We start from the raw sequence: 92,375 nt of genomic DNA on the forward strand, positions 1-92,375 counted from the left end.
AGGTGCGCCGGGGTGGTGTTGGCCAGCCGCATCCCGTGCAGCGCACCGGTCGCGTCGGGCCGGTTGGGGGTCCGCTCGCCCTCGAGGTAGGGGACCAGCACGAGACCGTCAGCCCCCGCTGGCGCTGACAGGGCCAGGTCGCTGAGCCCCGCGTGGTCGACGCCGAGCATGCGGGCCGCGGCGTCGAGCACCCGGGAGGCGTTGAGGGTGCAGGCCAGGGGCAGGAACGCCCCGGTGGCGTCGGCGAATCCGGTGACCAGGCCGGACGGGTCGGCCGTGGGAGCGGCGGCGATCGCCGAGACCACGCCCGAGGTCCCGATCGAGACCGCGACGTCCCCGGGCCGCATGCCCAGCCCGAGAGCGGCGGCGGCGTTGTCGCCCGCGCCCGGCCCCAGCAGCAGGGGGTTGCCCTCACGGGTGAGGGTGTGGGCGACGTCGGCCGGTCCGAGCACCCGGGGGAGCACGGCGTCGTGCCCCAGGGCGAGGGTCAGCAGGTCGCGTCGGTAGTCACCGGTGAACGGCGACCAGTAGCCGGTGCCCGAGGCGTCGGACCGGTCGGTGGTGAGCTGGTCGAGGCTGTCGGTACCCGGGCCGTGACCGGCCAGTCGCCAGGTCAGCCAGTCGTGGGGCAGGGCGACAGCGGCGACCCGTGCGGCGTTCTGCGGCTCGGCGTCGCGCAGCCATCGGAGCTTGGTGACGGTCAGCGAGGCGACCGGGACGGAGCCGATGGCCTGGGCCCAGACCGTGGGTCCGTCGTGCTGGTCGGGGGTGTCCTCCGCGCTGGATCCGCCCAGCTCGGCGATCAGGTCGGTGGCCGCCTGGGCCGAGCGGGTGTCGTTCCACAGCAGTGCGGGGCGGATGACGGCCCCGTCGGCGTCCAGCGCGACCATGCCGTGCTGCTGGCCCCCGACGGCGACGGCGGCGACGTCGTCGAGCCCACCGGCCTGGGCGATGGCCTGCTGCAGGGCGTCCCACCAGTGGGCGGGGTCGATCTCGGTGCCCTCGGGGTGCGGTGCGCGACCGCTGCGGACCAGGGCGCCGGTGTCGGCGTCGCGGATCACGACCTTGCAGGACTGCGTGGACGAGTCCACGCCGGCGACGAGCGCCATGGTGACTTCCTCTCGTGCGCCGTCACCGACCGACGGCCACGGTGGGTCGTCGGTCGGTGACGGGCGGTGCGTCGGTGCGGTGGGTCAGCGGGCGCCGATGGCGTGCTCGAGGGCCAGCTGGTTGAGCCGGACGAAGTGGAAGCCGCGCGCGGCGACCTCGTCGATGTCGAGCTCCTCGTAGGAGGTCGGGTCGTCGAGCAGGTCCTGGAGGGTCTCGCCCTCGGCCAGTGTCGGCTGGGCGAGCTCGAAGACCTTGCTGGCCTCGAGGGCCTCGGTGACCTCGGGGTCGGCGCGGAAGGCCAGCGCCCGCTCCTTGAGCAGCAGGTAGGTGCTCATGTTGGCCGCGGCCGAGTCCCAGACCCCGGTCATGTCCTCGGTGCGCGAGGGCTTGTAGTCGAAGTGGCGGGGGCCGTCGTAGCGCGGGCCGCCGCTCGGGAAGCCGTTCTCGACGAGGTCGACGGTCGCGAAGGCCGAGAACAGGTCGCCGTGGCCGAAGACCAGGTCCTGGTCGTACTTGATGGACCGCTGGCCGTTGAGGTCGATGTGGAAGAGCTTGTCCGACCACAGCGCCTGGGCGATGCCGCTGGTGTAGTTGAGTCCGGCCATCTGCTCGTGGCCGGTCTCGGGGTTGAGCCCGACGATGTCGCCGTGCTCGAGCTGGGCGATGAAGCCGAGCGCGTGCCCGACGGTGGGCAGCAGGATGTCACCGCGCGGCTCGTTGGGCTTGGGCTCGATCGCGATGCGCAGGGAGTAGCCCTTGTCCTTGATGTAGGCGGCGACGGTGTCGATGCCCTCGGCGTAGCGGTCGTGCGCGGCCTTGAGGTCCTTCGCGGAGTCGTACTCGGCGCCTTCGCGGCCGCCCCACATGACGAAGGTGTCGGCGCCGAGCTCGGCGGCGAGGTCGACGTTGCGGACGACCTTGCGCAGCCCGTAGCGGCGGACCTGGCGGTCGTTGGAGGTGAAAGCCCCGTCCTTGAAGATCGGGTGGCTGAAGGTGTTGGTGGTGACCATCTCGACGGTGATGCCGGTCTCGGCCAGGGCGCCCTTGAACCGGGCCAGGATGCGGTCGCGGTCGGCGGCGTTCGAGCCGAACGGGACGACGTCGTCGTCGTGGAAGGTGACGTGCGCGGCGCCGAGCTCGGCGAGCCGGTGCACCGACTCGACCGGGTCGAGCCAGGGCCGGCTCGCGTCACCGAACTGGTCGCGGGCCTCCCATCCGACGGTCCACAGACCGAAGGAGAACTTGTCGGCAGGGGTGGGCTTCGGGGACATGGCGATCTCTCCTCGTCGAGATTTGTTGTTCGAATGAACTTATGCGCTCCCGCGGGTAGGGTCAAGCCATGGAGCAGCGCCACCGCGCGGGGGACCGGCCCGCGAGCCCCACGGGAGCACTCTCCCGCGGGCCGGCCGGCTCTGCACGGGGGACCGGCGGTGGCAGGCGTGTCGACAGCGCCGCGCGGCAGCAGAGCCTGCGCCAGCACAACCTGGGCCTGGTGCTGCGGGAGGTCCTCGACGCACCGACCCCCGTCTCGCGTGCGGACATCGCGACCACCACGGGCCTGACCCGCGCGACGGTCTCGGCCCTGGTCGACCGGCTGCTCGCCGCGGGCATGGTCTCCGAGCTCGAGCCGGTGGCCTCGCAGAAGGCCGGACGCCCCGCGGTCCCGCTCGCTCCCGCGCGCGGGACGATCGCCGCGGTCGGCATGGAGGTCAACGTCGACTACCTGGGTGTGCGGGCGGTGGACCTCGCGGGCAGGGTGATCAGCGAGCGGGTCGAGCTCGGCGACTTCCGGGGCAGCGACCCGGCCGTCGTGCTGGACCGGCTCTCGACCCTCGCCGGCGGCGTGGTCGCACTGCTCTCCGCCGACGGCGTCACCCTGGTCGGGACGGCCCTGGCGCTGCCGGGGCTGGTCGACCGTGTCACGGGACCGCTGCGGGTGGCTCCCAACCTGGGCTGGCGCGACCTGGACGTCGTCGGCCTGATCACCCGCCACCCGGTGCTCGCGGGCGTGCCGCCGCGACTGGCCAACGAGGCGAACCTCGCGGCACGCGCCGAGGCGCACGTGCGGCGACGGTCGGGGCCGAGCAGCTTCGTGTACGTCTCGGGCGAGGTCGGGATCGGCGGCGCGATCGTGCTGGACGGCCGGATCTTCGGTGGCCGCCACGGCTGGAGCGGCGAGATCGGACACACGGTCCTGGGCACCGCCGGTGCGTTCGACGAGGGCGGGACGCTCGAGCGCTACGCAGGCCAGGACGCGCTGCTCGACGGGGCCGGCCTGGACCGGGCGACCCCGGTGTCCCGGCTGGCCGAGGTCGCGGAGACAGGCGACGCCGCGGCCCTCGCGGCGCTGCGGCACGGGGGATCGGCCCTGGGGGCGGCCCTGGCCAACGTGGTCAACATCGTCGACGTCGAGCACGTCGTGCTCGGTGGGATCTACGCCCAGCTCGCGCCGTACCTGCGGGACGCAGTGCTCGAGCAGCTGGACCGCCGGGTGATCTCCTCGCCCTGGTCGAGCGTCGAGCTGAGCGTGGCGGAGGCGGGCCAGTACCCGGCGATGACCGGCGGCGCCCTGGCCGTGCTGCAGGCCGTGGTCGACGACCCTGGTGTCCTGGTCGAGGGCGAGCACCGCGTCGTCGGCTGACGTCCGGACGTGGTGCGTGGCCGTGCGAAGGTCGACTGCTTTCCGGGATCACCGCGGGACCTCTCGAAGATCCACGGCCTCGTGGGTCCCGGCGCAGGTAAATATGGTCACTGGATCAACAAATTGCCGGGCCGCCCGGGCCCGTCGATGACATCACCACGCGGCGCGCCGGGACCCGCTGACGGCTGCCGGGTCCGGCTGACGCTGCGGCGGACGCCGGCGCTCGGTAACGTGCCCGCTCATGGTCATCGGAGTCTGGATCGGCACCTACCCACCGGCCGGCGCCGGCACCCCGCCGGGGCAGGGCGAGGGGGTCTGGCGCGGGGAGCTCGACCTGACGGCCGGCACGCTCACGGTGGCGCAGGTGGCGCAGGTGCCCGCGGCCTCGTTCCTGGCGGTGCACCCCGGCGGCCGGGTGCTCTACGCGGTCGGCGAGACGACGTCGGGCACCGTGAGCGTGCTGGACGTGACGCCCGACGGCGGGGTGCGGCCGCGCGACCGGGTCGGCTCGGGCGGTGCGGACCCGTGCCACCTGCTGCTGGCCCCGGACGCGCGCACCCTGTACGTCGCGAACTACTCGAGCGGGACGGTGGGCGTCCTCCCGCTCGAGCCCGACGGCGGCTTCACGGCCGAGGTCCGGGCTGCCGGGGCGCCGACGCAGGTGCTCGCCCACGAGGGCTCGGGCCCCGACCGGGAGCGCCAGGAGGGGCCGCACGCGCACTCCACGCTGATCACCCCCGACGGGGCGCACCTGCTGGTGGTGGACCTCGGCACCGACACGCTGTGGCGGTACCGGCGGGCCGGCGACGGCTCGCTGGTCGCCGACGGGACGGCCGCCGTGCTGCCGGCGGGGACCGGACCGCGTCACGCGACCTTCGCCGCGGACGGCGGCCACCTCTACCTGACCGGTGAGCTGTCCGCGACCGTCCACGTGCTGGCCTGGGACGCGACGCAGGCCTCGGGCCGGGTCGTCCAGTCGCTGTCGGTGGGGCGCTCGGGCCCTCCCGACGCCCGACCTCCGGACGGGCAGCGGGACTACCCCGCGCACCTCGCGCTCACCGGCGACCGGCTCGTGGTCTCGGTGCGGGGGTCCGACCGGGTGCACCACCTCGACGTCGTCGACGGGCTGCTGCGGCCCGCCGGGGACGTCGCGGCCGGCCGGTGGCCGCGGCATCTCGCGGTCCTGGAGAGCGCCGGCACGGTGCTCGTGGCGGCCGAACGGGGGCACGAGCTCGTGCCGGTGGGCACCGCGGGGACGCCCCACGCCGTCCCGCTGCCCTCGCCGGCGTGCGTCGTGGCCGCCGTCCCGATCATGACCGGGTGAGCTCGGTGCGCCGGGAGGCGCACCGTGCGGGAGAATGGGCCCTTCGACCCGTCCCACACCCCCGGCGATCTCAGGAGGAGCCCGTGACCCACGAGCACCCCCGTATCGCGATGCTCTCGGTGCACACCTCGCCGCTGGACCAGCCGGGAACCGGGGACGCCGGCGGCATGAACGTCTACGTGGTCGAGCTCGCCACCGCGCTCGCCGCGCACGGTGCGCAGGTCGAGATCTTCACCCGGTCCACCAGCTCGACGCAGCCCGACACCGTCCCCCTGACCGACGGAGTGCTCGTGCGGCACGTCCCCGCCGGTCCGTTCGAGGGCCTGGACAAGAACGACCTGCCCGGACAGCTCTGCGCCTTCACCGCCGGTGTCCTGCGGACCGAGGCCGGACGCGCCCCGGGGTGGTACGACGTCGTCCACTCCCACTACTGGCTCTCGGGGCAGGTCGGCTGGCTCGCGGCGGACCGCTGGGACGTCCCGCTGGTGCACACGATGCACACCCTGGCCAAGGTCAAGAACGCCGCCCTGGCCCCCGGCGACAGCCCCGAGCCGGAGGGCCGGGTGATCGGCGAGGAGCAGGTCGTCGGCGCGTCGGACGCCCTGGTGGCGAGCACCGCGGAGGAGGCGGCCGACCTCGTCGAGCTCTACGACGCCGACCCCGACGCCGTGCACGTCGTGGCACCGGGTGTCGACCTGGAGCGGTTCGGCCCGGCCGACGGCCGCTCGGCCGCCCGCGCCGGCCTGGGACTGCCGCAGGACGAGCAGATCGTGCTCTTCGCGGGTCGGGTGCAGCCGCTCAAGGCTCCTGACGTGCTGGTGCATGCCCTGGGGGAGATCGCCGCGAGCGGCGGACCCGTTCCTCTGCTGGTCGTCCTGGGCGGGCCGAGCGGCCGGCCCGGTGCCGTGACCGAGCTCGCCGACCTGGCCGTGCGGCTGGGTGTCGCCGACCATGTCCGGCTGCTCCCCCCGGTCGACCGCGACGAGCTCGCCCGCTGGTACCGGGCCGCCGACGTCGTGGCCGTCCCCTCGCGCAGCGAGTCCTACGGGCTGGTCGCCGCGGAGGCGCAGGCCTGCGGGACGCCGGTGCTGGCCGCGGCGGTCGGCGGCCTGCGCAGCGTGGTGCAGGACGGTGTCTCGGGCGAGCTGGTGCGTGGCCACGACCCGCGCAGCTGGGCCCGGGCGATCTCGGGGCTGCTGGCCGACCCGGCCCGCCGCGGCCGGCTCTCGGCCGGGGCGCTGCGCAACGCCGAGCACCTCGGGTGGGAGGCGGCGGCCGAGGCGGTGGTCAAGGTCTACCAGCTCGCGCAGGACCGCCGCGGCACCCGGGAGTCCTCGCCGACCCGCGCCGTCGGCGGGTCGAGCCCGTGGCCCGCCTGGCCGCTCGCGCGGACCTGACCGAGTCCCCGCGGCCGTCGGCGGGGCGTCGTCTCGCGGCCCGGAGGTCCTGGGGACGGTCGGGGAGCGATGCGGCAGGATGGGTGCCATGACCTACACCCTTGTGCTGCTCCGCCACGGCGAGAGCGAGTGGAACGCGAAGAACCTGTTCACCGGCTGGGTGGACGTCCCGCTCTCGGAGAAGGGCATCGAGGAGGCGAAGCGCGGCGGCACCCTGCTGACCGACGCCGGCGTCCTCCCGGACGTCGTGCACACCTCGCTGCTGCGCCGCGCCATCACCACGGCCAACCTGTCCCTCGACGCCGCCGACCGGCACTGGATCCCGGTCAAGCGCAGCTGGCGGCTCAACGAGCGTCACTACGGTGCGCTCCAGGGCAAGGACAAGAAGCAGACCCTCGCGGAGTTCGGCGAGGACCAGTTCATGCTGTGGCGCCGCTCCTACGACACCCCGCCGCCGCAGATCGAGCTCGGCGCGGAGTACTCCCAGGACGCCGACCCGCGGTACGCCGGCGAGCCGGTCGTGCGGACCGAGTGCCTCAAGGACGTGCTGGAGCGCACGCTGCCCTACTGGGAGAGCGACGTCGTCCCCGACCTCCAGGCCGGCAAGACGGTGCTCGTCGCCGCGCACGGGAACTCCATCCGCGCGATCGTCAAGTACCTCGACGACATCGACGACGAGACCATCGCGGGGATCAACATCCCCACGGGCATCCCGCTGCTCTACGAGCTGGACGAGGAGACCCTGAAGCCCGTCACCAAGGGCGGGCAGTACCTCGACCCCGAGGCCGCCGCCGAGGCGATCAAGGCGGTCGCGAACCAGGGTCGCTGACCCTCGCACGACGCACCGACGGCCCGTCACCCCAGGGGTGGCGGGCCGTCGTCGTGCTGTCGGGCAGCTACCCGGGCCGTCAGATGTCGAGGCCGCGCTCGTCCGCGAAGTCACCGGTGACCAGGTAGACCACCCGGCGGGCGACCGAGACGCCGTGGTCGCCGAAACGCTCGTAGTAGCGGCCCAGGAGGGTGACGTCCACGATCTGCTGCGCGCTGAGGTCCAGCGAGCCCCCCAGCGTGGCCGAGAAGGTGTCGGCGTGCAGCCGGTCGAGCAGGTCGTCGTCGTGCTCGATCTTCTCGGCCAGGTTCAGGTCCCTCGAGCCGAGCACCGTGGTGACCCGCTCGGAGACCCGGACCGCACCCTCGTGCATCTGACGGAAGGTCCCCTCGAGCCCCTCGGGCACGGCCGAGGCCGGGTAGCGCAGGCGTGCGACGGCGGCGACGTGGCGGGCCAGGTCGCCCATCCGCTCGAGGGAGGAGCTCATCCGCAGCGCTGAGACGACGATGCGCAGGTCACGCGCGACGGGCTGCTGCTGGGCCAGCAGGGCCACGCACCGTTCGTCGAGGTCGCGCTCGATCGCGTCGATGGTGTGGTCGTCGGCGATGACGTTCTCGGCGAGCCCCAGGTCGGAGGTGAGCAGGGCCGTGCCCGCGGAGGCGATCGCCGACTCGACCAGTCGGCTCATCGCAGCCAGGTCCTCCCCGAGCGCGGTGAGCTCGGCGGTGAAGATGTCTCGCATCAGTTCCCTCTCGTCGTCGGCCGACCCACGCTCGCAGTGCGAGGTGAACGGTTCACCACCCCCGGGTGAACAATCTCCGGCCTCCACCCGGCACTTCGCGCGGTGGAGACCTGGGCGTGCTGAGTCGAACGTACCCTGACCTCGTGATGGTCGACGGAACCACGGTGCTCGTGGTCGGTGCGCTGTGCCTGCTGGTCGGCGTCGCCCTCGGGCTGCTGGTGCGACGCGGGCGGCGACCGGTGCTGCCACCCCCGACCGAGCCCGCGCCCGACCTGGACCCCGGGACCGCGGCGGTGCTGGAGGTGCTGCGATCGGCCGTGGTGGTGGTCGACACCGAGGGCAGGGTGGTCCGGGCGAGCGGTGCAGCCCACGCCTTCGGCCTGGTCCGCGACGACCGTGTGGTGCACGGCCCGGTGCGCCGGCTGCTGGCCGAGGTGAGCGCCGACGGAGAGATCCGCGACACCGAGATCGAGCTGCCGCGCGGTCCGGTGGGCACCGGGACGGTCACGCTGCAGGTCCGGGTCGCACCGCTGGGCACGAGCCACCAGCTGCTGCTCGCGGACGACCGCACCGAGGCGCGTCGGGTCGAGGCGATCCGGCGGGACTTCGTGGTGAACGTCTCGCACGAGCTCAAGACCCCAGTGGGGGCGCTCTCGTTGCTCGCCGAGACCGTCGAGGAGGCGGCCGACGACCCCGAGGCGGTCCGCCGGTTCGCGCGGCGCATCCAGACCGAGGCGACGCGCCTGTCGGCGCTGGTCCACGAGATCCTCGAGCTGTCCCGCCTCCAGGTCAGCGACGCCCTGGGGGCCGCAGCGCCGGTCGACGTGGGCGCGGTGCTGGCCGAGGCGGTCGACCGTGCCCGCACCCCGGCGGTGAGCCGCCACATCGAGATCGACGTCGGCCCGGTCCCCGACGCCGCGGTCTTCGGGGACCACGACCTGCTGGTCACCGCGGTCCGCAACCTGCTGGACAACGCGGTCGCGTACTCCGACGAAGGCACCCGGGTGGCCGTGGCGACCACGCTGCGCCCCGCGGCCGGGCTGCTCGAGATCGCGGTGGTCGACCAGGGCATCGGCATCCCGCTCGAGGAGCAGCCCCGGCTGTTCGAGCGCTTCTACCGGGTGGACCCGGCCCGTTCCCGCGACACCGGCGGCACCGGGCTGGGACTGAGCATCGTCAAGCACGTCGCGGCCGACCACGGCGGGGACGTGGGGGTGTGGTCGCAGCCCGGGCGTGGCTCGACCTTCACCATCCGGCTCCCGCTGGCCGGACGTCACCGCACCGCCCCCGTACCCGTGGAGGCCACCGAGCCCGCCGAGGCCGCCGAGCCCGCGGAGACCACCGCCCCCACGGCGACCAGCGTCTCCGCTGTAGCCTCCACACCGCACCGACCTGCCGCACCTGCTGAAGGAGCCGACCGATGACCCGCATCCTCCTTGTCGAGGACGAGGAGTCCTACCGCGACCCGTTGTCCTACCTGCTGCGCAAGGAGGGCTACGACGTGGCGGTCGCGGCGACCGGGCCCGAGGCCGTCGCACGGTACGACCAGGGTGGTGCCGACCTGGTGCTGCTCGACCTCATGCTGCCGGGGCTCAGCGGGACCGAGGTCTGCCGTGAGCTGCGACGGCGCGGCAACGTCCCGGTGATCATGCTCACCGCCAAGGACGGCGAGATCGACAAGGTGGTGGGTCTGGAGCTGGGGGCCGACGACTACGTGACCAAGCCGTACTCCTCGCGTGAGCTGATCGCCCGGATCCGGGCGGTGCTGCGCCGCCGGGGTGAGAGCGTCGAGCTGACCCCCGAGGACGGCCTGCTCGAGGTCGGGGGTCTGCGCCTCGACGTCGACCGGCACACCGTCGAGGTCGACGGCGTCGCCACGGCCTTCCCGCTCAAGGAGTTCGAGCTGCTCGAGCTGCTGCTGCGCAACCCGGGCCGGGTGCTGACCCGGGGCCAGCTGATCGACCGGGTGTGGGGCTCGGACTACGTCGGCGACACCAAGACCCTGGACGTCCACGTCAAGCGGATCCGCGCCAAGATCGAGGCCGACCCGGCGGTGCCGGTGCGTCTGCTGACCATCCGGGGGCTGGGCTACAAGCTCGCCGACATCGAGGAGTGAGGCGGGTACCGGTGCGGGCACCCGGTTCGTCCCCTCAGATCGACGCCTGCCGAACCCCTGGGCGCAAGGCCGTGTTCACCTTCCCTTTGCTTTGACCGTCTTGTCTTGGTCTGCCGGTGACCCCACCGGCGCGCGGAGCCCTGTTCCGCGAACTTGACCGAAAGGACTGCGACGTGTCTGTGCGTCCCACAACTCTTGCCCGTGCCTCGGTGCTCGCCATCGCGGCACTGGCGCTGGCTGCCTGCGGCGGCGGCGAGACCGCCGACTCCCCCAACGACGCCGCGACCGGGGCCGACACTGCCGCTGACGAGGGCAACGACGGGCTCTCCGGCCAGATCGCCATCGACGGCTCCTCGACCGTGACCCCCCTGGTCGAGCCCGCGGCCGAGCTGTTCATGAACGAGAACTCCGGCGTGCGCGTCTCGGTGGCGACCTCGGGCACCGGCGGTGGCTTCGAGAAGTTCTGCAACGGCGAGATCGACATCGCGATGGCCTCGCGCCCGATCAAGGACGAGGAGATCGAGGCGTGCGCCGACGCCGGGATCGAGTACGACGAGGTCAACGTCGCGAACGACGGTCTCGCGGTCGTGGTGAACCCCGAGAACGACTGGGCCACCTGCCTCTCGGTCGACGAGCTCTCGGCCGCGTGGACCCGCGACTCCGCGGTCTCGACGTGGTCCGAGATCAACGCCGAGTTCCCCGACGAGGAGCTCGAGTTCTACGGCCCGGGCAGCGACTCGGGCACCTTCGACTTCTTCACCGAGGAGGTCAACGGTGAGGGCGGCGTCATCCGGACCGACTACAACAACATCGGTGAGGACGACAACGCCGCGATCATCGGCGTCTCGGGCACCCTCGGGGCGATGGCCTTCATCCCGCTCTCCTACGTCGTCGAGGCCGGCGACCAGGTCAAGACGGTCGAGATCGAGAACGAGGCCGGCGAGTGCGTCGCGCCGACCGAGGAGACCGTCATGGCCGGTGACTACAACCCGCTGGGCCGCCAGCTCTACGTCTACCCGTCGGCCGAGGCGCTCACCCGTCCCGAGACGGTCGCGTTCCTCGAGTTCTTCATCGACAACGGTGACGAGATCGCCGAGGCCGCGACGATGATCCCGCTGACGCAGGAGCAGAAGGACGAGTCCCTCGCCAAGGTCGCCGAGCTCGCGGGTCGCTGACCCGACCTGAGCTGACCGCACGACCACCGTACGAGGACCGAGAGGGCTCATGAGCGCCACACTGATGACCGACCGCCCCACCGAGTCGGAACGGATCGACCTGAGCGCGAGCAGTCCGCGCCGGGGTGAGAAGGTCATCATCGGGTGGCTGTTCCTGTGCGCAGCCTTCTCGGTCCTCGTGACGGTGGGGATCGTCTTCGCCCTGGCCGGGCCGACCATCGAGTTCTTCCGTCAGGTCTCGCCCGGCCAGTTCTTCTCGACCGACGACTGGGCGCCCAGCTTCACCCCGCCCGAGTTCGGGGTGCTGCGGATCGTCAGCGGCACCCTGAACGTGACCTTCTACGCCCTGCTGATCGCCCTGCCCTGCGGACTGGGCGCGGCGATCTACCTCAGCGAGTACGCCGGGCCCCGGGCACGGAAGATCCTCAAGCCGATCCTCGAGGTGCTCGAGGGGGTGCCGACGGTCGCCTACGGCTTCTTCGCGCTGACCTTCATCACCCCGCTGCTGCGCGAGTACTGGCCGACCTTCCTCCCCGGCAGCCTCGGTGACCCCCCCGGGGTGTTCTCGGCGGCCTCGGCCGGCCTCGTCATGGGCATCATGATCATCCCGACGGTCGCCTCGGTCTCGCAGGACGCCATGAGTGCGGTCCCCCGAGGGTTGCGCGAGGCGGCCTACGGCATCGGCAGCACCCGCATGCAGGTCGCGACCCGGGTGGTGGTCCCGGCGGCCCTCTCGGGCATCGTGGCCTCCTTCATCCTCGGGATCTCCCGAGCCGTCGGCGAGACGATGATCGTCCTGATCGCCGCGGGCGCGACGCCCAACCTGACCCTGCTGCCCAACGAGTCCGTCCAGACGATGACGGCCTTCATCGGTCAGGCCTCGACCGGCGACATCGCCGTCGGCACGATCACCTACTACACGGTCTTCGCCGTCGGCTCGCTGCTCTTCGTCAGCACCCTGATCCTCAACACCATCAGCATCGCCCTGGTGCGGCGCTACCGGGAGACCTACGAATGAGAACCGCCCGACGCAACACGGTGGCCGTCGACGCGGCCCGCCAGGTCACCCTCAGCCAGCTCGACGGCAGCGGGCGTGGGGGCAAGTGGAAGGGGAAGGTGTTCAGCGCCGTCCTGGTCGCGTGCATCGTCATCGCCGTGGCCACCCTGGCCGCCGTGCTGCTGCACTCCTTCGTCAAGGGTTTCCCGCGCATCGACCTGAACCTGATCCGCAACATGCCCTCCTCCCTCGACCGCACGACGTCGGGCATGCAGTCCGCGATCTTCGGGACCATCTACGTCATGGTCGGCGTGGCCGTGACCGTGGTCCCGCTCGGCGTGAGCGCGGCGATCTACCTCGAGGAGTTCGCCGACAAGAACCGCTGGTACGTGCGGTTCATCGAGCTGAACATCCAGAACCTCGCGGCGGTCCCCTCGATCGTCTTCGGCATCCTCGGGCTGGCGTTCATCGCGCGCGGGCCGCTGAGCCTGGGCTTCGTCGCCTACGCGGGCTCGCTGACCCTGTCCCTGCTGGTGCTCCCCACCATCATCCTCACCACGCGTGAGGCGATCCGAGCCGTGCCGAGCTCGATCCGCCAGGCCTCGATGGCCCTCGGCGCGACCCAGTGGCGCACCATCTGGAAGCAGGTGCTGCCGTCCTCGGTGCCCGGCATCGCGACCGGCACGATCCTGTCGCTCTCGAGGGCGATCGGCGAGACCGCCCCGCTGCTGCTGGTCGGCGCGACCGTCTTCGTGACGTACAACCCCGACGGCTTCTTCTCGGGGGCCTTCACGACCCTGCCCACCCAGATCTTCAGCTGGGCCACCCGGCCCCAGGACGAGTTCCGCATCCTTGCGGCCGCCGGGATCATCGTCCTGATGGCCGTGCTGCTCGCGATGAACTCCTTCGCGATCTGGATCCGCAACAAGTTCACGACGGAGTGGTGACCACCATGACCCGCCCAGACCTCACCACCCCGACATCCCCTGGAGCGCACGTGACGACGACACCGCACCCGAAGGCCACGCCGCACCCCCAGGCCGCCCGGCGATCCGTCGCTCCTCCCACCGGGGTGTCCGTCATGGAGACCGTCGGCCTGAACGTCTACTACGGCGGTTTCCACGCCGTGCACGACGTCGACCTGGGGTTCGAGCGGAACGAGATCACCGCGCTGATCGGTCCGTCCGGCTGTGGCAAGAGCACGGTGCTGCGCTGCCTGAACCGGATGAACGACCTCATCCCGGCCGCCCGCGTGAAGGGGCAGGTCAAGTACCACGGCCAGGACGTCTACGCCGCGAGCGTCGACCCGATCGAGGTCCGTCGGCGCATCGGCATGGTCTTCCAGAAGCCCAACCCGTTCCCCAAGTCGATCTACGACAACGTGGCCTACGGCCCCCGCGTGATCGGCATGAAGGTGCCGGACATGGACGACCACGTCGAGCAGTGCCTGCGACGCGCGGCCCTGTGGGACGAGGTCAAGGACAAGCTCAAGGAGTCGGGCTACAGCCTCTCCGGTGGTCAGCAGCAGCGCCTGTGCATCGCCCGAGCGATCGCGACGCAGCCTGACGTGATCCTCATGGACGAGCCCTGCTCGGCCCTCGACCCGATCGCGACAGGGGCGATCGAGGACCTCATGATCCAGCTCCGTGAGGAGTACACGATCATCATCGTGACCCACAACATGCAGCAGGCCGCCCGGGTCTCGGACCGGACCGCCTTCTTCACCGCGCGGCCCGACGAGACGACCGGAAACCGGACCGGGCTGCTCGTGGAGTACGGGCTGACCTCGCAGATCTTCGAGAACCCCAGCGACCAGCGCACCGAGGACTACATCTCGGGCCGCTTCGGCTGACCAGCACACCGACCGTCGCCGTCCGCCCACCAGGGAGCCGCCGCCCAGCAACCGCACGCACCACCGTGGAGCAGCCGCCGCGCCAGATGGCCGTCGGCTGTTCACCGTGCGTTCACCTTCCGCTCAGGTAGCGTCCGTATCATCGCCGCGGCGCTGATCCGGTCCGCAGGCAACGAGTCTGCTCAGACGCGCCAGGACGGACGACAGTGACACCCCACCGACGCCTGCGGACGGCCGCCATCCTGGTCGCTGCGATCGCCCTCTCCGGCTGCGGATCCGACGACCCGCTCGGTCACCCGTGGCGACCTGGTGGTCCCGGTGAGCCGGTCGAGAACCTCTACGACGGTCCCGTCCTGCGCGGCCAGCTCGAGGGAGCGGGGTCGAGCGCCCAGGAGTCGGCGATGCAGGCCTGGATCGCAGGCTTCCAGAACATCCACGCCGCCGCCTCGGTGGCTTACGACCCGGTCGGGTCGGGCGGTGGCCGCACCCAGTTCCTCGAGGGCGGCATCCAGTTCGGCGGGAGCGACGCCGCCCTGAACCACGACGAGCTCGACCGTGCGGCGCAGCAGTGCGGGGAGGCCGGTCTCGCCGAGCTCCCGCTCTACATCTCGCCGATCGCGGTGATCTTCAACCTCGACGGGATCAGCGAGCTCCAGCTCACCCCGGCGACCGTCGCGCGGATCTTCGACCGCCAGGTCACCCGCTGGGACGACCCGGAGATCGCCGCCGACAACCCCGGCGTCGACCTTCCCGACCTGCTCATCACCCCGGTGGCGCGGTCGGACGAGTCCGGCACCACGGAGAACTTCTCCGAGTACCTGGCCGATGCGGCAGGCGAGGCATGGCCCTACCCGGCCAGCGGCGACTGGCCGGTCACGGGCGGGCAGTCGGCGCAGGGCAACTCGGGTGTCGTGCAGACCGTCACCGACGGGCGGGGGACCGTCGGCTACGCGGACGCCTCCAAGGCCGGGGCGCTGGGCACCGTCAAGGTCAAGGTCGGCGACGACTTCGTCGGCTACTCCCCGGAGGCCGCTGCGGCGATCGTGGCGATCTCGCCTCGGGAGGAGGGCCGGCCCGAGGGGAGCCTGGTCGTCGAGCTCGACCGCGAGACCACCGAGGCGGGCACCTACCCGATCGTGCTGATCTCCTACACGCTCGCCTGCCGGCAGTACGCCGACCCCGACGAGGCCGCCCTCGTGCGGGCCTTCCTGAGCTATGTTGCCGGGGAGGAAGGCCAGCAGGTCTCGGCCCTCACCGCCGGCTCGGCCCCGATCTCGGACGCCCTGCGCGCCGAGGTCCAAGCCGTGATCGACGGCATCGCCTGACCCGACCTGGCGCCGCGGCCCGAGCCGGTCGCCGCCAGGTACTGCCGGACCCGTCCCCACCATCCCGGAGCACACGTGAGCATCGCCCGTCAGGCCGGAGCACCGGCGTCGCCGCCTCCTGCCCCCGGTCCGTCGCGCCCAGTCCGTCGCGTCCGGCACGGTCTGGGCGGCCGGGTCTTCGCCGGCCTGGCGACCAGCGCCGGGGCGACCATCCTGGTGATCCTGGCCGCGGTCGCGGTGTTCCTGGTGATCCGCGCCTGGCCGGCTCTGACCTCCTCACCCGAGGAGCTCGCGGACGGGGTCAGCTGGTTCCCCGAGGGCACGACCCTCGCGGGGTTCGTCGGCCCGCTGATCTTCGGCACGTTGCTCGCGGCGCTCCTGGCACTGCTCCTGGCCGTGCCCGTGGCGATCGGGATCGCCCTGTTCATCTCGCACTACGCACCACGACGGCTCGCCTCGCCGCTGGGCTACGTGATCGACCTCCTGGCGGCGATCCCCAGCGTCGTCTACGGCCTGTGGGGTGCGACCTGGCTCGCCCCGCGGCTCTTCCCGCTGTGGGACTGGCTGGGTCGGAACCTGGGCTTCGTCCCGTTCTTCGAGGGTCCAGCCTCGAGCCCGCCGCGCGTGGTGATGACCGTGGGCGTGGTCCTGGCGGTGATGATCCTGCCGATCATCACCGCGGTGACCCGCGAGGTCTTCCTGCAGACCCCCCGGCTGCACGAGGAGGCCGCGCTCGCCCTGGGGGCCACCCGCTGGGAGATGGTCCGGATGGCCGTGCTGCCCTTCGGGCGCTCGGGTGTGATCAGCGCCTCGATGCTCGGCCTGGGCCGGGCGCTCGGCGAGACGATGGCGGTGCTGATGATCCTGGGGCCCGGGTTCACCTACTCCCTGGCGCTGCTGCAGGTCGGCCGGCACCAGACGATCGCCGCGAACATCGCCAACCAGTTCCCCGAGGCGAACCCGCTGGGTGTGAGCACGCTGATCGCGACCGGCCTGGTGCTCTTCGTGATCACCCTGGCGGTCAACATGGGTGCCCGCTGGGTCATCTCCCGCCGTGCCGAGTTCTCCGGAGCCAACTGACATGACCCTCCTGGACAGGAAGGGCCCGCCGACCACCGGCCGCCCCCCCTCGACCCGTGACCTGCTGACCCGTGGCGACATCCGGCGTACGGTGACCGACCGCGTCATGACCGGGGTGATCACCGGGGCGTTCCTGGTGGCCCTGGTGCCCCTCGTCTCGGTGTCCTGGACGGTGCTCAGCAACGGCATCGGCCGGTTGAGCCCGTACTTCTTCTCGGTGTCGATGCGCGGGGTCTTCGGTGGCATGGACGCCGGGGGCATCTACCACGCGATCCTCGGCACGGTGCTGATCACCGCGGTCGCGACGCTCATCTCGGTCCCGGTGGGACTGATGGCGGCGATCTACCTGGTCGAGTACGGGCGCGGACCGTTGGCGCGAGCGGTGACGTTCTTCGTCGACGTGATGACCGGGATCCCCTCGATCGTGGCGGGGCTGTTCGCCTACGCGCTGTTCGCGGCGATCTTCGGGCCGGGGGTGCGCTTCGGCGTCGTCGGCTCGGTGGCCCTGTCGGTCCTGATGATCCCGGTCGTGGTGCGGTCCTCGGAGGAGATGCTGCGCCTGGTGCCCAACGAGCTGCGCGAGGCCGCGTACGCGCTGGGCGTGCCCAAGTGGCTGACCATCGTCAAGGTCGTGCTGCGCACGGCGGTCGCGGGGATCGGCACCGGCATCATGCTCGCGGTCGCCCGGGTGATCGGTGAGACCGCCCCGCTGCTGATCACGGTCGGTGTGATCGACTCGATCAACCGGAACGTCTTCGAGGGCCGCATGATGACGCTGCCCGTGTACGTCTTCCGCCAGTACTCGCAGGGGCTGGTGCCGTGCGCCCCCGACGCGGTGGACTGCATCGCGACGGTCAACTTCGACCGGGCCTGGGCGGCGGCCCTCACGCTGATCCTCATCGTGATGCTGCTCAACCTGCTCGCCCGCCTCATCTCCCGCTACTTCGCCCCCAAGGCAGGCCGCTGACGGCCCGGCCGTCGCCCTGCCCCGCCCCCCTGACACGCCCCCACACACCGAAGGACGACCGTGGCCCAGCGCATCGACGTCACCGACCTGAACATCTACTACGGCGCCTTCCACGCCGTCGCCGACGTGACGATGGCCATCGAGCCGCGTTCGGTCACCGCGTTCATCGGCCCCTCGGGCTGCGGCAAGTCGACCTACCTGCGCACCCTCAACCGGATGCACGAGGTGATCCCCGGGGCGCGGGTCGAGGGCAAGGTCACGATGGACGCCGTCGACCTGTACGCCCCCGAGATCGACCCGGTCGCGGTCCGACGGCAGGTCGGGATGGTCTTCCAGCGCCCCAACCCCTTCCCGACCATGTCCATCTCGGAGAACGTGCTGGCCGGGGTACGGCTGAACAACCGGCGGATCTCGCGCAGCGACGCGCACGACCTGGTCGAGTCCTCGCTGCGGGGCGCCAACCTGTGGAACGAGGTCAAGGACCGCCTCGACCGTCCGGGGTCCTCGCTGTCGGGCGGGCAGCAGCAGCGCCTGTGCATCGCCCGCGCCATCGCGGTCAAGCCCCAGGTGCTGCTCATGGACGAGCCGTGCTCGGCCCTCGACCCGATCTCGACCCTCGCGATCGAGGACCTCATCGCCGAGCTCAAGGACAGCTACACGATCGTCATCGTGACCCACAACATGCAGCAGGCCGCGCGGGTCAGCGACCGGACCGCGTTCTTCAACATCGCCGGCACGGGCAAGCCCGGGCGGCTGATCGAGATGGACGACACCCGGACGATGTTCTCGACCCCGACCGACCGCGCGACCGAGGACTACATCTCGGGTCGCTTCGGCTGATCAGGCGGTGCCTGCGGGCTGGCTCGCGCGCAGGGACGGCGAGGTGGGCGTCGGACTCTGCAGGCGCGGGTGTCCTATCGTCGGCTGGAGGCGGGCCCAGGCCGGTCCGCGTGGCACTCCCGACGAGAGGACCTGCACCATGACCGACCACCTCCCCGACGTCTACCTCGGGTTTCGTGCCCGGTTCCCGGCGGTCGCCGCCGCTCATGACGGGCTCGCCCGGGAGGTGGACCAGACGGGGCCGCTCGACGAGCGCACCACCCGGCTGGTCAAGCTCGGGATGGCGGTCGCGAGCCAGTCCCAGGGGGCGGTGCGGTCCAACGTGCGCAAGGCCCTGGACGCCGGTGCCAGCCCGGAGGAGATCGAGCACGTGGTGCTGCTCGCGCTCACCTCGAGCGGGTTCCCGACGGTGGTCGCCGCCTGGCAGTGGGTGCAGGAGGTCCTGACGGCACGGTGAGCCGGGTGGGGTGGGCCGCGGGCCTCAGGGGACGAGGTCGGTGTACTCCGGCAGGGTCCCGTCCAGCACCGGCACCCGCAGGGTGGTCGAGCCGCTGCGGTCGGAGATCACGGCGAGCTCGACCAGGGCACCCGGGGCGGCCGGCACGGCGTCGATGTCGATGGCCTCGTCGTCGGGGCCCAGCCGCTGGCTGAGGCCCGCAGGGACCGTGAAGGCCTGCGACGAGGTCCCGTCGGGCAGGCCGATCGAGACCTCGACGTCCTGGCCGCCACGGTTGACCACCGCGCCGAGCACCGTCCCCGGCTCGCCCTCGGCTGCGGTCAGCACGAAGAGGTTCTCCACGACCACCATGTCGCTCAGCTCGACCCGGACGCCGTCCGACGCGGCATAGCTCCACGACGTCGTCATCGGGTTGGTGACTGAGCACCCGGCCAGCCCGAGGCCGGCGACGAGGGCGACAAGGACGGCGGACGTGCGGCGGGCGCGGGCCACGGGATGCTCCTGGTGGGTGCTCGTCACGGGTGTGCAGGTGGTGCCCAGCCTAGTGCGTGCAGCCGCGGCGTCATGGCGGGCGGTGACACCTGGGGCGCTGACCTGCGCAAACGGTGGTCGGGGTGACCCGGGGGGTCGGTGGGGGCGTGATAAGATGAGCGTCCGCGAAAGGGGACGCCTCCACATGACCTTCACAGTAGGCGAGACCGTTGTCTACCCGCACCACGGGGCAGCGTTGATCGAAGAGATCAAGACCAGGACCATCCGTGGCGAGGACAAGATCTACCTCAAGCTCAAGGTGGCACAGGGAGACCTGACGATCGAGGTGCCTGCGGAGAACGTCGACCTCGTCGGCGTCCGTGACGTCGTCGGTCAGGAGGGGCTCGAGAAGGTCTTCGACGTCCTGCGTGCGCCGTACACCGAGGAGCCGACCAACTGGTCGCGCCGCTACAAGGCCAACCTCGAGAAGCTCGCCTCGGGTGACGTCATCAAGGTCGCCGAGGTCGTGCGTGACCTCTCGCGTCGTGACGCCGACCGTGGCCTCTCGGCCGGGGAGAAGCGGATGCTCGCCAAGGCACGCCAGATCCTGGTCTCGGAGCTCGCACTCGCCGAGCACACCGAGGAGGAGAAGGCCGAGGCCATCCTCGACGAGGTCCTGGCCTCCTGAGAGGTGCGTGTCGCCGCGATCCTCACCGCCGCGGGTAGCGGCACCCGTCTCGGCCATGACCTTCCCAAGGCACTGGTGCCGCTGGGCGGGGTGCCTCTGGTCCTGCACGCCGCGCGCGGGCTGGCCGACTCCGGGGTCGTCGACCTCGTGGTCGTCACGGTCCCGCGCGGCAGCGACGGGGCCTTCGCGACCGCGATGACCCAGGACGCCGGTCGGCTCGGTGGCATGACCCTCACCCTCGCCGTCGGAGGCACCAGCAGGCAGGCCTCGGTGGCCGCCGGGCTGGCCGAGGTCCCCGCCGACGTCGACCTGGTGCTGGTCCACGACGCCGCCCGCCCGCTGACCCCGGCGCGGCTCGTGGCCGAGGTGGTGGCCGCCGTGCGCGCCGGGCACCGAGCGGTCATCCCGGTCGTGCCGGTCACCGACTCCGTGGTCGACGTCGCTGACGGCGACGTCCGCCCCGTCGACCGCTCGACGCTGCGGGGCGTGCAGACCCCTCAAGGGTTCGACCGTGCCCTCCTGGACCGCGCGCACGCCGCCGCGGCGCACCGCGCGACCGACGAGCACTCCGCGGCGACGGACGACGCCTCGCTGTGCGCGCTGCTGGGGGCCGTGGTCCACGCGATCCCCGGGGCCGACGACGCCTTCAAGATCACCACTCCTCGCGACCTCGCGCTGGCCGAGATGCTGCTGAGCGAGGTTCCGGCGTGAGCGCCGCCGCGACCCCCACCGGGTCCCGTGAGCCCGGGGCCGGTCCACAGGTCCCCCGGACCGGGATCGGGGTGGACGTGCACGCCTTCGCCGACCCCTCCTCGGGGCGCCCGATGTGGCTGGCCGGCCTGCACTGGCCGGGGGAGACAGGCCTCGAAGGTCACTCCGACGCCGACGTCGCGGCCCACGCCGCCGCCGACGCGCTGCTCTCGGCCGCGGGTCTGGGCGACCTCGGGTCGACGTTCGGCACCTCCGACCCGCAGTGGGCGGGCGCCTCCGGCGTGACCCTGCTGGCCGAGGCGGCCCGGCAGGTACGTGCCGCGGGCTTCGTGATCGGCAACGTCGCCGTCCAGGTGATCGGCAACCGGCCCAAGGTCGGTCCGCGTCGCGACGAGGCGCAGGACGCCCTCTCGCAGGCCTGTGGGGCACCCGTCTCGGTGTCAGCCACGACCACCGACGGGCTCGGGCTGACCGGACGCGGCGAGGGTGTCGCGGCCGTGGCCACCGCCCTCGTCCTGCGCTGACCGAACCCTGCGTCCCTGGCCGGCAGGGCCGGACCGCCCGGGTGTGCTGCCGAGCAGCACACCACCCACGACCATCGCGCCGAGCGCCAGCTCGAGCACCGGCGTCCGCTCTCCCAGCACCAGCCAGGAGCTCGCCAGACCCACCACGGGCACCAGCATCGAGAAGGGCGCGACGGTGCTCGAGGGATGGCGGGCGAGCAGTGCGGTCCACAACCCCGTGCCGACCAGCGTCGCGACCAGCACCGTGTAGGCCAGCCCGGCGAGTGCGAGCAGCGCGCGGGTGCTGGTCAGCGAGGACAAGGACGCCCCGATCGCCGTCGGCCCGTCCACCACCAGCGCCAGGACCATCATCGGCAGCGGCGGCACCACCGACATCCACAGCATGAGGCGGAACGGTCGTTCGGGCCGTGCCTGCCGTGAGCTGAGGTTCCCCAGGGCCCAGCCCAGGCCTGCGCACAGCGTGAGCAGGACCGGGAGGAGGGTCGACACCCCGTCGAGGCCCGCCCGGTGCACCGCGATGCCCCCGAGGCCGACCACCGCGACACCGATGCCCAGCCCCTGTCGTCCGGTGAGCCGCTCACGCAGCAAGGCGGCGGCCAGCAGGACCGTGAACGGGGCCGAGGACTGGAGCACGAGGGAGGCGAGCCCGGGAGGCATGCCCGACTCCATCGCGAGGTACAGGAAGGCGAACTGGAGCACACCGAAGCCCATCCCGTACCCGAGCAGCCACCGGGTGCGCACGGCGGGACGGGGGACCAGCAGCACGGTCGGGACAGCGATCACCGCGAAGCGCAGCGCCGCCAGGAAGAACGGGGGGAAGTGCTCGAGGGAGAGATGGATCGCCGGGAAGTTCAGTCCCCAGCACACCGCCACGAGCGCGGCGAGGGCGCGATCGCGTGGTGGCATGCACGCAGTCTGGGGCGAGGCCTAAGTTCAGGACAAGCGAAAGATCCTGCATCAACACGGTAGCGTCGCTACATGGATCTTCGCCGGCTCGAGGTGCTCCGGGCGGTCGCTGAGCGCGGCGGCGTCGCAGCGGCGGCGCGGGCCCTGCACTGCACCCCGTCGGCGGTCTCCCAGCAGCTCAAGGTGCTGCAGCGAGAGGCGGGCGCCGCGCTGACCGAACGGGACGGCCGAGGCATCCGACTGACCCCGGCGGGCGCGGAGCTGGCGCGTCGGGCCGTGGACGTCGCGGTCGCCCTGCGCCGGGCCGAGGCGGCCTGCGCCGAGCACCAGAGCCTGCCCACCGGGACCGTGACGGTCGCGGCCTTCCAGAGTGCCGCCCAGATGCTCCTGCCGGGCCTGCTGACGCGACTGCGGTCCGAGCCGGGCATCACCGTCGTCCTGAGCGACGACGACGTCGCTCAGGACCAGTTCGCGGGCCTGACCTCGGACGCGGACATCGTCATCGCGCATCGACCGGACCGCACGGTCGCCTGGGGTGAGGCGGTGCGGTGCGTCCCCCTGCTGCGTGAACCGCTCGACGTCGCCGTCCCCCCGGGCCACCGGCTCGCCGGCCGGGCCGGCATCGAGCCCCGGGACCTGCGCGGCGAACGCTGGATCGCCGTGCGTGAGGGGTTCCCGGTGGCGGCCGTCCTGGCGGCTGTGGGGCGCAGCGCCGGCGAGGTGCCGGTCGTCGCCCACCGGATCAACGACTTCCACGTGGCCGAGGCGCTCGTGGCTGCCGGTCACGGGATCTCCCTGCTGCCCCGCTTCACGGCTGACGACCGTGACGGGCAGCGGTTCGGCATGGTCCCCCTCGAGGGGGTCCGGGCCGGCCGGGAGATCGACGCCCTGCTGCGCCCCGACCGGGCCGAGCGCGTCGTGGTCAGGCGGGTGCTGGACGCCCTCGTCGCCGAGGCGAACGACCTGGTGGGCTGACCCGGTCAGCTCATGCCGGCCGAGGGGAGCAGGACGATCTTGCCCTGCACCCGGCCCTGCATCCCGGCCCGGTGGGCCCTCGCGACGTCGTCCAGGGCGTACGTCGCACCGACCTGGACGGTGATCTTCCCGGCACCCGCGAGCTCAGCGAGCCGGGTGCGTGCGTCGTGCCGCACCTGGGTACCGGGGTCGGCGCCCTTGCCGCCGCCGAGCAGCTGCACCCCGAGCTCGGCGCCGCGCGCGAACCCCGCGAGCGTCGCGATGCGCCGGCGGTCGGTGACCAGGGCCACCGAGACGTCCAGGGCCTCGTCGGTCCCGGCCGTGTCGATCACGGCGTGCACGCCGCCGGGAGCAGCGGCCCGGATCCGGTCCTCGAGGCCGGGCCCGTACGCCACGGGGGAGGCGCCGAGGTCGAGCAGCACCTCGTGGTTCTCGGGGCTCGCCGTCCCCACGACCCGCGCCCCCCGTAGGTGGGCGAGCTGGACGGCGAGCGTGCCGACCGCACCGCTCGCCCCGTGCACCAGCACGGTGTCGCCCGCGCCCACGCGGGTCGCGGTGATCGCGTGGACGGCCGCGGCACCCGCGAGCATCAGCGAGCCCGCCTCGGGCCAGTCCAGGGTCGCCGGCTTGTGCACGACCGCCGAGGCCGGCACGAGCAGCCGGTCGGCGTAGGCGCCACGCACCGGGTACGCGATGACCTCGTCACCGCGGTGGATACCCTCGACCTCGGGTCCCACCGCGAGCACCACGCCCGCGGCCTCGAAGCCGAGCCGCAGCGGGAGGTTGTCGGGGTCGTTCCCCCACACCCCGGTGTACGACTTCCAGTCGGCGGGGTTGACCCCCGCGGCGCGGACCTCGATGAGCACCTGCTCGGGTCCCGGGTCGCCCGGGTCGTCCTCGACGAGGGTGAGGACGTCAGGTCCTCCGTACGCGATGGCCACCACGGCGTGAGTCATGTCTCGATGATGTCTTGCATCGCGCGACGGGTCCACCGGCAGCCGGGGCTGAGCGGGACCGGTGCACGCCGGTACCCTTGCGCGGTGAGCCTGCACCTGTACGACACCGCGACGCGCACCACCCGCGCGTTCACCCCGCTGCGCCCCGGCCAGGTAGGGATCTACGTGTGCGGTGCGACGGTGCAGGGCTCGCCGCACATCGGGCACCTGCGGATGGCCGTGGCCTTCGACGTCCTGGTGCGCTGGCTGGGCCGCAGCGGCTACCAGGTCACCCTGGTGCGCAACGTGACCGACATCGACGACAAGATCCTCGCCCGCTCTGCCGAGGCGGGGACGCCCTGGTGGGCGTGGGCGCAGCGCTTCGAGCGCGAGTTCACCGCGGCGTACGACGCGGTCGGCGTGCTCCCGCCCACCTACGAGCCGCGCGCCACGGGCCACGCGACCGAGATGGTCGAGCTCATGGAGCGCCTGGTCGCCCTCGGGCACGCCTACGTCACGGGGGAGGGCGACGTCTGGTTCGACGTGCGCTCGTTCGCCGAGTACGGCGCGCTCACCAACCAGCGGCCCGACGACCTCCCCCCTGCCGAGGACGCCCCGGACGGCACCTCGGTCAAGAAGGACCCGCGCGACTTCGCGCTCTGGAAGGCCGCCAAGCCCACCGACCCTGCGACCGCGTCGTGGCCGACACCCTTCGGTCGCGGCCGACCGGGGTGGCACCTGGAGTGCTCGGCGATGGCGCAGCGATACCTCGGCGACACCTTCGACATCCACGGCGGCGGACTGGACCTGCGCTTCCCGCACCACGAGAACGAGCAGGCGCAGTCCAGGGCCGCCGGCCACGGGTTCGCCCAGACGTGGATGCACAGTGCCTGGGTGACCCAGGGCGGCGCCAAGATGAGCAAGTCGCTCGGCAACTCGCTGCTGGTCTCGAGCATCCTCGAGCACACCCGACCGGTGGTCCTGCGGTTCGCCCTGACCACGGTCCAGTACCGGTCGATGCTCGAGTACGCGCCCGAGACGCTGCACGAGGCCGAGGCCACCTGGAACCGCCTGGCCGGCTTCGTGCACCGCACCACCGAGCTGCTCGGTGAGTCCGGTCAGGGTCCCGCAGCCGACCTCGCGGAGGTCGAGCTGCCTGCGGCGTTCACCGCCGCGATGGACGACGACCTCAACGTCCCGGCTGCCCTGGCCGTGGTGCACGAGCACGTCCGGCACGGGAACACGGCCCTGGCCGACGGCGACCGCGACGAGGCCGCGACCACGAGCACCGTCGTGCGTGCCATGCTCGACGTGCTGGGGCTCGACCCGCTGCAGTGGGACGCGCACGACCAGGACGCCCAGGCCGGGCCCGCCCGGCATGCTCTCGACACCCTCGTCCGGGCCCAGCTGGACGAGCGCGCCCGCGCCCGTGCGGCCAAGGACTGGGCGACCGCCGACGCCGTGCGCGACCGCCTCAGCGCGGCCGGCATCGTCGTGGAGGACTCACCGACCGGCGCACGCTGGTCGCTCGCGCACGGCTCGGACCAGGAGGACTGATGGCAGGCAACTCACAGCGGCGGGGTGCCACCCGCACAGCGGGCAGCAAGAAGGGCGCGACGATCGGCACCGGCGGCAAGGGACGCCGCGCCCTGGAGGGCCGCGGCCCCACCCCCAAGGCCGAGGACCGGCCCTACCACGTCAAGGCCAAGCGCAAGGCTGCCGCCGAGCGCGAGGAGAAGGCCACTCGCGGAGGGCGGGCCCGGCCGACGTCGGCCGGCGCCACCGCCCGTCCGGCCCGTCCCGCCCGTCCGGCCGGTGGCCGTGGTCCCAAGGCGTCGACCGGCGGCGCCGAGATCGTCGCCGGTCGCAACTCGGTGGTCGAGGCCCTGCGTGCCGGGGTCCCCTGCTCGGGGGTGTGGGTCAGCCACCGGGTCGACGCCGACGAGCGCGTCCGAGAGATCCTCAAGCTGACCTCGGACCGGCGGCTGCCGCTGCTCGAGGTCACCAAGCCCGAGCTCGACCGCCTCACCGACGGCATGGTGCACCAGGGCGTCGCGATCCAGGTCCCGGCCTACGAGTACGTGACCCCGGGCGACCTGGTGCAGCGGGCCGAGCACGCGGGCACGCCCGCGCTGATCGTGGCCCTGGACGGCATCACCGACCCGCGCAACCTCGGCGCCGTGCTGCGCTCGGCCGGTGCGTTCGGTGCCCACGGCGTCCTGGTGCCCGAGCGTCGAGCGGCCGGCGTCACGGCGTCGGCGTGGAAGGTCTCTGCCGGGGCCGCCGCTCGCGTCCCCGTGGCCCGGGCGACCAACCTGGTGCGCGCCCTGGGTGAGCTCCGTCAGGCTGGCTGCTTCATCGTCGGGCTCGACGGCGGCGGGACCACGCAGGTCGCCGACCTCGAGCTCGCCACCGAGCCCGTCGTGCTCGTGATCGGCTCCGAGGGCAAGGGACTGGGACGGCTGGTCCGGGAGACCTGCGACGTGGTCGCCTCGATCCCGATCAGCAGCTCGGTCGAGTCCCTCAACGCCGGCGTCGCCGCAGGCATCACGCTCTACGAGGTGGCACGCCTGCGCAGCAGGTGATGCACGCCTCGGGTCACCGGCTCGGCCGCGTCGCGGCTCACTCGGTGACCCGGGGCAGCACCGCGGTGTCGACGCCCAGCACGGACTTCTCGTCCGGCCGGTGCGTGAGGACCCCCTGGATGTAGCTCTCGATCGCCTCGGACATCGGCACGTCCCGGTTCTGCTCGCTCGAGATGAACCAGCGGTGGTCGAGCATCTCGTGGAAGACCTGGGCCGGCTCGAGCTTGCCGCGCAGCTCCCGCGGGATCGCGCGGACGGCCGGCTCGAACACGGTGGTCAGCCAGTCGTGCGCGGCGAACTCCTCGTCCTCGCCCTGGCGGTCGGCGGCGGCCCGGTAGGCGTCGAGGTCGTTCAGCAGGCGTCGCGCCTGGTTCTCCTGGACGTCCAGGCCGGTCAGGCGCATGAGACGTCGGGAGTGGTGACCGGCGTCGACGACCTTGGGCTGGATCCGCACCGTGGTGCCGCCGATGTCGGTCGTGATGTCGAGCTCGCCGACGTCGAAGCCCAGGGCGTTGAGGCGCTCGATCCGCGCCGCGACCCGCCACCGCTCCCCGGTGTCGAAGGACTCGGCGTCGGTGAGCCCGGTCCAGAGCTCCTCGTACCGCTCGACCAGCCGCCCACCGATCGCGATGGTGTCGATCCCGGTCTCGAGCAGGTTGCCGGCCTCGAGGTCCATCAGCTCGCCGATGATGTTGACCCGCGCCACCTCGAGGTCGTAGGCCCGCTGCCCGTCGCTGAGCCGGTCGTGGAGGTCACCGGTCTCGGCGTCGACCAGGTAGGCGGCGAAGGTCTCGGCGTCGCGGCGGAAGAGCGTGTTCGACAGCGAGACGTCGCCCCAGTAGAACCCGGTCAGGTGCAGGCGGACGAGCAGGACGGCGAGCGCGTCGATCAGCCGGGTGGTGGTCTGCGGCTGCAGGGCCTGGCTGAACAGGGCCCGGTACGGCAGCGAGAACTGCAGGTGCTTGGTCACGAGCACCGCCTCGAGCCGCTCGCCGTCGACGTCGCTGCGACCCGTGATCACCCCGACGGGGACCACGCTGGGGACCCCGAGCCGCTGCAGCGCGCGCAGCAGCTCGTACTCGCGGTAGGCGACGGTCTCACCGATCTCCTTGACCGCGATCACCCGCCCCGAGAGCTTGACGAAGCGGACCACGTGCCGCGAGATGCCTCGGGGGAGGGCGGCGAGGGTCTCCTCGGGCCAGTCCTCGAGGGGGAGGTGCCACGGCAGGTCCAGCAGGGCCGGGTCGGGCGAGGCCGCGGTGATCTGCAGCGACTGCGACATCCACTGGCTCCTTGGGCTGGGTGGCGGGCTGCCGGGTGGTGCTCAGGGCAAAACTACAGGGGCGGGGCGGCAGATGCCGTCCCGCCCCTGCAGGGTGCGACTACAACGGGTGCTACGACGACGGTTCGAGAACCGTCAGATGGGGATCCGCAGGCCGGTGCTCGCCGAGAACACGTGACGGTCGCCCGGGCGGATGGTGACCCAGACGGTGTCACCCTTCATCGGGACGTTGCGGGGGTCGACGCGCACGATCAGCTGGGCGTCGCCGGCACCCGAGTGGATGTCCTTGGCAGCCTGGCCGGCGCCCACGAGCTCGCCGTAGATGAAGGCGTCCGAGCCGAGCTCCTCGACCAGGACGACCTTGATCGCGAAGGCACCCTCGGTCGCCTGGGTGACCATCTCGAGCGACTCGGGCCGGAACCCGACCGTGATGTGGCTCTTGTCCTCCGGGGTCAGCGTGGCCAGGACCGACCGCTCGAGCGGGATGCGGGTCTGGCCGAGCTGCGCGGCGCCGTCCATCACCTGGAAGGAGCCGATGTTCATCGCGGGCGAGCCGATGAAGCCGGCGACGAAGACGTTCGCCGGGGTGTCGTACATGTCGCGGGGCGTGCCGACCTGCTGCAGGAGGCCGTCCTTGAGGACCGCGATGCGGTCACCCATCGTCAGGGCCTCGGTCTGGTCGTGGGTGACGTAGACCGTGGTGACGCCCAGACGGCGCTGGAGCGAGGCGATCTGCGTGCGGGTCTGCACGCGGAGCTTGGCGTCGAGGTTCGACAGCGGCTCGTCCATGAGGAAGACCTGCGGCTGGCGGACGATCGCTCGACCCATGGCCACACGCTGACGCTGACCACCGGAGAGGGCCTTGGGCTTGCGGTCCAGGTACTCCGAGAGGTCCAGGATCTTGGCGGCGTCCTCGACACGCTTGCGGATGTCGGCCTTGGGGTTCCCGGCGATCTTGAGCGCGAAGCCCATGTTGTCCGCGACGGACATGTGCGGGTACAGCGCGTAGTTCTGGAACACCATCGCGATGTCGCGGTCCTTGGGCTGCACGTCGGTGACGTCGCGGTCACCGATCAGGATGCGGCCGGCGTTGACGTCCTCGAGGCCTGCGAGCATCCGCAGCGAGGTGGACTTGCCGCAGCCCGAGGGGCCGACGAGGACGAGGAACTCGCCGTCCTCGATGTGCAGGTCCAGCGCGTCGACCGCGGGGCGTTCGGTCCCCGGGTAGACCCGGGTTGCCTTGTCGAAAGTGACAGTAGCCATCTCGGTAAATCCCTTCACCGGCAGGTACGTGCCGGACGATCCGTCGTGAATGGGAGTGTCGCGTGTCATCGATGACACCGACACGGTGGGCCTCTGCTGTGAGGAGCGTCACCGTGCGACGGGCTCATCCTGCCACATCCCCGGCCGGGCAGGACAGGGACCGCCGGGCCGGGGCTCAGGGGCCGGTGCGGGCCTGGGTCAGCAGAGCGACCAGTCCGTCGAGCCGTTCGGCGAGGGCGTGCGGGTCGGCGACCCGGAAGCGTGCGGCGGTCGCGCCCTCCCCGACCTTGATCGTCACGTCCTGGTCACCGAGGGTCGCGAAGGCGCGCTCGTCGGTCACGTCGTCCCCCGCGTAGAGCAGGGCGTCGACCGCGAGCTCCTCGCGCAGGGTCGCGAGCGCGTCGCCCTTGGTCACGTGCAGCACGGCGAGCTCGACGACGTCCTTGCCCCGCATGGCGTCGACACCCTGCGCCTCGCCGAGCTCCAGGGCTAGCGCCGTGAGCCGCTCGGCGTCCGTGGGATCCACCGACCGGGTGTGCAGGACCACCGAGGCCGGCTTGTGCTCGACCCGGGCGGTGGTGCCCGTCACGGCGGCGTCGAGCGCGGTGCCGAGGCCGTCCAGGCGGTCGGCAGCCGCCGGCTCGAGGGTGAGGTCCACCCGCTCGAGCCGTCCGTGCTGCCAGCGTCCCCGCTCGGCGCCGTGGCTGCCCACCAGGTGGGTCCCCTCGGGCACCTCGGCCTTGTCGGCCAGGTCCTCGACGCCGCGCCCCGAGACCATCGCCAGCACCACGCCCGGGACGGCGCCCAGGCGGGCGAGGGCATCGACCGAGACCGGCAGGGCGCGGCTGGCCGCGGGGTCGTCCTGCAGCGGGGCGAGCACGCCGTCGAAGTCGAACGCGAGCAGCACCTGGCCCCCGCGGGCGACGTCGCGCGCCAGACCGGCGAGGGCGACGGTGAGGTCGTCGAGGTCATCGGTGCTCGTCATGGCGTGGGGTCGACCTTTCGGGCGGGGACGGCGGTCAGGGTCGCGAGGAACGTCTGGGACCACTTGGTGACGTCGTCGTCCAGCACCCGGCGGCGCAGGCGGCGCATCCGGGTCCGCATCTCGCGGGGCTCCATCTGGGCGGCACGGGCGATCGTGTCCTTCATCCCGTCGATGTCGTGCGGGTTGACCAGCAGCGCCCCGGACAGCTCGTCGGCCGCGCCGGTGAACTCGCTCAGCACCAGGACCCCGCGCTCGTCGGTGCACGCGGCGACGAACTCCTTGGCGACCAGGTTCATCCCGTCGCGCAGGGAGGTCACGAGCATCACGTCGGCCGCGAGGTACAGCGCGGCCATCTCCTCGGGCGGGTAGGAGTGGTGCATGTAGTAGATGGCCGCCGCGCCGATCTGCCCGTGCTCACCGTTGATCCGGCCCACCAGCGCCTCGACGTCGTCACGCAGCTGCTGGTACGCCTCGACGTTCTCCCGGCTCGGGCTGGCCACCTGGACCAGCGCGGCGTCCGGGATCTTCAGGCGGCCGTCGTCGAGCAGCTCGCCGTAGGCCTTGATCCGGTGCCGGATCCCCTTGGTGTAGTCGAGGCGGTCGACCCCGAGCAGCAGGATCGACGGGTCGCCCAGGTCGTGGCGGATCTCCCTGGCCCGCGCACGCACCTCGTCGGTGCGCGCCATCGCGTCGAACCGGGCCGAGTCGATCGAGATCGGGAAGGCCGCCGCGCGGACGTGGCGCTCGCCGTGGCCGTGCGGCGGCGGCTCCTCGCCGGGCGCTGTCGGTGGGGCGTTCCGCGGCACCGTGACGACCTGACCACGGGTCGTGAGGTCGGTCAGCCGACGCACCACGCGGATGAAGTTCGACGCGTCACCACCGCGCTGGAAGCCCACCAGGTCCGCGCCCAGCAGTCCCTCGACGACCTGACGCCGCCACGGGAGCTGCGCGAAGATCTCCAGCGGTGGGAACGGGATGTGGTGGAAGTAGCCGATGCGCAGGTCGGGCCGCATCTCGCGGAGCAGCGCCGGGACCAGCTGCATCTGGTAGTCGTGGACCCACACCACGGCGCCCTGCGCGGCCTGCCCGGCGGCAGCCTCGGCGAAGCGCTTGTTGACCCGGCGGTAGGCGTCCCACCAGTGCCGGTGGAACTCGGGCGGGCTGATGACGTCGTGGCTCAGCGGCCAGAGCGTGTCGTTGGAGAAGCCCTCGTAGTAGTCGGCGATCTCCTCGCCGCTCAGCCGCACCGGGACCAGCCGCATCCCCTGGGCGTCGAAGGGCTCGGCCTCGACGTCGGGGGCGCCCGACCAGCCGACCCAGGCGCCGTCGGCGGCCCGCATGACCGGTTCGAGGGCACTCACCAGACCTCCGGGTGAACGCCGCCACGAGGTCGTGCCGTCCTCCTCGACGGTCTGGTCGACGGGGAGGCGGTTGGCGACGACGACCAGCTTGTAGCCCTGGGATCCCACGGTGCGTATCAGCTCCTTGACTCGACGACGAGGCTATCTGCCCGGGCGGCGCGCCGCCCGGCGGGTCCGTCCCGGCCGGTTACCGTGACGTCATGGAGCGCATCGGCGTGGTCCCGGGCACCGAGATCGGTGGCTACCGCGTGCTGACCCCGCTCGGTCAGGGCGGGATGGGCGCGGTCTACCGCGCGGTCGACGGTGGTGGGACGGTCGTCGCGCTCAAGCTGCTGCACGCGCACCTGGACGCCGACCCCGACGCCCGCGAGCGGCTGAGGCGCGAGGTCGCGAACCTGCAGCGGCTGCGCCACCCCGGCGTGGCCCGGGTGCTCGACGCCGAGATCGACTCCTCCGAGGCCTTCGTGGTCACCGAGCTGCTCGAGGGTGAGGACCTCGCCGCGCACGTGCGCCGCCAGGGTCCGCTGCCGCCGACCGACCTGGTGGCCCTTGCCGGCGCGTTGCGCGAGGCGCTCGCGGCCGTCCACGAGGCCGGGGTGCTGCACCGCGACCTGACCCCGGGCAACGTGCTCGTGACCCCGACGGGGCCGGTGCTCATCGACTTCGGCATCGCGCAGGCGGTCGAGGACGCCCGCGTCACCTCGACCGGCCTGGTGGTGGGCACACCCGGGTACCTCTCGCCCGAGCTGCTCGAGGGCGGTGAGCCCTCGACCGCGGGGGACTGGTGGGGGTGGGCCGCGCTGGTGGCCTTCGCCGCGACGGGTCGTCCACCGTTCGGCACCCGCCCGCTGCAGGCCGTGCTCGCCCGGGCACGGTCCGGCGAGGCGGACCTCGAAGGGCTTGACCCGCGGACGGCTGCGGCCCTGCGCTCCGCGCTCGCGGTGGACCCGGCGCGGCGCCTGCCTCCCGAGGACCTGGTCTCCGAGCTGACGCGTGCCGCTGCAGGGGACGGCGGCGCGACGTCGGTCCTGGAGGTCCCCGGCCAGGACACCGCCGGGACGCAGGTCCTGCGGTCCACGGGTGCCACGGCCGCGCTCGGCGCGGGGGCGGACGGGTCGGCAGGTGCGGCGGGTGTGACCCGCGTGCTGACCACCGACGGTGTCCACGAGGACCACAGGGACGACGACCACCTCGACGACACGAGCGACGACGACTACGGCGACGACGAGGACCTCGACGGCTACGACGACGACGACCGGGGGCCCGGCCCCGAGGGGTACGTCGACCCGTACAGCACCGACGCGGCCGAGGGGTGGCCGCCGCGACCCGAGCCGCGGCGCAGGATCGGCACGGTGCTCGCCCTCGCGGCGGTGCTGGTGGTGCTCGGGTCGACCTCTCCGGGCGTGGCGCTGCTGGTCGCCGCGGTGCTCGCGCTGCTGGTCCGCGCGGTCGGTCTCGCCGTCGCGGGGGTGCTGGGACGCCGCGAGCGTCGCGGGGTCCGCCGCGGAGACGTGACACGGGCCGTGGTCGGTACGCCCTGGTACCTGCTCCGGGGGCTGCTCGGGCTGCTCCCGGGGGTCCTGGTCGCGGTGAGTGCGGTCGTGCTCGTGGGGGGCGTCGGCTGGTGGCTGCTCGGCAGCGGTCGCTTCGTGCTGGCTGAGTCGGCCGACGGGGAGCCCGCCGGGAACCTGGGCCAGAACGCGGCGTGGGTCGAGCCCGCCCTGCTCGCGTTCGTGGTGCTGATCGGGCTGCTGCTGATCTGGTTCGGGCCGACGGCGCGCACGACGCGCGTGGGTGCACGCTGGTCGCTCGCGGCGCTGGCTCCCGGACGGGCGGGTGCGGCGGTGGTGGTGCTGCTCGCCCTGGCTGCGTGCGCGGTGCTCGTGGCGGCCACCCTCCAGGGTGAGACCGCGACCGTGTGGTGGCCGCTTCCCGGTCCGCCCGGGCTGCGCTGACCGCCACCGGCGTACGGCGGATGGTCCCTGGGGGATGAGCTCGGGTCCGCGTATCGTGACGGCATGCCCCCAGGACGAGCACGCTCCGTGCGCCGCCCCGGTCCGCTGGCTGCGCTGGCGGTCCTCGTGGCGGTGCTCGGTGCGGGCACGCTGCTGGTCCAGCAGGGTGCGGTCCTGGTGCACCAGTGCGTGGTCGGTGACGGACTCGCGGGCCGGCTCGGCCTGAGCCTGGCTCTGCTGCGCGCGGGTGGGGAGTGCCCGGCAGGCACCCTCGCGATCGGCGGTGAGGGCACCCGGGTGATGGGTGTCGTCGTCGTCGTGGCCCTGCCCGTCCTGCTGGCCCACCTGGTCGCCGCTGGCCTGGGTGTCGGCCTCGGCTCCCGGCTGCGGGCTGTGGCCGCGGCGGCCGTGTCCGTGCTCGGGTCGATCGCGCCGCGGCTCCCGGTGCGCGTCGAGGTCCACCTGCGGGCGGCCCACCCGGTCCTCTGGGCCCGTTCGACCCGAAGGGGCGCGTCGAGCGTCCTGGTCTCGCCCTGGCGGCGCGGTCCTCCGGTGCTCCTGCCGGCCTGACCCCGTCCGTCACCTCCGTGCCGGGCGCCCCGACCTGAGGAGACGTAGTGGCACCGACCCTGGGCGGCACCTCCGCCCCGCACGACCCCCGCCCGAACGACATGACCGCGCGCGACGCGCTGGCGTCGCCGGACGCCGACCACGCCCTTCCCGACGGCGGCGAGCCCACGACCACGACGCCCGCCGCCGACGCGTGGCGGCGGTGGCAGCCGTGGTTCTCGACCGTGCTCAGGCTCGGCCTGGCAGGCGTGGCCCTGGCCGCCGGGCTGCTCAAGATCGGCGACCTGCCCGGCAGCGTCCGGGCGACCCGCGCGTACGAGCTGCTGCCCGAGGTCCTGGTGGCCCCGGTCGGCATGGCCCTGCCGATGATCGAGATCATCATCGGGTTGCTGCTGCTGCTCGGGCTGTTCACGCGGCTCTCGGCCCTGGCCTTCGGCGCGCTGATGGTCGCGTTCACCATCGCGATCGCGTCGGCGTGGGCACGGGGCCTTGCCATCGACTGCGGTTGCTTCGGCGGCGGCGGACCGATCGACCCGAGCGAGACGGTGTACCTGCAGGAGATCCTGCGGGACCTCGCGTTCGTGGCCGGCGCGGCGCTGCTCATGGCGTGGCCGCGCTCACGCCTCTCCCTGGACCGCCCGCTCGGCCTCGAGCCGACGGCCCGCTGACCCTCGAGGGGTGCCGACCCCTCCGCACGCACTCCCACACACCACTGGAAGGACGCCCATGTCCACCGCACCACGCACCACGAAGGCTGACCGACGCGAGGAGGCCCGGGTCGCAGCCCTGCGCCTGCGCGAGGAGCAGCAGCGCGCCGCACGGCGCCAGCGCACCATCGTCATCGGGGCGCTCGTCGCCGGCCTGGCCGGCCTGGCCGTCCTGGTCACCATCATCCTGGGTCAGGCGAACGCCTCGCCGATCGAGGACGTCGCCCGGCCGGCCGGGTCGACGTTGTCCGGGGCCATCCCCGTCGGTCAGGAGGGCATCGCCGGGCGGACCGACGGCACCGATCCTGACGCCGTGGTCGTGAGCGTCTACTCCGATTTCCTCTGCCCCTACTGCGCGCTCTTCGAGGAGCTCGGCGGGCCGGTCCTCGACGAGTACCGCGAGGCGGGCGACATCGTCGTGGAGTACCACCCGGTCTCGATCCTGGACCGTGAGTCGGCGGGCTCGGTCTACTCGACCCGCGCGGCGGTCACGGTGGCGTTCGTGGCAGACCAGGCCCCCGAGGCCTTCGTCGAGCTCAACCAGCTGCTCATGGCGAACCAGCCCGCCGAGGGGGTCGTCGGGCTCACCGACGAGCAGATGGCCGACCTCGCCCGGCAGGCCGGGGTGCCCGAGGAGGTCGCCGCGCAGATCGCCGCGGGCGAGCACCTGGGGGACGGGACCGCGGGCGACGCACCGGCCTTCACGCCGTGGGTGAGGGCTGCGACCGAGCAGGCCTCCAAGGACCTGGGCCGCCTGCAGACCCCGACGATCCTGATCGACGGCGAGCCCCTGGACGAGTCCGTCGACTGGCGTGAGGAGGGTCGGCTCGCCGAGGCGATCGACGCTGCCCGCGGCTGATCCCCGGTCGGCACCGCACGGTCGCGGGCCCGGGCGCGGCGAGCTGCCGTCCCCGGGCCCGGGCCGCGTGACCCCGCCCTGCCGTGCGCGACCGCTCTGGCAGACTGGTCGCGCGCAGCCCTCGCAGCGGGGCCCGCAGGCCGCCTTAGCTCAGTGGTAGAGCTCCCGCCTTGTAAGCGGACGGTCGTCGGTTCGAATCCGACAGGCGGCTCGCACACGACCACGGCGCGGCCCCCGAGATCACCGGGGACCGCGCCGTCGTCGTCCTCCCGGCCCGCGAGGTCGGACTCAGGCCACCGGTGCCGGGGTGCGGGCGGCGAGCCAACCGGCGAGACGGTCGGGTCGGTCGGTGATGATCGCGTCGACGCCGAAGGCCATCGCCGCGGCCCAGTGCTCGGGCTCGTCGAGGGTCCACACCATGACCTGCAGGCCGGCGGCGTGCAGCCGGTCCACCAGGTCCGGGTGCTGCACCAGGAGCAGGCCGTGCGGGTTGCACGTCACGACCCCGAGGTCCTGGCAACGGTCGACGAGGTCGTGCGGTGCCTCGAGGACCAGGAGCCCGCGACGCAGCCCGGGGGCCGCCTCGCGCAGCGCGGCGACCGTCTCGGGCCAGAAGCTCTGCACGACCACCCGGTCGGCCAGTCCCGCGTCGGTCACGGGGTCGGTCACCCGACGCGCCTGCTCGACGGTCCACGCGCCCTTGACCTCCAGCAGGAGGTCCATGCCTGGGCGGGTGAGCAGGAGGTCGAGCACCTCGGTGAGCGTCGGGACCCGCTGGCCGACGAACGCCGGGGCGAACCACCCGCCGGCGTCCAGGGACCGCACCCGGTCCAGGTCGGTGCTCGCGACGGCGCCGAAGCCGTCGGTGGTGGCGTCCAGGGTCTCGTCGTGGATGACCACCACCTGGCCGTCCGCGGTGAGCTGCACGTCGATCTCGATCGCCCCCGCGCCGGCCCGCCACGCCGCCTCGAACGCCGCCAGGGTGTTCTGCGGCGCGACGGACGAGTTGCCGCGGTGGGCGACGACCAGCGTCACAGGTAGGGCTCCACGTTCTCGCGGTAGGCGGTCTCGATGCGCGGGGTGATGGAGCTCCACGCCTGCTCCGGGTCGGTGCCGCGCAGCACGATCTGCTCGATGCCCTCGCTGAGCAGCTGGTCCGCCCCGGGGACGAAGACGCGGATCCAGTCCTGGGAGCGGGCCTTGTCGTTGAGCTGGTCCACGGCCGTGCGGAACTGCGGCGCCTCGGCGTAGACGGCCTGCATCTCGGGTGACTCGATCGCCGAGGTACGGACCGGCATGTACCCGGTGTTCTGGGAGAAGTGCGCGGTCTGGTCGGTCTCGGTGAGGAACGCCAGGAAGATCGCCGCGGCGAGCTGCTGCTCGGGCGTGCGGGAGGACGGGATCGCCAGGCCGGTGCCGCCGGTGGGGGTGCCGCCACCGGCGGGACCGTCGGGCAGGTACGCCGTGCCGACCTCGAACTCCGCGGCGTCGAGGATCCCCTTGAGCGACCCGGTCGAGCCGATGGTGGCCGCGACGAGGCCTGAGGCGAAGTCGACGGCCGAGTCCTCCGAGACGGTCGCGAGACCGCTGTCGTGGAACATGTCCCGCAGGAACTCCCCGGCCTCGAGGGCCTCCGGGGTGTCCAGGGTGGTCTCCCACTCGTCGGAGTACTGGCCGCCGTGGCCCCACAGGATGTTCTTGAACCACCACGCGGACCAGGACGGCCCGACGGACAGACCCAGCGGGGCCGAGTCCGCGGGGACCTGCTCGGTCAGGGCGTCCTGCCACCCGGCGAGCTCGGCCCAGGTCTCGGGGCCACGGTCGGGCAGGCCGGCGGCCTGCCACATGTCGGCGTTGTAGTAGAAGAGCGGTGTGGACCGGGCGTACGGCGCGGCCCAGTGCAGGCCGTCGTACTCGTAGTCGCCGTAGAAGGCCGGGACGTAGTCGTCGACGTCGACCTCGAGGTGCTCGAACACGTCGTCGAGCGGCATGATCTGGTCGTTCAGGTGGTAGCGGAACCACCAGACGTCGGAGGAGATCACCAGGTCGGGGAGCTGGTCGGTCTGCGACGCGGCCTGGAAGCGCTGGGCGATCTCGTCGTAGTTCGCCCCGGCGGTGACGAGGTTGACGGAGATCTCCGGGTGGGCCTCCTCGAAGCGCTCGACGAGCTCCTTCTCGACCTCTTGCGAACCACCGGGGTGGTTGCTCCACCAGGTGATCTCGGAGGCGGGCTCGACCTGTGACCAGTCCACCTCGGTGGCCTGCTCACGGGACTCGGACGAGACGTCCGAGGCGACGCTCGGACCGGTGCAGGCGGTCAACGTCAGCGCGCCGACGGCGGTCAGGGCGCCGAGCGCGAGGGCCGACGGCCGTCGTGAGCTCGGTCGGTCCACCAGGGGGCGGCGGGTGGGCTCGCGGCGGGTCAGCACGGGGCGGGTGGACACAGGTGTCTCCTCGGGAGTGCGGGTGGGTGCTCCCGCTCGGTGCGGGGGCGGGCCGGGCCGGTCGGCCCGGTGGTCTGGGAGGGTCCGGGGCACCGTCGTCGGCCCCGATGCAGGGGTCAGCCGGTGACGGCCCCCGTGGTGAGGCCGGCGACGAGCCGGCGTTGCAGGACGAGGAAGACCAGCAGGATCGGCAGGGTGACCAGGACCGTGGCGGCCAGCAGCATCCCCCAGTCGTTCATGCCGTCGATGTTCTGCAGCAGCGTGAGTCCCACGGGCAGGGTCATCTTCTGCGGGTCGTCCACGACGAGGAACGGCCACAGGTAGTCGTTCCACTCGTTGACCACCGCCACCAGGCCGACGGCGGCGACGGTCGGCAGGGACATCGGCACGACGAACCGCCACAGCCGCCGCCAGTGCCCCGCGCCGTCGAGCTCGGCCGCCTCCAGGACGGAGGCGGGCAGCGTGAGGAAGTGCTGGCGGAACAGGAAGGTGCCGAAGGCGCTCGCGAGCCCGGGGACGAGGATCCCCTGGTAGGTGTTCAGCCAGCCCAGGCTCGCCACGAAGGAGTAGTTGGGGATGATCGTGATCTGGGGCGGGATCATCAGGGCCGCGATGACCACGAGGAACACGGTGCGCCGGAACGGCACGTCCAGGAACACCAGCGCGTACGCGCAGCACAGTCCGAGGATGACCTTGAGTCCCGCGCCGACCACCGTGAGCCCCACGCTGTTGAGGAACAGCTGGCCGATCGGGATGGTCTGGGCCGCGTTCTGGTAGCTCGTGAGGTCAACTGCCTCGGGGAGCCACTGCAGGGGCAGGCGGTACAGCTCTGCGGGGCGCTTGAGGCTCGCGAGCACCATCCACAGCAGCGGGGCGCCGAGCACGACCGTCGCCGCCGTCATCGTGACCCAGCCGCCGGCGTCCAGCAGGAGGGTGCGGGGGTCCCGACGGCGGCGCCCGGTGCCAGGACGAGGGGGAGCCGCCGTGGGCGGGGTCGGGGTGGTGGCTGGTGCCGTGGTCGCGGCCGGGCGAGGGGAGGTCTGCAGGCTCATGCGTAGTGGACCTTCTTCTCGACGTAGCGCAGCTGCAGCGCGGTGACCGTGAGTAGCACGAGGAAGAGCACGGTGGCGCCCGCGGACGCGTAGCCCGCACGGCCGTTGACGAAGCCCTCCTGGTATATCTGGTACATCAGCGTGGTGGTGCTGCCGAGGGGGCCGCCCGAGGTCATCGAGCGGATGATGTCGAAGGACTGGAGCGAGGCGAGCATCATCGTGACCGTGAGGAAGAACGTCGTCGGGGTGAGCAGCGGCAGCACGATCGACCGCAGCGTGCGGGTCGGGCCGGCGCCGTCCAGCGATGCCGCGTCGCGCAGGTCCTGCGGTACGGACTGGAGCCCGGCCAGGTAGATCAGGGCGACGTACCCGAGGTTCTTCCACAGGTACACCACGATGATCATGACCAGGGGCCAGGGCTCGGCGGTGTACCACTGGGGCGAGGCGGCCCCGAACCAGCCGAGCACCGCTGACATCAGCCCGTAGCGCGGGTCGAAGATGAACAGCCAGAGGATCCCGACGGCGTACCCGGACAGGACGTAGGGGGCGAAGGCCACGGTCCGGGCCAGGCCCCGGCCCGGCAGGCGGCGGTCGAGCAGCAGCGCGAGCCCGAGGCCCAGCACGAGCGCCCCGCCCACCGTGGTGACCGTGAAGACCGCCGTGGTCGCCAGGACCTGACTGGTCGCAGGGCTGGTGAACCACTCGACGTAGTTGCCCAGCCCCACGAACCGGGCGACCGGTGACCCGAGGTTCCACTGCATGGTGGAGAGGTAGAAGCTCTCCACGAGCGGTCGGTACACGAACAGGGCGAGCAGGGCGACGTTGGGTCCTGCGAGCACCAGGAACCACAGCAGCGCACGGCGTCGGCGCGAGCTCGCCCTGCGCCTCGACCGCGGACCGAGTGCGCCGACGGCCGGTGCGGCGCCCGCTGGGTCCGGTACGGCGCGGGGGTCGGGTCCAGGTTGGGCGAGGACGGCGGCCATGGGCTCTCCGGGCGACGAGCGGTGCTGCGCCGGACGGCGCAGGCGGGGCACCGGGTGGTGCACCGGGTCCTGCCGGGGGTGGTGCCACCGGTCCGGACCGTGAGCGAACGTAGCCCGGCGACGAGGGCGAGAAGCCTGGTCCGCGACGGCGTTGCCGAAGGGTTGGCGCAACGTTCACGTGGTTCTCGGGGGGTTCAGGCGCGGGTCGCCAGAGTGGCGTCGAGGGTTCATCGGGGCGTGGCCGACGGTTCGCGGCAGCCGACGACGTGGTGTGCTGGCTGTGGTCGCGCGACCATGGTCATCACTGCCCCGGCATACCCCGCGCGGTATGCCCGCTTTGCCCTAGGTCGAGCGGGTGAAATCGGTGTGAAAGCACAGGTCGGTGGCGACAGTCCGCGAATTCTGCGGGTTCGGACCGCAACACTGGGGCTGCCCTCCTGGAGTGTCGCCCGGCCTACCCAGCCGGACGGCGTCAGGTGGGCGAGCCGGCCCCCACCGGTTCGGCACGTCCCCCCCGTCAGGCGACCCCCCGGTCGCCGAACCACCCGACCTCGAAGGACCCCTCATGGCTTCCACGCGCCGCAAGTCCGCCGCCCTCGCCCTCGCCGTCGTCGGCGTCGCCGGGCTGACCCTGGCCTCCGCCGCCCAGCTGAACGTCAACAGCGCCTCGCTCGGCGCGGGCACCGACATCGTCGCGGCGTGCGACGACGACGGCATCGACGTGACCTTCACCAACGGGTACTCGGCCGACGAGGCGACCTACCTGACGTCGGCCGTCACGCTCGGTGACGTCGCGACCGCGTGCGTGGGCAACGACCTGCGGATCACCCTCGCCGATGCTGACGGGGCCTCGCTCGCCGAGATCACCACCACGGTCGCTGCGGGCGGGCCCGCCTACTCGCTGACGTCGGCAGTCGACGCCGAGCTGGTCGAGAGCGTCTCCGTCGTCATCTCCGGCTGACCCGACCGTCCGCTCGACCGACGTCCGGATGGGCGCCACCGACAGCGCACGACCGGCCGACGTGACCTGGTCACGTCGGCTGGTCGGTGCTGCCTCGAGCATCGTGTGGGTGGTGGGCGCGCTGGTGGTCGGCTGGTTCCTGTGGCCCAGCTCGCTCGGTGGCTGCACGACCCTGACGATCGTCTCGGGGCGCTCGATGGAGCCCACGTACGTCACGGGTGACCTGGTGGTCTCCCGCTGCGGGCAGGTCGAGGTCGGCGACGTGATCGTCTACAGCCCCCCGAACGTCGGTGGCGCCCGCGTGATCCACCGGATCATCGGCGGCGACGAGGCCGGCTGGGTCGTCCAGGGAGACAACAACGACTTCCTGGACCCCTGGATGCCCGTCGCGCAGGACATCCACGGCTCGGCGGTGCTGCACCTGCCCCAGGTCGGGCGGTTCGCCTCGATCCTGCTCAGTCCGCTCACCTGGGTCTCGCTGATGGTCGTGGCGCTCGCCGTGATCGTCTGGCCCGGACGAGAGACGCAGGACCTGGCGCACAGCCCTGAGTCGGGCGACGATCCCGCACCGGAGCCCGACGTCGTCCCCGACGAGGACCTCCTGCAGGGCCTCGGTGCGGCACCTGCCGCACCGCACTCCTAGCCCGACCCCGTTCCCCGCACCTGCCGTCGCACCGCAGCCCGAGCCGCGAGAGGAGTGCCCTGTGAGGCGAGTCCTGGCCCTGACGCTGCTCGTCGTGACGCTCCTCATGAGCGCCACGGTCGGGCAGGCGGCCTCCCTGGGTGTGCGTGCAGGCTCCCTCGACACCTTCAGCCTCACCGGCCGGTGCACGGACCAGGTGGTCGCGGTGCGCGCCGGTGCGGTGTCCGCCGGTTCGGCGTCCTCGGTGGTGCTGACGGTCCCCGCCGGCTGCCACGGCCTGTCCGGCACGCTGCGCCTGGTCGGTGCCGCGGGGGCGCTGGCCGGCACGGACTCGATATTCACCCTGCCCTCCACCGGCGCCGAGGTCACGATCGCCGTTCCGGGCTACGTGGCGGCCGACGTGGTCCGGGTGGCCCTCCTGGTGGGGGGCTGGGGACTGCCGACGGCGTGGAGCCACACGCCGACGTCCCCGCCCACCGCACCCGCGATCAGCTGCACGACCAGCGACCCCAGCCGACCCTGCACGGCAGAGGTGACCCGTCTGGACGCCTGGAGCGGTGCCTACAACGTCTACGTCAAGGTGGCCGACGCCCGCGCGACCAACGCCAACAACCCGGTGACGTGGACCGTGACGATGAACTTCGCCGACCCGACGTACCCCTTCGTGCCCAAGGCGATGGACTCCGACGGTGGCGTGGTCGCCACGAGCACCTGCGCCCAGATGCCTCTGCTCACCCTGGGCGGGACCACGGCGTGGTGGGACTTCGACGAGCTGCGCAAGAGCACGGTGCGCTCGTTCTACCTGCAGGCCCGGCCGGCCGGCTCGGGCAACCTGATCACCTGCCCCTGACGGGCCGCGAAGCCTCTCAGCCGACGGGTCCGAGCACCGGTCGCTTGGCCGCGCGGCGGTCGCCCGACGACTGACCGCGGAGCCGACGGGTCGCCCACGGGTAGGCGTGGGTGCGCAGCCACTGGGCGTCCTGACGGATCCGCTCGGTGCGCCGCAGCGGCGGCAGCGGCGTCAACGGGTCGTCCCACGCCGCGTCGTCGGGGTCGAGCCCCAGGGCCACCAGGGCGGCCTGGGCGACGCGCCGGTGGCCCTCGGTGGTCAGGTGGATCCGGTCAGGGCTCCACATCCGCCAGTCGCGCAGCGAGCGCATGCCCCACACGTCCAGGACGTGGGCGTCGTGGCGCCGGGCGATCGACCACACGTGGGAGTTGAGCGTCGCGACGCGACCGCGGGTGCGGCGCATCACCGGGCTGTCCTTGGCGTCCATGCCGGTGGCGAGCAGCACGTCGGCCCCGGCGCGGCGCAGCCGGACGACCGCCTGCTCGAGCCGGGCGGCCATGGCGTCCGGGTCCGCCGCGGGGCGGAGCAGGTCGTTGCCTCCGCCCACCAGGCTCACCAGGTCGGGCTCGAGGCCCAGCGCCGTGGGGACCTGCTCGGTGAGGATGGGACCGAGCAGGCGCCCCCGGACCGCGAGGTTGGCGTACCGCAGCTCGTCCCCGGGAGTGCGCTCGGCGAGGTGCTGCGCCAGGAGGTCGGCCCACCCCCGGCACGGTGCAGCGGGCTCGGCCGTGCCGGCGTCGGACGGCGGTTCTCCTCCGGGGAGGTCCCACAAGCCCTCGGTGAAAGAGTCGCCCAGCGCGACGTAGCGACGCCAGGGCGAGTCCTTTCGGTCGGGGATGCGGTCCGGATAGGCCTTCGAGCGGGTGAAATCCACCGTGCCAGTGTGCTCCGAAGCACACCAAGGGCCCAAACCGGACGCCTCGCCGTCGCGGGCGGTAGACGCGGACCCGGGGGTGGGTCATCCTGGGCAGGTCAGCGACAAGCAGGCAAACCCGTTGCAAGGCGGGGACGCAAAGCCACGGGACCCTCAGGGTCAGCCGGGTTACCGAACGACAACGAGGCCCTCATGAGCACACCACGGACCACCTGGTCCCGCTCCACCTGGCCGGCGCACTACGTGCCCCCGCAGATCAGCGTCCGAGGTCATCGGACCCCCTGATCCTTCACGCATGACACCCGCCCCTGGTCGCAGGACGTGACCGCAGGGGGCACCACCGGACACGGACGTCCGGTGAAGGAAGTCACCATCTCGGACCCAGGAGGGGGACAGATGAGCAGTCGCAAGAACCGCCAGGCGGTTGCCGTCGCGCTGTGCGCCGTCGCCCTCGTCGGTCTACGGGCCGCGTCCGCGGCCGGCACGGACCTCGAGGGTCCGTTCTTCTCTGTGGGCGGTGACGCTGCCACCGAGCAGTGCAACGACTCGCAGATCACCATCGACTACGACGTCGCCTACGACGCCGCGCTCAAGGGGTACGGGGTATCTGCCGCCCGGCTGTCGGGGCTGGACGAGCAGTGCCAGGGGTACGACGTCGTCGTCTCCCTCAACGGGCCCGGGGGGGCTCCGTTGGCCGAGATCACCGCTGAGGTGCGCGCGCCGCAGATGGACGTCGTGGTACCGGCATCGACGCCGGTGGGTGCGGACCAGCTCACGGGGGTGAGCGTCGTGCTCCGGGAGGTCGGGGACTAGTCCTCGGCCGTCGTGACGTGGTGCCGCCCCGTGGGGACGGGGCGGCACCAGTCCACGGCAGGCGCGCCCTGCGCCACGAGCAACCGGTTGACCTGCGAGAACGGGCGCGAGCCGAAGAACCCGCGCGAGGCGGACAGCGGGCTGGGGTGCGCGCTCGCCACGACCGGCACCGCGCCCAGTGCGGGGGTCAGGCGCTGAGCGTCTCGTCCCCACAGCACCGCGACGAGCGGTCCGCCGCGCTCGACGAGTGCGGCGATCGCGCGGTCGGTGATCTTCTCCCACCCGAGCCCACGGTGGGACCCCGGGGTGCCCTCACGCACGGTCAGCACCCTGTTGAGCAGCAGGACCCCCTGGTCGGCCCAGCCGGTGAGGTCGCCCGACGGGCCGGGGGTGCCGCCGACGTCGTCGGCCAGCTCGCGGTAGACGTTCTGCAGCGACCGGGGCAGGGGCCGGACGTGCGGTGCGACGGAGAACGCCAGGCCCGTCGCGTGGCCACGGGTGGGATAGGGGTCCTGCCCGACCACGAGCACCCGAACCTGCGCCATCGGACGGTGCATGGCCCGCAGCACGTCGGACGGTGCGGGCAGGTACGGTCTTCCGGCGGCGACCTCGCCGCGCAGCGCGTCACCGATGCTGCGCAGCCGCGGTTCGACCGGGGCGAGGGCCTCGGCCCAGTCGGGGGCGACGAGCTCGTCGAGCGGGAGGCGGGCCATCCCGGCAGGCTACGCGGGCGGGTGGCGCGGTCACGTGCCCTGGTCCCGGCGGGCGTCGGGTGGAGGGGTGCGGCCGACCCGCCCGAGGAATGACATGGCTGTCATTCGGCGGCTAGCATGGCCCTCGGACCATCGACCCGATCCGCTGGAGGACCGCATGGACGCCACGGCGACCGCCACGCTGAGCAGCCCTGACCGCACGACGGTCGGTGCCGAGCTCTCCGAGCGTGACCAGCAGATCCTCGCCTTCGAGCGGCAGTGGTGGAAGTACGCGGGCGCCAAGGAGCAGGCCGTCCGTGAGCTGTTCGAGATGTCGGCCACCCGGTACTACCAGGTGCTCAACGCGTTGATCGACTCCCCGGCGGCGCTGGCCCACGACCCGATGCTGATCAAGCGGCTGCGCAGGATGCGCTCCTCGCGTCAGCGAGCACGGACCGCGCGTCGTCTGGGCGTCGAGGGCTGATCCGGGACCGCGACCGGCTAGCCTGTCCGCCGTGAGCAAGGCGCGGTACCCCCACCCCCAGGACGAGTTCGACGTCGTGTCGGACGGCCCTCGTGGGTCCCATCGCGCCCCCAGGTCGGCCGTGACCCGGTGGTGGCCGTTCCTGGCCGTCCTCGTGGTGCTCCCTGTCCTGGCCTACGGGTTGGTGACGTGGTGGTCGGACTGGGACGGATCCCCGGACAGCCTGCCCTCGGTGTTCACCCAGGACGAGCCCTCCGAGGCCCCGGAGACCACCGACGACCCGACCGCGGAGGAGCCCGGCGAGGCAGCCGAGGACCCCGTGGTGGAGGAGCCGGTCGAGCCCGAGGTCCCTGCGCCGGACGTCGACCTCGCCCGTGCGGTCCAGGTCATGAACGGGACGGGCGCCTCGGGACTGGCCGCAGGCGGCCGGGAGCGCCTCGAGGCTGCCGGGTTCACCGCCGTCACCACCGGGAACTGGCAGGAGCGCCCGGATGTCTCGGTCGTCTACTACCCGACCGAGCAGGACGTGACCACGGCCCAGACGGTGGCGGCGAGCCTGGGCATCACGACGGTCGAGGAGTCGGCCGAGATCGCGGGCGACGTCGTGACAGCCGTGCTGGCGGCGGACTACACACCCTGACCGGCCCGTCCCCGTTCGCCTCTCGGGCGGCGCTCCCCCACGATGGGAGGGGCCGCAGCACCCCCGAGCAGGAAGGCGGACCATGGGTCAGGCACGTGCGAGCCATGACGTCGTCGTCGTGGGGTCCGGGCCCAACGGGCTGTCCGCGGCGGTGACCCTGGCCCGGTCGGGTCTGTCGGTCGTCGTGCTGGAGGGTCAGCCCACCTCGGGTGGTGGCGCCCGCACCGTCGACCTGGGGATGGACCCGTCGGTGCGCCACGACCTCTGCTCCGCGGTGCACCCCATGGCCCTCGCCTCGCCGTTCTACCGCCGCTTCGACCTGCGTGCGCGCGGGGTCGAGCTCTGCACGCCGGAGATCTCCTACGCCCAGCCCCTGGCCGACGGCGATGCGGGGGTGGCCTACCAGGACCTGGGCCGCACCGCGGCGGCCCTGGGGCCTGACGGGGACGCCTGGACCGGTCTGATGGGACCCCTGGTCGAGCACGCCGACGCGGTGGTCGCCCTGATCATGGGTGACCACCGTCAGGTCCCCCGGGAGGTGCGCACCGCGGTGCGTTTCGGTCTGCGGACCCTCGAGCAGGGCCTGTCGGCCACCTGGGGCAGACGGTTCTCCGGGCAGCGGGCCCCCGCCCTGCTGACCGGGGTCGCCGCGCACGCCACGACGCCGCTGCCCTCGCTCGCCGCGGCGGGTACGGCGCTCCTGCTGGGTTCGCTGGCCCACACCACGGGCTGGAGCGTGCCGCGAGGAGGGACGCAGCGGATCACCGACGCCCTGGTCGCCGACCTGGTGGCCCACGGGGGCGAGATCGTCGTGGACCGACCGGTGGCCTCTCGCGCTGATCTCCCCGTGGCACGGGCGTACCTCTTCGACACGGCCCCGGGACTGGTCGCGCAGGTGATGGGCGACCGGATGCCGACCCGGAACGAGCGAGGCTTCCGGCGATACCGGCACGGCAACGCTGCCGCCAAGGTCGACTTCGTGCTCTCCGGCCCCGTCCCGTGGAGCAACGCCGCGGTCGCGCGCGCGGGAACGGTGCACGTCGGGGGCAGCCGGGAGCAGATGCAGGCCGCGGAGCACGCCGTCGCCCACGGCCGGCACGCGTCGCGCCCGGTCGTCCTGGTGAGCGACCCGGCGGTCAGCGACCCCTCCCGCCTGGGCGCGGGAGGGACGCGGCCGCTGTGGACCTACGCTCACGTCCCGGCAGGCTCGACCCTCGACCCGACCGAGGTCGTCACGGCCCAGATCGAGCGCTACGCCCCGGGCTTCCGCGACGTGGTCCTGGACTCGCGGAGCATCCCCGCGTCGCGCATGGCCGAGCACAACGCGAACTACGTCGGCGGCGACATCTCCACCGGAGCGGTGACCCTGCCACGGATGCTCGGCGGGCCGGTGCCCGTGTGGGACCCCTACGCCACCGGGGCCGACGGCGTCTTCCTCTGCTCGGCGGCGGTGCCCCCGGGTCCCGGCGTGCACGGGATGGGCGGCTGGCACGCTGCGCGTCGCGTGCTCCGTCAGGTCTTCGGGATCATGGTGCCTCCCGACCTGAGCCCGTGACCGGCGCTGGCCCGGCGGGCCGCGCACGCCCTGCCAGGTGCCCTGCCGTGCCGGGCGGGCGGTCGCAGGTTTGCGCCGTGAGCGATGCGGGACGGACGGGCTGTCCCCAGGAGGCGGTCCTGCTTGCACTCTCCGGTGCCGAGTGCCAATAATGAGTTAGCACTCTCGACCCGAGAGTGACAGAAACGATCGGTCCTGGTGAGGCCAGGATACCGGCGGGACATGACCGCCGGCAGCCTGGCCGTCCGTCGCGGGCGCCTGTGACCGGCTCTCATCGCCACCACCGGAGGATCAATCCGTATGGCCAAGATCATTGCCTTCGACGAGGAGGCCCGCCGCGGCATGGAGCGGGGCATGAATGCCCTCGCTGACGCCGTCAAGGTCACCCTCGGTCCCAAGGGCCGCAACGTCGTCCTGGAGAAGAAGTGGGGCGCCCCCACGATCACCAACGATGGTGTGTCCATCGCCAAGGAGATCGAGCTCGAGGAGCCCCTCGAGAAGATCGGTGCCGAGCTCGTCAAGGAGGTCGCCAAGAAGACTGACGACGTCGCTGGCGACGGCACCACCACCGCCACCGTGCTGGCCCAGGCGCTCGTGCGCGAGGGTCTGCGCAACGTCGCCGCCGGCGCCAACCCGATCGCCCTCAAGCGGGGCATCGAGAAGGCCGTCGAGGCGGTCACCGAGCAGCTGCTCAAGGCCGCCAAGGAGGTCGAGACCAAGGAGGAGATCGCCGCGACCGCGGGGATCTCGGCCGGGGACCCGGCCATCGGCCAGCTCATCGCCGAGGCGATGGACAAGGTCGGCAAGGAAGGCGTCATCACCGTCGAGGAGTCCAGCGCGCTGGGCCTCGAGCTCGAGCTCACCGAGGGGATGCGCTTCGACAAGGGCTTCCTGTCGGCGTACTTCGTGACGGACCCCGAGCGCCAGGAGGCTGTCCTGGAGGACGCCTACGTCCTGCTGGTCGAGTCCAAGATCACGAACGTCAAGGACCTGCTGCCGCTGCTGGAGAAGGTCATCCAGTCGGGCAAGCCGCTCTTCATCATCGCCGAGGACATCGAGGGCGAGGCCCTGGCCACGCTCGTCGTGAACAAGATCCGTGGCACCTTCAAGTCGGTCTCCGTCAAGGCGCCCGGCTTCGGTGACCGCCGCAAGGCGATGCTGCAGGACATGGCCATCCTCACCGGTGGTCAGGTCATCTCCGAGACGGTCGGCCTCAAGCTGGAGAACGCCGGGCTCGAGCTGCTCGGCCAGGCCCGCAAGGTCGTCGTCACCAAGGACGAGACCACGATCGTCGAGGGCCTCGGCGACGCCGAGCAGATCGCCGGTCGGGTCGCTCAGATCCGTGCCGAGATCGAGAACTCGGACTCGGACTACGACCGCGAGAAGCTCCAGGAGCGTCTGGCGAAGCTGGCCGGCGGCGTTGCCGTCATCAAGGCCGGCGCTGCGACCGAGGTCGAGCTCAAGGAGCGCAAGCACCGCATCGAGGACGCGGTGCGCAACGCCAAGGCCGCTGTGGAGGAGGGCATCGTCGCCGGTGGTGGCGTCGCGCTCATCCAGGCCGGCAAGCTCGCCTTCGAGGGTCTGGAGCTCGAGGGTGACGAAGCGACCGGTGCACGCATCGTGCAGCGGGCGCTCGACGCGCCGCTCAAGCAGATCGCGATCAACGCGGGCCTCGAGGGTGGCGTCGTCGCGGAGAAGGTCCGTGGCCTGCCCACCGGGCACGGCCTCAACGCCGCGACCGGTGTCTACGAGGACCTGCTGGCCGCTGGTGTGAACGACCCGGTCAAGGTGACCCGTTCTGCTCTGCAGAACGCGGCCTCCATCGCCGCGCTGTTCCTCACCACCGAGGCGGTCGTCGCCGACAAGCCCGAGAAGTCGGCTCCGGCCGGCGGCGACGGTGGCGGCGGCATGGGCGGGATGGACTTCTGATCTCACCGATCAGCGTCTGAACCACCGCACGACCAACGGCGGGCGTCTCCTTCGGGAGGCGCCCGCCGCTCGTCTGTCCGGGGACGGCTGGCTCCCGTCCGGGCACGGCTGGTGCGGCCAGGATCTGGCGCGTGCGCGGGCGTGAGCGCGGCAGTCAGCCGCGTCGGTCGCGGGCCGTGACCCGCAGGCCGGAGGCGCGCAGCCGGCGCACCAGGTCGCGTGAGTCGACCAGCACCGCCCCGAGCGCGATGAGGTCGCCGTACCGCTCGGCAGGGACGTCGTAGTGGTCGAGGTCGAAGCCGCGACGCGGGATGCCCGCCCGGGTCGCGAAGGTGTGGAGCTCCTCGAGCGAGGCGTCGCTGACCAGGTGTCCCCACACGCGCCCGTGCCGGGGCCACAGGGGCGGGTCGACCAGGATGCTCATCCTCGGCGTCCGGGTGCCGGGCTGCCGAGGGATCCCGCGTCGGTCAGGACGTGCAGCCGGGTGCTCTCGATGTCCATGGCCCGATCCAACACCCCGGTCGCTGACGGTGCCCGCCGGCCGGGTCCGAGCCGGCCGCCCAGCGGGCTCGGACCCGCCGGCGATCAGCGGAGGAAGAGCCGGGCAGCCTGCTGCTCGGCCTCGGCGTAGTGCGTCGCGGCACTGTTCAGGGCCATGGTGATCTGGTCGAGCGAGGACTCGACCCGCTGCTGGGTCGCGGACCAGTCCGCCACCACACCGCCGAAGGCGGTGGCTGCCGAGCCTCGCCAGCCGCCCTGCAGCTCGGTCAGGTGCCGCATCAGTGCGGCGACCTCGGCGCGGATCAGGGTCACCGAGCTGTTGGCCGCCGCGCCGGCCTGTGCCACCTGCGCGCTGTCGACCTCGTACCTGGTCATGGGTCCTCCTCCTGGGTCGTGGAGGGACCGACGCTAGGTGGGTGCGCCCGCCGGTCTCGGCCGGGACCGGTCGCACCGGGACCGACCGTGCCGTCAGGTGGCCTGTGGACCCGCCGAGGTCTCGGCCGGGTGGACGTCACCGTCGTGGGGCTCGAGGGCGGGTCGTGCCTCCTCGATCTTCCGCAGCTCCTTCTCCAGGCGGTGCAGCTCGGCGCCGAGGTTCTGCCGGGCGGGCTCCTCCCAGGCGGCACCGAGCGGGCTCGCGAAGAGCGTGGGGCGTGCCTGGAGCCGCTGCAGGATCTTGATCCGCGCGCGGACGAACTCCTCGACGGGCAGGTGTGCGTACTCGGCCCTGATGTCCGCGAGGTAGGCCTTGTACCGCTGCGGCTCGGCCGCGAGCATCGCCAGGTCGGCGTCGCAGAGGACCGCGCAGTCGAAGTCCTCGGGGTCCGAGGAATGGCGCCGCAGGACGGTCACCAGCTGGTGGACGCGGTCGGCCGAGGCCTCGGGCACGCCCAGGGCGACGAGCTCCTCGCGGGCCAGCGTCGCGCTCGCCCCCGAGTCCTCCCCGCCCCGCCGGGCGTAGGACGCGCCCTCGGCAGCGTCGAACACCGCCCCGTGGTACCAGGCGGCGAGCCGGACGAGGTCGGGCTCGTGCGTCTCCTCGGCGAGCTCGTCGACGCGTGCGAGCACGTCCGAGAGGTGACGCAGGTTGTGGAAGTGGCGTCCTGGCTCGGACCACCGTTCGAGCAGTCGCTCGCCGACCTGCTCGATCTCCTCGTGCTCCGCGGTCGCACCGGCGCCGATGCAGGCGCGGATCCAAGCCGGGATCAGCCACTGGGGTGCGTCGTGGACGCCCATTCGAACAGCCTCGCGAACGGTCGGGGGAAGGTACGACCCGCCATGGTAGCCCCGCGCACGCACCCGACCTCCACCGTGCGTCGGCCGGTTCCAGGATTCACCCGTCAGGGGAGTCCTGCACGGCGTCGGCGGGCAGTGTGACCCGCACCGTGGTGCCGCCACCCTCCGTCCGGGTCACCGCGACCCGACCGTCGTGCCGCTCGACGATCGCTGCCACGATCGCCATGCCCAGACCCGCACCCCCCGAGTCACGGGTCCGCGACGGGTCGAGGCGGTAGAACCGCTCGAAGACCCGGTCGGTGTGCTCGGCCGGGATGCCGGGTCCGTGGTCGCGCACCTCGAGCACGACCTCGTCGTGATCACGCCCCGCGGCCAGCTCGACCGGTGACCCGGCTGGAGTGTGCTGGACGGCGTTGCCGACCAGGTTGGCGAGCACCTGACGCAGCCGGTCCTCGTCACCACGGACCACCGCACCCGACAGGCCGCGCCCCGGATCCAGCGGCACGACCCGCACCCTGCGCTCCGGCGCGAGCGCGCGCAGGTCGTGCGCCGCGTCGGTCACCAGGACCGCGAGATCCACCGGGTCGCGACGCAGCGGTCGGTCCTCGTCGAGTCGGGCGAGGTTCAGCAGGTCCGCCACGAGGGTGCCCATCCGGGCGGCCGAGCCCTCGATGCGGGCCATCGTCGAGCCGATCTCCTCGGGGGTCCGGCTGGCGCCGATGCGGTACAGCTCGGCGTACCCACGGATGGTGGCCAGCGGCGTCCGCAGCTCGTGGCTCGCGTCGGCCACGAACCGGCGCATGCGCTCCTCCGAGGCGGTCCGGGCAGCGAAGGCCCGCTCGACCTGGGTGAGCATGCCGTTGAGCGCCCCGGCCAGCCGGCCGACCTCGGTGCTGGCCGGGGCCTCGGGGACGCGGCGGGTGAGGTCACCCGCCGCGATGGTGGCAGCGGTGGCCTCGATCTCGCGGAGCGGTGCCAGGGCCCGACGCACGCCGAACCAGCCCGCCAGGGCGCCCAGAGTCACGACCAGGAGGCCGACCGCGACGATGACCACCCGCATCTGCGCCAGGGTCGCGTCGGCCGCGGTCATCGGCAGCGAGACCGACACCGAGCCGAGCACCGATCCCTGGCTGTCCACCAGGGTGCGGTCCACCACCCGCCACCGACCGGGGGCGCCGTCGGCCGCGTGCACGGTGTAGGGCTTCCCGGCGCGGGTCGCGACGTCGGCCACCAGCAGGCTCGGCAGGTCAGGGGTTGAGGTCGCCGCGGCGCGCGGGTCCGCCCAGGAGTCCACGGTCTCGCCGGTGACGGTGGCGAGCACCACCACGTACTCCGAGGGCAGGCCGCTGTCCAGGCCCGGCGGACGGCCCTCGGTGAACTGCCGGACCAGTCCCGGGGTGTCCCGCTCGAGCTGGGTGTCGAGCTGGTCGACGAGCGAGCGCCCCAGCAGGGTCATCGCGGTCACCCCGGTGACCACGAGACCGAGCGCCAGCATGACCGCGAACACCACCGACAGCTGGGTACGCAGCGGCAGGCGCGACCAGAACCCGGGCGGGCTCGGCTCGGGCGGGCCGTCGGTCACCGGGGGGTCCGCAGCACGTAGCCGACACCCCGCTTGGTGTGGATCAGCGGGACCAGCGGCTCGTGCGGCGCGGTCCCACCCTGCTCGGCGGCGTCGCTCACGGGGCGGTCGATCTTGCGCCGCAGGTAGGAGATGTACGACTCGACGATGCTGCCGTCCCCGCCCCACTCGTACTGCCACACGTGGTCCAGGATCTGGGTCTTGGACAGCACGCGCCCGGCGTTGACCATGAGGTAGCGCAGCAGGGCGAACTCGGTGGGGGACAGGTCGATCGTCCGCCCACCCCGGCGGACCTCGTGGGAGTCCTCGTCGAGCTCGAGATCGGCGTAGCGCAGCACCGCGTCCTGCTCGTCGCCGCCGACCTGGGTGCGCCGCAGCACCGCACGGATGCGGGCCACGACCTCCTCGAGGCTGAACGGCTTGGTGACGTAGTCGTCCCCGCCGACCGTGAGCCCGGCGACCTTGTCGGCGGTGTCGTCGCGCGCGGTCAGGAAGAGCACCGGGACCTGCTGACCTCGTTCGCGCATGCGGCGGGTCACGGCGAACCCGTCGAGGTCGGGGAGCATCACGTCGAGCACGACGAGGTCCGGGTCGACCTCACGCACCACCCGCAGCGCCTCGGCGCCGTCGGCCGCGGGGTGGACCTCGAAGCCGGCGAAGCGCAGCGACGTGGTCAACAGCTCTCGGATGGTCGGTTCGTCGTCGACCACCACGAGACGTGCCTCGGGGGCTGGTCCGGATGCGTTCATGGCACCAGTGTGGCGGCGCTACCTGGGAGTCGGCTGGGAGTGTGCTGGACGGTGGCGGGGGTCACCTCGAAGGGGCGGGACCAGGGCACCGCCCGGGGCGCGCGGTGCACACCCCGGGCGGTCCGGGCCGTCGGTCGGGTCGTGGGTCAGGGGGTGTCGCCGTGCTTGAGGGCGGCGAGCCTGGCCTCGACCTCGAAGCTGACGGAGTCCTGCTCGAGCTCCTCGAACTGGGCGTCGAGGGAGGAGGCGGCCACCTCCTCGCGGCCCGCGACCCGGGCCTCCTCGCGGCGCACCTTCTCCTCGAAGCGGGAGACCTCGCTCGTGGGGTCGAGCATGTTGATCGAGGTCATCGCCTGGTGGACCTGGCTCTGCGCGGCAGCGGTCTTCGACCGGGCGACCAGCTGGTCGCGCTTGGTCTTGAGCTGGTCGAGCTTCTCGCGCATCTGCACCAGGCCGGACTTGAGCTTGTCGACCGTCTCGTTCTGCGCGGCGATCATCGGCTCGGCCGCGCGGGCCTCGTTCTCGAACGAGATCTGCTTGGACAGCGCGACCTTGGCAAGGTTGTCGAACTTGTCGGCGTCGGCGCCGTTGCCCGACCCTCGCAGCTGGTCGGCCTTGGTCGAGGCTGCGGCGGCCTTGCGGCCCCAGTCCTGAGCGGCGCGCACGTCCTCGGCGTGGTCGGCCTCGGCCAGACGCAGGTTGCCGATGGTCAGCGCCACGGCCTCCTCGGCCTCGGCGATCGAGCTGGTGTAGTCACGGACCAGCTGGTCGAGCATCTTCTCCGGGTCCTCGGCCCGGTCGATCAGCGAGTTGATGTTCGCCTTGGCGAGCTGGGCGATGCGCCCGAGGACGGTCTGCTTCTCAGCCATCTGCGTGCCTTTCGTCGGTACCTGTGTGCTGGACGTTCCTGGTGGCGAGCCTCGCGTCGCCGTACGTGTGCACCGTGACGGGTCGCCGTGCGCGTGCACCGTGCCGGTGGGTCAGAACCGGCCACCACCTCCTCCGCGTCGGCCCCGCGTCGCACCGCCACCGAAGCTCCCGGCCGACCGGCCCCCGCCGAACCCGCCGCCCCCGCCGCCGCGGGAGCGGCCGCCGGTCCCGCCGCCGAAGCCGCCGATGCCGCCGCCGAAGCCGCCCGAGCGCCGACCACCCCCGCCGAAGAGGATGCCGCCCAGGATGAGCGAGCCGATGTCCGGTCCCGAGCCGCCGCCGAAGCCGCCCGGGCCGGGGCGCTGCTGCGACTGCCACCGTGCGACGTCGGCCTCGGCGAGCTGCTGGGCCTGCCGGCACAGCGCATCGGCCTGCTGGACGATCTGGAGCGCGGTCACGGGGTCGGTCGCGCTGGTCTGCTCCGCCTGCCGGGTCAGTCGGGCGGCCTCGGCGAGCCGGGTGCGCGCCTCGGCCCCCACCGCACCGCGGCGCGTCTGCACGAAGTCCTGGACGGCCTGGACGTGGGACCCGACGCGGCCCAGGCTCTCGGCCAGCTGGGTTCGTGCCCGCTCGGCCCGCTCGGCGCTCTCACGGGCCGGGGCGAGGCTCTCGTCGAGTGCGGTCTCGGCCTCGACGAGCGCCCGGAGCGCGGCCAGCGGGTCGCCTCCCTCACGCTCGCTGCGGGCGAAGCTCATCGCCTGCTCCGCGGTGGCGACCCGGGCGCTCACCGCAGCGTCCTGCGGGGCCAGCCGGTGGGCGTCCTGCACGTCGGACGCCAACGAGGCCAGGGCGGCCTCGATCCGGGGCCCGGCCTCGGCCAGGTCCTTGCCGGCCCTCGCGACGGCGTCCAGCAGGGTGGCTGCCTGCCCCACGGCGTCCTCGGCGGCGCGCGCGTCGGCCACGGCCCGGGCGCGGTCCTCGGCGGCCAGGGCGGTGCGCCCGTCGGCCACCGAGGCGCGCGCGGCCTCGAGCAGCCGACCGGCCTGGTCGGCGTTGTCACCCACCGAGGCCAGGGCGGCCGGGGTGTACCGGCGGCCGAGCTGCTCGAGCGTCGCGCGGGCCGCCCCGATGGTGCCCTGGAGCTCGGCGGCCCGCCGGTCGGTCTCGGCAAGGATCTCGGGAGCCCGGGCCTGCAGGTCGCGCAGGGCGTCGAACCTCTCGGTCTGGGCATCGAGCGCCGTGTCGACCTCCTCGCACAGCCGCAGGATGTCCAGCAGCATCGCCCGGCGCTGGGGCTCGGTCTCGGGGATGTCGTCGTCGAGCTGCTGGCGCAGCGTGAACGCCTGGTGGAGCTTGTGCCGGCCCTCGCCGAGCAGGGCGGTGAAGTCGCGGGTCGTCTCGGCCCCGAACTGGGCCTGCGCGAACCCGAGCTCCTGCTCAGAGGTCGTGATCGCGTCGTCGAGACCGACCAGTGCGGTGCTGGCGCGCTTGTTCAGCTCCTCGGTGGGCAGGGCGGCGAGGCCCGTGAGCGGCCGGCCGTCCGGACCTCTGGGGACCCCGGCACCCGCGGTCCGCCCGGACCGTGACCGGACGAGCAGCACCACGCCCAGGAGGATGCCGCCGAGGACGAGCAGCACCCAGAAGCCCGAGAGCCCGCCGCCCGAGGTGCCCGTGCCCGAGGTGAGCCCACCCTGGGCGGCCTCCTGGTAGCCCTGGGCGGCGGCGATCGCGGCCCCGGCCCAGTCGTCCTCGCGCAGCCGCGGCTCGATGCGGTCGGACTCGACCGTCGCGAGCTGGTCGGGGGTCAGGTCGACGTCCTGGTCCCAGGAGGTCGCGTAGCGCCGGTCCTCGACACCGACCGCGAGCAGGATGTCGTTGACACCCAGCCCCGAGATGATGGCCGTCTCCTCGGTCCACTCCCAGTGGTCCTCGCCGTCGAAGGTGCTGACGTACACCACGAAGAGCTGGAACGGGGTGGAGTCGGCGAGCTCGTCGAGAGCCGCCTGGACCCGGGCCTCGTCCTGCGCGTCGAGGACCCCCGCGGAGTCGGTCAGCTCGGAGGCCAGGTCGGTGGGTGGCTCGGCGGGCCGGGGCCCCGCAGCGGCTGCGGCCACCCCGGACAGGCCGAGGGCGAGGGACAGGCCGAGGGCTGCCGCGGCGGAGCGGCGCAGGGACGGGGGCACAGCAACGATCCTCGACCACCTGCCGCGGCGCCGCAACGACCACGGCGCCGGCGCCCCACCAGGTGCTCTGCCCAGTAGGGTCGTCGCCGTGATCCTCACCGTCATCGAGCACACCCCCGACTGCCCGGTGGACCGTCTCGGTCCCTGGCTGACCGAGAGCACCGGCCCCGCCGGTCCCCAGGTGACCCTGCGGATCGTGCGCGCGTGGTCCGGCGACGCCGTCCCCGCCGGGGCTCACGAGGTCGGCGACGGCCTGGTCGTCCTGGGTGGGCACGTCAACGCCTACGACGACGAGCTGGCGCCCTGGCTGCCTGCGACCCGTCACCTGCTGGCCGATGTCGTCGCGGCCGGGGTGCCCGCGCTGGGCGTCTGCCTGGGCGCCCAGCTCCTGGCGGTCGCCACCGGCGGTCGGGTCCAGGTCGGCGCTCCTCCCGGACGTGAGGCCGGCGTGATCGACGTGCACCCGCGGCCCGAGGCCGCAGCCGACCCGCTGCTGGGCGGGCTGGCCGCACAGGTCCCCGCGGACCACCCCGCCTCGGGCGGGGTCATGCTCGCCATGCCGTCGATGCACGCCGACGCCGTCGTCGACCTGCCGCGCGGCGCGGTGTGGCTCGCCTCCTCGCGGCTCTACCCCTTCCAGGCCTTCAGGGTCGGGTCGGCCGCGTGGGGTGTGCAGTTCCACCCTGAGGCCTCGCCCGAGACCGTCGAGCGCTGGGCCGACGAGCACGACGACGTCGACACCGCTGCGGTGGTCTCGCAGCTCGTCGCGCGGGACGACGAGGTCGCGTCGGGTGGGCGCGCGCTGGCCCACCGCTTCGTCGAGCTGGTCGCAGACGGTGCGGCCACCGCCGCCCGGTCGGCTCAGCCGGCGACGTCGTCCGAGCCGGTCACGATGTCCTCGGCGTCCAGGATCCGGTAGGCGTACCCCTGCTCGGCCAGGAACCGCTGCCGGTGAGCGGCGAAGTCCTGGTCGACGGTGTCGCGTGCCACCACCGCGTAGAAGTGCGCGGTGCGCCCGTCGGCCTTGGGTCGCATGATCCGGCCCAGCCGCTGGGCCTCCTCCTGGCGTGAGCCGAAGGACCCGCTGACCTGGATCGCGACGGCCGCCTCGGGCAGGTCGATCGAGAAGTTCGCGACCTTGCTCACCACGAGTCGGCTGACCTCGCCGGTGCGGAAGGCCGCGAACAGCCGCTCGCGCTCGCGGACGGTGGTCTCCCCGGTGATCAGCGGGGCGTCGAGGTGGTCGGCGAGCTTCTCGAGCTGGTCGATGTACTGCCCGATCACCAGGATCTGGTCGTCGGCGTGGCGCTCGACGAGCTGCTCGACCACCCGGTTCTTGCCGTGGGCGCTGGCCGCGAGCCGGTACTTGTCCTCGGGCTCGGCGGTCGCGTAGGCGAGCCGGTCGCGCTCGGGCAGGGTCAGCCGCACCTCGACGCAGTCGGCCGGGGCGATGTACCCCTGGGACTCGATGTCCTTCCACGGGGCGTCGAACCGCTTGGGCCCGATCAGCGAGAAGACCTCGTCCTCACGGCCGTCCTCGCGCACCAGCGTGGCGGTCAGCCCGAGCCGACGGCGTGCCTGGAGGTCGGCGGTCATCCGGAAGATCGGTGCGGGCAGCAGGTGCACCTCGTCGTAGATGACCAGGCCCCAGTCACGTGCGTCGAGCAGCTCGAGGTGGGTGTAGACGCCCTTCCGGCGGGTGGTCAGCACCTGGTACGTCGCGATGGTGACGGCCCGGATCTCCTTGCGTGCGCCCGAGTACTCGCCGATCTCGTCCTCGGTGAGGCTGGTGCGCTTGATCAGCTCGTCGCGCCACTGCCGGGCCGAGACGGTGTTGGTCACCAGGATGAGCGTGGTGGTCTGCGAGCGGGCCATCGCCCCGGCGCCGACGAGGGTCTTGCCCGCACCGCACGGGAGCACCACGACCCCCGAGCCGCCGTGCCAGAAGCCCTCGACGGCCTGCTGCTGGTAGGGCCGCAGGGACCAGCCGTCCTCGCGGAGGCTGATCGCGTGGGCCTCGCCGTCGACGTAGCCGGCGAGGTCCTCGACCGGCCAGCCGAGCTTGAGCAGCACCTGCTTGAGGTGACCGCGCTCGCTGGGGTGGACCACGACGTCGTCGTCGTCCAGCCGGGTGCCGAGCAGCCCTGCCGTGCGCTTGGAGCGCAGCACCTCCTCCAGGACCGCGCGGTCCAGGGAGTGCAGCACCAGGCCGTGGGTGGGGTGGTCGACGAGCTGGAGCCGGCCGTAGCGCGACATCGTCTCGGCGACGTCCACCAGCAGGGAGTGCGGCACCGGGTAGCGCGAGTACTCGAGCAGGACAGCCACGACCTGCTCGGCGTCGTGCCCGGCGGCGCGGGCGTTCCACAGCCCGAGCGGGGTGAGCCGGTAGGTGTGCACGTGCTCGGGGGCGCGCTCGAGCTCGGCGAACGGGGCGATCGCGCGCCGGCATGCGGCAGCGGAGTCGTGGTCGATCTCGAGCAGCAGCGTCTTGTCGCTCTGCACGATCAACGGGCCGTCGGTCATCGATCTCCTGTCGTGGGCCCGCGGGTCGCGGGTCGTGCTCGTCAGACGGGGGTCACCCGGGCGATGCGGTGGACGGCCACGGTCAGCTCGGACTCGCGCTCGCTGTCGACGGCGCGCACCCGGCCCGCGTCGACCCGCAGCGGACGGACCCGGCGCCGTTGGCTCGCGCCCTGTGCCCCGACGATCTCGAGCCAGACCTCACGTCCTTCGGCGGCAGCCTCCCGCAGCAGGGCCAACGCCAGCACGGGGTCGGGTGTTCCCGGGTGCGGGGCTGCTGGGGCGGCATCAGGGCTCGCGAGGGGACCGGCGTCGTCGGGGGTCTCGATCGAGGCGGTCTCGCGGCGGTCGGTGTCGAGCAGGTCGGCCGCGAGGCGCTGGAGGCGTCGTTCACGGGCCGCCACGGCAGCGGACCGGTCCGCGGCCGACGACGTCGCGGCGACCGTCGTGGCCTGCGGTCCGGCCGGGCGGCCGCCCCGGGGAAGACGGACCCGGCGAGGGGCCGGCCGGGTCAGCACGACCTGCCCGCCCGGTCCCTCGGCGACGGGGGCCAGTCCCCGCTCACGCAGCGCGGCGAGCAGCACGGCGGGCCCGACCTGCGCGGCGATCACGGTGGGTGCGAGGCGGAGCAGGCCGAGGCCGTGCAGGGTGCGGTCCTCGACCAGGCCGGTCAGCAGGCTCGGGTCGTCGGCCCGCAGGTAGGAGCCGACACCGCCGACACGGACCCGGCCGTGCCGGCGGGCGGCGTCCAGGACCAGGTACTCCAGGGGCTGGGGGACCCCCGAGCGGGCGTGGCGGGACAGGTCGGAGAGCAGCTCCTCGGCGGTGCGCCCGGCGTCGAGCGCACCGCGCACGCTCAGCTCGGTGAACCGGACGGTCAGGCCTGCCCCGCGGGACTCGACCTGGGCCGAGGAGTCGAGCAGCTCTCCGAGGGCGGCTGAGGGCCGACCGGGCACGATGCCGGTCAGGTCCCCCTGGAGCAGCACGTGCTCGACGGCCGGGGGGAGCTGTGCCTCGAGGGCCGCGGCGGCGTCCTGGCCGGCCAGCAGGGCCGCGCCGGCGCTGCTGAGGGCGCCCGGGACGAGGTCCCCGAGGACGCCGAGTGCGGCGGACTCCCGCAGGACGGCCTCGACGGCGTGCTCGGCCGGGGCCGAGCGGGGCGCGCGCCAGCGCAGCACCTCGGTGACCTGCGCGGCGGTCAGCCCGGCCCGGTCCGGGGCCTCGGCGGCGTCGCGCAGCACGGACAGCACGGAGGTGCGCAGACGGGGTGCCCAGGGGCGCCGTGACTCGGGGTCCAGGGCTGGCCGCAGCGAGCCCCGGTCGTCGCGGGTGCCGACCAGCCAGGCGGCCCGCTCGGAGACCAGCCAGGCCTGCGCGAGGTCCGCCCACCGCTCGGCGAGCGGCAGCCGCAGCCACTCGTCGACCTCGGTGGTGGGTGCCAGGACGGGTGGGTCCTCGCCGTCGTCGGCCACCAGTCCCGCGGACCCGGCGAGCTCGACGACCAGCCCGGCGGTGGACTCGGGGATCTCGAGGCGGGCCGCGAGTCGGCGCAGCTCGCGCAGGCCCAGGCCGCCGGAGCGGAGCACGGGGGGCTGCTCGTCGCCCCAGAGGGCGATGAGGGCGGTGACCAGCCGGACGACCTCCTGCGCGGCCTGCGCCGAGCCGGCGTCGACCGTCGCGGGGTCGGCGGGGGTCGCTGCGGGCTGCGGAACGGCGGCCGGGGCGCGGTGGGTGCGTCCGGCGCGCAGGGCCAGGGCGACCTCGCGGGGCAGCACCACGTGCTGGGAGTCGCTGACGGCCAGCAGCCCGTGCCGCAGCAGCCACTCGACCGCGGTGCGCGCTGGTGAGGTCTTGCCGGTGCTGCGCGGGTCGGCCTCAGGAGACCTGCCCACGGGCGGACCCCAGGTCAGAGCGTCCAGGACCTGCCGCACCCCCGGGGGGCCCTGGTCGAGCAGCCCGTCGACGGTGGTGGGGTCGGCGAGCGCCCGGGTGAGGGCGGGGACGTCGACCGGCTGCGGTTCGTCGCTCCCGGCGTCGGGCGTCCCGGCGCCGGTCGGTGCGAGCCCGAGCCCCTCGGCGAGGCGGGCGAGCGCCTGGGGGCTGCGGCGCGCGAGCGTCGTGCTCAGGCGGGGGCCGAGGCCGGCCGGGTACGGCCCCAGCACGTCGTCCAGGCCGGGTGCGGGGTGCAGGTCGTCACCGTCGGTGGCATGCCACAGCAGGGCGTGCTCGACGCAGGTCCGGACCGCGTCGGCGACGCGTCCGTCGACGGCGTCTCCGACAGCGCGGGCGATGTCGTGGGGCGCGATGCCCTCAGGGTGAGCGGCTGTGCCGTCCAGGGCGAGGGCCGCCTCGAGCACCTGGAGGGCCTGGGCGTCGAGGCCGGCCAGCGCGCGGTCGAGGCTGACGCGGTTGGCTGCTCGTGCGGCCAGGGAACGGATCGAGGAGGGCGGTGGGGAGGCGAGGTCGGGGCGCAGCGTGAGCAGCTCGACGAGCCCGGATTCCCCGCGGGCGCGCAGTGACTGCGTGAACGTGGCCATCCGCACAACGATACGGGGACCGGGGCCCGCTCAGAACCGCTGCTCGAGGGTCGACCGGCGGTTGCGTGGAGGGCGGGTGGTGGGCCTCAGGCCGAGGGTGCTCCGGTGAGCCGTTCGAGACCGCCGAGGGTGAAGTCCGCGGCGCGCCGGGCCTCTGCTGCCGGGGCCCGGCCGGCCTCGACCCTGGCGATGCAGTGGTTGACCACGGTCTGCATCAGGGCCAGTGCGTCCTCGGGCTCGGTCACGTGCAGGTCCCGCAGCACCGTGACGAGCGGCGCTGCTGTCTGCCTGTGCCCCGCGAGGAGGGAGGTGCGGACCTCGTCGGGCAGCTGCACACCGGTCAGGGCGGCGGCGAGCCGGTGGTTGCCCGCCGCGGCGCTTCGGGCGACGGCCAGGAAGTAGGCGTGCACCCGTTCGTCGGGGGTCCGAGCGGTTCCGCTCGCCTGCTCGAGGGCCGCACGCCATCGGTCGAACCCCTCGAGGACGAGGGTCGCCAGGACGGCGTCGGCCGAGGGGAAGTAGGCGTAGACCGACGGGCGGGCCAGTCCCGCGCGCGCGGCGACGGCCGCGAGGGTGACTCCTCGGGCGCCGCCCTCGAGGGCGATCTCCTCGGCGGCGCGCAGGATCGCGGCACGCTGCTTGGCCCGGTGCTCGGCGACCGTGGGCTCGGAGATCTTCGGCACGGCTCATCATCGCCCATCACGGGCGCTGTCACGACGGGACGTTGATAACATGTCGACACGGCGTCGGTATCTGACGCGTCCCGCCAGGCTTGGAGACACCCATGGAGCTCGCCCGCAACCTCGCCCTCGTCCTGCACCTGGTGGGGATGGCGAGCATCTTCGGCGCGTTCCTCGTGCAGGCCAAGGCCCCCCGCAAGAAGGTCGACGCCGCGATGGTCCACGGCGCGCTGACCGCCCTGGTGACCGGGCTCGCCCTGGTCGGCCTCGCCGAGGCGCGGGACGCCGACGTCAACCACGTCAAGGTGGGGGTCAAGCTGGTCGTGCTGCTCGTGATCGGCGTGCTCGTGTGGCGCCGGCGCAAGGCGGACGCGATCAGCACCGGCGAGTGGGGTGCCATCGGCGGGCTCACCCTCACCAACATCGTTCTCGCCGTCTTCTGGTGACCGCTCGCCGTCGCCCTCGGGCCACGGGCCCCTGCGAGGGCGACCGCGACCCCGCGGGCGGGTAGCCTGAGCCGCGTAGGTTTCCCGACGAGCACCAGGGGTTGCAGTGCCCACCGGCAAGGTCAAGTGGTTCGACACCGAGCGCGGCTTCGGCTTCATCGCCAGCGACGAGGGCGACGAGGTCTTCCTGCACGCCTCCGCGCTGCCCGAGGGCGTCGTCCCCAAGCCCGGCGCCAAGGTCGACTTCGGCGTCGCCGACGGACGGCGTGGCCCGCAGGCGCTCTCGGTCAAGCTCCTCGACCCCCCGCCCTCGGTCGCCAAGGCCCAGCGCAAGCCGGCCGACGACATGGCCGTCATCATCGAGGACGTCATCAAGCTGCTCGACAACGTGGGCAACAGCATGCGACGGGGCAGGTACCCCGAGAAGGGCGCCGCCACCAAGATCGCCAGCGTGCTGCGCGCCGTCGCCGACGACCTCGAGGTCTGACATGGCCACCGCGACGAAGGACGCCGTCCTGGGCTCTGCCGTCGACCTCGCCCGCGCCGCCGCGCAGGAGGTCGCCGAGCACGACGGGCTCGTGGGCGAGCACCTCGGCGTGGTCGTCGAGGGCGAGCGCCTGGTCTCGCACCGCTTCGCCACGACATCCCCGGGCTATCGGGGTTGGCAGTGGGTCGTCACGCTCGCGCGCGTCCCGCGTGGCCGAACGGCCAGCATCTGCGAGGTCGACCTCCTCCCGGGTGACGGGGCGATCCTCGCCCCGCCGTGGGTGCCGTGGGCCGAGCGGCTCCAGCCAGGAGACGTCGGCCCGGGCGACGTGCTGCCCTACCTGGACGAGGACGAGCGTCTCGAGCAGGGGTACGAGGCCACCGGTGACGTCGACGCCGACCAGATGGCCCTCTTCGAGCTCGGTCTGGGACGCGAGCGCGTGCTCTCACGTGAGGGTCGTTCGCAGGCAGCCCAGCGGTGGTACGCCGGGACCCACGGCCCGACCGCACCCGTCGCGGTCGCCGCGAGCGCGCCCTGCTCGACCTGCGCCTTCCTGGTCCTCATGGCCGGCTCCCTGCGCACCGAGTTCGGCGTCTGCGCCAACGAGTGGTCCCCCGACGACGGCACGGTCGTGAGCATGGACCACGGCTGCGGCGCGCACTCCCAGACTGACGTCGCCACCCTGCCGAGCGAGTGGCCCGACCCGGCGCCGTTCCTCGACGAGGGTGACGTCGAGCTGGTCACGCTCACCGACGAGGCCGAGACCGCTGAGTCGGGGACCGCGGACGAGACCCCGGCGTCCGACGTGGCACCCGCGTCCGACGAGACCGACGCCGACGAGGCACCCGCGTCCGACGAGACCGACGCCGACGAGGCACCCGTGTCCGACGAGGCACCCACGTCCGACGAGGCACCCGCTGCCGACGAGACGGTTCCTGGCGAGGAGTGACCGCAGACCCGTTCGGGACCGTCGCGCTGCGTCGAGCGGTCCTGGACCTGTGGGAGTCCCAGCCCGACAGGTTCCGGGAGGACGCCAACAGCGAGGAGGACCACTCCCGCGGCTACTACCGTGATCGCGTCGTGGTCGAGCTCGCCCAGAACGCCGCGGACGCCGCGACCCGGGCCGGCGTGGTCGGCCGGCTCCGGCTGACCCTGGCCACCGGCCCGGACGGCTCCGGGACGCTGCGGGCCACGAACACCGGGTCGCCGCTGGACGCCGAGGGCCTGGCCTCGATGGCCTCCCTGCGTGCCTCGGCCAAGCGGTCGCAGGCGGGCGGTACCCCGGTCGGTCGGTTCGGGGTCGGGTTCGCCGCTGTCCGTTCGGTCGCCGACGAGATCACGGTCGCCTCGTCGACCGGGACGGTGCACTTCTCGCTCGCCCGGACCGCGTCTCTGCTCGAGGCGGCAGGCCCGGCTCTGGCCACCGAGGTGGTCCGACGGCACGGGTCGTTGCCCGCGCTACGGCTGCCGTTCGCCGGGCCGGGGGACCATACGCCCGGGGGGGCGGATGCCGTGACTCCCGCCGCAGGGGTGACCACGGTGACCCTGCACCTGCGTGACAGCGTGGCGGTCGAGTCGGTCCGGACCCAGCTGCGCGCGGTGGGCGACCCGCTGCTGCTGGCCCTGCCCTGGCTGGGTGAGGTCGAGGTGGGTCTGGGCGGGGACGTCCGGGTGGTGCGGGACGTGGCCGCACGATGGGTCGTGGCGAGCCGGTCGGGCACCCTGGACGAGAGGTTGCTCCTCGACCGACCGGTCGAGGAACGTCAGCGGTCGGGCTGGCAGGTCACCTGGGCGGTGCCCCGCGGTGGTGAAGCGCGTGACCGGATCGGCCCGGTCGTCCACGCCCCGACCCCGACCGACGAGCCCATGACCCTCCCTGCGCTGCTGGTCGCGACGTTCCCGCTGGACCCCTCGCGCCGGCACGTGGCGTCGGGGGCCGTGACCCAGGCGCTGGTCGAGCGGGCAGGGCAGGTCTGGGCCGACCTGCTGACCGCCTGCCGTGACGACGGAGACCGGGACTCGCCCCGTGGTTCACCGTCCCCCGCGCCCCACCCGCTGGACCTCATCCCCTCCGGTCTGCCCGCCGGGGCCCTCGACGCTGCGCTGCGCGAGTCGGTGCTGGCCGCCTCCCGTGAGGTGCCGCTGCTCGCCCCCGCTGACGGTGGTCCGGCCCGGCGAGCCGGGGACGCCGCAGTCCTGGCCGGGCCTGCGGGCGACCGGACCGCGGCCGTGGCGCTGCTGGGCGCCTGGATGCCGGACCTGGTGACCGTCGCACCCTGGCACCGCACCGCCGCGCGGTTGCTGGGGGTCGTGGAGGTCGAGCTCGCCGACGTGGTGGACGCTCTCCCCGAGCTCGACCCCACCCGGCTGCGCGACCTGTACGACGCCTTCGACGACGCCGACCCGGCGACCCTCGAGCAGCTCGCGACCCTGCCCGTCCCGCTGGCCGACGGGCGGAAGGTGCGTGGCTGCCGGGGTCTGGTGCTCCTGGACGGCGCCCTGGACCCCGAGGTGCTGCGGACGGTCGGTGGGTGGGGGGTCCGGGCGGTCCACCCCGCCGCCGCGCACCCGCTGCTCGAGCGGCTCGGCGCGGAGCGGGCCGATGCTGCGGGACTGCTCCGTCACCCCGTGGTGCGGTCGCGGGTGCTCTCCCAGGACGAGGCCGACGACGACGAGGCGCTGCGGGTGACCGACGTCGTGCTCGGCCTGGTCGAGGCCCTGCAGCGGAGCGGCGCCGGGCCCGAGCCCGAGCCCTGGTGGGGTGAGGTGCTGCTGCCCGCGCAGGACGGCGAGCTGGTGCCCGCCCGCGGACTGGTGCTGCCCGGGTCGCCCGCCTCGCGCTGGTTCGACCCCGAGGTGCTGCCCCCGGTGGCTGCGTCGGTCCTCGAACGGTGGGGTGGGGTCCTCGAGGTCCTCGGCGTGCGTGCGGGTCTGACGGTCGTGCGGGTCGGCGCGGACGAGCTCGTCAGCGACGTGCTCGACGGCTGGGAGGACTACCTCGAGGACCACGGGCTGGATCCCGAGGGCCTCGACCAGCAGGGTCGCGAGGCCGACGACCTGGCGGACCTGGACCTGGCGGCGGTGGCCGACCTCGACGCGGTGCTCGACGACGCGTGGCCCGAGGTGCTGGCCGGCCTCGCGCAGGGCGAGGCACGCCGGGCCCTGGTGACTCCGGTGCCCACCGGGGGTGGGGGCAGCGTGCCCTCCTACACCGCGTGGTGGCTGCGCCGGGTCGGCGGGCTCGGGCTGGATCGTCCGTTCGCGGTGGACCAGGGTCACCGGCCCGGTGCGGAGCTGGCGGGTCTTCTCGGGCCGACGCCCCGGGTGCTCGCGGGTCTGGACGTCGAGGTGCAACGTGCCCTGGGTGGCGTCGGCGACGTGACCGGTCTGGGCAGCGAGGAGTGGGCCGACCTGCTCACCGCGCTTCCCGCGGCCGGTGAGCCGGTCGACCTCGCGGTCGCGGTGCTGGTCTGGCAGGGGCTGACGGGGCTGGTCGTCGTCGGGGACGTGGGTCGGGTGATCGAGGCCGAGCTGCTGCCTGCGCTGGACGCGGACGGCCGGGTGCGGATGCTGCCGGTCGACGACGTCGCGGTGGCGCCCTCGCCGATGTGGGCGCAGCACCGCGGCGCGTCCCCGCTGCTGGTGGTCGCGGGGTCGGTCGCCGAGCAGGTGGCGCTGGCACTGGACCTGCCCCTGGCGGACGAGCGAGCGGACGGTGCGGTGACCTCAGGTGGCCAGGTGGTCGCCACGCCGCCGGTCGTCCGCTCGGTGTTCCCGGGTGCGCCGGCGACCTGGGTCGAGCACGAGGACCTGCTCGTCGACGGCGACCGGGTCGACTGGTGGGTCGTCACCGCGCAGGACGGGCCTGCCGGGTCCGACGCCGTGGTGCACGCCGCGACGACCGCCGGGCTCGCCCACGGGCTGGCCCAGGTCGTGGGGTGGGAGCACCGGGGGAGCGTCCTGACCCTGCTCGCGGACGCCGACGCGCGCCACGACGTGCTGATCGCCCTCGCGGCCGACGTGCCGCGGGCATGAGGGCGGCGGTGCACGGGACGGGGGTACCCCGGTGACGGGGGAGCCCTGCTCGGTGCGCTCGGCGCTGCGGGCCGTCTACCTCCCCGCCCTGGTCTTCGAGGTCGGCATCGGCGCGGTCCTGCCGGTGATCGCCCTGAGCGCCACCGCGCTGGGGGCGTCCCTGCCGCTCGCGGGGTTCGTGGTCGCACTCCTGGCCGTGGGTCAGATCGTCGGCGACGTCCCGGCGGGGGCCCTGGCGGCCCGCATCGGTGACCGCCGGGCGATGCTCGTCGCCGCGGGCCTGTCCGTGGTGGCGCTCAGCGGTGCGGCCCTGGCCCGGGACGTCGTCGTGCTCGGGGTGTGCGTGCTGGGGGTGGGGGCCACCAACGCGGTCTTCACCCTGGCCCGGCACTCCTACCTGACCGAGGTGACCCCGGTGCTCCGCCGGGCGCGGGCCCTGTCGACGCTGGCTGGGGTCCAGCGCATCGGCACCTTCATCGGCCCGTTCGTCGGCGCCGGGGTGATCCACCTGAGCGACGTGCGCTCGGCCTACTGGCTCGCGGTGCTCACCTCGGTGTCTGCGGCCGTGGTGATCCTGCTCGTGCCCGACGTCGTCCAGCACACCCGGGCGCTGGTGCGGGTCCCGTTGCGTCGGGTGCTGCGCGACCACCGGCAGGTGTTCGTCACCCTGGGGCTCGCGGTGATGATGGTCGGCGCGGTCCGGGGCAGCCGGCAGACCGTCCTGCCGCTGTGGTCGGAGCACCTGGGGCTCTCCCCGGCGACCACCAGCATCGTCTTCGGCATCTCCGGCGGGGTGGACATGCTGCTCTTCTACCCGGCCGGCAAGGTGATGGACCGGTACGGCCGGCTGTGGATCGGGATCCCGTCGATGCTCGCCCTGGGGGTCGGCTTCGCACTGCTGCCGCTCACCACGTCCCTGGGCTCGCTGACCGCGGTGGCGGTGCTCATCGGGCTGGGGAACGGGATGGGCTCGGGGGTCCTGATGACCCTGGGGGCCGACGTCGCCCCGCCCGGCAGCCGGGCGCAGTTCCTGGGGATCTGGCGCCTGCTGCAGGACGCCGGGGGAGCGGGGGGTCCGCTCCTGGTGGCTGCGGGCGCCGCGCTGGGATCGTTGGCCACCGGGATCGCGGCGATGGCGGTGGTCAGCGCGGGCAGCGCCGCCGGGCTGGCACGGTGGGGCCCGCGCTGGTCGGTGCACGCGAACCGCACGACGCGTCGTCGGGCCCGCGAGGCCGGGCTGCTCGACTAGGCGGAAGGGCCGGAGCGGCCTCTAGGCGGATGGGCCGGAGCGGCCTCGGCGCCGACGACGGTGCTCCCAGCCCAGGGCGACGAAGCCCAGCAACAGGCCGGCGAGGCTGATCGCCGCACCGCGCCCGTCGGTGGCACCGGTGAGCGCCAGGACGCCGGTCACGATCAGGGACACGGTCCAGGCACCCACTCCGACCCCGAAGACCCGTCGGAGGTCGACCTCGACGGGGTCGAGCGCGCTGGGGGCCAGCAGGCTCGTGCGTGGAGGACGGTCGGGGGTCACACCGTCGAGCCTATCGAGCGTGCGGCGGGCCGCAGCGGAGGCGCCGTCCCGATGTGATTCCCGTCACAGCGTGGCAGCGTTTCCGCAGGAGCGAGCGGCCAGGTCGCCCGGAGCGCAGGCCGGACGTCGGACGGCGACTCCTGGCCGTCACACTCCTCTGCCACGCTGTGCGCCATGTCGCAACCCTCCACCACTGCTGAGTCGACGCAGGCCACCCGGCCCGTGGGCGCCGTCGACCGCTACTTCAAGATCACCGAGCGTGGCTCGACCGTCGGCACCGAGATCCGTGGCGGCCTGGTCACGTTCTTCACGATGAGCTACATCATCGTCCTCAACCCGCTCATCATCGGCACCGTCCAGGACGGCACCGGCAGCTTCCTGGGCGGGGGGGACGCCCCGAACATCGGGATGATCGCGGCGACCACGGCCCTGGTCGCCGGTGTCCTGTCGATCCTCATGGGCGTCATCGCGAAGTTCCCGCTCGCCCTGGCGGCCGGTCTCGGCCTCAACGCCGTGGTCGCGTACTCGATCGCGACGCTTCCCGGGGTCACCTGGGCCGACGCGATGGGCCTGGTGGTGCTCGAGGGGCTCATCATCCTGGTGCTCGTCCTGACCGGGTTCCGGGAGGCCGTCTTCAAGGCCGTGCCGATCGAGCTCAAGACCGCGATCAGCGTCGGCATCGGACTGTTCATCGCCTTCATCGGCGTGGTGGACGCGGGCTTCGTGCGGATCCCGTTCAGCCAGGCCACCCCGGTCGAGCTCGGCATCGACGGCTCGCTGTCCGGCTGGCCCATCCTGGTCTTCGTGGTCGGGCTGCTCGTGGCCATCGTCCTGATGACCCGCAAGGTCAAGGGTGCGATCCTCATCGCGATCGTGACCGGCACCGTGCTGGCGGTCATCATCGAGGCCGTGGCCAAGGTCGGCACGCAGACCAACGAGCTGGGCGAGTACGTCAACCCGACGGGCTGGAAGCTGAACTCCCCGGCCATCCCGGACAGCCTGGTGGCCACCCCGGACTTCGGTCTGCTGGGTCAGTTCTCGTTGCTGGGCTCGATCGACAAGATCGGGCTCGTCGCGATGTTCCTGCTGGTCTTCTCGATCCTGCTCGCGGACTTCTTCGACACGATGGGCACGATGGTCGCCGTCGGCGGCGAGGCCGGGCTGCTCGACAAGGAGGGCAACCCGCCCAGCACCAAGCAGATCCTGGTCGTCGACTCGATCGGCGCGGTGGCCGGTGGTGCGGCGAGCGTGTCGTCCAACACGAGCTACATCGAGTCCGCGGCGGGCGTCGGTGACGGCGCGCGCACCGGACTGGCCTCGGTCGTGACGGGTGTCGGCTTCCTGCTGGCGACCTTCCTGGCCCCGGTCGTGGACATGGTGCCCTTCGAGGCGGCGACGCCGGCCCTCGTGGTCGTCGGCTTCCTCATGGTCATGCAGGTCTCGGGCATCGACTGGAAGAACTACGAGGTCGCGATCCCTGCCTTCCTGACCATGGTGCTCATGCCGTTCACCTTCTCGATCACCGCGGGCATCGGTGCGGGCTTCGTGACCTACGTCGTGCTGCAGGTCGCGGTGGGCAAGGCCCGCCGCGTCCACCCGCTGATGTGGCTCGCGGCCGTCCTGTTCGTGGCGTACTTCGCCCTCGACCCGATCCGCGCGCTGCTCGGCGTCTGACCCGACACGTCGTCCCGGCCCTCGTCCCCTTCCGGGGGCGGGGGCCGGTGTCGTGCCCGGAGGGGGACGATGTGCGCGAGGTCACCGTCCGGAGCGTGGTCACGCATTTTCGTTACCGAGGGTAATGACCTAAGATCAGGACATGCCCACCCCCTCCTCGGCGCAGCTGCGCCCCGGCACGCTCGCGAGCGACCTGCGCATCGCGCTGATGCACGCCGTCCGGCGGATCCGGCTCGAGCGCAGCAGCGAGACCATCAGCAACGGCCAGTACGCCGTGCTGGCCGCCCTGTCGACCCTGGGCCCGATGACGCCGGGGGCGCTCGCCGAGCACGAGCACGTCCAGCCGCCGCCGATGACGCGGATCGTGCGGTCCCTCGAGGAGGCCGGGCTGGCCGTCCGTCAGGCGCACCCCACCGACGGTCGCCAGGTGCTGGTCTCGATCACCGAGGCGGGCGAGGCCGAGGTGCGCGAGACCCGCCGACGGCGCACCGAGTGGCTCCAGGAACGGCTCGCAGGGCTCGAGCCCGCCGAGCGCGAGACCCTGGCGCGGGCGGTCGTCCTGCTGCGGAGGATCTCCCAGCCGTGAGCCCCACGTTCGCCTCCCTCAAGTACTTCAACTACCGCCTGTGGTTCGGCGGGGCCCTCGTGGCCAACGTCGGGACCTGGATGCAGCGGGTCGCCCAGGACTGGCTGGTCCTGACCGAGCTCACCGACGACTCGGGCGTCGCGGTCGGGATCACCACCGCGCTGCAGTTCGCCCCGGTGCTGCTGCTCTCGGCCTGGGCCGGGCTGCTCGCCGACCGGGTCGACCGTCGCAAGCTGCTGATCGCCACGCAGGCCGCGCAGGGCGTCCTGGCCGTCGGGCTCGCCGCGCTGGTCTTCTCGGGCCACGCCCAGCTGTGGCACGTGTACGTCTTCGCGGGGCTGCTGGGGTGCGTGACGGCCATCGACGGCCCCGCACGGCAGACCTTCGTCGCGGACATGGTCCCCGCCGAGCGGCTGTCCAACGCGGTCGGGCTCAACAGCGCCTCGTTCAACGCCGCGCGGCTGGTCGGCCCCGGCGTGGCGGGTCTTCTCATCGCCCTGGTGGGCACCGGCTGGGTCTTCGCGATCAACGGTGTGTCCTTCTTCGCGACCATCCTCGCCCTGACCCAGATGCGCACCCGTGAGCTCCAGCCGCGCACCCGCTCCCGACGCGGCAAGGGGCAGATCCGCGAGGGCATCCGCTACGTGCGGGGCCGCAGCGACATCGTGGTGGTGATGGTCGTGATCAGCGTGATCAGCACCTTCGGTCTGAACTTCCAGCTCACCTCGGCGGTGATGGCGCGCACCGAGTTCGGCATGGGGCCGGGGGAGTACGGGGTCCTCGGGTCGATCCTGGCGATCGGGTCGCTCGCCGGTGCGCTGCTGGCCGCGCGCCGCGAGCGGCCACGGGTGCGGCTGGTGATCGGCTCGGCCTTCGCGTTCGGCATCTCGACGGGGGCGATGGCCCTGATGCCCTCCTACCTGACCTTCGCCCTGGCCTGCATCCCGGTCGGCTTCTCCTCGCTGACGATGCTGACGGCCGCCAACGCCACGATCCAGACCTCGACCGCTCCGGCGATGCGTGGACGGGTCATGTCCCTTTACATGGTGGTGTTCCTGGGAGCCACCCCGGTGGGCTCACCCATCGTGGGGTGGATCGCCGAGACCTACGGAGCCCGGTGGGCCATCGGCATCGGCTCGATCAGCGCCCTGCTGGTCGCGTCGGGGGCGGCGATGTGGGCCGTGCGGCACTGGCACCTGCGGGTGCGGTACCGGCTCCTCAGCAGGCCGCACCTCGAGGTGCGGTACCTCGACCACGAGGCGGACGCGCAGGGTCAGCGCGAGGACGCCGCCCGGGCCCTGGCCGCACAGCAGGCGACCGACCGGGCGACCGCAGCCTGACGTCTCCCGCCGGCCGGGTCGGGCCCGTCCGCCCGGTCAGTGGCCCGAGGGCCGTTCCGCGACCGTGGGACGCGCGAGCGGGGCGGGCTCGCCGTCGTGGCCGGGCTCCCGGTCGGTCGAGCGGTGCACCGAGCGCAGCCCGAGCGCGACGCAGGCACCACCGATGGCGATGAGCACCGGCACCAGCAGGAAGGCCGTGTGGGCCCCGAACTGGTCGGCCAGCGCGCCCAGCGCGAAGGGCGCGATGGCGACCGCGCCACCGACGCCGAGCGAGGCCCTGGCCTGCGCCTGGTCGGGTCGTCCGTCGGAGGCGCGCATCGTCAGGGCCACGCTCAGCGGGTAGTGCGCGCCGTAGCCCAGCCCGGCCAGGACGAGCCCGACGACGGCGACCCACGGCACGGTCGCGAGCCAGAACACGGCCCATCCGGCCCCCGCCACGACGAACGCGACGATGAGCAGCTTCTCGGGGGCCTTGCGCATCGACAGCGGGCCGACGACGAAGCGGGACACGCACATCCCGGCCACCAGGGCCGAGATCGCGGCGGTGCCGACCGACGGCGAGGCGCCCGTGCGGGTGATGAGCAGGTCCGAGGCCCAGAACGTCGTCGCGTTCTCGATCGCGACGCCGCACAGCAGCCCGCCCCAGAACAGCCAGAAGGTCCCGCTGAACGCCGACGAGCGTCGCGAGCCCCCGGCGACCTCACCCTCGACCGCCGAGACCCGGCGGGCGGCCACCCCGCGTCCCAGGGCGCCGGTCGAGGTCAGCCGGCTGAGCAGCGCGCCGGTGACCAGGGCCAGCAGGATCACCAGCGCCACGGCCGGTCGCCAGCCCCAGCCCAGGCCGACCGAGGCGCCCAGGGCCAGCGGGGCCAGCAGCCCGAAGGCGGCCCCCACACCGTTGGCCTCGGTGACGACCGCCGTTCCGGCGGCCCCGCCGTGCACGGAGAGTGCCGGCTGCGCGGCCGAGATCATCAGGCTGCCGCCCAGGGCGATGACGAAGCACGCGGGCAGGGTGATGGCCAGCACGTAGCCGGTCATCAGCAGGCTCACCCCGAGCACGACGAGCGTGATGCCGATCAGGGCGGTGTTGCGCCGCCCGAAGCGCAGCGCGAGGCGTGAGCTGATCAGACCGGTGGCCACCGTCCCCAGTGCCATGGCCGTGCCGTGCAGGCCCGCTGCGGCGCGGCTGATGCCCTGCTCCAGGGCGATCAGCGGAACGGCGGGCGAGAAGCCGTACAGGAACCAGCCCCAGGTGATGAAGGTCGCGTAGAGGGTCAGCGTGATCCGGTCGCGCGGGAGGCGGCCCGGGGCGCTGGTCATCGAAGCCGCTCGACGACGTGGTCGAGGCACGCCGTCAGGGCCTGGACGTCGGCGGGCTCGACCGCCGGGAACATCGCCACGCGCACCTGGTTGCGGCCCAGCTTGCGGTACGGCTCGATGTCGACCACCCCGTGACGGCGAAGCACCCGGCACACCTCGGCTGCGTCGATCGTGGCGTCGAGGTCCACGGTCCCCACCACGGCGCTGCGGGCCGAGGGGTCGGTCACGAACGGGGTGGCCCACTCGCGCTCCTCGGCCCAGCGGTACAGGTGGGCCGAGGACTCGGCGGTCCGGCGGGTGGCCCAGGCGAGACCTCCGCGGGCGAGCATCCAGTCGACCTGCTCGGCGAGCAGCACGAGGGTCGCGATCGCCGGGGTGTTGAGCGTCTGGTCCTGACGGGAGTTCGCCAGGGCCGTGGTGAACGACAGGAACTCGGGGATCCACCGGCCCTGCGCGGCGATCCGCTCAGCACGCTCGACCGCGGCGGGTGAGGCCAGCGCGAGCCAGAGACCGCCGTCCGAGGCGAAGGACTTCTGCGGGGCGAAGTAGTAGACGTCGGCCTGCGTCACGTCCACGGGCAGGCCGCCTGCGGCCGACGTCGCGTCGACCATGACGACGGCACCGTCGGCCGCCGAGCCCTCGGGGCGCAGCACCGGGGCGGCCACACCGGTGCTGGTCTCGTTCTGCGGCCAGCAGTAGGTGTCGATCCCGTCCTGGTGGACCGGCCTGATCAGGCTCCCGGGCTCGGCGGTGCGCACGGTCGGCTCGGCGAGGAACGGGGTCCGCCGGACGGCCTGGGCCAGCTTGGCGCCGAACTCCCCGTAGGCGCACAGCTGGGCCCGGTCCTGGACCAGGCTGAACGTCGCGAGGTCCCAGAAGGCCGTCGAGCCGCCGTTGCCCAGCACCACCTCGTAGCCCTCGGGGGCGTCGAACAGCTCGGCCAGGCCGGAGCGGACACGGCCCACCAGCGCGCGGACGGGCTGCTGGCGGTGCGAGGTCCCGAGCAGCGTGCGTCCCGCGGCTGCCAGTGTCGCGACCTGCGCCTCGCGCACCTTGGAGGGGCCCGAGCCGAACCGTCCGTCGGCGGGGAGCAGGTCGGCGGGGATGGCGATCTCGGTCACGCCGTCCAGCGTAGGCCTCCGGCCGCCTTCGCCGGACGGGTGGGGAGGCAGTGAGACGGGGGGCCGGCGCGTGGACGGGTGGCACCTTCCAGGTCACGGCGCCGTAACCTGGGGGCAGACGGCCCCGACGGATGAGAGGCGCCAGGCGTGAGCGACCTGATCGACACCACCGAGATGTACCTGAGGACCATCTACGAGCTCGCCGAGGAGGGGATCGTCCCGCTGCGGGCGCGCATCGCGGAGCGGCTCGGGCACTCGGGGCCGACGGTGTCGCAGACCGTCGCGCGGATGGAGCGGGACGGCCTGGTCGTGGTCAGCGGCGACCGGCACCTGGAGCTGACCGAGACGGGTCACCTCAAGGCGACCCGGGTGATGCGCAAGCACCGGCTGGCCGAGCGTCTGCTGACCGACGTGATCGGCCTGGAGTGGTCCTACGTCCACGACGAGGCCTGTCGCTGGGAGCACGTGATGAGCGACCGCGTCGAGCGTCGCCTGGTCGAGCTGCTCGACCACCCGCAGCGCTCGCCCTACGGCAACCCGATCCCGGGCCTGGCCGAGCTGGGCGAGCACCACCCCGCGCAGGCCTTCCTGGACGGCGTGGTCTCGCTGGTCGTCTTCGCGCGCGCGGCGGTGGCGGGCGAGGTGACCGAGCCGCTCCTGGCGGTGGTGGGCCGGCTCGGTGAGCCGTTGCAGACCGACACGGACCTGCTGCAGCGGATGGCCAGCGCGGGGATCCTGCCGGGTGCGACCGTCTCGGTCGAGCGGGGGCAGGGCATCGTGACCGTGGGCGCGCCGGGCGCGGAGATCGTCCTGGACCTGCCCGACGACGTCGCGCGGCACATCTTCGTGATGACCGAGCCGACGGCCGTCGCGGCCGCTGCTGCCGCACCGGGTGCCGAGCAGGTCTGAGCAGGTCTGAGCGGGGCGTGGGCAGAGCCTGCAGACGGCCGCCCGGGACCTGATCTCGACGTGAGCCATGTCACAAACGTGCCGTCGCCAGAGGTGTTCCCGCAGGTAGATGCGGCACGCCTCGGGGCTCCGTCGCCGACCCGTGTCCTCGCCGTGACCGGAGCGTGACATTCCCGGAGGGGGTCGGGTACTGTCGCCTTGCTCCACGGAACCCTCCTCCGCGGATGCCCTCGAGCGGATCGCCTAGCCCTGCCGCCGCCCGTGGTCCGTACGACTCGCCGGCAGGGGCGGGGGAACCACCAAGTCGGGCACCGGAGACGGTGTCCTTGGGGTGAAGCCGTGTGAGCACCGGTAACGGTGTGATCGTGGCCGGGTGATCTCCCACCCGAACCCGACAGCTCACCTCGTAGGCGTCCGGAGAGGTACCGAGTGACCGTCAGCCCCGAGCGTGCCCGGCACAGAGCCGCGCGTCGTCCCCTCACCCCCCTCGATGACTTCGCCACCGCAGCGACCGGCAGCCTGAGCACCGTCGGACGGCGCTCCGCCGTCGTCGCCGCGTCCTCGGGCCTCGTCCTGTCGATGGCCTTCCCCGCCTCGGCGGCGCCGACCGACGGGTCGACGAACGCCCTGCCGGCTGTCGACGTCTCGGCCCTGACCGCCTCGGCCCGCGCGGCACTGGCGACCTCCCCGGTCGTCTCCGTCCCGGTCGACGCGGCCTGGACCTTCGAGGCCCCCGCGATCACGGTCGTGGCCAACCCCGAGCCCGAGCCCGAGCCCGTCGTGGTCCGGGCACCGGCCGCCTCACGGTCGGTCGAGCGCGCCGCAGCCCCCGTTGCCGAGGCCCCCGCCGCGGCGCCAGCCCCGCAGTCCGTGGCCGGCAACTCGGTCCTGGAGATCGCTGCTCGCTACGTCGGCGTCCCGTACGTCTACGGAGGCACCACCCCCGACGGCTTCGACTGCTCGGGCTTCACCTCCTACGTGTTCGCGCAGCTCGGCATCTCGCTCCCGCGGAGCTCGGGCGACCAGCGCTACGCCGGCACCGTGGTCTCCCGGGCGGACGCCCTGCCGGGTGACCTCATCTGGTCCCCCGGTCACGTCGCGATCTACGCGGGCGGCGACCAGCAGATCGACTCGCCGCGCCCCGGCAAGTCGGTCCAGTTCCGGACGATCTGGCAGAGCAACCCCACCTTCATCCGCGTCGGCTGACCCCAGCCCACGCCGGAGACCGGCGGTCACCGCACCCCGGGAGCACCTGCTGCTCCCGGGGTGCGGTGCGTCCGGGCCCGGATGTCCGCGCCGCCCGCGGGGCGCGTCGCGTACGCTGACACCGCTGATCCACCAGCCGGGCCTGCGCAGCCAGCCAGGTCCTGACCGACCTGGTCCGGGAGATGCCGTGCCGACGACGACAGCCGTACCCGCAGGAGGCCCCGCCCCGCGCGTCTCGCCCCTGCGCCGGTCCACCCGCGACTCGCTGCCGCCCACGGATCCCGTCGCGACCGCCACCGTCCTGCGCCGCGCGCTGCTGCTCAACGCCAGCCGGGAGCCGTTGTGCGTGGTCAGCGTGCACCGTGCGGTGACCCTGGTGCTCAGCGGCAAGGCCGTGGTCCTGGAGACCGACGGTCTGATGCTCCGGTCCGAGCGCATGGCGCTGCCCGCCCCCCAGGTGCTGTGCCTGACGCGGTACGTCCACGTGCCGTACCGGCGCACGGTGCCCCCCACACGACGCACCGTGCTGCAGCGCGACGCCCACCGGTGCGGGTACTGCGCCGGGCCGGCCGACACCGTCGACCACGTGCACCCCCGGTCGCGCGGGGGTCGGCACGAGTGGACCAACGTGGTCGCGGCGTGCGCACGGTGCAACCACCGCAAGGCCGACCGCCTGCTGAGCGAGATCGGCTGGCAGCTCCTGGTGGCGCCCACGACCCCTCGGGGCACGTCGGCGCTGCTGGCGGCAACCGTCCGCCCGCACCCCTCCTGGAGCGCCTACCTGGCCGCCTGAGCGGGCCTGCGACGCCCCGACCGCCTCGGGACGGTCCGCCTGGCCCAGTCGACCGATATCCCCCGCCCGAGGCCGGGAGACGGCAGACTGGGGGGAGGGGGCCGGGCGAGCGAAGGGCACGACGATGACGAACGACGACGTGGTTCTTGTCGGGATCGACGGCTCGCAGACCAGCCTGAACGCGTTGGACTGGGCTGCTGCGTACGCCCGGGCCCATGGGTTCAGGCTGCACCTGGTCTGCTCCTACTCCCTGCCGTCGTTCACCGCGACCGCCCTGGACGGCGGGTATGCGGCCCTGGACGACTCCGCGATCGCCGACGGGGCTCGCGCGGTGCTGGACGAGGCCGTCGCCCGGGTGGCCATGACCCGGGTGCGCACCACCTCGGCGGTCGCGACCGGTGACGCCGCCGCCGTGCTGGTCGAGCTCTCCCGCGGGGCTGCGCTGGCCGTGGTCGGCACGCGTGGCCGGGGCGGGTTCGCCGAACGGCTGCTGGGCACCGTCTCCTCGGCCCTGCCGGCCCACGCCCACTGCCCGACGGTCGTGGTGCCCCTGCGGTCACGCGGTGGCGAGGAGCTCCTGCCCGAGCCCGAGTCGCGGCGCACCGTCCGGCGCATCGTGGTCGGTGTCGACGGGTCGCCCGCGGCCGAGCGAGCTCTGGGTGCGGCGATCCGTGAGGCCGAGGTGTGGGGCGCCGAGCTGACCGCTGTCGCGGGTGTCCCGGTGGGGACGGGGGCCGGGATCATGGCCTGGCTGCCCGCCGCTGTCGACCACGAGGCGGTGCTCCGGGACGTCGCCGAGGGGCTGGACGTGGTGGTCGACCGGGCGCTGGCCGACCATCCCGGCATCCAGGTGCGCCGCCACGTGCTGGACGGCACCGGCGCGGCCCTGCTGACCGAGTTCTCGACCGCGGTGGACCTCGTGGTGGTCGGCTCGCGCGGGCGGGGCGGTTTCGCCGGGCTGCTGCTGGGCTCGACCAGCCAGGCTGTGCTGCACCACGCGGTCTGCCCGGTGATGGTGGTCACCGCCCGCGCCCAGGAGGACGAGTGGTCTCCCACGTCGGTGGGGGGCCCGCGCTGAGGGGCAGTGCCCCGCTGAGGTCGGTACCGGCGCTGAGGGTCAGTGCCAGGCGCCGGGGACGTCGGGTCGGCGCACCAGCGGGGTCAGGACCACGGTCGACCGGGTGCGCACCACGAACCGTTCGGCGTTGATCCGTTCGACCACCTCGTCGAGGTGCCGCACGTCGTGCGCACGCACCTGCACGACGGCGTCCGCCTCACCGGTCACGGTGCTCGCGGCGATGACCTCGGGGTAGCGCTCGAACGACTCGCGCATCGTGCCCGGGCTGGTCGAGTCGCGGCAGTAGACCTCGACCAGGGCCTCGGTCGCCCAGCCGAGGGCCGCGGGGTCCAGGCGGACGGTGAAGCCGTCGATCACCCCGCGGGCCCGCAACCGGTCCACGCGCCGTTTGACCGCCGGGGCGGAGAGGTTCACCCGCAGGCCGATCTGGGCGAAGCTGGCGCGGGCGTCGCGGGCCAGGTGGTCGAGGATCGCCCCGTCGATGCGGTCGAGCGGCCCGGGCTCCGCCGCCTGGCTGCGGGGTGCGCCCGTGCCGGCTGCGGGGCTGTCGTCGGCGGGCTGCATGGTCTCAGCATGCCGGACGGTGGGGCACGGCCGCGTGCTGCCGTGCCCCACCGGGGCGTGTGTCGGGCTCGACGTCAGCGCAGGACGTCGGTGAGCTGGTCCACCCCCCAGTCCAGGTGCTCCTGCTCGATGGTCAGGGGCGGGGCGATCCGGACCGTCTGGCCGTGGGTGTCCTTGACGAGCACCCGCCGCTCGAGCAGCCGTTCGCTGACCTGGCGCCCGGTGCCGCGCCCGGGGTCGACGTCGACCCCGGCCCACAGCCCGGCGCTGCGTCGGGCGACCAGCAGGCCCTCGTCGACCATGGCGGTCAGCCGGGTGCGCAGGTGGGCGCCGAGCACCGCGGCGCGGCGCTGGTGCTCGCCGGTCTCGAGGAGCTCGATCACGGCCAGCCCGACGGCGCAGGCCAGCGGGTTGCCGCCGAAGGTCGAGCCGTGGGTGCCCGCGGTGAGCACCCCCAGGACGTCACCACGTCCCACGACGGCCGAGACGGGGACCACACCGCCGCCGAGCGCCTTGCCGAGCAGCACCAGGTCGGGGCGCACCCCGACGAGCTCGCAGGCCAGGGTGGTGCCCGTGCGGCCCAGGCCGGACTGGATCTCGTCGGCGACCAGCAGCACGTCGCGTGCGGTGCACAGCTCCCGCACGGCCGGCAGGTAACCGGCCGGGGGGATGACGACGCCGGCCTCGCCCTGGATCGGTTCGAGCAGCACCGCGACGGTCGTGTCGTCGATCGCGGCGGCCAGGGCCGCGGCGTCGCCGTAGGGGACCACCCGGAACCCCGGGGTGTGCGGGCCGAAGCCGTCGCGGGCCTCGGGGTCGGTCGAGAACGACACGATGGTCGTGGTGCGCCCGTGGAAGTTGTCCGAGGCCACGACGATCGTCGCGGTGTCGGGGGCCAGGCCCTTGACGTCGTAGCCCCACTTGCGGGTGGCCTTGATGGCGGTCTCGACGGCCTCGGCACCGGTGTTCATCGGCAGCACGAGGGTCTCGGCCCGCTGGTCGAGCAGCGGGCCCAGCAGGCGTGCGAGACGGTCGGCGAAGGGCTCGAGCAGGTCGTGGCTGAAGGCCCGGGAGGTCAGAGTGATGCGGTCGAGCTGGGCGTGGGCCGCGGCGATCAGGGCAGGGTGCCGGTGGCCGAAGTTCAGGGCCGAGTACCCGGCCAGCAGGTCCAGGTACTCGCGCCCGTCGCTGTCGCGCACCCAGGCTCCCTCGCCGGTGGCGAGCTCGACGGGCAGCGGGTGGTAGTTGTGGGCCAGGTGGCTGCTGGTGCTCATGGTGGGGATCTGCGTCACGTCGCTCACCTCTCCCGGATCTCGAGGGTGCAGCACTTGGCGCCGCCGCCGCCCTTGAGCAGCTCGGAGGTGTCGACCGGGTGCGGCTCGTAGCCGCGCGCGCGCAGCGCGGCGGCGAGGTCCACGGCCCCCGGCGCCACGACGACGCGTCGTCCGTCGGAGACCGCGTTGAGTCCCAGGGCGGCGGCGTCGGTCGCCGTGGCGATGATCGCGTCGGGGTAGCGCTCGGCCAGCAGGGCCTGCGAGGCGGCCGAGAAGGCCGGCGGGTAGTAGGCGATCGCGGGGGAGGCCGGGTCGCTGTCGATCACGGCCAGGGCGGTGTCGAGGTGGTAGTAGCTGGGGTCGACGAGCTCGAGGGAGATCACCTGGCGTCCGGTGAGGTCGGCGAGCTCGGCGTGGGCCGAGCGGTCGGTGCGGAAGCCCGTGCCGGCGAGCAGCACGTCACCCACGGTGAGGATGTCACCCTCGCCCTCGTTGATCTCCGAGGCGGTGTGGGTCACGAAGCCCTGGTCGGCGAACCACTTCTGGTAGGCGGGGCCCTCGGCGCCGCGCTCGGGGTAGCGGAAACGCGCCGAGTACACCAGGCCGTCCACGACGGTCGCGCCGTTGGCTGCGTAGACCATGTCGGGCAGGCCCGGGAGCGGGGGGATGAGGTCGACCGTGTGCCCCCAGTCCAGGTACGTCTGGTGCAGGGTGTGCCACTGGCGCAGCGCGAGGTCCCGGTCGGTCTCGACGGTGACGTCCATCCACGGGTTGATCTCGTAGGTCACGTCGTAGAACTCGGGGGCGCACATCAGGAAGCGGCGGGGGGTGGAGACGCGGTCGGTCATGGATCCTCCGGTGTGCGTGGGCACGTCTGGTCGGACCTGCCCGCGAGCGGTGCGGACGAGGTCGTGAGAGTGGTGGCGCGGGTTCGGGCGGGGGCGGTCAGGGCGCACTCTGCCCGCCCTGTCGAGGCTACGGGTGGGCCGGTGACGGCGCCCCATCGCAACCGTGCGTGTCGACCGTCGAAGTGTTGCGTCGATCGGGGGGTGCCCGGTGGATCGTTGCGTGCTCGTGCGGGGCGTGACGGCGCCGATTCGATGTCGCGTCGGGGGTGTTTCGTCCGGTCGGCCGACGTGACCGGGCTGACCGGCGTCGTCGGTCTGAGGTCACCGGGTCTCGCGGGAGACCCGGCCGAGCACCAGGTGCAGCATCGCGGTCATCACGGGGCGCAGCAGCGGCCGGGTCAGCGCACGGGGCAGCAGACGCAGGTGCACGTCCTCGACCCAGGTCACCTGGCAGTGCTGCGGCCCCAGGGGCCGGACGTGCACCTCGGCGGTCCCGAGCAGCAGCGGCCCGAGCTTGCGGTACACGGCCGACCCGGTGGTCGAGGTGCGCCCCGGGCCGGCGCGGGTCACCGGGGGAAGGAGCGCCTCGAGCACCATCTCGTCGGCCAGGGCGGGCAGCCCCCGACGTGCACCCGGGCCGCTGACCCCCACGAAGCTGTCGCCGACCTCGAGGTGCTCAGGCCCGTCGATGCGGGTCATCGGGATCCAGCGGGCGTGGTTGTGCACGTCGGTGACCAGGGCGAAGGCCTGCTCGGCGGGGATCGTCAGGACGCGGCTCACCGATGCGGGGCGGGTCATGGTGCCTCCTGCCGGGTCGCCGATCGGGTGGGGCGACCCCGATCACCACGGTAGCGTCGGGGACATGGAGAAGCGTGAGCTGGGACGCACTGGTCGTCCTGTCGCAGTGGTGGGTCTGGGTTGCTGGCAGCTGGGCGCGGACTGGGGTGAGGTCAGCGAGGACCAGGCCCTGGCGGTGCTCGACGCCGCGGTCGACGCGGGGGTGACCTTCCTGGACACCGCGGACGTCTACGGTGACGGCCGCAGCGAGAGGCTGGTCGGGACCCTGCTCGCCCAGCGCGGTCCGCAGGCGGGACTGACGGTGGCCACCAAGATGGGGCGTCGCGGCGACAACGCCGTGCAGGACTACACCCTCGACAGCTTCCGCGCCTGGACCGACCGCTCCCGCGAGAACCTCGGCGTGGACACCCTGGACCTCATCCAGCTCCACTGCCCGCCCACGGCCGTCTACTCGGCCGCGTCGACCTACGAGGCCCTGGACGCACTGGTCGCCGAGGGTCGGGTGGCCGCCTACGGCGTCTCGGTCGAGACCGTCGAGGAGGCGCTGACGGCCATCGCGCAGCCCCACGTCGCGACCGTGCAGATCATCCTCAACGTCTTCCGTCGCAAGCCGCTCGAGCGGGTGCTGCCGGCGGCCGCCGCGGCCGGCGTCGGGATCATCGCGCGGGTCCCGCTGGCCAGCGGGCTGCTCTCGGGCAAGTTCGACGCCTCGACCCGCTTCGCGGCCGACGACCACCGCAGCTACAACCGCGACGGGTCGGCCTTCGACCAGGGCGAGACGTTCTCGGGCGTGCCCTACGACGTCGGGGTGTCCGCCGCGCAGCAGGTCGCCCGGCTGACCCCGCAGGGCGCGACGACGGCCCAGCTCGCGCTGCGCTGGATCATCGACCAGCCGGGGGTGACCGCAGTGATCCCCGGGGCCAGCCGTCCCGAGCAGGCCCGGGCCAACGCCGCCGCGGCCGACCTCGAGCCGTTGACCCCGGCCCAGCTCGAGGCGCTGCGCTCGGTGTACGACGAGCGCATCAAGGAGCACGTGCACGCCCGCTGGTGACCGGTCGCAGGGGTCGCGCGGCTGTTCACGCGGCCGCGCAGGGTCAGGTGGTCTCCATGGAGCCCCGGTGGGCTACCTGGGCAGCGGCCACCGCTCGTCGGGCTCCGTGGTGGCTCCGCTGATCTCCCGTCGGGGTGACAGCACGCGCTGCGGTGAGGCCGACTCGTCCGGGCCGGTGACCGCGAGCTCGAGGGTGCGGGGGAACCGGTCGGGCGGGGGGCCGAAGGCCCGCTGCGCACCGGTGACCACGGTGCGACCCAGCGCCCGCGCACCGGTGGCCCCGATCACCGCGCCGATCCCGAACGGCGCGAGCCGGCCCAGCGCGAGCGCGCCCTGCTTGCCCGCCTGACGGCGCAGCAGGCGGCGGGTCAGGGCCGTGTTGACCCGCTTGATGGTCGCGGTCGGCATGTTGACGAGCAGCGCCCGGGCCCAGCCGCCGCTGATCGGCCCGACCTCCGAGCTCACCGTCCGTGCGCCCTGCTCACCCATCACCGTGGCGAGCATCAACGCACGCCGTCGGGCAGTGTCCTCGACCGCGATCCCGTGGACGTCGGCGACCGCCAGGGAGAAGGCCGCCGAGGCACCGAAGAAGGTCGCGATCTCGCTCGAGGTCAGGGCGATGCCCACCCCTGTGCCCATCGCCGGGACCGCCGCGGCGGCCCCCACGGCCCCGCCCGAGGTCGACACCGCCAGCAGGTACTGCTTCTCGAGCAGCCGGATGATCTGCTCGGGGCTCGCGTGCGGGTTGCGTCGGCGCAGCCGGTCCACGTGGGCGTGGATCACGCTGGACGGCACCGACACCGCCCGGTCCAGGAGCGCGTCGATCAGCGGCAGCCCGGTCGCCACGGGTGTGGGGGGCCGCTCGGGCCGGGGCATCGCCTGCTGCTGGGCAGTCGTCCCCGGGGCGGGCGTGGTCGTGGCGACGTCGGTGGATCGGCGGCGTACTCGCATCTGCCGATGGTGACACGGACCGGCCGCGCCGTCGTGCTGTCGATGTCGTGCGCGGTCGCCGATACTGGGCCGGTGACCACCGTGCGGTGCCCGTGCCTGAGCGGGGAGACCTACCCGGACTGCTGCGAGCCGTTGCACCAGGGGCTGCGCGAGGCACCGACGGCCGTGCAGCTCATGCGCTCGCGGTACTCGGCCTTCGCGGTCGGTGACGCCGACCACCTGCTGCGCACCTGGCACACCACGACCCGGCCGGTCGACCTCGAGCTCGACCCGGGGGTGCGGTGGACGCGTCTGGACGTCCTGGAGGTCGCCGCCGGCGGGCCGTTCGACTCCGAGGGCACCGTCGAGTTCGTCGCCCACCACCGCACCGACGGGGCCCCGGGCAACCAGCACGAGGTGAGCCGGTTCGTGCGCGAGGACGGGCGGTGGGTGTACCTGGGGCCGGTGGGCGCCGGGTGAGGCGGCGCGGGCGTGGTGGCAGGGGCGGACGTACTGTCGTCCCGTGATGATCGCAGCGGGTCAGGTCCTGGACTGGCGCCGTCAGGTGGCCGAGACGTACCGCACGGTGCGCGAGGAGCCGGACCCCGGCGTCGCGCACGCCGGATGGGCGGCTGCCCGCCGTCGCCTGCTGGTCGGCCACGACGCCTCACCCGTGCCTGCCGGCTCCCGGTCGAGCTTCCGCGGGGGCACGGTCGCCCCGTACGACCCGGCGTTCCGCTTCGTCGTCGCGGTCACCACGGACCTCCCTCCCGAGCGTCGGGAGATGCCGACGGCGACCGACGGCGTGGTGCCCCTGGACCGGGTCGGTCGCGTCGAGCTGCCCGGGCTGGGGAGCCTGGACCTGTGGTGGGTCGCGAGCTACGGAGGCGGCCTGTTCCTCCCGCTGCGTGACGCGACCAGCGGCCGGTCCACCTATGGCGGCGGGCGGTACGTGCTGGACACCATCAAGGGCGCCGACCTCGGCGGTGGTCTGGACGCCCTCGTCGTCGACCTCAACTTCGCGTACCAGCCGTCGTGCGCCTACGACCCGGCGTGGGCCTGCCCGCTGCCGGGGGAGACGAACACGCTGGACGCGGCGGTGCCGGTGGGGGAGCTGTCCGAGGACGAGGGGTAGCGCTGCATCGTCAGTGACGCCCGCTCGTCTCGTGCCGGGCTGCGGCATCGAGCCCCTCGAGGATTAGGCTGATCCCGTAGTCGAACTCGTCGCCGTAGCGGTAGCCGGGCTGCATCACGTGCTCGACCGTCAGCTCGGCGAGGTGCGGGTAGTCGCGGTCGAGGCCGGGCATGACCGACTCGACCACTGCGTCGACGCCGCCGGTCTCCTCGCCCGGGAGGTTGGTCTCCTGCAGGACGAAGCCGTAGACGTAGCTGTCGATGAGCGAGGCCGCGTGCGCGGCCATCGGCACCGAGAAGCCCGCCCGTCGGCAGCTGCCGAGGAGGGCGTCGAGGTGCTTGAGCGTCTGCGGTCCCGGCGCGGTGCGCGACTGCATGACGGCGATCGCCCAGGGGTGCCGCACGAGGGCGGTGCGGATGGCGGCCGCACGGTGACGCATCGCCGTCGTCCAGTCGCCGTCGTCGGGCGGCAGGGGGATCTCGCCGAAGACCGCCTCGACCATGCCGTCGAGGATGTCGTCCTTGTTGGTGACGTGGTGGTAGAGCGACATCGCCTCCACCTGGAGCTCACGGGCGAGGCGGCGCATCGACACCTGGGCCAGGCCCTCGGCGTCGGCGAGCGCGACCGCGACGGTCAGCGCCCGGTCGCGGGTGAGGGGTGGCCGGCCCGTCGACGCCAGCCCGGGCGAGCCCGTCATCGCGCCTCCTCGTCCTCGTGCTGCTGCTCCTGGTGGTGACCTCTTGACCCATCTTACGGCGTAAGGCTACCTTTCGCCTGTTGGCTTACACCGTAAGGCGACGGGGCCGTGCTCGGCGGCGCAGACGAAAGAGGAACCATGTCCAGGACCACCACCGGCAGGGCCATCGGCGCTCTGTTCCTGCTCGCCTTCCTCGCCTACGGAGGGGGAAGCGCGCTGGTCGAGGCAGCCGCAGGCGATGGTGCCGGGCAGCCCCCGAGCCAGCTGCTGACCTCCATGGGCGTGCTGCTCATCGTGGTGAACTCCATGATCGTCGCCGCGATCGGCGTCCTGGCGACCGTCGTGCTGCGGCAGCACGACGCCTTCGCTGCCTACACCTACCTCGCTACGCGCCTGCTCGAAGCCGTGCTCCTGACCGTCGGAGCCCTTGCCCTCCTGCTGGCCGCCTCACCAACGCTGGCCGAGGGCACCGCCGGGGTCGACGGTGCGCTGCTCGCCACCTCGGCGGTGGAGGCCAACGACAACGCGTACACGATCGCGATGCTCTTCCTGGGACTGGGCAGCCTGCCGTTCTGCCGCGCACTGCTCCGCTCGCACCTGATCCCCCGACCGCTCGCGCTCTGGGGTCTGCTCGGGTACGCGGTCGTCGCCGTCGGCATGGGTCTCGAGCTGGTCGGCTACGGCATCGGCATGGCGGTCTGGATCCCCGGAGGACTCTTCGAGGTCGCCCTCGGAGTGCTGCTGGTCGTCCGAGGGTTCCCCCGGGGGGCGGCACCGGTGGCACGAAGGGACCAGAGCGACGCCATGGCGGACGCCTGAGCCCCACCCCCTTGCGCGGGGCGAGCACGTCGCGCCTCCAGCTCGGGCACGACGTGCTGATCCCGCAAGGCTCCTTGCCCTGCTGGTGGAGCGTGCCAGACACTCGGGGTCGGAGGTGGCGCGTCGTGGCCAAGGCGGAGCAGTCGTACGTGGGGCAGTACTCGTTCCGGGCGAGCCGGCCGACCACGGCCACCGCTTCGACGAGGGACCGCCCCGTGCGCGTCGGACGGGCGGCCGCGTGAGGCGCGACGTGCCGCCGCCGGGCGGTGTCGATGGTGAGCGTGCAACCCTCGTCGCGTTCCTCGACTACCTGCGTGACGCGGTGGTGCGGGGCGTCGAGGGGGTGCCGGAGCCGCAGGTCAGGGCTGCGGGAGTCGCCTCGGGCACGAACCTGCTGGGCCTGGTGAAGCATCTGACGGCGGTCGAGCGGTTCTACTTCCTCGGCGAGCCGATCGCCGACCTGCGGCGGACGCTGCGCCCGACGGCGCGGGAGAGCGTCGACGGCCTGGTCGCCGGGTACCGCGAGGCGACTCGCGCGGCGAACGCCGTCGTCGCGGAGTGGGCGGACCTGTCCTTGCCGGCAGCGCGCGTTCCGGGGCGGTCGGCTGCGCCGTCGCGGCGGTGGGTGCTCGTCCACATGATCGAGGAGACCGGCCGGCACGCGGGGCACGCCGACATCCTCCGGGAGCTGATCGACGGCGCGACCGGGCGGTGACCGGCGAACCTGGTGTGCCGGTCAGGGGCGGGCGGCGTCCGAGGCTGTCTGGCTGAGGGGAGGCCGACGGGAAGCTCCTGCGGAGAGCGCACCTGGGCGGCGATGGCTACGTGACTCCGGTGCAGGGGCCGTCTCGGATGGTGGAGTCCCAGCCCTTTGCGCTGGGTTCGTAGCGCCGCTCACGAGGCGTGATCGGTGCTTCGGACGCAGTTTCGACCTGCATTCTTGGCCTGGTAGAGGGCACGGTCGGCCTCGGCTGTCAGGCGACCCAGATCGACGCCGCCGCCGTAGGCGCCGGCAACTCCAGCTGAGATCGTCACGGTCAGCCCTGCGACGGGGGATGCGGCGACGGCCGCCCGGAGCCGTTCGGCTGTCGTCATCGCCGCCTCGACGCCTTGGCCTGGGAGGAGCACGAGGAACTCCTCACCGCCGATCCGGTAGACGACGTCCGTCTCTCGGATGGCCCCGACCAGCCGAGATGCAACGTCTTGCAGGACCAGGTCACCGTGTGCGTGACCGAGGGTGTCGTTGACAGCCTTGAACCGGTCGATGTCGCACACGACGACGGCGACGCCCTTGAACGTCCGCACCGCTGACGCCCGCGCCTCGGCGAAGTGACGCTCCAACGCTCGCCTGTTGAGCAGGCCTGTCAGCGGGTCGACCACCCCGTCGTGCCGGGAGTTGACGTCCGCGGTCGCGAGGTACTGGGCGGCGAGGGCCAGGCAGCTGAGGAGAGCGAGGTATCCCACGATCTGCAACAGCACCGACGGCGCCGGGACGGGGGGCAGGAGCGGTGCCAGTGTGACGGCGCCCACGGCCGCCAGCGCGGACAGGGCGACCCAGACCCTTGTGACCTGCGGTCGGAAGCAGACGGCCTGCGAGAACACCGGCACGACCAGGAGCGGGAGAAGCGGGCTGGAGCCACCACCGCTGACCAGCACCGAGCAGGCGATGTTCAGCTCGAGCAGTGCGAAGGACAGCGCTCCAACAAGCTCTGGTCGGGCAGACCGCGGGTGCATTCGCAGGGCGCCTCCCATCGTCAGCGCCCCCAGCACCGGAAGGACCACCAGCCACCACCCGTAGGTCACCGACGCCAGGAGTGTCGTCCCGCCGATCGCGATCCCGAACAACGGAGCATCCTTGAAGCGGTGATGCATGTCGCTGTACCGGGCTTGGTCAGACCGGCTGCCCCGCAGCCACGCCGTGGCGCGTGCCAAGGTCGAGCTCGTCGGTCTCATACCCCTCCCATCGGTACGCCGACACCGCAACTGAGCGGCCGCGTGCAGCCATCACCGGGAGCAGGTGGGTAGTTCGTGCCGGCGTAGGTGCTTTCGCCGTGTCTGAGACGGTTGTGAGAGCTTGCTCGCACCAGACCTCACCCCCTCCGCCGGGGAGTCCTCGGGTCCGCACCTCGCGCTCCTGCTGGCCGCCTCGCCCACGCTGGCGCAGGGCACCGCCGGGGTCGACGGTGCGCTGCTTGCCACCTGGGCGGTAGAGGCGAACGACGGCGCGTACACGATCGCGATGCTCTTCCTGGGACTGGGCAGCCTGCCGTTCTGCCGCGCACTGCTCCGCTCGCACCTGATCCCCCGACCGCTCGCGCTCTGGGGTCTGCTCGGGTACGCGGTCGTCGCCGTCGGCATGGGTCTCGAGCTGGTCGGCTACGGCATCGGCATGGCGGTCTGGATCCCCGGAGGACTCTTCGAGGTCGCCCTCGGAGTGCTGCTGGTCGTCCGAGGGTTCCCCCGGGGGGCGGCACCGGTGGCACGAAGGGACCAGAGCGACGCCATGGCGGACGCCTGAGCCCCACCCCACTGCGCGGGGCGAGCGTGTGGCCGCTCGCCGGTAGGCTGGTGCGCGCGTCGCCGAGATCGTGCACTCGGCCGACGTCGACGGGACCGTCCTCCCGTGCCGGCGGATCCCCGCCGGTGCAGGTGCTGACGGCCTCGCGCCTGTAGCTCAGGGGATAGAGCACCGCTCTCCTAAAGCGGGTGTCGGCAGTTCGAATCTGCCCAGGCGCACGTTTGTGCAGGTCAGACGGGGTGTGGGCGCGAGTGCTGCAACCGCTCCGGGTGACGTTCGGCCGGATCGGGTCCCCATCGGGTCCGTGGAAACTCCTGTGGACACCTCCCAGGACGTGGACGACCTGTCAAGGGACGTGGACGGACGCCACAGCGGACGCTAGCGATGCCTCCGGTGTCGATTGCCCCAGGAGCCGGAACGGCTCGGGCTGACGGGCGGAGCGTCCCAGGTCACGGAGGGCCGGTCGACCTTCCAGGACTTGAGGCTGGCGGCGCGGACTCAACTGGAACCTTGCGGCGATAGCCGGAATGCCGCCGTGGAAAGCGGAGGCCTCGCCGATCTCGACGAGGCCTCCACCCTGTTGCCCGACCGATGAGCGTCGATCGTCAGGCGGCGTTGGCGCGCTTGACGCAAGCTGCGGCCATGCCACCGTGACCGCCGGCCAGGCCTGCAATGCAGACCGCGCATCCGAACCCGGCTGTACCGACGCAGACGGCCGCGCAGACGACCGCAATCGAGCTGAGGATCCACCACGCGATTCCGGCGTTCGAGAGGCACCGGTTAAGCTCGCTCCAACTGAATGCCTGGACGATGTCCTGGCCTCCCACAATCTGGGAGTTGGTGATGTCGACATTCTGACGGAGAGCCCCGTCCTGCCACACGTTGAGGTGGAAGGTTGCCAGGTCGACGGCGACCGCAGTCATTTCGACGACTGAGGTCGTGCCTCGCTGGTGCATGAAGACCACCTTGCTGACGCCGTCGAGGACGTTTCCGGCGAGCGGCACGGTGATCAACTGGATGCCGCGGTACGCCTGGACGGCGGCGGCGTCCCAGTTGAGCTCGTGGCCACTTCGTGATTGGTAGCCCGATGCAATCGCGGCGGCCACGAGGCGCTCGGCTGGGCGTCCTGTGACTTCTACGAACTCCTCGGCTGTTTCGGCAGCCTCGATGAGCGAGGCCTCGTACTGTGCCTCGTTCGGCTCGAACGTGATCTGCGTGGCGGGCACCATGCTGAAGGCTTCGTCGCGGATCGTGAGGTCGAACGTCTCGGGGTTGCTTGCGTCAGGAGCGGTGGCCTCTACGACCCCGTAGATCGCGAGCGCTCCGATTGCGAAAGATGCAGTGAGCTTCGTGGCGTTCGCGAGGAGCGAACCTCGACGCCCGTGCCCTTGGTGCTGATCACGCACTCTCAACTCGTGCACGGCCAGCACCAACGCAGTGAAGACGGCGACGCCTGCGGCGAACCGGAGTGCGACTCCTGTGCCGGAAAACGCTGGAGCGAACGTGAGCCCGATGAAGGCTGCACTGACCATCAGGAGTCCGGCGATCCACGGTCGCTCGCCCCTGCGTAACTGCCGTTGCCTGATGTCCACAATCGACGCCCCCTGAGCTGTTGTCATCATCGTGACGTCTGTCACGACGGCAGTGACTCTACTGAACATGATCTTGTCGGGCAACCCTCGGCTCGGCCGATTTGTCGGCTCAGCGGGCTCATCAGATTTGCGGCGGGGTGACGGCTCGCCGGTGAGTTGGGTGCGGGGCTGAAGGGTCGAGGTCCTCGAAGATCAGAAGCGCCAACCACTGATCAATCTCGAGAACCTCGACGGTGTCCAACGCTACGGGGTGCGCCGGCGCGAGACACGCTGCCCGGGCGTGGCACGCACACCCGCCCGGGCAGCGCAACGCTAGCAATGGGGGACTCTCATGACTGACCACACGTCGATCGCTGCGCGGCTCGCTGCTGCTGGACGCCCGGCGCGACCTGGCCTCGCTGACGTCCGCCAGGACCTTGTCGCGCTCTTCGGTGCTGAGCGGGCGCCGCTTGACCTCATGACTGACGAGGACTACGACAACGACGAGCGTGTCGTTGCCGGTCATGCGCGTGAACTCTGGAGCATTACCGACCGGCAGGCCCTTGCACGACTCGCGGACGACGACGAGCGGGAGCAGGTCTTGCCAGCAGAGGAGGCACGCCGCGATCTCGCTGAGGTGGACAGCGTGCCAGAACCCGCGGAGCGTCGCTACGCACGCACCCTGATTGAGCACGGCGCGGGCCTGCGCACCTCGGTACTTCTCCAGTGGGCACCTGACGACCCCGAACAACTCACCGCCTTCGTCGACTACGGAGTGCTCGGAACTGGACTTCTGCAGCGCTACCACGATGCCCGTTACGGTGTCGCCAACATGCATGAGGGCGACATCGATGATCCTCTGTGGCGGGCCTACCTGCGCGCGCTCGACGCGGAGGGTCTCGTCTGACCCCGCTTCACATCGGTTGGCCCAGCTCGACGACCGGCAGGCACCACCCGGCCGATCGAAGATCTCGCTCTCGGTGACCTGGTCCTGGCCGCTGACCCGGTCACCGGCCTCTCGCAGCCCGAACCGGTGCTCCAACCACTGATCAGCCAGGGTGACAAGCACCTGGTCACCATCGCCACCAAGACCGGCACGCTCACCGCTACCGCCAACCACCCCGTGAGGGTCGACGGCACCGGCTGGAAGAACGCCGAAGTGAAGCGCCCCAGGTTCGATGCCGCATCCTTTTTGAGTTGGAAGGATGCGAGTCATGCCGAAGAAGATCGATCCGAA

At 72.8% G+C, this 92,375-nt stretch carries 91 protein-coding genes, 2 tRNA genes and 2 riboswitches (1 of these 95 running past the window's edge); of the genes, 56 read left to right on the plus strand and 37 right to left on the minus strand.

Features of this window, described 5'->3' with window-relative positions; genetic code table 11:
* Together xylB and xylA are read right to left on the minus strand one after the other, a co-directional pair.
* Positions 1 to 1,109: the 5' portion of a xylulokinase gene (gene xylB, locus M1R94_RS10680; protein ID WP_249381674.1), read on the minus strand. It extends 373 nt beyond the left edge of the window; 1,109 of the gene's 1,482 nt are visible here — the first part of the coding sequence; it begins with the start codon at positions 1,107 to 1,109; its stop codon lies beyond the left edge, outside the window.
* An 84-nt stretch (positions 1,110 to 1,193) separates the two neighbouring features.
* A complete protein-coding gene (gene xylA, locus M1R94_RS10685) occupies positions 1,194 to 2,381 on the minus strand; it encodes a xylose isomerase (protein ID WP_249381675.1) in 1,188 nt (395 codons plus the stop codon).
* Between the two features lie 68 nt (positions 2,382 to 2,449).
* On the opposite strand from xylA, the gene M1R94_RS10690 reads away from it, so the two are divergent.
* The 4 genes from M1R94_RS10690 (at position 2,450) to M1R94_RS10705 (ending at position 7,301) form a co-directional block, all read left to right on the plus strand.
* Positions 2,450 to 3,751: an ROK family transcriptional regulator gene (locus tag M1R94_RS10690; RefSeq protein ID WP_249381676.1), complete on the plus strand. Its 1,302-nt coding sequence runs from the start codon at positions 2,450 to 2,452 to the stop codon at positions 3,749 to 3,751.
* 241 nt (positions 3,752 to 3,992) lie between these two features.
* Positions 3,993 to 5,075: a lactonase family protein gene (locus M1R94_RS10695; protein ID WP_249381677.1), complete on the plus strand. Its 1,083-nt coding sequence runs from the start codon at positions 3,993 to 3,995 to the stop codon at positions 5,073 to 5,075.
* A gap of 83 nt (positions 5,076 to 5,158) precedes the next feature.
* Positions 5,159 to 6,472, plus strand: coding sequence for a D-inositol-3-phosphate glycosyltransferase (mshA, locus tag M1R94_RS10700; RefSeq protein WP_249381678.1), 1,314 nt, complete (start codon positions 5,159 to 5,161; stop codon positions 6,470 to 6,472).
* A gap of 88 nt (positions 6,473 to 6,560) precedes the next feature.
* Positions 6,561 to 7,301, plus strand: coding sequence for a phosphoglyceromutase (locus M1R94_RS10705; protein ID WP_249381679.1), 741 nt, complete (start codon positions 6,561 to 6,563; stop codon positions 7,299 to 7,301).
* Positions 7,302 to 7,380: 79 nt separating this feature from the next.
* Here the strand turns inward: M1R94_RS10705 and phoU are convergent, their stop codons facing one another.
* Complete coding sequence (gene phoU / locus M1R94_RS10710) at positions 7,381 to 8,043, minus strand: phosphate signaling complex protein PhoU (RefSeq protein WP_249381680.1); 663 nt, start codon at positions 8,041 to 8,043, stop codon at positions 7,381 to 7,383.
* A 146-nt stretch (positions 8,044 to 8,189) separates the two neighbouring features.
* Between phoU and M1R94_RS10715 the strand changes: the two genes are divergently transcribed.
* The 11 genes from M1R94_RS10715 to M1R94_RS10765 all read left to right on the plus strand — a co-directional run bounded on the left by M1R94_RS10715 (position 8,190) and on the right by M1R94_RS10765 (position 18,852).
* Positions 8,190 to 9,467: a sensor histidine kinase gene (locus M1R94_RS10715; RefSeq protein ID WP_249381769.1), complete on the plus strand. Its 1,278-nt coding sequence runs from the start codon at positions 8,190 to 8,192 to the stop codon at positions 9,465 to 9,467.
* Positions 9,464 to 10,159 carry a response regulator transcription factor gene (locus tag M1R94_RS10720; protein ID WP_249381681.1) on the plus strand — a complete coding sequence of 232 codons (696 nt, stop codon included), beginning with the start codon at positions 9,464 to 9,466 and terminating at the stop codon, positions 10,157 to 10,159. The genes M1R94_RS10715 and M1R94_RS10720 overlap by 4 nt, the downstream gene beginning before the upstream one ends.
* Positions 10,160 to 10,332: 173 nt before the next feature.
* Complete coding sequence (locus M1R94_RS10725) at positions 10,333 to 11,334, plus strand: PstS family phosphate ABC transporter substrate-binding protein (protein ID WP_249381682.1); 1,002 nt, start codon at positions 10,333 to 10,335, stop codon at positions 11,332 to 11,334.
* A gap of 49 nt (positions 11,335 to 11,383) precedes the next feature.
* Entirely contained in the window at positions 11,384 to 12,352 is a 969-nt protein-coding gene (gene pstC / locus M1R94_RS10730; protein WP_249381683.1) for a phosphate ABC transporter permease subunit PstC, read from the plus strand.
* Positions 12,349 to 13,278 carry a phosphate ABC transporter permease PstA gene (gene pstA / locus M1R94_RS10735; protein ID WP_249381684.1) on the plus strand — a complete coding sequence of 310 codons (930 nt, stop codon included), beginning with the start codon at positions 12,349 to 12,351 and terminating at the stop codon, positions 13,276 to 13,278. The genes pstC (M1R94_RS10730) and pstA (M1R94_RS10735) overlap by 4 nt, the downstream gene beginning before the upstream one ends.
* 134 nt (positions 13,279 to 13,412) lie before the next feature.
* Positions 13,413 to 14,183, plus strand: a complete 771-nt coding sequence (gene pstB / locus M1R94_RS10740) for a phosphate ABC transporter ATP-binding protein PstB (protein ID WP_249381770.1) — start codon at positions 13,413 to 13,415, stop codon at positions 14,181 to 14,183.
* A gap of 206 nt (positions 14,184 to 14,389) precedes the next feature.
* A complete protein-coding gene (locus tag M1R94_RS10745) occupies positions 14,390 to 15,508 on the plus strand; it encodes a phosphate ABC transporter substrate-binding protein PstS (RefSeq protein WP_249381685.1) in 1,119 nt (372 codons plus the stop codon).
* 81 nt (positions 15,509 to 15,589) lie between these two features.
* Positions 15,590 to 16,588 carry a phosphate ABC transporter permease subunit PstC gene (pstC, locus tag M1R94_RS10750; protein ID WP_374109460.1) on the plus strand — a complete coding sequence of 333 codons (999 nt, stop codon included), beginning with the start codon at positions 15,590 to 15,592 and terminating at the stop codon, positions 16,586 to 16,588.
* Position 16,589: 1 nt separating this feature from the next.
* Positions 16,590 to 17,555 (plus strand): phosphate ABC transporter permease PstA, encoded by a 966-nt coding sequence (pstA, locus tag M1R94_RS10755; RefSeq protein WP_249381686.1) that lies wholly within the window; start codon positions 16,590 to 16,592, stop codon positions 17,553 to 17,555.
* Positions 17,556 to 17,615: 60 nt separating this feature from the next.
* Positions 17,616 to 18,395, plus strand: coding sequence for a phosphate ABC transporter ATP-binding protein PstB (gene pstB / locus M1R94_RS10760; RefSeq protein WP_249381687.1), 780 nt, complete (start codon positions 17,616 to 17,618; stop codon positions 18,393 to 18,395).
* Between the two features lie 139 nt (positions 18,396 to 18,534).
* Positions 18,535 to 18,852 carry a carboxymuconolactone decarboxylase family protein gene (locus tag M1R94_RS10765; RefSeq protein ID WP_249381688.1) on the plus strand — a complete coding sequence of 106 codons (318 nt, stop codon included), beginning with the start codon at positions 18,535 to 18,537 and terminating at the stop codon, positions 18,850 to 18,852.
* Between the two features lie 24 nt (positions 18,853 to 18,876).
* Here the strand turns inward: M1R94_RS10765 and M1R94_RS10770 are convergent, their stop codons facing one another.
* Positions 18,877 to 19,344, minus strand: coding sequence for a hypothetical protein (locus M1R94_RS10770; RefSeq protein WP_249381689.1), 468 nt, complete (start codon positions 19,342 to 19,344; stop codon positions 18,877 to 18,879).
* 184 nt (positions 19,345 to 19,528) lie between these two features.
* On the opposite strand from M1R94_RS10770, the gene M1R94_RS10775 reads away from it, so the two are divergent.
* The 3 genes from M1R94_RS10775 to ispF are packed head-to-tail and all read left to right on the plus strand — an operon-like array spanning position 19,529 to position 21,246.
* Positions 19,529 to 20,011, plus strand: coding sequence for a CarD family transcriptional regulator (locus M1R94_RS10775; protein WP_169324707.1), 483 nt, complete (start codon positions 19,529 to 19,531; stop codon positions 20,009 to 20,011).
* A gap of 3 nt (positions 20,012 to 20,014) precedes the next feature.
* Positions 20,015 to 20,722 carry a 2-C-methyl-D-erythritol 4-phosphate cytidylyltransferase gene (gene ispD / locus M1R94_RS10780; protein WP_249381690.1) on the plus strand — a complete coding sequence of 236 codons (708 nt, stop codon included), beginning with the start codon at positions 20,015 to 20,017 and terminating at the stop codon, positions 20,720 to 20,722.
* A complete protein-coding gene (gene ispF, locus M1R94_RS10785) occupies positions 20,719 to 21,246 on the plus strand; it encodes a 2-C-methyl-D-erythritol 2,4-cyclodiphosphate synthase (RefSeq protein ID WP_249381691.1) in 528 nt (175 codons plus the stop codon). Before ispD ends, ispF begins: the two co-directional genes overlap by 4 nt.
* Here ispF and M1R94_RS10790 read toward each other — a convergent pair.
* A complete protein-coding gene (locus M1R94_RS10790; RefSeq protein ID WP_249381692.1) occupies positions 21,163 to 22,152 on the minus strand; it encodes an EamA family transporter in 990 nt (329 codons plus the stop codon). The genes ispF and M1R94_RS10790 overlap by 84 nt on opposite strands.
* A gap of 72 nt (positions 22,153 to 22,224) precedes the next feature.
* Here M1R94_RS10790 and M1R94_RS10795 point away from each other — a divergent pair, with 72 nt between their 5' ends.
* Entirely contained in the window at positions 22,225 to 23,127 is a 903-nt protein-coding gene (locus M1R94_RS10795) for a LysR family transcriptional regulator (RefSeq protein ID WP_249381693.1), read from the plus strand.
* Positions 23,128 to 23,132: 5 nt separating this feature from the next.
* Here the strand turns inward: M1R94_RS10795 and M1R94_RS10800 are convergent, their stop codons facing one another.
* Positions 23,133 to 24,083 (minus strand): NADP-dependent oxidoreductase, encoded by a 951-nt coding sequence (locus M1R94_RS10800; protein WP_249381694.1) that lies wholly within the window; start codon positions 24,081 to 24,083, stop codon positions 23,133 to 23,135.
* An 84-nt stretch (positions 24,084 to 24,167) separates the two neighbouring features.
* Here M1R94_RS10800 and cysS point away from each other — a divergent pair, with 84 nt between their 5' ends.
* A complete protein-coding gene (gene cysS / locus M1R94_RS10805; RefSeq protein WP_249381695.1) occupies positions 24,168 to 25,619 on the plus strand; it encodes a cysteine--tRNA ligase in 1,452 nt (483 codons plus the stop codon).
* Positions 25,619 to 26,647, plus strand: a complete 1,029-nt coding sequence (gene rlmB, locus M1R94_RS10810) for a 23S rRNA (guanosine(2251)-2'-O)-methyltransferase RlmB (RefSeq protein ID WP_249381696.1) — start codon at positions 25,619 to 25,621, stop codon at positions 26,645 to 26,647. Before cysS ends, rlmB begins: the two co-directional genes overlap by 1 nt.
* Before the next feature lie 37 nt (positions 26,648 to 26,684).
* Here rlmB and M1R94_RS10815 read toward each other — a convergent pair whose 3' ends face one another.
* The 4 genes from M1R94_RS10815 to M1R94_RS10830 all read right to left on the minus strand — a co-directional run bounded on the left by M1R94_RS10815 (position 26,685) and on the right by M1R94_RS10830 (position 31,646).
* A complete protein-coding gene (locus tag M1R94_RS10815) occupies positions 26,685 to 27,929 on the minus strand; it encodes a DUF4032 domain-containing protein (RefSeq protein WP_249381697.1) in 1,245 nt (414 codons plus the stop codon).
* A gap of 135 nt (positions 27,930 to 28,064) precedes the next feature.
* On the minus strand, positions 28,065 to 29,192 hold the full coding sequence (locus M1R94_RS10820) for an ABC transporter ATP-binding protein (protein ID WP_249381698.1): 1,128 nt from the start codon (positions 29,190 to 29,192) through the stop codon (positions 28,065 to 28,067).
* Positions 29,193 to 29,367: 175 nt separating this feature from the next.
* Positions 29,368 to 30,177 (minus strand): trehalose-phosphatase, encoded by an 810-nt coding sequence (gene otsB / locus M1R94_RS10825; protein ID WP_249381699.1) that lies wholly within the window; start codon positions 30,175 to 30,177, stop codon positions 29,368 to 29,370.
* Positions 30,174 to 31,646: an alpha,alpha-trehalose-phosphate synthase (UDP-forming) gene (locus M1R94_RS10830; protein ID WP_249381700.1), complete on the minus strand. Its 1,473-nt coding sequence runs from the start codon at positions 31,644 to 31,646 to the stop codon at positions 30,174 to 30,176. Before M1R94_RS10830 ends, otsB begins: the two co-directional genes overlap by 4 nt.
* A gap of 92 nt (positions 31,647 to 31,738) precedes the next feature.
* Here M1R94_RS10830 and M1R94_RS10835 point away from each other — a divergent pair, with 92 nt between their 5' ends.
* The 5 genes from M1R94_RS10835 (at position 31,739) to M1R94_RS10855 (ending at position 35,840) form a co-directional block, all read left to right on the plus strand.
* Positions 31,739 to 33,493 (plus strand): serine/threonine-protein kinase, encoded by a 1,755-nt coding sequence (locus tag M1R94_RS10835; RefSeq protein ID WP_249381701.1) that lies wholly within the window; start codon positions 31,739 to 31,741, stop codon positions 33,491 to 33,493.
* A gap of 63 nt (positions 33,494 to 33,556) precedes the next feature.
* Positions 33,557 to 34,063, plus strand: coding sequence for a hypothetical protein (locus M1R94_RS10840; protein ID WP_249381702.1), 507 nt, complete (start codon positions 33,557 to 33,559; stop codon positions 34,061 to 34,063).
* 47 nt (positions 34,064 to 34,110) lie between these two features.
* Positions 34,111 to 34,731: a MauE/DoxX family redox-associated membrane protein gene (locus tag M1R94_RS10845; protein ID WP_249381703.1), complete on the plus strand. Its 621-nt coding sequence runs from the start codon at positions 34,111 to 34,113 to the stop codon at positions 34,729 to 34,731.
* A 58-nt stretch (positions 34,732 to 34,789) separates the two neighbouring features.
* Positions 34,790 to 35,629: a DsbA family protein gene (locus M1R94_RS10850; RefSeq protein WP_249381704.1), complete on the plus strand. Its 840-nt coding sequence runs from the start codon at positions 34,790 to 34,792 to the stop codon at positions 35,627 to 35,629.
* 139 nt (positions 35,630 to 35,768) lie between these two features.
* A tRNA-Thr gene (locus tag M1R94_RS10855) sits at positions 35,769 to 35,840 on the plus strand.
* Between the two features lie 77 nt (positions 35,841 to 35,917).
* On the opposite strand, the gene M1R94_RS10860 is transcribed toward M1R94_RS10855, so the two are convergent.
* The 4 genes from M1R94_RS10860 to M1R94_RS10875 all read right to left on the minus strand — a co-directional run bounded on the left by M1R94_RS10860 (position 35,918) and on the right by M1R94_RS10875 (position 40,108).
* A complete protein-coding gene (locus M1R94_RS10860) occupies positions 35,918 to 36,664 on the minus strand; it encodes a glycerophosphodiester phosphodiesterase (protein ID WP_249381705.1) in 747 nt (248 codons plus the stop codon).
* Entirely contained in the window at positions 36,661 to 38,073 is a 1,413-nt protein-coding gene (locus M1R94_RS10865; protein WP_249381706.1) for an ABC transporter substrate-binding protein, read from the minus strand. Before M1R94_RS10865 ends, M1R94_RS10860 begins: the two co-directional genes overlap by 4 nt.
* A 116-nt stretch (positions 38,074 to 38,189) precedes the next feature.
* A complete protein-coding gene (locus M1R94_RS10870) occupies positions 38,190 to 39,125 on the minus strand; it encodes a carbohydrate ABC transporter permease (RefSeq protein WP_249381707.1) in 936 nt (311 codons plus the stop codon).
* Positions 39,122 to 40,108 carry a carbohydrate ABC transporter permease gene (locus M1R94_RS10875; protein ID WP_249381708.1) on the minus strand — a complete coding sequence of 329 codons (987 nt, stop codon included), beginning with the start codon at positions 40,106 to 40,108 and terminating at the stop codon, positions 39,122 to 39,124. Before M1R94_RS10875 ends, M1R94_RS10870 begins: the two co-directional genes overlap by 4 nt.
* Before the next feature lie 565 nt (positions 40,109 to 40,673).
* Here M1R94_RS10875 and M1R94_RS10880 point away from each other — a divergent pair.
* The 3 genes from M1R94_RS10880 (at position 40,674) to M1R94_RS10890 (ending at position 42,562) form a co-directional block, all read left to right on the plus strand.
* Positions 40,674 to 41,069 (plus strand): hypothetical protein, encoded by a 396-nt coding sequence (locus tag M1R94_RS10880; RefSeq protein ID WP_249381709.1) that lies wholly within the window; start codon positions 40,674 to 40,676, stop codon positions 41,067 to 41,069.
* 28 nt (positions 41,070 to 41,097) lie between these two features.
* On the plus strand, positions 41,098 to 41,712 hold the full coding sequence (locus tag M1R94_RS10885; protein ID WP_249381710.1) for a signal peptidase I: 615 nt from the start codon (positions 41,098 to 41,100) through the stop codon (positions 41,710 to 41,712).
* 61 nt (positions 41,713 to 41,773) lie between these two features.
* Positions 41,774 to 42,562, plus strand: a complete 789-nt coding sequence (locus tag M1R94_RS10890) for a hypothetical protein (RefSeq protein ID WP_249381711.1) — start codon at positions 41,774 to 41,776, stop codon at positions 42,560 to 42,562.
* A 16-nt stretch (positions 42,563 to 42,578) separates the two neighbouring features.
* Here the strand turns inward: M1R94_RS10890 and M1R94_RS10895 are convergent, their stop codons facing one another.
* On the minus strand, positions 42,579 to 43,436 hold the full coding sequence (locus M1R94_RS10895) for an SGNH/GDSL hydrolase family protein (protein WP_249381712.1): 858 nt from the start codon (positions 43,434 to 43,436) through the stop codon (positions 42,579 to 42,581).
* 101 nt (positions 43,437 to 43,537) lie between these two features.
* Positions 43,538 to 43,612, plus strand: a riboswitch (cyclic di-GMP riboswitch).
* 220 nt (positions 43,613 to 43,832) lie between these two features.
* On the opposite strand from M1R94_RS10895, the gene M1R94_RS10900 reads away from it, so the two are divergent.
* Positions 43,833 to 44,249 (plus strand): hypothetical protein, encoded by a 417-nt coding sequence (locus tag M1R94_RS10900; protein WP_249381713.1) that lies wholly within the window; start codon positions 43,833 to 43,835, stop codon positions 44,247 to 44,249.
* Here the strand turns inward: M1R94_RS10900 and M1R94_RS10905 are convergent.
* On the minus strand, positions 44,246 to 44,962 hold the full coding sequence (locus M1R94_RS10905; RefSeq protein WP_249381714.1) for a uracil-DNA glycosylase: 717 nt from the start codon (positions 44,960 to 44,962) through the stop codon (positions 44,246 to 44,248). The two genes, M1R94_RS10900 and M1R94_RS10905, sit on opposite strands and share 4 nt — an antisense overlap.
* 157 nt (positions 44,963 to 45,119) lie before the next feature.
* On the opposite strand from M1R94_RS10905, the gene M1R94_RS10910 reads away from it, so the two are divergent.
* The 4 genes from M1R94_RS10910 to groL all read left to right on the plus strand — a co-directional run bounded on the left by M1R94_RS10910 (position 45,120) and on the right by groL (position 49,549).
* Positions 45,120 to 45,425 (plus strand): DUF3263 domain-containing protein, encoded by a 306-nt coding sequence (locus M1R94_RS10910; protein WP_249381715.1) that lies wholly within the window; start codon positions 45,120 to 45,122, stop codon positions 45,423 to 45,425.
* Positions 45,426 to 45,456: 31 nt separating this feature from the next.
* Positions 45,457 to 46,065, plus strand: a complete 609-nt coding sequence (locus tag M1R94_RS20760; RefSeq protein WP_249381716.1) for a LytR C-terminal domain-containing protein — start codon at positions 45,457 to 45,459, stop codon at positions 46,063 to 46,065.
* An 82-nt stretch (positions 46,066 to 46,147) separates the two neighbouring features.
* The gene (locus tag M1R94_RS10920; protein WP_249381717.1) at positions 46,148 to 47,620 is read left to right on the plus strand and encodes a phytoene desaturase family protein; all 1,473 of its coding nucleotides are present in this window, start codon (positions 46,148 to 46,150) and stop codon (positions 47,618 to 47,620) included.
* A 300-nt stretch (positions 47,621 to 47,920) separates the two neighbouring features.
* Complete coding sequence (gene groL, locus M1R94_RS10925) at positions 47,921 to 49,549, plus strand: chaperonin GroEL (RefSeq protein ID WP_249381718.1); 1,629 nt, start codon at positions 47,921 to 47,923, stop codon at positions 49,547 to 49,549.
* Between the two features lie 154 nt (positions 49,550 to 49,703).
* On the opposite strand, the gene M1R94_RS10930 is transcribed toward groL, so the two are convergent.
* The 7 genes from M1R94_RS10930 to M1R94_RS10960 all read right to left on the minus strand — a co-directional run bounded on the left by M1R94_RS10930 (position 49,704) and on the right by M1R94_RS10960 (position 56,670).
* Complete coding sequence (locus tag M1R94_RS10930) at positions 49,704 to 49,973, minus strand: DUF4031 domain-containing protein (protein WP_249381719.1); 270 nt, start codon at positions 49,971 to 49,973, stop codon at positions 49,704 to 49,706.
* A 161-nt stretch (positions 49,974 to 50,134) separates the two neighbouring features.
* Positions 50,135 to 50,425: a WXG100 family type VII secretion target gene (locus M1R94_RS10935; RefSeq protein ID WP_249381720.1), complete on the minus strand. Its 291-nt coding sequence runs from the start codon at positions 50,423 to 50,425 to the stop codon at positions 50,135 to 50,137.
* Between the two features lie 93 nt (positions 50,426 to 50,518).
* Positions 50,519 to 51,286: an HD domain-containing protein gene (locus M1R94_RS10940; RefSeq protein WP_249381721.1), complete on the minus strand. Its 768-nt coding sequence runs from the start codon at positions 51,284 to 51,286 to the stop codon at positions 50,519 to 50,521.
* 97 nt (positions 51,287 to 51,383) lie between these two features.
* On the minus strand, positions 51,384 to 52,868 hold the full coding sequence (locus M1R94_RS10945) for a sensor histidine kinase (protein ID WP_249381722.1): 1,485 nt from the start codon (positions 52,866 to 52,868) through the stop codon (positions 51,384 to 51,386).
* Positions 52,865 to 53,617 (minus strand): response regulator transcription factor, encoded by a 753-nt coding sequence (locus tag M1R94_RS10950; RefSeq protein WP_249381723.1) that lies wholly within the window; start codon positions 53,615 to 53,617, stop codon positions 52,865 to 52,867. The genes M1R94_RS10945 and M1R94_RS10950 overlap by 4 nt, the downstream gene beginning before the upstream one ends.
* Positions 53,618 to 53,763: 146 nt before the next feature.
* Positions 53,764 to 54,486 (minus strand): PspA/IM30 family protein, encoded by a 723-nt coding sequence (locus M1R94_RS10955; RefSeq protein WP_249381724.1) that lies wholly within the window; start codon positions 54,484 to 54,486, stop codon positions 53,764 to 53,766.
* A 111-nt stretch (positions 54,487 to 54,597) separates the two neighbouring features.
* Positions 54,598 to 56,670 carry a TPM domain-containing protein gene (locus M1R94_RS10960; protein ID WP_249381725.1) on the minus strand — a complete coding sequence of 691 codons (2,073 nt, stop codon included), beginning with the start codon at positions 56,668 to 56,670 and terminating at the stop codon, positions 54,598 to 54,600.
* Between the two features lie 88 nt (positions 56,671 to 56,758).
* On the opposite strand from M1R94_RS10960, the gene M1R94_RS10965 reads away from it, so the two are divergent.
* Entirely contained in the window at positions 56,759 to 57,589 is an 831-nt protein-coding gene (locus M1R94_RS10965; protein ID WP_249381726.1) for a type 1 glutamine amidotransferase, read from the plus strand.
* Here the strand turns inward: M1R94_RS10965 and M1R94_RS10970 are convergent.
* From M1R94_RS10970 to M1R94_RS10980, 3 genes are all read right to left on the minus strand, one after another.
* A complete protein-coding gene (locus M1R94_RS10970) occupies positions 57,532 to 59,193 on the minus strand; it encodes a DNA repair helicase XPB (protein WP_249381727.1) in 1,662 nt (553 codons plus the stop codon). The genes M1R94_RS10965 and M1R94_RS10970 overlap by 58 nt on opposite strands.
* Before the next feature lie 41 nt (positions 59,194 to 59,234).
* Positions 59,235 to 61,727 (minus strand): helicase-associated domain-containing protein, encoded by a 2,493-nt coding sequence (locus tag M1R94_RS10975; protein ID WP_249381728.1) that lies wholly within the window; start codon positions 61,725 to 61,727, stop codon positions 59,235 to 59,237.
* Positions 61,728 to 61,813: 86 nt separating this feature from the next.
* The gene (locus M1R94_RS10980) at positions 61,814 to 62,410 is read right to left on the minus strand and encodes a TetR/AcrR family transcriptional regulator (RefSeq protein ID WP_249381729.1); all 597 of its coding nucleotides are present in this window, start codon (positions 62,408 to 62,410) and stop codon (positions 61,814 to 61,816) included.
* A gap of 101 nt (positions 62,411 to 62,511) precedes the next feature.
* Between M1R94_RS10980 and M1R94_RS10985 the strand changes: the two genes are divergently transcribed.
* The 5 genes from M1R94_RS10985 to M1R94_RS11005 all read left to right on the plus strand — a co-directional run bounded on the left by M1R94_RS10985 (position 62,512) and on the right by M1R94_RS11005 (position 68,624).
* Positions 62,512 to 62,853 carry a hypothetical protein gene (locus tag M1R94_RS10985; protein ID WP_249381730.1) on the plus strand — a complete coding sequence of 114 codons (342 nt, stop codon included), beginning with the start codon at positions 62,512 to 62,514 and terminating at the stop codon, positions 62,851 to 62,853.
* A gap of 106 nt (positions 62,854 to 62,959) precedes the next feature.
* Entirely contained in the window at positions 62,960 to 63,340 is a 381-nt protein-coding gene (locus tag M1R94_RS10990; RefSeq protein ID WP_249381731.1) for a cold-shock protein, read from the plus strand.
* A gap of 1 nt (position 63,341) precedes the next feature.
* Positions 63,342 to 64,289 (plus strand): DUF3027 domain-containing protein, encoded by a 948-nt coding sequence (locus tag M1R94_RS10995; RefSeq protein WP_249381732.1) that lies wholly within the window; start codon positions 63,342 to 63,344, stop codon positions 64,287 to 64,289.
* Complete coding sequence (locus M1R94_RS11000) at positions 64,286 to 67,375, plus strand: sacsin N-terminal ATP-binding-like domain-containing protein (RefSeq protein ID WP_249381733.1); 3,090 nt, start codon at positions 64,286 to 64,288, stop codon at positions 67,373 to 67,375. Before M1R94_RS10995 ends, M1R94_RS11000 begins: the two co-directional genes overlap by 4 nt.
* A 31-nt stretch (positions 67,376 to 67,406) precedes the next feature.
* Positions 67,407 to 68,624 (plus strand): MFS transporter, encoded by a 1,218-nt coding sequence (locus M1R94_RS11005; RefSeq protein WP_249381734.1) that lies wholly within the window; start codon positions 67,407 to 67,409, stop codon positions 68,622 to 68,624.
* Between the two features lie 21 nt (positions 68,625 to 68,645).
* Here M1R94_RS11005 and M1R94_RS11010 read toward each other — a convergent pair whose 3' ends face one another.
* The gene (locus M1R94_RS11010) at positions 68,646 to 68,906 is read right to left on the minus strand and encodes a DUF2530 domain-containing protein (protein ID WP_249381735.1); all 261 of its coding nucleotides are present in this window, start codon (positions 68,904 to 68,906) and stop codon (positions 68,646 to 68,648) included.
* 174 nt (positions 68,907 to 69,080) lie between these two features.
* On the opposite strand from M1R94_RS11010, the gene M1R94_RS11015 reads away from it, so the two are divergent.
* The 3 genes from M1R94_RS11015 to M1R94_RS11025 all read left to right on the plus strand — a co-directional run bounded on the left by M1R94_RS11015 (position 69,081) and on the right by M1R94_RS11025 (position 72,506).
* Positions 69,081 to 70,580, plus strand: coding sequence for an NCS2 family permease (locus tag M1R94_RS11015; protein WP_249381736.1), 1,500 nt, complete (start codon positions 69,081 to 69,083; stop codon positions 70,578 to 70,580).
* A gap of 142 nt (positions 70,581 to 70,722) precedes the next feature.
* Positions 70,723 to 71,166, plus strand: a complete 444-nt coding sequence (locus M1R94_RS11020; RefSeq protein ID WP_249381737.1) for a MarR family winged helix-turn-helix transcriptional regulator — start codon at positions 70,723 to 70,725, stop codon at positions 71,164 to 71,166.
* Positions 71,163 to 72,506, plus strand: a complete 1,344-nt coding sequence (locus tag M1R94_RS11025) for an MFS transporter (RefSeq protein ID WP_249381738.1) — start codon at positions 71,163 to 71,165, stop codon at positions 72,504 to 72,506. Before M1R94_RS11020 ends, M1R94_RS11025 begins: the two co-directional genes overlap by 4 nt.
* A 36-nt stretch (positions 72,507 to 72,542) precedes the next feature.
* Here M1R94_RS11025 and M1R94_RS11030 read toward each other — a convergent pair whose 3' ends face one another.
* Together M1R94_RS11030 and serC are read right to left on the minus strand one after the other, a co-directional pair.
* Entirely contained in the window at positions 72,543 to 73,826 is a 1,284-nt protein-coding gene (locus M1R94_RS11030; protein ID WP_249381739.1) for an MFS transporter, read from the minus strand.
* Positions 73,823 to 74,938, minus strand: a complete 1,116-nt coding sequence (serC, locus tag M1R94_RS11035; protein ID WP_374109461.1) for a phosphoserine transaminase — start codon at positions 74,936 to 74,938, stop codon at positions 73,823 to 73,825. The genes M1R94_RS11030 and serC overlap by 4 nt, the downstream gene beginning before the upstream one ends.
* 156 nt (positions 74,939 to 75,094) lie before the next feature.
* On the opposite strand from serC, the gene M1R94_RS11040 reads away from it, so the two are divergent.
* From M1R94_RS11040 to M1R94_RS11055, 4 genes are all read left to right on the plus strand, one after another.
* Positions 75,095 to 75,856 (plus strand): metal-dependent transcriptional regulator, encoded by a 762-nt coding sequence (locus M1R94_RS11040; RefSeq protein WP_249381741.1) that lies wholly within the window; start codon positions 75,095 to 75,097, stop codon positions 75,854 to 75,856.
* A 266-nt stretch (positions 75,857 to 76,122) separates the two neighbouring features.
* Positions 76,123 to 76,283: riboswitch (cyclic di-AMP (ydaO/yuaA leader) on the plus strand.
* 2 nt (positions 76,284 to 76,285) lie between these two features.
* Complete coding sequence (locus M1R94_RS11045) at positions 76,286 to 77,062, plus strand: C40 family peptidase (RefSeq protein WP_249381742.1); 777 nt, start codon at positions 76,286 to 76,288, stop codon at positions 77,060 to 77,062.
* A gap of 187 nt (positions 77,063 to 77,249) precedes the next feature.
* Positions 77,250 to 77,855 (plus strand): HNH endonuclease, encoded by a 606-nt coding sequence (locus M1R94_RS11050; RefSeq protein ID WP_249381743.1) that lies wholly within the window; start codon positions 77,250 to 77,252, stop codon positions 77,853 to 77,855.
* Between the two features lie 124 nt (positions 77,856 to 77,979).
* Positions 77,980 to 78,933, plus strand: coding sequence for a universal stress protein (locus M1R94_RS11055; protein WP_249381744.1), 954 nt, complete (start codon positions 77,980 to 77,982; stop codon positions 78,931 to 78,933).
* Positions 78,934 to 78,972: 39 nt separating this feature from the next.
* Here M1R94_RS11055 and M1R94_RS11060 read toward each other — a convergent pair whose 3' ends face one another.
* The 4 genes from M1R94_RS11060 to M1R94_RS11075 all read right to left on the minus strand — a co-directional run bounded on the left by M1R94_RS11060 (position 78,973) and on the right by M1R94_RS11075 (position 82,417).
* Positions 78,973 to 79,497, minus strand: a complete 525-nt coding sequence (locus M1R94_RS11060; protein WP_249381745.1) for an Lrp/AsnC family transcriptional regulator — start codon at positions 79,495 to 79,497, stop codon at positions 78,973 to 78,975.
* A gap of 74 nt (positions 79,498 to 79,571) precedes the next feature.
* Positions 79,572 to 80,771, minus strand: a complete 1,200-nt coding sequence (gene rocD / locus M1R94_RS11065) for an ornithine--oxo-acid transaminase (protein ID WP_249381772.1) — start codon at positions 80,769 to 80,771, stop codon at positions 79,572 to 79,574.
* Between the two features lie 23 nt (positions 80,772 to 80,794).
* Positions 80,795 to 81,619, minus strand: coding sequence for a dimethylargininase (ddaH, locus tag M1R94_RS11070; protein ID WP_249381746.1), 825 nt, complete (start codon positions 81,617 to 81,619; stop codon positions 80,795 to 80,797).
* Positions 81,620 to 81,940: 321 nt separating this feature from the next.
* A complete protein-coding gene (locus M1R94_RS11075; protein ID WP_249381747.1) occupies positions 81,941 to 82,417 on the minus strand; it encodes an SRPBCC family protein in 477 nt (158 codons plus the stop codon).
* 64 nt (positions 82,418 to 82,481) lie between these two features.
* On the opposite strand from M1R94_RS11075, the gene M1R94_RS11080 reads away from it, so the two are divergent.
* Positions 82,482 to 83,468: an aldo/keto reductase gene (locus M1R94_RS11080; protein ID WP_249381748.1), complete on the plus strand. Its 987-nt coding sequence runs from the start codon at positions 82,482 to 82,484 to the stop codon at positions 83,466 to 83,468.
* A gap of 72 nt (positions 83,469 to 83,540) precedes the next feature.
* On the opposite strand, the gene M1R94_RS11085 is transcribed toward M1R94_RS11080, so the two are convergent.
* Entirely contained in the window at positions 83,541 to 84,419 is an 879-nt protein-coding gene (locus M1R94_RS11085; RefSeq protein ID WP_249381749.1) for a hypothetical protein, read from the minus strand.
* A 6-nt stretch (positions 84,420 to 84,425) separates the two neighbouring features.
* Here M1R94_RS11085 and M1R94_RS11090 point away from each other — a divergent pair, with 6 nt between their 5' ends.
* Both M1R94_RS11090 and M1R94_RS11095 read left to right on the plus strand, forming a co-directional pair.
* Complete coding sequence (locus M1R94_RS11090; protein WP_308199901.1) at positions 84,426 to 84,878, plus strand: YchJ family protein; 453 nt, start codon at positions 84,426 to 84,428, stop codon at positions 84,876 to 84,878.
* Between the two features lie 46 nt (positions 84,879 to 84,924).
* Entirely contained in the window at positions 84,925 to 85,533 is a 609-nt protein-coding gene (locus tag M1R94_RS11095; RefSeq protein WP_249381774.1) for a DUF1684 domain-containing protein, read from the plus strand.
* Positions 85,534 to 85,543: 10 nt separating this feature from the next.
* Here the strand turns inward: M1R94_RS11095 and M1R94_RS11100 are convergent, their stop codons facing one another.
* Positions 85,544 to 86,230, minus strand: a complete 687-nt coding sequence (locus M1R94_RS11100; protein ID WP_249381750.1) for a TetR/AcrR family transcriptional regulator — start codon at positions 86,228 to 86,230, stop codon at positions 85,544 to 85,546.
* Positions 86,231 to 86,368: 138 nt separating this feature from the next.
* On the opposite strand from M1R94_RS11100, the gene M1R94_RS11105 reads away from it, so the two are divergent.
* Positions 86,369 to 87,049, plus strand: a complete 681-nt coding sequence (locus M1R94_RS11105) for a DUF4386 domain-containing protein (RefSeq protein WP_249381751.1) — start codon at positions 86,369 to 86,371, stop codon at positions 87,047 to 87,049.
* 238 nt (positions 87,050 to 87,287) lie between these two features.
* Positions 87,288 to 87,764 carry a DinB family protein gene (locus M1R94_RS11110; RefSeq protein ID WP_249381752.1) on the plus strand — a complete coding sequence of 159 codons (477 nt, stop codon included), beginning with the start codon at positions 87,288 to 87,290 and terminating at the stop codon, positions 87,762 to 87,764.
* Positions 87,765 to 87,943: 179 nt separating this feature from the next.
* On the opposite strand, the gene M1R94_RS11115 is transcribed toward M1R94_RS11110, so the two are convergent.
* The gene (locus M1R94_RS11115; protein ID WP_249381753.1) at positions 87,944 to 88,894 is read right to left on the minus strand and encodes a GGDEF domain-containing protein; all 951 of its coding nucleotides are present in this window, start codon (positions 88,892 to 88,894) and stop codon (positions 87,944 to 87,946) included.
* Positions 88,895 to 89,123: 229 nt separating this feature from the next.
* Here M1R94_RS11115 and M1R94_RS11120 point away from each other — a divergent pair, with 229 nt between their 5' ends.
* Both M1R94_RS11120 and M1R94_RS11125 read left to right on the plus strand, forming a co-directional pair.
* The gene (locus M1R94_RS11120) at positions 89,124 to 89,567 is read left to right on the plus strand and encodes a DUF4386 domain-containing protein (RefSeq protein WP_249381754.1); all 444 of its coding nucleotides are present in this window, start codon (positions 89,124 to 89,126) and stop codon (positions 89,565 to 89,567) included.
* Between the two features lie 145 nt (positions 89,568 to 89,712).
* Positions 89,713 to 89,785 (plus strand) — tRNA-Arg (locus tag M1R94_RS11125).
* Between the two features lie 387 nt (positions 89,786 to 90,172).
* Here the strand turns inward: M1R94_RS11125 and M1R94_RS11130 are convergent.
* Complete coding sequence (locus tag M1R94_RS11130; RefSeq protein WP_249381755.1) at positions 90,173 to 91,204, minus strand: hypothetical protein; 1,032 nt, start codon at positions 91,202 to 91,204, stop codon at positions 90,173 to 90,175.
* Between the two features lie 286 nt (positions 91,205 to 91,490).
* Between M1R94_RS11130 and M1R94_RS11135 the strand changes: the two genes are divergently transcribed.
* Together M1R94_RS11135 and M1R94_RS11140 are read left to right on the plus strand one after the other, a co-directional pair.
* On the plus strand, positions 91,491 to 92,045 hold the full coding sequence (locus tag M1R94_RS11135; protein WP_249381756.1) for a hypothetical protein: 555 nt from the start codon (positions 91,491 to 91,493) through the stop codon (positions 92,043 to 92,045).
* A gap of 126 nt (positions 92,046 to 92,171) precedes the next feature.
* Positions 92,172 to 92,375: hypothetical protein (locus M1R94_RS11140; protein WP_249381757.1), on the plus strand; the 204-nt coding region annotated here is incomplete at its 3' end.

Origin of the sequence: Actinotalea alkalitolerans, from assembly GCF_023369855.1 — a bacterium.
Classification (GTDB): Bacteria; Actinomycetota; Actinomycetes; order Actinomycetales; family Cellulomonadaceae; genus Actinotalea.

Bases quoted from the DNA above. Each gene is read 5' to 3' on its own strand.
- M1R94_RS11080 (WP_249381748.1), top strand. From the start codon at position 82,482: ATGGAGAAGCGTGAGCTGGGACGCACTGGTCGTCCTGTCGCAGTGGTG.
- pstB (WP_249381770.1), top strand. From the start codon at position 13,413: ATGGAGACCGTCGGCCTGAACGTCTACTACGGCGGTTTCCACGCCGTG.
- M1R94_RS10885 (WP_249381710.1), top strand. From the start codon at position 41,098: ATGGGCGCCACCGACAGCGCACGACCGGCCGACGTGACCTGGTCACGT.
- M1R94_RS10775 (WP_169324707.1), top strand. From the start codon at position 19,529: ATGACCTTCACAGTAGGCGAGACCGTTGTCTACCCGCACCACGGGGCA.
- M1R94_RS10875 (WP_249381708.1), bottom strand. From the start codon at position 40,108: ATGGCCGCCGTCCTCGCCCAACCTGGACCCGACCCCCGCGCCGTACCG.
- M1R94_RS11075 (WP_249381747.1), bottom strand. From the start codon at position 82,417: ATGACCCGCCCCGCATCGGTGAGCCGCGTCCTGACGATCCCCGCCGAG.
- M1R94_RS11105 (WP_249381751.1), top strand. From the start codon at position 86,369: ATGTCCAGGACCACCACCGGCAGGGCCATCGGCGCTCTGTTCCTGCTC.
- pstA (WP_249381684.1), top strand. From the start codon at position 12,349: ATGAGAACCGCCCGACGCAACACGGTGGCCGTCGACGCGGCCCGCCAG.
- xylA (WP_249381675.1), bottom strand. From the start codon at position 2,381: ATGTCCCCGAAGCCCACCCCTGCCGACAAGTTCTCCTTCGGTCTGTGG.
- M1R94_RS10935 (WP_249381720.1), bottom strand. From the start codon at position 50,425: ATGACCAGGTACGAGGTCGACAGCGCGCAGGTGGCACAGGCCGGCGCG.
- M1R94_RS10950 (WP_249381723.1), bottom strand. From the start codon at position 53,617: ATGAACGCATCCGGACCAGCCCCCGAGGCACGTCTCGTGGTGGTCGAC.
- M1R94_RS10940 (WP_249381721.1), bottom strand. From the start codon at position 51,286: ATGGGCGTCCACGACGCACCCCAGTGGCTGATCCCGGCTTGGATCCGC.
- pstA (WP_249381686.1), top strand. From the start codon at position 16,590: ATGACCCTCCTGGACAGGAAGGGCCCGCCGACCACCGGCCGCCCCCCC.
- M1R94_RS10880 (WP_249381709.1), top strand. From the start codon at position 40,674: ATGGCTTCCACGCGCCGCAAGTCCGCCGCCCTCGCCCTCGCCGTCGTC.
- M1R94_RS11100 (WP_249381750.1), bottom strand. From the start codon at position 86,230: ATGACGGGCTCGCCCGGGCTGGCGTCGACGGGCCGGCCACCCCTCACC.
- M1R94_RS10815 (WP_249381697.1), bottom strand. From the start codon at position 27,929: ATGTCGCAGTCGCTGCAGATCACCGCGGCCTCGCCCGACCCGGCCCTG.
- M1R94_RS10970 (WP_249381727.1), bottom strand. From the start codon at position 59,193: ATGACCGACGGCCCGTTGATCGTGCAGAGCGACAAGACGCTGCTGCTC.
- M1R94_RS10695 (WP_249381677.1), top strand. From the start codon at position 3,993: ATGGTCATCGGAGTCTGGATCGGCACCTACCCACCGGCCGGCGCCGGC.
- M1R94_RS10820 (WP_249381698.1), bottom strand. From the start codon at position 29,192: ATGGCTACTGTCACTTTCGACAAGGCAACCCGGGTCTACCCGGGGACC.
- M1R94_RS10705 (WP_249381679.1), top strand. From the start codon at position 6,561: ATGACCTACACCCTTGTGCTGCTCCGCCACGGCGAGAGCGAGTGGAAC.
- M1R94_RS10790 (WP_249381692.1), bottom strand. From the start codon at position 22,152: ATGCCACCACGCGATCGCGCCCTCGCCGCGCTCGTGGCGGTGTGCTGG.
- M1R94_RS10765 (WP_249381688.1), top strand. From the start codon at position 18,535: ATGACCGACCACCTCCCCGACGTCTACCTCGGGTTTCGTGCCCGGTTC.
- M1R94_RS11090 (WP_308199901.1), top strand. From the start codon at position 84,426: ATGGTGACACGGACCGGCCGCGCCGTCGTGCTGTCGATGTCGTGCGCG.
- M1R94_RS10910 (WP_249381715.1), top strand. From the start codon at position 45,120: ATGGACGCCACGGCGACCGCCACGCTGAGCAGCCCTGACCGCACGACG.
- otsB (WP_249381699.1), bottom strand. From the start codon at position 30,177: ATGACGAGCACCGATGACCTCGACGACCTCACCGTCGCCCTCGCCGGT.
- M1R94_RS11055 (WP_249381744.1), top strand. From the start codon at position 77,980: ATGACGAACGACGACGTGGTTCTTGTCGGGATCGACGGCTCGCAGACC.
- M1R94_RS10715 (WP_249381769.1), top strand. From the start codon at position 8,190: ATGGTCGACGGAACCACGGTGCTCGTGGTCGGTGCGCTGTGCCTGCTG.
- M1R94_RS10720 (WP_249381681.1), top strand. From the start codon at position 9,464: ATGACCCGCATCCTCCTTGTCGAGGACGAGGAGTCCTACCGCGACCCG.
- M1R94_RS10995 (WP_249381732.1), top strand. From the start codon at position 63,342: ATGGCCACCGCGACGAAGGACGCCGTCCTGGGCTCTGCCGTCGACCTC.
- M1R94_RS10840 (WP_249381702.1), top strand. From the start codon at position 33,557: ATGCCCCCAGGACGAGCACGCTCCGTGCGCCGCCCCGGTCCGCTGGCT.
- M1R94_RS10835 (WP_249381701.1), top strand. From the start codon at position 31,739: ATGGAGCGCATCGGCGTGGTCCCGGGCACCGAGATCGGTGGCTACCGC.
- M1R94_RS11030 (WP_249381739.1), bottom strand. From the start codon at position 73,826: ATGACCAGCGCCCCGGGCCGCCTCCCGCGCGACCGGATCACGCTGACC.
- M1R94_RS10975 (WP_249381728.1), bottom strand. From the start codon at position 61,727: ATGGCCACGTTCACGCAGTCACTGCGCGCCCGCGGGGAATCCGGGCTC.
- M1R94_RS10955 (WP_249381724.1), bottom strand. From the start codon at position 54,486: ATGGCTGAGAAGCAGACCGTCCTCGGGCGCATCGCCCAGCTCGCCAAG.
- M1R94_RS10690 (WP_249381676.1), top strand. From the start codon at position 2,450: ATGGAGCAGCGCCACCGCGCGGGGGACCGGCCCGCGAGCCCCACGGGA.
- M1R94_RS10870 (WP_249381707.1), bottom strand. From the start codon at position 39,125: ATGAGCCTGCAGACCTCCCCTCGCCCGGCCGCGACCACGGCACCAGCC.
- groL (WP_249381718.1), top strand. From the start codon at position 47,921: ATGGCCAAGATCATTGCCTTCGACGAGGAGGCCCGCCGCGGCATGGAG.
- M1R94_RS10920 (WP_249381717.1), top strand. From the start codon at position 46,148: ATGGGTCAGGCACGTGCGAGCCATGACGTCGTCGTCGTGGGGTCCGGG.
- M1R94_RS10800 (WP_249381694.1), bottom strand. From the start codon at position 24,083: ATGACTCACGCCGTGGTGGCCATCGCGTACGGAGGACCTGACGTCCTC.
- M1R94_RS10930 (WP_249381719.1), bottom strand. From the start codon at position 49,973: ATGAGCATCCTGGTCGACCCGCCCCTGTGGCCCCGGCACGGGCGCGTG.
- ddaH (WP_249381746.1), bottom strand. From the start codon at position 81,619: ATGACCGACCGCGTCTCCACCCCCCGCCGCTTCCTGATGTGCGCCCCC.
- phoU (WP_249381680.1), bottom strand. From the start codon at position 8,043: ATGCGAGACATCTTCACCGCCGAGCTCACCGCGCTCGGGGAGGACCTG.
- rlmB (WP_249381696.1), top strand. From the start codon at position 25,619: ATGGCAGGCAACTCACAGCGGCGGGGTGCCACCCGCACAGCGGGCAGC.
- M1R94_RS11095 (WP_249381774.1), top strand. From the start codon at position 84,925: ATGATCGCAGCGGGTCAGGTCCTGGACTGGCGCCGTCAGGTGGCCGAG.
- M1R94_RS10850 (WP_249381704.1), top strand. From the start codon at position 34,790: ATGTCCACCGCACCACGCACCACGAAGGCTGACCGACGCGAGGAGGCC.
- M1R94_RS11135 (WP_249381756.1), top strand. From the start codon at position 91,491: ATGACTGACCACACGTCGATCGCTGCGCGGCTCGCTGCTGCTGGACGC.
- rocD (WP_249381772.1), bottom strand. From the start codon at position 80,771: ATGAGCACCAGCAGCCACCTGGCCCACAACTACCACCCGCTGCCCGTC.
- M1R94_RS11015 (WP_249381736.1), top strand. From the start codon at position 69,081: ATGTCGCAACCCTCCACCACTGCTGAGTCGACGCAGGCCACCCGGCCC.
- M1R94_RS10795 (WP_249381693.1), top strand. From the start codon at position 22,225: ATGGATCTTCGCCGGCTCGAGGTGCTCCGGGCGGTCGCTGAGCGCGGC.
- M1R94_RS11020 (WP_249381737.1), top strand. From the start codon at position 70,723: ATGCCCACCCCCTCCTCGGCGCAGCTGCGCCCCGGCACGCTCGCGAGC.
- M1R94_RS10985 (WP_249381730.1), top strand. From the start codon at position 62,512: ATGGAGCTCGCCCGCAACCTCGCCCTCGTCCTGCACCTGGTGGGGATG.
- M1R94_RS10900 (WP_249381713.1), top strand. From the start codon at position 43,833: ATGAGCAGTCGCAAGAACCGCCAGGCGGTTGCCGTCGCGCTGTGCGCC.
- pstC (WP_249381683.1), top strand. From the start codon at position 11,384: ATGAGCGCCACACTGATGACCGACCGCCCCACCGAGTCGGAACGGATC.
- M1R94_RS11060 (WP_249381745.1), bottom strand. From the start codon at position 79,497: ATGCAGCCCGCCGACGACAGCCCCGCAGCCGGCACGGGCGCACCCCGC.
- M1R94_RS11085 (WP_249381749.1), bottom strand. From the start codon at position 84,419: ATGCGAGTACGCCGCCGATCCACCGACGTCGCCACGACCACGCCCGCC.
- M1R94_RS10905 (WP_249381714.1), bottom strand. From the start codon at position 44,962: ATGGCCCGCCTCCCGCTCGACGAGCTCGTCGCCCCCGACTGGGCCGAG.